This is a genomic window from Acetobacter vaccinii, from assembly GCF_008365315.1.
In the GTDB taxonomy this organism is placed as follows: Bacteria; Pseudomonadota; Alphaproteobacteria; order Acetobacterales; family Acetobacteraceae; genus Acetobacter; species Acetobacter vaccinii.
On the sequence record NZ_CP043506.1, the window covers coordinates 1160001 to 1271676 of the forward strand.

At 62.0% G+C, this 111676-nt stretch carries 112 protein-coding genes, 2 tRNA genes, 2 rRNA genes and 1 pseudogene (2 of these 117 only partly in view); 67 read left to right on the top strand and 50 right to left on the bottom strand.

All coding sequences use genetic code 11. The features are described 5' to 3' along the window. The 8 genes from FLP30_RS05090 to FLP30_RS05125 form a co-directional block, all read left to right on the top strand. A 23S ribosomal RNA gene (locus tag FLP30_RS05090) occupies positions 1-2715 on the top strand (it extends 22 nt beyond the left edge of the window). A 109-nt stretch (positions 2716-2824) separates the two neighbouring features. Beyond that, positions 2825-2940 (top strand): 5S ribosomal RNA (gene rrf / locus FLP30_RS05095). A 32-nt stretch (positions 2941-2972) separates the two neighbouring features. Beyond that, positions 2973-3049: transfer RNA gene (locus tag FLP30_RS05100), tRNA-Met, on the top strand. A 577-nt stretch (positions 3050-3626) separates the two neighbouring features. Beyond that, a complete protein-coding gene (locus tag FLP30_RS05105) occupies positions 3627-4487 on the top strand; it encodes a LysR family transcriptional regulator (RefSeq protein WP_149278864.1) in 861 nt (286 codons plus the stop codon). 27 nt (positions 4488-4514) lie between these two features. Continuing rightward, positions 4515-6086, top strand: a complete 1572-nt coding sequence (locus tag FLP30_RS05110; protein WP_149278865.1) for a carbohydrate porin — start codon at positions 4515-4517, stop codon at positions 6084-6086. Positions 6087-6134: 48 nt separating this feature from the next. Further along, positions 6135-7352, top strand: a complete 1218-nt coding sequence (gene oxlT, locus FLP30_RS05115; RefSeq protein ID WP_149278866.1) for an oxalate/formate MFS antiporter — start codon at positions 6135-6137, stop codon at positions 7350-7352. Next, complete coding sequence (locus FLP30_RS05120; RefSeq protein WP_149278867.1) at positions 7345-8301, top strand: bile acid:sodium symporter family protein; 957 nt, start codon at positions 7345-7347, stop codon at positions 8299-8301. The genes oxlT and FLP30_RS05120 overlap by 8 nt, the downstream gene beginning before the upstream one ends. Continuing rightward, positions 8301-9893, top strand: coding sequence for a gamma-glutamyltransferase family protein (locus FLP30_RS05125; protein ID WP_149278868.1), 1593 nt, complete (start codon positions 8301-8303; stop codon positions 9891-9893). Before FLP30_RS05120 ends, FLP30_RS05125 begins: the two co-directional genes overlap by 1 nt. 143 nt (positions 9894-10036) lie before the next feature. Here the strand turns inward: FLP30_RS05125 and FLP30_RS05130 are convergent, their stop codons facing one another. From FLP30_RS05130 to FLP30_RS05140, 3 genes are all read right to left on the bottom strand, one after another. Then, positions 10037-11320: a DEAD/DEAH box helicase gene (locus FLP30_RS05130; RefSeq protein WP_149278869.1), complete on the bottom strand. Its 1284-nt coding sequence runs from the start codon at positions 11318-11320 to the stop codon at positions 10037-10039. A gap of 256 nt (positions 11321-11576) precedes the next feature. Beyond that, positions 11577-12179 (bottom strand): hypothetical protein, encoded by a 603-nt coding sequence (locus FLP30_RS05135; RefSeq protein ID WP_149278870.1) that lies wholly within the window; start codon positions 12177-12179, stop codon positions 11577-11579. Between the two features lie 5 nt (positions 12180-12184). Next, positions 12185-12799: a DUF1826 domain-containing protein gene (locus FLP30_RS05140; RefSeq protein WP_149278871.1), complete on the bottom strand. Its 615-nt coding sequence runs from the start codon at positions 12797-12799 to the stop codon at positions 12185-12187. 77 nt (positions 12800-12876) lie between these two features. Here FLP30_RS05140 and zigA point away from each other — a divergent pair, with 77 nt between their 5' ends. Together zigA and FLP30_RS05150 are read left to right on the top strand one after the other, a co-directional pair. Beyond that, entirely contained in the window at positions 12877-14100 is a 1224-nt protein-coding gene (gene zigA / locus FLP30_RS05145) for a zinc metallochaperone GTPase ZigA (RefSeq protein WP_149278872.1), read from the top strand. After that, on the top strand, positions 14093-14434 hold the full coding sequence (locus tag FLP30_RS05150; protein ID WP_149278873.1) for a DUF6525 family protein: 342 nt from the start codon (positions 14093-14095) through the stop codon (positions 14432-14434). The genes zigA and FLP30_RS05150 overlap by 8 nt, the downstream gene beginning before the upstream one ends. Before the next feature lie 113 nt (positions 14435-14547). Here FLP30_RS05150 and FLP30_RS05155 read toward each other — a convergent pair whose 3' ends face one another. After that, positions 14548-14757 carry a hypothetical protein gene (locus tag FLP30_RS05155; RefSeq protein ID WP_149278874.1) on the bottom strand — a complete coding sequence of 70 codons (210 nt, stop codon included), beginning with the start codon at positions 14755-14757 and terminating at the stop codon, positions 14548-14550. Here FLP30_RS05155 and FLP30_RS05160 point away from each other — a divergent pair. Both FLP30_RS05160 and FLP30_RS05165 read left to right on the top strand, forming a co-directional pair. After that, on the top strand, positions 14748-15074 hold the full coding sequence (locus tag FLP30_RS05160; RefSeq protein WP_149278875.1) for a zinc ribbon domain-containing protein YjdM: 327 nt from the start codon (positions 14748-14750) through the stop codon (positions 15072-15074). The genes FLP30_RS05155 and FLP30_RS05160 overlap by 10 nt on opposite strands. Positions 15075-15494: 420 nt before the next feature. After that, entirely contained in the window at positions 15495-15677 is a 183-nt protein-coding gene (locus FLP30_RS05165) for a hypothetical protein (RefSeq protein WP_149278876.1), read from the top strand. Between the two features lie 210 nt (positions 15678-15887). On the opposite strand, the gene FLP30_RS05170 is transcribed toward FLP30_RS05165, so the two are convergent. From FLP30_RS05170 to FLP30_RS05190, 5 genes are all read right to left on the bottom strand, one after another. Further along, positions 15888-16088, bottom strand: a complete 201-nt coding sequence (locus FLP30_RS05170) for a hypothetical protein (RefSeq protein ID WP_149278877.1) — start codon at positions 16086-16088, stop codon at positions 15888-15890. A gap of 86 nt (positions 16089-16174) precedes the next feature. Further along, positions 16175-16540: a hypothetical protein gene (locus FLP30_RS05175; RefSeq protein ID WP_210419315.1), complete on the bottom strand. Its 366-nt coding sequence runs from the start codon at positions 16538-16540 to the stop codon at positions 16175-16177. Between the two features lie 75 nt (positions 16541-16615). Beyond that, positions 16616-16891, bottom strand: a complete 276-nt coding sequence (locus tag FLP30_RS05180) for a hypothetical protein (protein ID WP_149278878.1) — start codon at positions 16889-16891, stop codon at positions 16616-16618. A 102-nt stretch (positions 16892-16993) separates the two neighbouring features. Further along, positions 16994-17392 carry a hypothetical protein gene (locus FLP30_RS05185; RefSeq protein WP_149278879.1) on the bottom strand — a complete coding sequence of 133 codons (399 nt, stop codon included), beginning with the start codon at positions 17390-17392 and terminating at the stop codon, positions 16994-16996. A gap of 86 nt (positions 17393-17478) precedes the next feature. Continuing rightward, complete coding sequence (locus FLP30_RS05190; protein ID WP_149278880.1) at positions 17479-18234, bottom strand: S24 family peptidase; 756 nt, start codon at positions 18232-18234, stop codon at positions 17479-17481. A 156-nt stretch (positions 18235-18390) separates the two neighbouring features. On the opposite strand from FLP30_RS05190, the gene FLP30_RS14200 reads away from it, so the two are divergent. From FLP30_RS14200 to FLP30_RS05255, 13 genes are all read left to right on the top strand, one after another. Further along, positions 18391-19140 carry a DUF1376 domain-containing protein gene (locus FLP30_RS14200; RefSeq protein WP_210419316.1) on the top strand — a complete coding sequence of 250 codons (750 nt, stop codon included), beginning with the start codon at positions 18391-18393 and terminating at the stop codon, positions 19138-19140. Further along, positions 19137-19706, top strand: a complete 570-nt coding sequence (locus FLP30_RS05200) for a hypothetical protein (RefSeq protein ID WP_149278881.1) — start codon at positions 19137-19139, stop codon at positions 19704-19706. Before FLP30_RS14200 ends, FLP30_RS05200 begins: the two co-directional genes overlap by 4 nt. Positions 19707-19756: 50 nt before the next feature. Continuing rightward, positions 19757-20344: a hypothetical protein gene (locus FLP30_RS05205; protein ID WP_149278882.1), complete on the top strand. Its 588-nt coding sequence runs from the start codon at positions 19757-19759 to the stop codon at positions 20342-20344. 169 nt (positions 20345-20513) lie between these two features. After that, the gene (locus FLP30_RS05210; protein WP_149278883.1) at positions 20514-20858 is read left to right on the top strand and encodes a hypothetical protein; all 345 of its coding nucleotides are present in this window, start codon (positions 20514-20516) and stop codon (positions 20856-20858) included. Further along, on the top strand, positions 20830-21309 hold the full coding sequence (locus tag FLP30_RS05215) for a terminase small subunit-like protein (protein ID WP_149278884.1): 480 nt from the start codon (positions 20830-20832) through the stop codon (positions 21307-21309). Before FLP30_RS05210 ends, FLP30_RS05215 begins: the two co-directional genes overlap by 29 nt. After that, positions 21306-22061: a PBSX family phage terminase large subunit gene (locus FLP30_RS05220; RefSeq protein WP_210419317.1), complete on the top strand. Its 756-nt coding sequence runs from the start codon at positions 21306-21308 to the stop codon at positions 22059-22061. Before FLP30_RS05215 ends, FLP30_RS05220 begins: the two co-directional genes overlap by 4 nt. 60 nt (positions 22062-22121) lie before the next feature. Further along, positions 22122-22562 (top strand): terminase large subunit, encoded by a 441-nt coding sequence (locus FLP30_RS05225; protein ID WP_168200047.1) that lies wholly within the window; start codon positions 22122-22124, stop codon positions 22560-22562. Continuing rightward, on the top strand, positions 22559-23170 hold the full coding sequence (locus FLP30_RS05230) for a hypothetical protein (protein ID WP_149278886.1): 612 nt from the start codon (positions 22559-22561) through the stop codon (positions 23168-23170). Before FLP30_RS05225 ends, FLP30_RS05230 begins: the two co-directional genes overlap by 4 nt. After that, positions 23125-23835, top strand: coding sequence for a hypothetical protein (locus tag FLP30_RS05235; RefSeq protein WP_149278887.1), 711 nt, complete (start codon positions 23125-23127; stop codon positions 23833-23835). The genes FLP30_RS05230 and FLP30_RS05235 overlap by 46 nt, the downstream gene beginning before the upstream one ends. Positions 23836-23875: 40 nt before the next feature. Then, positions 23876-24601 (top strand): hypothetical protein, encoded by a 726-nt coding sequence (locus FLP30_RS05240; protein WP_149278888.1) that lies wholly within the window; start codon positions 23876-23878, stop codon positions 24599-24601. After that, positions 24601-24903 carry a phage baseplate plug family protein gene (locus FLP30_RS05245; RefSeq protein ID WP_149278889.1) on the top strand — a complete coding sequence of 101 codons (303 nt, stop codon included), beginning with the start codon at positions 24601-24603 and terminating at the stop codon, positions 24901-24903. The genes FLP30_RS05240 and FLP30_RS05245 overlap by 1 nt, the downstream gene beginning before the upstream one ends. Then, on the top strand, positions 24896-25828 hold the full coding sequence (locus tag FLP30_RS05250; RefSeq protein WP_149278890.1) for a baseplate hub protein: 933 nt from the start codon (positions 24896-24898) through the stop codon (positions 25826-25828). The genes FLP30_RS05245 and FLP30_RS05250 overlap by 8 nt, the downstream gene beginning before the upstream one ends. Before the next feature lie 49 nt (positions 25829-25877). Beyond that, positions 25878-26459: a Gp138 family membrane-puncturing spike protein gene (locus FLP30_RS05255; protein ID WP_168200048.1), complete on the top strand. Its 582-nt coding sequence runs from the start codon at positions 25878-25880 to the stop codon at positions 26457-26459. 100 nt (positions 26460-26559) lie between these two features. Here FLP30_RS05255 and FLP30_RS05260 read toward each other — a convergent pair whose 3' ends face one another. Together FLP30_RS05260 and FLP30_RS05265 are read right to left on the bottom strand one after the other, a co-directional pair. After that, positions 26560-27090, bottom strand: coding sequence for a DUF5384 family protein (locus FLP30_RS05260; RefSeq protein WP_149278892.1), 531 nt, complete (start codon positions 27088-27090; stop codon positions 26560-26562). 14 nt (positions 27091-27104) lie between these two features. Then, the gene (locus FLP30_RS05265) at positions 27105-27623 is read right to left on the bottom strand and encodes a hypothetical protein (RefSeq protein ID WP_149278893.1); all 519 of its coding nucleotides are present in this window, start codon (positions 27621-27623) and stop codon (positions 27105-27107) included. Between the two features lie 235 nt (positions 27624-27858). Between FLP30_RS05265 and FLP30_RS05270 the strand changes: the two genes are divergently transcribed. The 9 genes from FLP30_RS05270 (at position 27859) to FLP30_RS05310 (ending at position 34194) form a co-directional block, all read left to right on the top strand. Then, a complete protein-coding gene (locus tag FLP30_RS05270; RefSeq protein WP_149278894.1) occupies positions 27859-28212 on the top strand; it encodes a hypothetical protein in 354 nt (117 codons plus the stop codon). Next, the gene (locus FLP30_RS05275) at positions 28199-29296 is read left to right on the top strand and encodes a hypothetical protein (protein ID WP_246856596.1); all 1098 of its coding nucleotides are present in this window, start codon (positions 28199-28201) and stop codon (positions 29294-29296) included. Before FLP30_RS05270 ends, FLP30_RS05275 begins: the two co-directional genes overlap by 14 nt. After that, positions 29296-29904 (top strand): DUF2612 domain-containing protein, encoded by a 609-nt coding sequence (locus tag FLP30_RS05280; RefSeq protein WP_149278896.1) that lies wholly within the window; start codon positions 29296-29298, stop codon positions 29902-29904. The genes FLP30_RS05275 and FLP30_RS05280 overlap by 1 nt, the downstream gene beginning before the upstream one ends. A gap of 19 nt (positions 29905-29923) precedes the next feature. Beyond that, complete coding sequence (locus tag FLP30_RS14235) at positions 29924-31021, top strand: phage tail protein (RefSeq protein WP_246856597.1); 1098 nt, start codon at positions 29924-29926, stop codon at positions 31019-31021. Between the two features lie 74 nt (positions 31022-31095). After that, complete coding sequence (locus tag FLP30_RS05290) at positions 31096-31617, top strand: hypothetical protein (RefSeq protein ID WP_149278897.1); 522 nt, start codon at positions 31096-31098, stop codon at positions 31615-31617. After that, a complete protein-coding gene (locus FLP30_RS05295; RefSeq protein ID WP_149278898.1) occupies positions 31598-32113 on the top strand; it encodes a hypothetical protein in 516 nt (171 codons plus the stop codon). Before FLP30_RS05290 ends, FLP30_RS05295 begins: the two co-directional genes overlap by 20 nt. Before the next feature lie 3 nt (positions 32114-32116). Beyond that, positions 32117-33397 carry a hypothetical protein gene (locus FLP30_RS05300; protein ID WP_149278899.1) on the top strand — a complete coding sequence of 427 codons (1281 nt, stop codon included), beginning with the start codon at positions 32117-32119 and terminating at the stop codon, positions 33395-33397. Between the two features lie 86 nt (positions 33398-33483). Further along, complete coding sequence (locus FLP30_RS05305; RefSeq protein WP_149278900.1) at positions 33484-33792, top strand: hypothetical protein; 309 nt, start codon at positions 33484-33486, stop codon at positions 33790-33792. 72 nt (positions 33793-33864) lie between these two features. Continuing rightward, positions 33865-34194: a hypothetical protein gene (locus tag FLP30_RS05310; RefSeq protein WP_149278901.1), complete on the top strand. Its 330-nt coding sequence runs from the start codon at positions 33865-33867 to the stop codon at positions 34192-34194. 172 nt (positions 34195-34366) lie between these two features. Here the strand turns inward: FLP30_RS05310 and FLP30_RS05315 are convergent, their stop codons facing one another. Then, a complete protein-coding gene (locus tag FLP30_RS05315) occupies positions 34367-34576 on the bottom strand; it encodes a hypothetical protein (RefSeq protein ID WP_149278902.1) in 210 nt (69 codons plus the stop codon). 177 nt (positions 34577-34753) lie between these two features. Between FLP30_RS05315 and FLP30_RS05320 the strand changes: the two genes are divergently transcribed. Next, complete coding sequence (locus FLP30_RS05320) at positions 34754-35836, top strand: linear amide C-N hydrolase (protein ID WP_149278903.1); 1083 nt, start codon at positions 34754-34756, stop codon at positions 35834-35836. A 109-nt stretch (positions 35837-35945) separates the two neighbouring features. On the opposite strand, the gene FLP30_RS05325 is transcribed toward FLP30_RS05320, so the two are convergent. Next, on the bottom strand, positions 35946-36851 hold the full coding sequence (locus FLP30_RS05325; RefSeq protein ID WP_149278904.1) for a hypothetical protein: 906 nt from the start codon (positions 36849-36851) through the stop codon (positions 35946-35948). A 307-nt stretch (positions 36852-37158) separates the two neighbouring features. Between FLP30_RS05325 and FLP30_RS05330 the strand changes: the two genes are divergently transcribed. Further along, positions 37159-38418, top strand: coding sequence for a dicarboxylate/amino acid:cation symporter (locus FLP30_RS05330; protein ID WP_149278905.1), 1260 nt, complete (start codon positions 37159-37161; stop codon positions 38416-38418). A 302-nt stretch (positions 38419-38720) separates the two neighbouring features. Continuing rightward, positions 38721-39356, top strand: coding sequence for a hypothetical protein (locus FLP30_RS05335; RefSeq protein WP_149278906.1), 636 nt, complete (start codon positions 38721-38723; stop codon positions 39354-39356). 145 nt (positions 39357-39501) lie between these two features. Here FLP30_RS05335 and FLP30_RS05340 read toward each other — a convergent pair. The 4 genes from FLP30_RS05340 to gatC form a co-directional block, all read right to left on the bottom strand. Beyond that, positions 39502-39594, bottom strand: a tRNA-Ser gene (locus FLP30_RS05340). A 114-nt stretch (positions 39595-39708) separates the two neighbouring features. Then, on the bottom strand, positions 39709-41163 hold the full coding sequence (gene gatB, locus FLP30_RS05345; RefSeq protein ID WP_149278907.1) for an Asp-tRNA(Asn)/Glu-tRNA(Gln) amidotransferase subunit GatB: 1455 nt from the start codon (positions 41161-41163) through the stop codon (positions 39709-39711). Next, positions 41160-42647 (bottom strand): Asp-tRNA(Asn)/Glu-tRNA(Gln) amidotransferase subunit GatA, encoded by a 1488-nt coding sequence (gatA, locus tag FLP30_RS05350; RefSeq protein ID WP_149278908.1) that lies wholly within the window; start codon positions 42645-42647, stop codon positions 41160-41162. The genes gatB and gatA overlap by 4 nt, the downstream gene beginning before the upstream one ends. Further along, positions 42647-42934 carry an Asp-tRNA(Asn)/Glu-tRNA(Gln) amidotransferase subunit GatC gene (gene gatC / locus FLP30_RS05355; protein WP_149278909.1) on the bottom strand — a complete coding sequence of 96 codons (288 nt, stop codon included), beginning with the start codon at positions 42932-42934 and terminating at the stop codon, positions 42647-42649. Before gatC ends, gatA begins: the two co-directional genes overlap by 1 nt. 86 nt (positions 42935-43020) lie before the next feature. Between gatC and ruvX the strand changes: the two genes are divergently transcribed. Both ruvX and FLP30_RS05365 read left to right on the top strand, forming a co-directional pair. Beyond that, entirely contained in the window at positions 43021-43506 is a 486-nt protein-coding gene (gene ruvX / locus FLP30_RS05360) for a Holliday junction resolvase RuvX (protein WP_149278910.1), read from the top strand. Between the two features lie 98 nt (positions 43507-43604). Next, on the top strand, positions 43605-44306 hold the full coding sequence (locus tag FLP30_RS05365; protein ID WP_210419318.1) for an endoglucanase: 702 nt from the start codon (positions 43605-43607) through the stop codon (positions 44304-44306). Between the two features lie 168 nt (positions 44307-44474). Here FLP30_RS05365 and gabT read toward each other — a convergent pair whose 3' ends face one another. Continuing rightward, positions 44475-45761, bottom strand: a complete 1287-nt coding sequence (gene gabT, locus FLP30_RS05370) for a 4-aminobutyrate--2-oxoglutarate transaminase (protein WP_149278911.1) — start codon at positions 45759-45761, stop codon at positions 44475-44477. Between the two features lie 139 nt (positions 45762-45900). Continuing rightward, a complete protein-coding gene (locus FLP30_RS05375) occupies positions 45901-46872 on the bottom strand; it encodes a LysR substrate-binding domain-containing protein (protein ID WP_149278912.1) in 972 nt (323 codons plus the stop codon). A 343-nt stretch (positions 46873-47215) separates the two neighbouring features. Here FLP30_RS05375 and FLP30_RS05380 point away from each other — a divergent pair, with 343 nt between their 5' ends. After that, positions 47216-48763: a carbohydrate porin gene (locus FLP30_RS05380; protein ID WP_246856598.1), complete on the top strand. Its 1548-nt coding sequence runs from the start codon at positions 47216-47218 to the stop codon at positions 48761-48763. A 54-nt stretch (positions 48764-48817) separates the two neighbouring features. Here FLP30_RS05380 and thiC read toward each other — a convergent pair whose 3' ends face one another. Continuing rightward, entirely contained in the window at positions 48818-50647 is a 1830-nt protein-coding gene (gene thiC / locus FLP30_RS05385; protein WP_149280231.1) for a phosphomethylpyrimidine synthase ThiC, read from the bottom strand. 468 nt (positions 50648-51115) lie between these two features. On the opposite strand from thiC, the gene FLP30_RS05390 reads away from it, so the two are divergent. Then, positions 51116-52594 carry a sugar porter family MFS transporter gene (locus FLP30_RS05390; protein WP_149278913.1) on the top strand — a complete coding sequence of 493 codons (1479 nt, stop codon included), beginning with the start codon at positions 51116-51118 and terminating at the stop codon, positions 52592-52594. A 102-nt stretch (positions 52595-52696) separates the two neighbouring features. Here FLP30_RS05390 and accC read toward each other — a convergent pair whose 3' ends face one another. From accC to aroQ, 3 genes are read right to left on the bottom strand one after another with little or no spacing between them, the layout of a single operon-like run. Then, positions 52697-54040: an acetyl-CoA carboxylase biotin carboxylase subunit gene (accC, locus tag FLP30_RS05395; RefSeq protein ID WP_149280232.1), complete on the bottom strand. Its 1344-nt coding sequence runs from the start codon at positions 54038-54040 to the stop codon at positions 52697-52699. Further along, entirely contained in the window at positions 54040-54501 is a 462-nt protein-coding gene (accB, locus tag FLP30_RS05400; protein ID WP_149278914.1) for an acetyl-CoA carboxylase biotin carboxyl carrier protein, read from the bottom strand. Before accB ends, accC begins: the two co-directional genes overlap by 1 nt. Beyond that, on the bottom strand, positions 54498-54953 hold the full coding sequence (aroQ, locus tag FLP30_RS05405; protein ID WP_149278915.1) for a type II 3-dehydroquinate dehydratase: 456 nt from the start codon (positions 54951-54953) through the stop codon (positions 54498-54500). Before aroQ ends, accB begins: the two co-directional genes overlap by 4 nt. A gap of 282 nt (positions 54954-55235) precedes the next feature. Here aroQ and FLP30_RS05410 point away from each other — a divergent pair, with 282 nt between their 5' ends. Continuing rightward, the gene (locus FLP30_RS05410) at positions 55236-55883 is read left to right on the top strand and encodes a septal ring lytic transglycosylase RlpA family protein (RefSeq protein WP_149278916.1); all 648 of its coding nucleotides are present in this window, start codon (positions 55236-55238) and stop codon (positions 55881-55883) included. 91 nt (positions 55884-55974) lie between these two features. Here the strand turns inward: FLP30_RS05410 and FLP30_RS14075 are convergent, their stop codons facing one another. Together FLP30_RS14075 and FLP30_RS05420 are read right to left on the bottom strand one after the other, a co-directional pair. Beyond that, on the bottom strand, positions 55975-56145 hold the full coding sequence (locus FLP30_RS14075; protein WP_168200015.1) for a hypothetical protein: 171 nt from the start codon (positions 56143-56145) through the stop codon (positions 55975-55977). A 62-nt stretch (positions 56146-56207) separates the two neighbouring features. Continuing rightward, entirely contained in the window at positions 56208-57236 is a 1029-nt protein-coding gene (locus tag FLP30_RS05420) for a YihY/virulence factor BrkB family protein (RefSeq protein WP_149278918.1), read from the bottom strand. Between the two features lie 480 nt (positions 57237-57716). Here FLP30_RS05420 and FLP30_RS05425 point away from each other — a divergent pair, with 480 nt between their 5' ends. Further along, complete coding sequence (locus FLP30_RS05425; protein ID WP_149278919.1) at positions 57717-58847, top strand: type III PLP-dependent enzyme; 1131 nt, start codon at positions 57717-57719, stop codon at positions 58845-58847. Between the two features lie 240 nt (positions 58848-59087). Here the strand turns inward: FLP30_RS05425 and ccmB are convergent, their stop codons facing one another. Both ccmB and ccmA read right to left on the bottom strand, forming a co-directional pair. Then, positions 59088-59756 (bottom strand): heme exporter protein CcmB, encoded by a 669-nt coding sequence (ccmB, locus tag FLP30_RS05430; RefSeq protein ID WP_149278920.1) that lies wholly within the window; start codon positions 59754-59756, stop codon positions 59088-59090. Beyond that, complete coding sequence (ccmA, locus tag FLP30_RS05435; protein ID WP_210419319.1) at positions 59753-60493, bottom strand: heme ABC exporter ATP-binding protein CcmA; 741 nt, start codon at positions 60491-60493, stop codon at positions 59753-59755. Before ccmA ends, ccmB begins: the two co-directional genes overlap by 4 nt. Before the next feature lie 197 nt (positions 60494-60690). Here ccmA and acnA point away from each other — a divergent pair, with 197 nt between their 5' ends. The 4 genes and pseudogenes from acnA to FLP30_RS05455 form a co-directional block, all read left to right on the top strand. Beyond that, entirely contained in the window at positions 60691-63384 is a 2694-nt protein-coding gene (acnA, locus tag FLP30_RS05440) for an aconitate hydratase AcnA (protein WP_149278922.1), read from the top strand. Positions 63385-63412: 28 nt separating this feature from the next. After that, on the top strand, positions 63413-64210 hold the full coding sequence (locus FLP30_RS05445; RefSeq protein WP_149278923.1) for an amino acid ABC transporter ATP-binding protein: 798 nt from the start codon (positions 63413-63415) through the stop codon (positions 64208-64210). After that, positions 64207-65781 (top strand): ABC transporter substrate-binding protein/permease, encoded by a 1575-nt coding sequence (locus FLP30_RS05450; protein ID WP_408834556.1) that lies wholly within the window; start codon positions 64207-64209, stop codon positions 65779-65781. Before FLP30_RS05445 ends, FLP30_RS05450 begins: the two co-directional genes overlap by 4 nt. Positions 65782-65966: 185 nt before the next feature. Beyond that, positions 65967-66857: pseudogene (locus tag FLP30_RS05455) on the top strand (LysR family transcriptional regulator); the annotation flags it as partial. Between the two features lie 212 nt (positions 66858-67069). Here the strand turns inward: FLP30_RS05455 and FLP30_RS05460 are convergent. From FLP30_RS05460 to FLP30_RS05530, 15 genes are all read right to left on the bottom strand, one after another. Continuing rightward, a complete protein-coding gene (locus FLP30_RS05460) occupies positions 67070-67846 on the bottom strand; it encodes a bestrophin-like domain (RefSeq protein WP_149278925.1) in 777 nt (258 codons plus the stop codon). 398 nt (positions 67847-68244) lie between these two features. After that, positions 68245-68661: a DUF6691 family protein gene (locus tag FLP30_RS05465; protein WP_149278926.1), complete on the bottom strand. Its 417-nt coding sequence runs from the start codon at positions 68659-68661 to the stop codon at positions 68245-68247. A 7-nt stretch (positions 68662-68668) separates the two neighbouring features. After that, entirely contained in the window at positions 68669-69079 is a 411-nt protein-coding gene (locus tag FLP30_RS05470) for a YeeE/YedE family protein (RefSeq protein ID WP_149278927.1), read from the bottom strand. Between the two features lie 8 nt (positions 69080-69087). Continuing rightward, the gene (locus FLP30_RS05475) at positions 69088-69387 is read right to left on the bottom strand and encodes an ArsR/SmtB family transcription factor (RefSeq protein ID WP_149278928.1); all 300 of its coding nucleotides are present in this window, start codon (positions 69385-69387) and stop codon (positions 69088-69090) included. Between the two features lie 248 nt (positions 69388-69635). Beyond that, a complete protein-coding gene (locus FLP30_RS05480) occupies positions 69636-71000 on the bottom strand; it encodes an amidase (RefSeq protein ID WP_149278929.1) in 1365 nt (454 codons plus the stop codon). Positions 71001-71142: 142 nt separating this feature from the next. After that, entirely contained in the window at positions 71143-72189 is a 1047-nt protein-coding gene (locus FLP30_RS05485) for an aromatic ring-hydroxylating oxygenase subunit alpha (RefSeq protein WP_149278930.1), read from the bottom strand. Between the two features lie 3 nt (positions 72190-72192). Next, on the bottom strand, positions 72193-72813 hold the full coding sequence (locus FLP30_RS05490) for an acetyltransferase (protein ID WP_149278931.1): 621 nt from the start codon (positions 72811-72813) through the stop codon (positions 72193-72195). Positions 72814-72818: 5 nt separating this feature from the next. Continuing rightward, entirely contained in the window at positions 72819-73574 is a 756-nt protein-coding gene (locus tag FLP30_RS05495; RefSeq protein WP_149278932.1) for an SDR family NAD(P)-dependent oxidoreductase, read from the bottom strand. Next, entirely contained in the window at positions 73571-74590 is a 1020-nt protein-coding gene (locus FLP30_RS05500) for a ketoacyl-ACP synthase III (RefSeq protein ID WP_149278933.1), read from the bottom strand. Before FLP30_RS05500 ends, FLP30_RS05495 begins: the two co-directional genes overlap by 4 nt. Positions 74591-74601: 11 nt before the next feature. Beyond that, positions 74602-74823, bottom strand: a complete 222-nt coding sequence (locus FLP30_RS05505) for an acyl carrier protein (protein ID WP_149278934.1) — start codon at positions 74821-74823, stop codon at positions 74602-74604. Positions 74824-74919: 96 nt separating this feature from the next. Further along, positions 74920-76131 (bottom strand): CgeB family protein, encoded by a 1212-nt coding sequence (locus FLP30_RS05510; protein ID WP_246856599.1) that lies wholly within the window; start codon positions 76129-76131, stop codon positions 74920-74922. Positions 76132-76165: 34 nt separating this feature from the next. After that, entirely contained in the window at positions 76166-77350 is a 1185-nt protein-coding gene (locus FLP30_RS05515; RefSeq protein ID WP_246856600.1) for a DegT/DnrJ/EryC1/StrS family aminotransferase, read from the bottom strand. 158 nt (positions 77351-77508) lie between these two features. Beyond that, positions 77509-78486 (bottom strand): hypothetical protein, encoded by a 978-nt coding sequence (locus FLP30_RS05520; protein WP_149278935.1) that lies wholly within the window; start codon positions 78484-78486, stop codon positions 77509-77511. A 39-nt stretch (positions 78487-78525) separates the two neighbouring features. Beyond that, the gene (locus tag FLP30_RS05525; RefSeq protein ID WP_149278936.1) at positions 78526-79794 is read right to left on the bottom strand and encodes an AAA family ATPase; all 1269 of its coding nucleotides are present in this window, start codon (positions 79792-79794) and stop codon (positions 78526-78528) included. Beyond that, positions 79791-80369 (bottom strand): hypothetical protein, encoded by a 579-nt coding sequence (locus FLP30_RS05530; protein ID WP_149278937.1) that lies wholly within the window; start codon positions 80367-80369, stop codon positions 79791-79793. The genes FLP30_RS05525 and FLP30_RS05530 overlap by 4 nt, the downstream gene beginning before the upstream one ends. Positions 80370-80602: 233 nt before the next feature. On the opposite strand from FLP30_RS05530, the gene rimP reads away from it, so the two are divergent. The 8 genes from rimP to FLP30_RS05570 all read left to right on the top strand — a co-directional run bounded on the left by rimP (position 80603) and on the right by FLP30_RS05570 (position 90524). Beyond that, a complete protein-coding gene (gene rimP, locus FLP30_RS05535; protein ID WP_149278938.1) occupies positions 80603-81181 on the top strand; it encodes a ribosome maturation factor RimP in 579 nt (192 codons plus the stop codon). Positions 81182-81211: 30 nt separating this feature from the next. Beyond that, positions 81212-82756 (top strand): transcription termination factor NusA, encoded by a 1545-nt coding sequence (gene nusA / locus FLP30_RS05540; RefSeq protein ID WP_149278939.1) that lies wholly within the window; start codon positions 81212-81214, stop codon positions 82754-82756. A gap of 14 nt (positions 82757-82770) precedes the next feature. Continuing rightward, positions 82771-83436 (top strand): RNA-binding protein, encoded by a 666-nt coding sequence (locus FLP30_RS05545; protein ID WP_246856601.1) that lies wholly within the window; start codon positions 82771-82773, stop codon positions 83434-83436. Positions 83437-83448: 12 nt separating this feature from the next. After that, positions 83449-86139: a translation initiation factor IF-2 gene (gene infB / locus FLP30_RS05550; RefSeq protein WP_149278940.1), complete on the top strand. Its 2691-nt coding sequence runs from the start codon at positions 83449-83451 to the stop codon at positions 86137-86139. Beyond that, positions 86136-86597, top strand: a complete 462-nt coding sequence (gene rbfA / locus FLP30_RS05555) for a 30S ribosome-binding factor RbfA (RefSeq protein WP_149278941.1) — start codon at positions 86136-86138, stop codon at positions 86595-86597. Before infB ends, rbfA begins: the two co-directional genes overlap by 4 nt. 614 nt (positions 86598-87211) lie before the next feature. Continuing rightward, a complete protein-coding gene (locus FLP30_RS05560) occupies positions 87212-87805 on the top strand; it encodes a TetR/AcrR family transcriptional regulator (protein WP_149278942.1) in 594 nt (197 codons plus the stop codon). Between the two features lie 87 nt (positions 87806-87892). After that, a complete protein-coding gene (locus FLP30_RS05565; RefSeq protein WP_149278943.1) occupies positions 87893-89050 on the top strand; it encodes an iron-containing alcohol dehydrogenase in 1158 nt (385 codons plus the stop codon). 82 nt (positions 89051-89132) lie between these two features. After that, on the top strand, positions 89133-90524 hold the full coding sequence (locus FLP30_RS05570) for an NAD-dependent succinate-semialdehyde dehydrogenase (protein WP_149278944.1): 1392 nt from the start codon (positions 89133-89135) through the stop codon (positions 90522-90524). A 49-nt stretch (positions 90525-90573) separates the two neighbouring features. Here the strand turns inward: FLP30_RS05570 and FLP30_RS05575 are convergent, their stop codons facing one another. Beyond that, positions 90574-91335: an SDR family NAD(P)-dependent oxidoreductase gene (locus FLP30_RS05575; RefSeq protein ID WP_149278945.1), complete on the bottom strand. Its 762-nt coding sequence runs from the start codon at positions 91333-91335 to the stop codon at positions 90574-90576. 101 nt (positions 91336-91436) lie between these two features. On the opposite strand from FLP30_RS05575, the gene FLP30_RS05580 reads away from it, so the two are divergent. Continuing rightward, positions 91437-92336, top strand: a complete 900-nt coding sequence (locus FLP30_RS05580; protein WP_149278946.1) for a LysR family transcriptional regulator — start codon at positions 91437-91439, stop codon at positions 92334-92336. Positions 92337-92395: 59 nt separating this feature from the next. On the opposite strand, the gene FLP30_RS05585 is transcribed toward FLP30_RS05580, so the two are convergent. Next, positions 92396-92998, bottom strand: a complete 603-nt coding sequence (locus tag FLP30_RS05585; protein ID WP_168200049.1) for a tetratricopeptide repeat protein — start codon at positions 92996-92998, stop codon at positions 92396-92398. An 88-nt stretch (positions 92999-93086) separates the two neighbouring features. Beyond that, on the bottom strand, positions 93087-95393 hold the full coding sequence (locus tag FLP30_RS05590; protein ID WP_149278948.1) for a TonB-dependent receptor: 2307 nt from the start codon (positions 95391-95393) through the stop codon (positions 93087-93089). A gap of 470 nt (positions 95394-95863) precedes the next feature. Here FLP30_RS05590 and exbB point away from each other — a divergent pair, with 470 nt between their 5' ends. From exbB to FLP30_RS05610, 4 genes are all read left to right on the top strand, one after another. After that, complete coding sequence (exbB, locus tag FLP30_RS05595; RefSeq protein ID WP_149278949.1) at positions 95864-96604, top strand: tonB-system energizer ExbB; 741 nt, start codon at positions 95864-95866, stop codon at positions 96602-96604. Positions 96605-96610: 6 nt separating this feature from the next. Next, complete coding sequence (gene exbD / locus FLP30_RS05600; protein ID WP_149278950.1) at positions 96611-97048, top strand: TonB system transport protein ExbD; 438 nt, start codon at positions 96611-96613, stop codon at positions 97046-97048. Next, a complete protein-coding gene (locus FLP30_RS05605; RefSeq protein WP_149278951.1) occupies positions 97045-97887 on the top strand; it encodes an energy transducer TonB in 843 nt (280 codons plus the stop codon). Before exbD ends, FLP30_RS05605 begins: the two co-directional genes overlap by 4 nt. A gap of 138 nt (positions 97888-98025) precedes the next feature. Then, positions 98026-98634: a superoxide dismutase gene (locus FLP30_RS05610; RefSeq protein WP_149278952.1), complete on the top strand. Its 609-nt coding sequence runs from the start codon at positions 98026-98028 to the stop codon at positions 98632-98634. 135 nt (positions 98635-98769) lie between these two features. Here the strand turns inward: FLP30_RS05610 and ilvD are convergent, their stop codons facing one another. Next, positions 98770-100650: a dihydroxy-acid dehydratase gene (gene ilvD / locus FLP30_RS05615; RefSeq protein ID WP_149278953.1), complete on the bottom strand. Its 1881-nt coding sequence runs from the start codon at positions 100648-100650 to the stop codon at positions 98770-98772. 265 nt (positions 100651-100915) lie between these two features. On the opposite strand from ilvD, the gene pstC reads away from it, so the two are divergent. Genes pstC through phoU form a run of 4 tightly spaced genes read left to right on the top strand, consistent with a single transcriptional unit; the run spans position 100916 to position 104411 of the window. Further along, the gene (gene pstC, locus FLP30_RS05620) at positions 100916-101890 is read left to right on the top strand and encodes a phosphate ABC transporter permease subunit PstC (protein WP_149278954.1); all 975 of its coding nucleotides are present in this window, start codon (positions 100916-100918) and stop codon (positions 101888-101890) included. Next, complete coding sequence (pstA, locus tag FLP30_RS05625; RefSeq protein ID WP_149278955.1) at positions 101887-102762, top strand: phosphate ABC transporter permease PstA; 876 nt, start codon at positions 101887-101889, stop codon at positions 102760-102762. The genes pstC and pstA overlap by 4 nt, the downstream gene beginning before the upstream one ends. Further along, positions 102759-103646: a phosphate ABC transporter ATP-binding protein PstB gene (gene pstB / locus FLP30_RS05630; RefSeq protein ID WP_246856602.1), complete on the top strand. Its 888-nt coding sequence runs from the start codon at positions 102759-102761 to the stop codon at positions 103644-103646. Before pstA ends, pstB begins: the two co-directional genes overlap by 4 nt. A gap of 33 nt (positions 103647-103679) precedes the next feature. After that, complete coding sequence (gene phoU / locus FLP30_RS05635) at positions 103680-104411, top strand: phosphate signaling complex protein PhoU (protein WP_149278956.1); 732 nt, start codon at positions 103680-103682, stop codon at positions 104409-104411. Positions 104412-104738: 327 nt separating this feature from the next. Here the strand turns inward: phoU and FLP30_RS05640 are convergent, their stop codons facing one another. Both FLP30_RS05640 and FLP30_RS05645 read right to left on the bottom strand, forming a co-directional pair. Continuing rightward, positions 104739-105629, bottom strand: a complete 891-nt coding sequence (locus FLP30_RS05640) for an SDR family oxidoreductase (RefSeq protein WP_210419320.1) — start codon at positions 105627-105629, stop codon at positions 104739-104741. Further along, positions 105626-106972 carry a hypothetical protein gene (locus tag FLP30_RS05645; protein ID WP_149278957.1) on the bottom strand — a complete coding sequence of 449 codons (1347 nt, stop codon included), beginning with the start codon at positions 106970-106972 and terminating at the stop codon, positions 105626-105628. The genes FLP30_RS05640 and FLP30_RS05645 overlap by 4 nt, the downstream gene beginning before the upstream one ends. A 209-nt stretch (positions 106973-107181) precedes the next feature. Here FLP30_RS05645 and rplM point away from each other — a divergent pair, with 209 nt between their 5' ends. Continuing rightward, positions 107182-107658, top strand: a complete 477-nt coding sequence (rplM, locus tag FLP30_RS05650; protein WP_149278958.1) for a 50S ribosomal protein L13 — start codon at positions 107182-107184, stop codon at positions 107656-107658. Positions 107659-107663: 5 nt separating this feature from the next. Then, positions 107664-108152 (top strand): 30S ribosomal protein S9, encoded by a 489-nt coding sequence (gene rpsI / locus FLP30_RS05655; protein WP_149278959.1) that lies wholly within the window; start codon positions 107664-107666, stop codon positions 108150-108152. A 173-nt stretch (positions 108153-108325) separates the two neighbouring features. On the opposite strand, the gene FLP30_RS05660 is transcribed toward rpsI, so the two are convergent. After that, a complete protein-coding gene (locus FLP30_RS05660; protein ID WP_246856603.1) occupies positions 108326-109936 on the bottom strand; it encodes a S10 family peptidase in 1611 nt (536 codons plus the stop codon). A 340-nt stretch (positions 109937-110276) separates the two neighbouring features. Between FLP30_RS05660 and FLP30_RS05665 the strand changes: the two genes are divergently transcribed. Continuing rightward, positions 110277-110843 (top strand): hypothetical protein, encoded by a 567-nt coding sequence (locus FLP30_RS05665; protein ID WP_149278960.1) that lies wholly within the window; start codon positions 110277-110279, stop codon positions 110841-110843. Between the two features lie 395 nt (positions 110844-111238). On the opposite strand, the gene FLP30_RS05670 is transcribed toward FLP30_RS05665, so the two are convergent. Further along, positions 111239-111676: the end of a DEAD/DEAH box helicase gene (locus tag FLP30_RS05670; protein ID WP_149278961.1), read on the bottom strand. Its footprint extends 1332 nt past the window's final position; only the last 438 of its 1770 coding nucleotides appear in the window; the start codon falls outside the window, past its right edge; its stop codon occupies positions 111239-111241.

The following is a 111676-nucleotide window of genomic DNA, read 5'->3' on the forward strand; positions in this document are numbered from 1 at the left end:
CGGTGGATGCCTTGGCACTAGGAGGCGATGAAGGACGTAGCACGCTGCGAAAAGCTGTGGGGAGCCGCGAGCAGGCATTGATCCGCAGATATCCGAATGGGGCAACCCACCCGCAAGGGTATCATCATCTGAATACATAGGATGATGAGGCGAACCCGGGGAACTGAAACATCTCAGTACCTGGAGGAAAAGACATCAAACGAGATTCCGCTAGTAGTGGCGAGCGAACGCGGAACAGGCCAGTAGTTTTTGAAGAAGAAGCAGAAGGATCTGGAAAGGTCCGCCAGAGTGGGTGATAGCCCCGTATGCGTAGTGTCTTTGAAAATTCTTGAGTAGGGCGGGGCACGTGAAACCCTGTCTGAACATGGGGGACCACCCTCCAAGCCTAAATACTCCCTAGTGACCGATAGTGAACAAGTACCGTGAGGGAAAGGTGAAAAGCACCCCGACGAGGGGAGTGAAATAGACCTGAAACCGAATGCCTACAAGCAGTCGGAGCCTCTTATGGGGTGACGGCGTACCTTTTGTATAATGGGTCAGCGAGTTTCTGTTTGCAGCGAGCTTAAGCCGTTAGGTGTAGGCGTAGCGAAAGCGAGTCTGAATAGGGCGACGAGTTGCTGGCAGAAGACCCGAAACCGAGTGATCTAGCCATGGCCAGGCTGAAGGTGCGGTAACACGCACTGGAGGGCCGAACCCACGCCTGTTGAAAAAGTCGGGGATGAGCTGTGGTTAGGGGTGAAAGGCCAATCAAACTCGGAGATAGCTGGTTCTCCGCGAAATCTATTGAGGTAGACCGTCAGGTGTTGACCCCGGGGGGTAGAGCACTGGATGGGCTAGGGGGGCCCAAAGCCTTACCAAACCCAACCAAACTCCGAATACCCGGAAGTTTAGCCTGGCAGACAGACAGTGGGTGCTAAGGTCCATTGTCGAGAGGGAAACAGCCCAGACCACCAGCTAAGGCCCCTAAATCGTGGCTAAGTGGGAAAGGATGTGGGGATTCCATAACAACCAGGAGGTTGGCTTAGAAGCAGCCATCCTTTAAAGAAAGCGTAATAGCTCACTGGTCTAATAGAAACCCTGCGCCGAAAATGTAACGGGGCTCAAGCCACGTGCCGAAGCTGTGGGTGCATACTATGTATGCGCGGTAGCGGAGCGTTCCGTAGGTCTGTGAAGGAGACGGGGTGACCCTCTCTGGAGATATCGGAAGTGCGAATGCTGACATGAGTAGCGACAAACAGTGCGAGAAACACTGTCGCCGAAAGTCCAAGGGTTCCTGCGCAAGGTTAATCCACGCAGGGTCAGTCGGCCCTAAGGCGAGGGCGAAAGCCGTAGTCGATGGGAATCAGGCGAATATTCCTGAACCTGCCAGAAGTGACGAATGCAATATGTTGTCAGTCCTTATCGGATTGGACTGGCTTTTGGCGCATTCCAGGAAATAGCTCTGGCATATAGACCGTACCCGAAACCGACACAGGTGGACTGGTAGAGAATACCAAGGCGCTTGAGAGAACGATGCTGAAGGAACTAGGCAAATTACTCGTGTAACTTCGGGATAAGCGAGACCCGTCATTGGGCAACCATTGGCGGGTGGCACAGACCAGGGGGTAGCGACTGTTTAGTAAAAACACAGGACTCTGCGAAGTCGAAAGACGACGTATAGGGTCTGACGCCTGCCCGGTGCCGGAAGGTTAAGAGGAGGTGTGCAAGCACTGAATTGAAGCCCCGGTAAACGGCGGCCGTAACTATAACGGTCCTAAGGTAGCGAAATTCCTTGTCGGGTAAGTTCCGACCTGCACGAATGGCGTAACGACTTCCCCGCTGTCTCCAGCATCGGCTCAGCGAAATTGAATTCCCCGTGAAGATGCGGGGTATCCGCGGTCAGACGGAAAGACCCTATGAACCTTTACTGCAGCTTTGCAGTGGCATCAGAGATAGTCTGTGTAGGATAGGTGGGAGGCTTTGAAGCGGGGGCGCCAGTTCCCGTGGAGCCATCCTTGAAATACCACCCTGTCTCTCTCTGATGTCTAACCGCGACCAGTAAGCCTGGTCCGGGACCCTGCATGGTGGGCAGTTTGACTGGGGCGGTCGCCTCCCAAAGTGTAACGGAGGCGCGCGATGGTGGGCTCAGGCCGGTCGGAAACCGGCTGTCGAGTGCAATGGCATAAGCCCGCCTGACTGCGAGAGTGACAGCTCGAGCAGAGACGAAAGTCGGCCATAGTGATCCGGTGGTCCCGCGTGGAAGGGCCATCGCTCAACGGATAAAAGGTACTCTAGGGATAACAGGCTGATCTCCCCCAAGAGTCCACATCGACGGGGAGGTTTGGCACCTCGATGTCGGCTCATCACATCCTGGGGCTGGAGCAGGTCCCAAGGGTTCGGCTGTTCGCCGATTAAAGTGGTACGTGAGCTGGGTTTAGAACGTCGTGAGACAGTTCGGTCCCTATCTGCCGTGGATGTTGGAGACTTGAGAGGATTTGTCCCTAGTACGAGAGGACCGGGATGAACATACCTCTGGTGCACCGGTTGTCGCGCCAGCGGCACAGCCGGGTAGCTAAGTATGGACGGGATAACCGCTGAAAGCATCTAAGCGGGAAACCCACCTCAAAACTAGGTCTCCCCAAGGGTCGTGGTAGACCACCACGTTAATAGGCCAGATGTGAAAGCGTGGTAACACGTGCAGCTAACTGGTCCTAATCACCCAATAGGCTCACTCCTTCACTGTCCTAACCGACAGACCGTGCACAGAAATCATCCATGCACAACGTCATACACTCACTCTCTCAAAAACCAACCGGTCCACACCACCAAAGGGTGGTCTGGATGACCTGGTGGCTATGGCGGGGCGTGTTCCACCCGATCCCATCCCGAACTCGGCCGTGAAAAACCCCAGCGCCTATGATACTGCGGCTTAAGCCGCGGGAAAGTCGGTCGCCGCCAGGTCTTCCAAACCACCCTATCAATACATCCTCACCCGCGGGGTGGAGCAGCCCGGTAGCTCGTCAGGCTCATAACCTGAAGGCCGCAGGTTCAAATCCTGCCCCCGCAACCATCTTAAGCCACCCAATCGGGTGGCTTTTTTTGTGACTAAATCATACCGCAACGGGAAAAAACGAAAGTAGAAACTGCTTCCGTAAAAACCCATCATCACACACACTCTCTCTCGTCCCTCATGCAAATGAAAGAAGCTGATGAGGACTGCGCTTTGCTTGGCCGTTCGATCAGCCTGGCGGCGTCATACGGCTCCTATGAGCGAGCCAGAGGCGCTTCAGTGATTCTGCCTGAATGATAGAGGCCGCTGACCTAGTGTAATATCGAGCGCTTCCTGGCTGAGGAGAGCTTTAGGTTTGAAGTGATCTCGGGCAGCTTGCTGATCTGCACTCTGGCCACCCGGTTGATGGCTCCAGAACTGTGCTGAAAAGTACAGTTCTTAGAAGCTCTTATCCCTCACTGGCAAGCTGCAGGATTGTGTGTCGCATGTGTCAGGCCATCGGGAACTCCGCAGGTTGCCTGGCTTTTTGCCTCGGTTTTCAGAACATTTGTTTCGATAAAAAATCATTTTTTCTTGACGTATTCGTTCCTACATCGCACTAATTGGAAACAACGATTCCATTTGGTGTATAATCGAGATGCTCGATAAATATAATCTGGACCTGAACCATCTGAGGTCTTTTCTGGCTGTGGCAGAGACCCTGCACTTTACGTCGGCAGCTCATCTGCGCGGTGTCAGTCAGTCGACCATCAGCCTGCATATTCATCGTCTGGAGGAAGCTCTGGGGGCTTCTCTGCTCTCGCGCTCGACCAAAGTTGTGGAATTAACACAGACAGGCCATGCCCTTATCCGGCTTGCTCAGGAAACATTGCAGTCCCACGACCGTATTTTTGAACTCTCTGCCCATTTTAAAGCCCAGAGCCATATTAGAATTGGCCTGACAGAAGATCTCGTTCTTTCGGAATTCCCTCTTGTTTTAAGGAATTTTCGTAACCAGCATCACCAGACACAGGTCAGCCTGACCACCGGGCTCAGCCACACGCTGCGCACCCGCCTGGGCAACGGGGATATTGACCTGATGTTTGGCATGCAAGGCCCCAATGAGACCCACGGCACCCTTTTGTGGCAGGAGAAACTGAAGTGGTACATGCACCCAGAAGAGACCCTGAACAAAAAGAAGTCGATACCACTTGTTGTTTTCCCGGAAGGGAGTGTGACGCGCCGTATCGCGTTGGAAACACTCAACCGCCACAATATCGACTGGCATATTGCATTTTGTAGCGACAGCCTGAGCGCGCTCCTTGGTGCTGTCAAAGCCGGGTATGGCTGCACCCTCCAGCCCAGCTTTTTGCAGCGCAGTGCTCTTGCGTCGCCCATTATCATGCCAGATCTGCCAGAACCGCCGCCTGTCGGTTTTGTCGCGCTGAATAACAGACAGGAATTCAGCTCCCTCGAAAACATGCTGATACAGGAAACGAAAGACGCTTTCCCGACCTGATATCACCCTTTGCCAACAGGCTTTGCCATGACAGTTCATTCACCCCCGATCAAACGTTCCGGTTCCGTATTATCCTGGTGTGCCCTGGCGTTGCTGAGTGCCGCACCCGCCTATGCGGCCCAGACCCCGAGCCAGCAGGATGCGTCCGCCCCCAACATGGTGGTGCATGGTAAACGGCTGGACGATATTCTGGCCCGGTCCATGACAGACCCGTCCGTGCCCGCTTATGTGCCCGTTAACAGCACACCTGCGGGTGTGCCTGCCGCCCCGTCTGCCAAAAGTGCAAGCTCCAACACGCCGCAGCCGTATCTATTTTCCATGCATACCAAGCCGGTCATGTCGGCTGGGAAATATCTGGCGCGCAATGGGGTTTATATTACCGGCTGGAGCGTGTCCGAATATTCGGGCGTGCCTGCGGGCGGAATCAAACATGGTTCGTTCTTCAACAACTTTGCCGGTCTGGGTGTGGATCTGGATATGCAGCGTATTGCTCATATTCCGGGGGCCAAAATCCATTTTCTGGCAGATGATGTCGCAGGAAATGGCCGGGCAGGGGGGTATACGGGTTCCAACTGGGGCTTTGTGTCCTACTACGGCAACCACAATGGCTTTCAGGTCAGAGAATTTACGTGGGATCAGGCGCTGTTCCATGACCGCCTGTTCATTCTGGCTGGGCGCTCCATGCCAAAAGGGGGGGAGTTTGACGGCTCCGACCTGTATTGCATGTTCCCCTCGTTTCTGTGTTCCGTGCCAACCACGCTGACGGTCAACGGCTCCATGCCGTCGTTTGTGACATCGTCGTGGGGGGCGCGTATCCTGTATAAGCCAACCGACAAAACCTATATCAAAACAGGGATATGGGAGGCCGAACCCTGGCTTAAAGCAGGCAACCACAATAGCTGGCCCGGCCCGGACTGGGGTTTTGACAAGGCACAGGGGGAATATATTCCCACCGAGGTTGGCTACCGCACCAACTTTAGCAATGACCGCTATCCCCGCGCGTATGACCTTGGGTTTGTTTACGATACTGCTAGCTATTCTGACCCACTATACAATAACCGTGGTCAGTCTCGGCCCTTGTATGGCGGCACCGCCATGAACCGCCGTGGCCGTACGCAGCTTTATTTGCAGGCCCAGCAGATGATCTGGAAGCCGGAGGAAAAGGGAACCCGTGGGCTTATCCTGTTTGGGGCCGCCAACCTGATGACCTCGGGCGATGCGACCATTCAGGACGGGTTTGTTGCCGGTGTGTTTGACTGGGGGCCGTTTGCCTCCCGCCCGCGGGACTATATTGGCCTGGTTGGTCAAACCTTTTTGTGGAACAGCCGTTTTGTAAAAGGGATGAACGATACCCTGAGTGCCCATGGCAGCAACGCGCGCTGGGCCAAGCAGGAAACCATGGCGGAAATAAACTATGGTTTGAATATTGCACCCGGGGTGATGTTCACCCCGTATTTTGAATACATCTGGAACCCTGACCAGTTGGGCCGCAAGAGCATTATCCCCAACCTCAATACGGCCGTGCAGGCGGGGGCCATGCTCAATATCCAGTTCAGCCCCGCCTTTGGTCTGCCCACCCTGCACCGGACGCGTAATTAAATGACACAGATGGCACCAGCGCTCCCCTCTTCTGAAGGATCAAGGCCAATGATTGCAGTAAAATGGCAGCAGATGATTGCCGGTCTCCTGTGCATGGGGGCCATATCATCCCCACAATATGTGTGGACCCTGTTTACCCCGGTGCTCAAGGTGGACTTTAGCGCCAGTGCGGCCGCGCTCCAGGTGACATTTTCGTTGCTGATTGTGCTGCAAACGCTTTTTTCGCCCATTCAGGGGTGGATCGCCAAACACATTCACCCGCGCAGTCTGATTATGGCGGGTATTGTGCTGACCGGCGCAAGCTGGATTGCCACCGCACAGGTGCATAGCCTGACCATGCTGTACCTGACTTATGGCGGCCTGGGCGGTATTGGCACGGGTATTGTGTATGTGGGGGTTGTCTCCCTGCTGATGCAGTGGTTCCCCAAAAACCGGGGCATGGCGGCGGGGGCTGCGGCAGCGGGGTATGGCATGGGGGCGATGGTGACGACGTTTCCCATTTCCCACCTTCTGGCGGCATCGGGCTGGCGTACAACCATGCTGGTGTTTGGGTTTGTGATGATGGCAGCCGGGGTGCTGGCGGCCTTTTTCCTCAAAACACCGCTGGCCACCCAGAGCGAGCAGGAACCTAGCGGCATTGGGTTTACAACATCATACGTTGTAAAAACCCCTCTGTTCTGGTTGATGTTTTTTATGATGGCGACCATGGCAACCTCTGGCCTGATGGTGACATCCCAACTGGCCCAGATTGCGTCGGACTTTGGGGTGGCGCATCTGAGCATTCTGGGCATGGCGGCACTGCCCCTTGCCATGACGCTGGACCGCATTGCCAACGGGGTAACCCGCCCGCTGTTTGGCTGGGTTTCCGACCGGATGGGGCGTGAGCAGACCATGGCGTTTGCTTTTACGCTGGAGGCTATTGCGCTGACATGCTGGCTGGCGCTGTCAAACCACCCTGTTGCGTTTGTGCTTTTGTCTGGCGTGGTTTTTCTGGGCTGGGGCGAAATTTTCTCCCTCTTCCCCGCAACGCTGACCGATACGTTTGGCACGCGTGATGCGTCGCGCAATTATGGGCTGCTGTATATGGCCCAGGGTGTTGGTGCCATTTTTGGTGGCCCGCTTGCCGCATGGCTGCACCAGACCAGCGGGAACTGGCACCTTGTGTTTGGCCTTGCGATCGGGGGCGACCTGCTGACAGCCCTGCTGGCCTTTGCCGTGCTGCGGCCCATGCGCCGCCGTTTTATGCAGGGCCATGGTCATGCGTAAGCTCGACCCTTTTCTACTGTCGCTGATCGGGGCTGTAACCCTGGCAACGGTTCTGCCGTGCCAGGGGATTGCCACCACGGTTTTGGAGTATCTGACCGATGCCTGCATCATGGTCATGTTCTTCATGCAGGGGCTTAAGCTGGAGCGGCGGGCAATCTGGGAGAATATGCGGAATTGGAAGTTGCAGGGGCTGGTGCTGGTCTGCACGTTTGCGCTCTTTCCCGCTCTTGGGCTGGGGCTGCATCTGGTAGCCCCCGGTCTGATGGAGCAGAGCACATGGCTGGGGGTGCTGTTTCTGTGCTGTCTGCCGTCCACCGTGCAGTCGTCCATTGCGCTCACGTCGCTGGCTAATGGCAATATTGCGGCCTCGATCTGTGCGGCAACGCTGTCCAATATCATGGGTATTTTTATAACCCCTGTTCTGGTCTCGCTTGTTCTGCACAGGCACGGGGTCTGGTCGGCGCAGGCCATTGGGGGCATTGCGGTGCAGCTTCTGTTGCCATTTCTGGCGGGGCAGATGTTCCAGCCCATTCTGCACAAATGGGCGCACCGTCATAAAAAGCTTATCTCCATTACGGACCGCTCCTCCATCCTCCTTGTTGTCTATACCGCCTTCAGCCACGCTGTGGTGGAGGGGATCTGGCGGCAGCTTTCCCTGCGCCATATTGCAACCCTGATTGTGGTTGATACGGCGTTGCTGGTATCGGTGCTGGTCGTCACCTTGCTGGTCAGCCGGATGGCGGGCTTTGCCAGCCGGGACGAGGTATCGTTGATCCTGTGCGGGTCTAAAAAATCACTCGCCTCTGGTGTGCCCATGGCCAATGTGCTCTTTCCTGCCTCGGCGGCTGGTTTTGTTATTTTGCCTCTTATTCTTTACCATCAGATCCAGCTTTTTCTCTGTACTCTGATCGCACGCCACTATCACAACAAACATCTTGCGGACGTCTGATGCTTCATACATCTCATGCAACACGCGGCATGGTTACCTCGCCGCACCATCTGGCCAGCCAGGCTGGGCTGGATATTCTTAAAAAGGGTGGTACGGCGCTGGAGGCTGTGGTGGCAACAGCGGCAACACTGTCGGCTGTCTACCCCCATATGACCGGTCTGGGGGGGGATGCCTTCTGGCTGATTGCCTACCCTGATGGCCGTACATGCGTGATCGACGCCTGCGGGGCGGCGGCGGGGCAGGCCTCGTTGGCGCTTTATGACAAGGCGGGCCACACGACCATACCGTGGCGCGGCGGGCTTGCGGCCAACAGCATGGCGGGGGCTGTGTCCGGCTGGCGGGAGGCCCTGCGGCTGAGTGCGCGCCTCCAGCCCACCCTGCCGTTGCAGGACCTGTTGCGTGACGCCACCTATTATGCCGAGCAGGGCTATGCCGTCTCGGACAGTGAGGCCGCACTCCTGCGGGAAAAACAGGCTGAGCTGGCCACAAACCCTGCGTTTATGGCTGCCTATGCCGGGGTAGACAGCCTTGTGGCGCATGGGGATATCCGGCGCAATCCCGCACTGGGCCGCACTTTGCGGCAACTGGCAGAGCAGGGGCTGGACAGTTTTTACACCGGCCCTCTGGCGCAGGCCCTGTGTGCCGACCTGGCAGAGAGTGGCAGCCCCCTGCGGCTGGAGGATTTTGCAGGCCACCGCGCAACCCTGACCTCGCCGCTGCACACCACCATCCGGGGGAGCACGCTGTACAATACACCGCCCCCGACACAGGGTGTTGCGTCCCTTGCCATTCTCAAGATTTTTGATGATCTGCCCGCGGAGGATGCCGAAAGCTTTGCCCATATCCACGGGTTGGTGGAAGCGACGAAAAAGGCGTTTCTGTTCCGCAATGCCCATGTGGGTGATCCGGCCTACATGACCGAGTGCGCGCAGAGTTTTCTGAACGACACGCAGCAGATCAAACAGCTTGCCCGTGCCATTAACATGCACGAAGCCATGCCATGGCCTGCTCCCTCCCAGCAGGGAGATACAACATGGATGGGCGCGATTGATGCCTCGGGCGTTGCGGTCAGCATGATCCAGAGCCTGTATTTTGAATTCGGGTCGGGTGTGTTTTTGCCCAATACGGGCCTGATCTGGCAAAACAGGGGCTCTTCTTTCCAACTGTCTGAAACCGGCTGGAATGCGCTCAAGCCGGGGCGCAAGCCCTTCCACACTCTTAACCCGGCCATGGCCCGTTTTGAGGATGGCCGGACGATGGTGTACGGCACCATGGGGGGCGAGGGCCAGCCACAGACACAGGCCGCTATTTTCTCACGCTATGCGCGGTATGGCACCCCATTGCAGCAGGCGGTGACGGCCCCGCGCTGGTTGCTGGGCCGCACATGGGGGATGGAAAGTGTGTCGCTTAAAATAGAGAGCAACTTTTCCCCCACTGTTATCCAGCAACTGCGCGACGCGGGCCATACTGTTGAACTGGTTGCACCGTTTTCGGCCATGATGGGCCATGCCGGTGCTGTGGTGCGGCATGGCAATGGCCTGCTGGAAGGGGCGAGCGACCCCAGAAGTGACGGTTGCGTGGCTGCATTTTAACGGATAAGGCCCAAGCCACTGTGCCCCGGCGGTTAAAACTGCCGGGGTGTCATGTGGGGGCTGTGGCCACAAAAAACCCTCCCCCGCATAAGGCAGGGGAGGGTTTTTATTTAGGCACGATCTGGAGTTTTTAGAAGGCGTTCTCAGGCTGTTTTTTTGGCGGCTGCGCGGGCGGCGTTCTTTTCTTCCTCGGTCCAGATTTTGCGCTCGCGGACTTTCTGCGGCTTGATCTGCTTGACCGGCCCCCCACCCAGCACGGGGGCGCGCATGGTGGAGTGGCGTGCCTCTTCCGAATGCCACGGGTGGTCGGCATGCACGTCCAGAGTGCGGCCGATTTCACGCTCTACATCATGCAGCCAGGCGCGCTGTTCGGCATCGCACAGGGTTATGGCAAAGCCGCTGCGCCCTGCACGGCCCGTGCGGCCAATGCGGTGCACGTAGCTTTCTGGCAGGCTTGGCAGATCATGGTTGAAAACATGCGTGACGGTATCAACATCAATCCCGCGCGCGGCAATGTCGGTGGCGACCAGAACCTGCGCTGCCCCGGAGCGGAAGGCATCCAGTGCACGCTCGCGCTGCCCCTGGGACTTGTTGCCGTGCAGGGCCTCGGCCGTAATGCCTGCTTCGGTAATAAAGGCGCAGACCTCGTTGGCAATGTTCTTTTGCAGGGTAAAGACCACGGCCTGCCCGATGTCTGGCGTGCGCAGGAGCGAGAGGAGGGCGTCTTTTTTATCAGCCGCGTTGACGAACATGACCGACTGCTCGATCCGGTCAACCGTGGTTGACGGTGGGGCAATCTCGACCTTTGCGGGGTCTTGCAGCAGGCTTTCGGCCAGTGCGGCAATGGACTTGGGCATCGTGGCCGAAAACAGCACGGTGTGCCGGTCCTTGGGCAGCGTTGCCACAATACGCTCGATCGGTTTGGCAAAGCCCATGTCCAGCATCTGGTCGGCTTCATCCAGCACCAGCGCTTCAAGCTGTGACAGGTCGCACAGGCCCTGCTCGACCAGGTCCAGCAGGCGGCCGGGGGCGGCCACAATAATGTCCACACCGTCCTTGAGCGCATTGACCTGATGCATCTGGCTGACGCCGCCAAAAATGGTGGTCACACGCGGTTGCATGTAGCGGCCAAAACGCTCGAACCCGTCAGCAATCTGCGACACCAGCTCACGCGTGGGGGCCAGCACCAGTATGCGCGCGCCACCCGCAGGGGCCGGGCGGGGGGATGCCGCAAGGCGGTGCAGCAGCGGCAGCGCAAAGGAGGCCGTTTTGCCCGTGCCCGTCTGGGCCATGCCCAGCAGGTCGCGCCCGTCCAGCAGGAAGGGGATGGACCCGGCCTGAATGGGGGTGGGGGCGGTATAGCCCTCATCCTCCAGAGTGCGCAGCAGGGGTGGGGCGAGGGAAAGGTCGGTAAAAGTGATGGACATGCTCAGACAACGCCTCCGGCGCGGGGTAAAGCTGCGCCTTTTGGGGCTTCGCTGATTCGGAATGCGGACTTTTACGGGGGCTGCCGCACCGCGTCAACGCAAAGCGCACAGGCGGTGGAGCAGGACTGAATCGGCCTGCATCCACGGCTTTTTCAGGCAGGCCCGATGGGGTGGAAGGTGGGGTGCCACCGTGCGCCCGGCAGCCATCGGGCGGGGGCCGGGTGCAGTTGGAGCATGGGGGTTAACAGGCCAGCCTTTAGTACAGGGATGCGCCTTTGGTCTCCATGACCTCGATAATCAGGGCAAAGCAGGACTGGGTCTGGTCTTTCTGAATATGCAGGTGCAGCGGCGCGTGCAGCCTGGGGCAGCAGAAGGTCAGGGCATGGGGGTCGGGTGTCAGCACGGTCGGGTGCTGCTGTGCATCATTGTAAGACACGCTCAGTTCGCCCCCGCCATAAAGGCAGAACACGCAAAAGGGTGACGTGCCGGACAGCACCGGGGTCAGGGGGGTGGTGACGGGCTGCCAGGTCAGGCACAGGTTCTGCGCCCCGCTGAGTGCGGCTGTCAGCGACAGGGTCTGTTCGATATCTTCTTTCAGGAAGCGCAGGTTTTCGGGCACGCTCAGCTGGTGGCGTAACGTGCGGGTAATGTCCCCCACCGTGCCGCTGAGTGTGAGTGCGGGGCTGCCTGTGGTGGTCTGGCCAATCAGGTCCGGCCAGGTGTCGGGTACCTTGCGGCTCCAGACAATAATGTCGGCCACAGGTTTCATGATATCCGCAAGAATACGGCTGTCGGCCGAGGCCGCAATGCGTGGACCGGGTGCCGTGGTGGCATCGGGCCAGCTCTCCATGACAAACATGGTGTTTACTGTTCCTCTGGGGTGGCGTGTGGCACGGCCATGCCGCAGGCGTCGGGGTGGTCCAGTGTCAGCAGCAGCCGGGTCACAGGCGTGGCCAGCCCCGACAGCGGGGGGGAGCGGTGCAGCACCGCCGTGCTGGCAGACCAGTTGGGGTATTGCCGCCCCTTGAGCAGGCTCAGCCAGCCTGTGGGGGTGGTGTGGATGGTGTCGGACTCGGGCTGTTTCCACTGCACGCCGGGGCCGGTGTAGGTGCACAGCAGGCGCAGGGGCACGTTATCAACATGAAAGCGGCTGCAACTGTCATGGGTGATTTTTTCCAGCCGAAAGCGGAGCTCCGCCGTGCCTGACAGGCGCTGGTACCGGCGGGCAAGGGCCAGCATGTCGGCCAGCAGCGGGTGCAGCGGGCCGGGCATAAGGGGTTGCAGCTCGGTTTCGAGCATTTCCACACTGCCACGGCTTAAAAAAAGGTCCGGCCCCTGAGCCACCCAGAGCTGGGCCGCATGGTGCAGCTCGGCCCCAAGCTGGCGTGGTTCCTGCGTGATACTGTGGTCGGGGCAGGTAATGGCATGCAGCGGTGCCGGTATGGCAAGGTGCTGGCGTGTTGGGCAGGCCTGGCGCATGGGGGCTCCTTTCAGGGTTGTTATGTTATAATATAACACTTAGGATGCCGGCATCGCAACCAAGGGGTGGCTCTGTCATGGCCGACAAACTTCCTGTCACGGTTCTTTCGGGTTTTCTGGGGGCCGGAAAGACAACACTGCTCAATCATGTGCTGAACAACCGCGAAGGGCGGCGCGTGGCGGTGATTGTCAATGACATGAGCGAGGTCAACATCGACGCGGATCTGGTGCGCGGTGGTGGCAACCTGTCGCGCACCGATGAAACCCTGGTGGAGATGAGCAACGGCTGCATCTGCTGCACCCTGCGCGACGACCTGCTGCAGGAAGTGCGGCGGCTGGCGGAGGAAGGGCGGTTTGACTACCTGCTGATAGAATCAACAGGCATTGCCGAACCCCTGCCCGTGGCCGCCACCTTTGAGTTCCGTGACGAGGCCGGGCAGAGCCTGTCCGACATTGCGCGGCTGGATACGATGGTCACGGTGGTGGATGCGGTTAACCTGCTGCGGGACTATGCCTCGACCGACTTCCTGCGGGACCGGGGGGAAACCGCAGGCGAGGACGATGACCGCGCGCTGGTGGACCTGCTGGTGGAGCAGATTGAATTTGCCGATGTGGTGGTGCTGAACAAGGTGTCCACCGCCACCCCGGACCAGCGCGAGGCCGCCCGCCAGATCATTCAGGCGTTGAACGCCGATGCGGATATTGTCGAGGCAGATATGGGCCGCGTGCCGTGTGCGCGTATTCTGGACACGCACCGCTTTGATTACGACAAGGCCCACCAGCACCCCTTGTGGTACAAGGAACTGTTTGAATCCCACGACCATGTTCCCGAAACCGAGGAATACGGGATCCGCAGCTTTGTCTGGCGTGCGCGCCGCCCGCTGGTGCCAGAGCGTTTCAAGGCGTTTATTGACAGCATGTGGCCCGGAGTCGTGCGCGCCAAGGGGCATTTCTGGCTGGCCACCCGCCCGCAATGGGTGGGGGAACTGGGGCAGGCTGGCGCTCTTGTGCGCACGCAGGCACTGGGGCGCTGGTGGGTGGCCATTGCCCAGTCCCAGTGGCCTGACAACGCCGCCTGGCGGGAAATGATCGAGGCCCGCTGGGACCAGACCTACGGCGACCGGCGGCAGGAAATTGTGTTTATCGGCACGGCGGATATGGACGAGGCCGCCATCACCGCCGCACTCAATGCCTGCCTGGTGCCCGATCTGGGGCAGACCACGTTTGACCCGTTGCTGTTTGCCCATCTGCCCGACCCGTTCCCGCTCTGGGGGCAGCAGGAGGCGCTGGAACATGCCTGACCCCCAGACCGGCAACGAGCGTACAATCCGGCATGAAATCTGGCAGCGCTTCAGTGGGGATGACTGGGCCGCGTTTGACGCCCTGCCAGCCACGGTGCGCCAGCGGGTTGCCGATCATGCGTATGATGCGTGGTCGGTAAATGTCATGATCCTGTGGCAGCGTTACAAGCGACTGTATGGCCGCACGCCCAGAGCCGAGCGCGCGCTGATCCGCTATCTGGATTATTGCGAACGGCTGGAGCGTGAGGCCTTTGCCCAGCGTTACGCCCAGACCCACGGCGGAGTGCTGCCGCATGATGCCGCGGCAGGCACAGTCCTGCGCGCCAGAGCATAGGAAAGGGGCGCAGGGCCGAGCCATGACAGCAGGCGACGGGCCAGAGGTGGCGTGTGCTGCCAAAGGCCGTGCCGTCATGGTGCCTTCCAGTCGCCTCTTCTACACGGCCGGGTTCAGGGTGTTGGGTATGAGCCCACACAGGGGCTTGGGGCGTAGCCGTGCAGGCGCTGCAAGGCGGTAGTGGGGTGGTGCCAGCGGGGTGTGATCGCGCCGGTGGGGGCCAGCCACAGCAGGGCTGGCTCGTAGCGGCTCTGCCAGTCACGCAGGGCAGGGGGATTGTGCCGCCGGGGCTGGGCGATTAAAGCCTTTGCGCATGACGACAAACACACCCGCATGCCCGCAATGCTCCTTGGAAGAAACACACCTGGAAGGTGGGCAGTATGTCTGCGACACCTGCGGGTATGAATGGCCCGCCGACGCGGTGGAAACCCCGGCGGAGGACGACAGCGTGCGCGACGCCAATGGCGTTGCCCTGGCCGATGGGGACACGGTTGTCCTTGTCAAAGACCTTAAGGTCAAAGGCTCTTCCACCACATTGAAGGTGGGCACCAAAATCAAGAACATCCGCCTGCGGGGCGGGGACCACGCGGTGGAAGCCGGGGGGTATATGCTCAAGGCCGATTTTCTGCGTAAGGCGTAAGTCGCGGTTTGTACCACTGCCGGGGGCAGGGTTGGCGCAGCGCTTTTGTGCCTGAACTGGCGGCTTGGGCCTACAGAGCGCCCAACCAGTCGCGGCCTTGTGCGCCGGAGGGCGGGGCGGCCCCCTGACACCCGGTGGGCGGGGTAAGCGCCTTTGTTTTGTGCCGGGGGCGGAGGGTTCAGCCCGCCCCCTTCTTTCAGGCCATGGGCCTGAAACCTGCCTGTGAGCACAGGCTCCGTTCCCCTTTTTCATAAAAATCCTGCCATTGGGCCGGTTCCCGGTCTGTCAGGCTTTGGTGGCGTGTCGGCCCCGTGTTAGGCAGGGGGAGAGGGCTGCGGGGCATGCGGGCATGGTGCCGGTGCCAGATGGCCGGATTTGCGCTGGCGTACCCACTGGCATGTCAGCATGGGGGAAAAGACCATGAAGGAGATCGATGCCGATAGGCTCTCCGAAGCGCGGATGTTTCTGGCGGAAATCCAGGCGGATGCAGAGCGGGTGAACACCCAGGCCCAAGGCAATGTCGCCACCCCGACCGATGTCCGCAGTGGCATTGCCATGCTGGCGGACAAGATCGACACGCTGGTTGACCTCATGCGGGTCTGACCGCGGGCGGTTTTATGGCGGGGCACAGGGGGCGCGGCGCGGCTTTTCCCGCCCCTTGGGCAACAGGGCATGGGCGGGCTGGTTTGCGGCAAGGCCCGTGGCGTGTGCGCGGGGGGCAGCAAGCCTGCGGCCGTGATCGACCTGTGCGCGTGCTGCCAGAGCTGGTGGGCAGCGCGTGGCTGCCCCCGGTATGGTGGTTGGGGCCGCCTGTCAGTTATTGCCCAGCAGGGCGTAAGGTGTGGGGGCGTCCATGGGCGTGTGCCCGCGCAGGCCGTAATGGTTGCTGATCGGCAATGACGCGACAGAGGCTGTGGGCGGCGGCAGCAGGGGGGGAGCCTGATAACGCGCGCAGGCGCCCAACAGTGCAAGCCCAGCCAGAGCCAGAAGTTTGGTGGCCTTCATGTTCTTCATGTTCCTCAAATCTTGCGCGCCGGAGCGCGTGCAGGCGCGAGACGATACCGCCATGGCGTGCATATGGCCAGCCAGCCCGCGGGTGACTAGCCCTTGGGGGCGGGTGGAGCCTCTTTTGCGGGCAGGGTAAACAGGTCGGGCCGCTTTTGCGCCGCCCAGACCAGCAGGCGGGTGCACAGGCCGCGCAGCAGGGGAATGTCCTCGGCCAGCAGCAGCAGGCCCAGCGGGAGCATCCACAACCCCAGCACCGGCAGAAAGGAAAATACGCCCCCCACAACCAGCAGGCTGCCTGCGGCCATGCGCGGGATTTTATGTTCCTCCGCCAGGAGCCATGCCGCCATGCGTTGCCCGCGCGCGGGCAGGCGCGCAATCAGCGCATCCCTGTGGTGGCGTCGGATGGTGTCCTGCGCCTGAGCGTGTTGCTCTGCACCGGAGGGGGGAGGAGAGGTCATGCCGTTTTTAAAAACCCGGCCAGAGGATGGTGGCTCTGGTGTGGGGGTGGCCCCCCGGCACCAGAGCGCGCGCCATCAGGCGTAAAAGTCTACGCCGCTTTCGTTATCTGCGCTTTCGCTGCTGCTGTTGTTGCCACCGCCCGTTGTGGTGGTGGACAGCACATTGCCCGACGCGTCCTTGACGGTAATGGTGATGGAACCATCAGCATTGAACGTTTCGGTCGTGGTGGTTGTGGAGGACGAGGACGAGCTGCTGCCAGAAGAGCTGCCCGAGGACGAGGAGCTGCTGGTGCTGGCAGAAGACGTGCCGAAAAGGCTGGTAATACCGCTGGTGGAGAGGGAGGAAGACATTAATAATGCTCCGTAGGGCCATGGGAACAGGGCCGGTCTGCCGGGCGGTTATGGCGCGGCTGGCGTAGCCGTATTCCTCGTTTGTATACACTATCCACAGGGTTACCCACACCTGTGGATGGAGTCTGTGGATAGTCGGGGGGAACCCCTCAACACGGATAACCCGTGGTTTGCACCTTTGTATACTCCCAAACAGGGGCTATCGCTACTGTCAGGGCTGCCATGGCGGGCATGGCCAGGCTGGGGTGTGGTCTGCGCGGTATGCAGGGCGCGCACGGTGTGGACCATGTCGCCAATGCCTTCCAGACAATAGGCCTGCTGCTCGGCCGCAAAGGACAGGTCGGAAAACAGGGGCCAGCCCAGCACCTGCCGCACCGCCAGCAGCCCCAGGATGGCCTGTTCGTAGCGGTCGATTTCTGTCGCCAGCAGGGGCGGCAGTGTTGCGGTGCTAAACAGCCCCTCGGCCAGGGCGGTGTCGTAGGTGGTGGGGCCTGTGTCCATGCCTGTCGTCATCCGGCGGTCGAAGGGAGGTCTGTTTGTGCATTAAAAACGCACAAACAGCAAGGCAAAACCGCACAGCCTGCGCGCTACTTCCAGGTCCATTTGCCCACCACACGGCCATTGATGCTGATTTCATCCAATGTCAGCTCATAAACCGAATAGGCGGGGTTGATGCTCATGATCCGCACGCGCCGGGGTTCGTCCATTCCGGGCAGCAGTTCCAGCCGTTTGAGCACAAGCCCGTAGCCGTCCCACAGCACGTAAACGCCGGGGGGGGAGGGCACGCGGTGGGCGGTGTCCACCAGCACGCGGTCTCCGGCCTGATAGTCAGGCTCCATACTGTCCCCCGCCACACGGATAATGGCCAGCATGTCCGGGGCTTCGGTAAAGGCCGCTACGTAGCCACGCGGCAGGTTCCAGTGTTCCACCGGGCGCAGGCCATCCTGCGGGGCACAGAGTTCTGGCACCATGCCCGGCCCGGCTGATGTGGTGACGTCATATTCCGGTATGGCAACCTGGTTGCCGTAGTCCTGCTCTGGCACGGTCGCGGGCGGCGGCGGTTTTGCAGGGGCCGGGGTGGCCAGCCCGACAACGCCTGCCGTAACCCCGGCAAGGTTCCATACCTCGTTGGGGGTTATGGGCGGGTCGCCACGGCCCACAAGCAGGGGCAGCATGGTCTTGACCATGGCCAGGGGCAGCTCCTCCTTTTTGTAGGAGGTCTCATACGTGCGGTAGGAGGAAAACTTCTCTCCATACCCCAGCGCGCGCGCAAAGTCGCGTACCGTATAGCCTGCGCGTTCGCGCACGGCTTTGAGCCGGTCTGTGATGCGGAGTCTGTTCATGGCGCCATTATGTGCGAAATGTACGCACATGTCAGTGCGAAAAAAACGCTTGCGTGTTGTGCGCTCAAGATACACAGTTTTTGTGTTGAAAAAACACACATAATTCTGCCCGCCGATCAACACCTTGGCCGGGCCGGAGCAGGCGAAAGACCGCGCATGACCGATACTCCCCCGCCCTTGACCCCGCCCGACTCCGACCTGCGGGGGTTGCCTTTTATGCCGCTGGACACCGTGCGCCTGCTGGACAGTGACCTGTTTGCCCTGAGCACGGGGGAGGAGTTCAAGGCCGCCGTGGCCCTGTGGTGCAAAGCCTGGCAGCAGGTACCGGCTGCCAGCCTGCCGGGGCACGACCGGGTGCTGGCGCATTTGTCGGGGGCCGGGGTGGACTGGCCCGCCGTGCGTGCCATGGCGCTGCATGGCTGGCAGGGCTGTGCCGATGGGCGGCTGTACCACCCTGTGCTGGCTGAAAAAGCCAATCATGCCTGGCAGGCACGACTGGCCCAGCGTGCCAGAGCAGCGCGGCGCTGGCACGGTCATACCCCGGCACAGGCCAGGGCGGATGCCACGGAACATGCCGTGGCAGATGCAAGGGAGAGGGGAAGGGAGAGTACCTCACTGCGTTCGGGTACGGCACGCGGCCAGCGCCTGCCGACGGACTGGCAGCCCGATGCTACGCAATGCGCCTTTGCCCAGGCTTTGGGGCTGGACCCCGCCGCCCAGGCCGAGCGTTTTTGTGACTACTGGCGGGGCGTGCCCGGCCAGCGTGGCTGCAAGGCCGACTGGGCGGCCACATGGCGCAACTGGTGCCGGAGGGAGGCCACAGGCCAGCGCCCGGCGGCCAGCCCCCACCCGTTGGAGGAGCAGGCTGAACGCCTGCGCCACAGGCTGACGGGCCACCGGGCATGACAGCGGCCACTGTCAGGGCTGGCGGGCAGGCTTGCTCCCGCCCGGTTATGGATCAGGCGGGCGGGGGGAGCCCCCCTGTGGCGCGCTCTTGCCCCGCTGTGTGGGGGGCGGCGGCCCCGGCAGGGTCGCCGGGTCTGCGGCCCGGTCCGGCGCTGGCGTTGTATCTGGCCAGTTACCGGCCCGGCGGGTTTGCGCCGTCTGCCGCGCAACTGGCTGCTGCCACCACCTTGCTGCCGGTGCTGGAGCAGGCATTGGCTCCTCTGCCCGAGCCCACAGTGCGCACCTATCTGTATGACCTTGCCGAAATGCTGAACGCCGGTGTGGCCAACCCCTTGCCCGGCACGGCGCTGGGGTTGCGGTGCATGGCCCTTGTGGCGGCCTGCGCGCCACTGCCCGCTGTGGTGTGGGACAGCGCCACCACGCGGGAGGCGTTGGCGCATTTTCGGTTTTTTCCTTCTGCGGCCGAGCTGGTGGCGTTTCTGGCGGCCCGCGCTGCCCCGCACCACGGCACGGCTGTGCGCCTGCGGTTGATGCTGGCCGAAGCCCGCCACCGCACCCGCGCCTGACAGGCGTGGACAGGGCGCACCCCAAAACAGTTTATGAACAGGACGATCAGATGACATACAAGCAGAGTTCCCCCACATCCCGCCCGGCCGCAGGGCTGCCGCCGGGGCTGGCAGTGGCGGACATGGCCATGCTGCCAACTCCGGAAAGGCTGGCCCGCTCCACCTTTACCGGCACCACACCGCTGCGGGTGCTGACAACAGTGCAGGCGCTGCTGAATGCGGGGGACATCCGCCAGGACGCGGCCGATGCGGCCGAACGCTGGTACAGGGACTGGGCCTTCGCGCGGGAAGGGGTGGTGGAGCTATCACCCGGCCACACGCCCGACCCCACAACCCGGCACGACGCGGTGTCCTGGCAGCTTACCCGTGGCCGTGCGGCTGCCCGGCTGACAGAGGTGCGTCAGGCGCTTGGGGCGTGTGGGGAGGTACGGCTGCACCTTATGCTGGTGCGGGAACTGTCTTTTGTGCAGATCGGGCGGGTGCTGTTCCCCCATCTGTCCGAGGCCCGCGCCCGACTTAAAGTCTCGGCCCAGTGCGCCATGGTGCTGGAACAACTGGCGGATTTTCAGGCCGGTCGGCGTGCAAGGGCTTCCAAAACACCCTGTCAGCGTCAGCCAGTGTTGGAAGAAAAATCATAAAATGTGCAAAAAAGAGCTTGCATGCTGCGCGCAGTGTTGATAGGTATTTTCTTACATTGAAATTCGTGTGTCGCCAAAGCCGCCCCATTCGGGCGGCTTTTTTTATGGCCCATACCCTGCCCGCCCAGCATGGCCCCTGCGCCGCCTTGGGTCATTTTGGAAAAATCGTATGACCAGTCAGATCAGATGCGCAGACATCGTGCGTCTGCGCCGTTACGACGCCGTGTGCGTTGCGGCGCGGCAGGGTGCGCCTGTGCTGTGCTTTTTTGTGCCAGATACGGAAACAACACGCCACCGGGCCGATGTTTCCCTGTCCATGTGTGAAAGTGCCGAGGCCGGTCTGCCCCCAGACCGCCGCGTGCGCTGTGTCGGCCGGGCCCATGGGGGTGGTGGGCAGGTTGTCGGGCGCATGCCCGCACCCGCCATGCAGCGTATTCACGGCATGCTGGCACAGGAAATGGCACGACAGGCCGGAGAGCAGGAGCATGACAGAGGCAGACCCGCCCGAAGGTGAGGCCCGTTGGGAGGGCTCAGGCCTCGATAACGCAAAACATGCCGACACAGCCTTAACACGTGAGCAATGGCGTCTGCTCCTGTGCCTGACAGAGGAAGGGCATAGCCTGCGCGCCATAGCCCAGCACCCCGGCATGCCGGGGTGGCAGAGGCTGCGCCAGCATATCCGCGCCAGCGGCGGGCGGGCCGCCAGCTACGCCCGCGCCCGCCAACTGGCCGCAGAAGCATTTGAGGACAGGCTGTTGCAGGAACTTGAAACACTCCGGGGGGAGGATACAGCCGCCATGCGCCTGCGTATTGATACACTCAAATGGCTCATGGCCAAGCGCGCCCCCACCCGCTATGGCGACAGGCCAGAAGCCGCAGCCCCCACCCGCGCCCCAACTGCGCCAGACATCATACGCAGGATTATTATAGACCCCAGAAGGAACGATCAGGATAGCGGAGCATGACCGCCCGGCAGGACCGTATGCTGGACATGCCCACGGCGCGCGTTTTCCTGCCCCTGCTGGCACCCTGTCGGTACAAGGGGGCGTATGGTGGGCGGGGGTCGGGCAAGTCGCATTTTTTTGGGGACTGTGTGGTGGAGGAACATCTGCGCACCCCCGGCCAGCGCACGGTCTGCATCCGCGAGGTGCAGAAATCCATGGAGCGGTCGTCCCGCCAGTTGATCGTGGACAAGATCGGCCAGTACGGCCTGCATGCCAGTTTTGAGGTGCAGGACCGTATGATCCGGACACCGGGTGATGGGATCATTATTTTTCAGGGCATGCAGAGCCATACGGCAGACAGTATCAAGTCGCTTGAAGGGTTTGACCGCGCCTGGGTGGAGGAAGCCCAGAGCCTGTCGGCCCATAGCTGGCGGCTGTTGCGGCCCACATTGCGTAAAGCCGGGTCGGAAATCTGGGCAAGCTGGAACCCGACATCGGCACAGGACCCGGTCGATGCGTTTTTTCGCGGGGCCGGGGCAGACAGGGCCGATCTGGTGGCAGTGCGGGCAGGCTGGGCGGATAATCCGTGGTTTGGCGCAGGGGCACTGGATGCCGAACGTCTGGCCGATGCCCGCGCCCGCCCGGAGGAATATGCCCATGTGTGGGAGGGGGAATACCGTAGCCGCTCGCAAGCTCAGGTATTTGCCGGGCAGGTGGAGGTGCGGGCGTTTGAAACACCAGAGGGTATCCGGCCTTATTATGGTGTGGACTAGGGTTTTGCAAAAGACCCTCTGGCCGCCCTGCGCTGCTGGATTGCCGACGACTGTGTCTATGTGGATTACGAGGCCGGTGGCACCGGGATCGAACTGGACGATATTCCCGCCGTGCTGGACACGCTGCCCCAGGCCCGGTTGTGGCCATGGCGCGCTGATGGCGCACGGCCCGAAACCATAAGCTTTCTGGCCCGCCGCCATGGGTTCCGTATCAGTGCAGCGCGCAAATGGCCGGGTAGTGTGGAGGACGGCATCGCCCGCCTGCGCGCCTTTACCCGCATTGTGGTGCATCCCCGCTGCCCGCGTCTTGCGGCGGAGTTCCACCGCTACGCCTACCGTGTGGACCCCCAGACCGAGGATATTCTGCCTGTGGTGGAAGATGCCAACAACCACTGGATCGACGCCCTGCGTTACGCGCTGGACGGGATCATTCACAACCGGCGTACGCTGCCACGGTTTACACCGCAGGCCGTGCGTAGAATTGCGAAAACAGAGCCATGATCAACAAGGGTTCCTTTAAACCTCTGCGCGGCCTGCTGCGCGCGCCTGCGTCTGCCCTGCGGGCCGAGCCCCATCTGCCAGCCGCCCCAAAGGTGCGGCGGCGCAAGGGCTGGCCATGGCGGGGCAGCGCCACACCCGGCCCCATGGGTGCGGCAGACCCCTTTGCCCCGTATTGCCCGCCCAGTGGTGTGCGCGGGGCAGCCATGGCGGCGGACAGCCTGCCCGAGAGCCTGCCTGCGGCCATGGTCACGGCGCAGTTCAGCCTGGGCAATGGCCTGCTGGCTGACGGGCTTGGTTTTGCGGGCTATGCCAATCTGGCGGCCATGATGTGCCGGCGCAGACTCAGGAGCAGGCAACACCCGCCCCAGCCCCGGCAGCCCTTGTGCTGGCAACCCTGCTGGCAGGGGCATTTGCCCCGGCCCGGTCGGAGGGGGTGGGGCGTTTCTGGTCTGGTGGCGGTGTGCCGGAGGGTTCCACCCTTGCGGGGGCCGGGCAGTTTGCGTCCGGGTCTGGTGGTGCTCAATTTCAAAACAGATTTTATGGACAGGGTTTTTCTGACCCTATGGGGCAGATACCTGCTGCTCTGCGCGGGCGTCAGGCCGGGGTAGGCTTGTTCCGCTCCGGGGGGGCGTATTCTACGCATTCAGAGACAGGCCGCAGGGTTGTCGCCGCCATGGCGGACCGGGTGTTGCAGAGCCGTATGGGCGGGGTAGCGAGCCTTGGCAGTGCCGGGCTCTCTAACGGGCTTGATGGCCTTTATGCCCGGATAAGAACATTTCAGCACTCCCGGCTTGTGGGGCTGTCTGGGCGGAGGGGAGAGGGCATGGCGGAACTGTCTGATTATACCTCTTCTGGCTTGAAAAACCGTGCTGTAAGCCGCCTTGGCCGTGGTTTTGCAGCTTTGCAGCCGCATGGTGGGGGGCAGGTCGGGGCCTTTCTGGATCAGTCCTGTTTTGTTCCACCCCCGGCAGAAGCGCATCTTGCGGGGCAGTCTGCCCCGGTGGTGCAGGGGGTGGCGCAGGCGATGGTGGCGGCCCGCCAGCAGGTGCAGGCGCAGTGGGTCGGGTCGGGGCAGGCGTATCTGCATGGCATGGGGCAGGCGCTTAGTCAGGCGCGCAGCATGGTCGCCCGCAGGCCCTCCCTCCCGGCACCGGCTGTTGCCGTGCCCCTGCTGGCACCCAGCTCCGGTGCAAAAGAAAACCGCCAGAGCTACGATTTTCAGGAAAGCTTTTTAAAAACCCATGCCCGCCACGCCAATATGGGGCTGAGTTAAGGCTCCACCCCGCGCTGGATGATGACAAAAAGGACAACCCATGTCGCTTGTACCCGTAACCCTGCCAGCCGTATGGGATATTCCCGTCGCGGCGGGGGTTCCCGCATTGCTGGGGCCGTCTGTTGTGTCTGGCGCGCGGGCTTCGGCATCCACCCTGCTGGCTTCGGCGCTGGACGAGGCCCTGATCGCCCAGGCCGACAGGCAGTGGGGTATTTTCAGCACCAGTAACCAGCCCGTGCTGACATCGGGGCGCGTGCGGTCTGTGGATGTGCAGCATGACAGTGTGATCGCACAGGCTCCGATGGAGCAACAGTCTTTTCAATCCTACAACAAGGTTCTGCTGCCCGGCCGCTACGCGGTGGATATGCTGTGTGATGGCTCCAGCCTGGGCGGAGGGGAAGGGTCTGTTCTGGCCGATCTGGTGGCCGGTGCGGGGCTGGCTGGCCCGGTGGGCGGGCAGATGGTGCGTACGGCGTTTCTGGCCACGCTGGATGCGCTTGTGGCCGATGTGGCGCTGTACACGGTCGTAACGCCCGAGGCGGTATACGCCAATGTCAACGTTGTGGGCTACGCCCTGCGGCGCGAGGCCCGGCGCGGGCTGACGCTGCTGTGGGCCGCCCTGCAGTTGCAGGAGGTACGGCTGAACAGCCAGACCACCGCCGCAGATACAGCCACCCCGGCCGGACAGGCCGAGCGGTCGGGCGGGAATGTGCAGGCCCAGGACGCCAGCACCGACATGGCGCGCATGGCGGAGGAGAGTTTCTGATGGCGCAGGTGGTTCCCCTCAGCCCTGTGGCGTTTCAGGCGCTGGAGGTGCCGTTGTCGGGGCATGTGCTGGGTGTGCGCCTGCAACAGCGGAGCACGGGGCTTTACCTGTCCCTGTCGCTTGATGGCGTGGGGCTGATAGCGGGTCTGCTGTGTCAGGATCGGACATGGCTTGTCCGCAAAAGCTATTTTGGCCTGCCCGGTGACCTGGTGTTTGTGGATACCCAGGGCACCGACGACCCCCAGTGGTCGGGTCTGGGAACCCGCTTTGTGCTGCTGTATGAGGAAGGGCGCAATGTCTGAAACAGGTTTTTCCAAACGCCGGATTGATGTCACCTTTACCATGCCCCAGACCACAGGGGCCGCGCAGAGTGTCACCCTGAGCGGGTATCGGGTAGGGTGCCGGGTGCTGAGCACCGGGCTGGAAACCGGCATGACCTGCGCCTTGCGGATAGAAGGCATGGCACAGGATATGATGAACCGCCTGTCCGTTGCCCAGGCAGGCATGGCCACACAGGGGCGCACCCTTGTCAGCGTGCGTGCGGGAACGGGGCAGGGGGTGTTGCCGGTCATTTTTACCGGCGGTGTGGTCGAGGCATTTGCCCAGTATGCCGCTGCACCCGACACGGCTTTTCACATTCAGGCACAGTCCACCGCCCTGCCTGCGGCCTTGCCGGTCAGTGCAACGTCTTTTGCGGCGGATGTGCCTGTGCCCACCATCATGCGCGCTCTGGCCGACAAGGCAGGGCTTGCCTTTAGCAATAACGGGGTGGGCAGCGTGCTGCGCGGGGGGGTGTATTACAAGGGTGCTGCCGCCGAGCAGATGGACAGTTGCGCCCGTGCGGCAGGCATTGCCTACCATGTCGGGCTGGATACGCTGTCCATCTGGCCCATGGGCATGGCGGCTGCCGCTAACCCGGTCACAGTATCGCCCGCAACCGGGTTGATAGGTTACCCCAGCTACAGCCAGTACGGGGTGGCACTTCGGACAGTGTTTAACCCTGACATCCATTTTCGCGGGGGTATCCGGCTGGACAGTGGCACGACGACGGCGGGTGTTGCACCCTCTGGCACCAGTGCCACGCCTGCTCTGCACCAGCCTGCCAGTGGGGTGTGGGTGGTCAGCAGGCTGATGCACGACTTACAGGCCGAAGTGCCGGGTGGCACATGGATGACCGATATGGAGGCGGCGCGGCCCGACCGCGCCGGGCAAGGCTTTGCATACTAGCCTGACAGGAACCCAGCGGCCCGAAGATGGCGGCAGCGATTTTAATGTCATGAACGCGCTGATCCGCCGTGTGCTGTCCATGGCGGGGGCCAACCTGCCCGTGCGGGTGCTGGCCGTGCATGGTGCGGGGTTGCAGCCGGTGGGTCTGGTGGATGTGCAGCCCATGGTCCACCAGCAGGACGGTGTGGGCCGCACCGTGCCGCACGGCGTTATCCATAACGTGCCCTACATTCGCATGCAGGGTGGCGCCCGTGCCATCCTGTGTGACCCTGCGGTGGGTGATATCGGGCTGATTGTGGTGTGCGGGCGCGATATTTCAGGCGTTAAGGCCAACCGTGCGCCTGCACCCCCCGGCTCGTTCCGGCAGAACGACATGGCGGATGCTATCTATCTGGGGGGGCTGCTGAATGCCGCGCCGCAGGAGTATATCGGCTGGGTCGGGGGGGATGTGCATGTGCAGACCAAAGGCGCTTTTGTCGTGCAGGCGGCGTCCTGCCAGATCGGGTGCGATGTGCAGGTCAGCGGGCGTGTGGTCGCGCAGGGGGATGTGCTGGCCGGGGGCATAAGCCTTGGCGGGCATACGCACTCTGGTGTACGGGCCGGGGCGGACAGTACGGGCGCACCCCAGTAGGTTTTATTGCAGTCAGTACAAAAAACGGCCTTTTACCCCGCCGCCTGGGCTGTGGGGTAAAAGGCCGCTGTGCAGAACAGTGCCTGTCTGGTCTGTCAGGTTAACGGCTGAACCAGCCGGATTCCTTCTTGACCGCCGCCTGGCCTTCAAGCTCCGCCTGGGAGCCCTGTTTTTCCAGCAGGGTTTTGGTCCCCTGTGAGACATTGCGGGTGGCGTCCGCCTTGGAGTGTGTCAGGTCGGTGCTGGCGTCCTGACTGCGGATGTTGCTGTCAATAATATCGTTCTGACGCGACACGACAGTCTTTTTGGACTGCACGTCAAGCGAACGTTCCTGAAGTTCCAGGTCACGCAGCTTGTCTTCATAGGCGTCATCACGGGCCTGGCGGGCGTCCAGCCTGCGCTGGCGTTCCGCTTCGCGCGCATTGGCGGCAGCCTGTGCACGGCGGCGGCTGGCCTGCGCGGCTGCCTGGGCCGCGGCCTGCTGCCGCGCCTGGGCCTGCCACGCCTGCTGGGCCATATAGTCGTGGCGCTGCTGGGCGGAATCAACAGCGTTGATCTGGTCCCCGATACTGGACTGACCCCATGCCAGATGGGGGGTAAACAGAAGGGCAAGCAGGGCCACGCGTTTCATGGTCAGGCTCTCCCTTACTTACCCTGGGGCGGGGGGCAGGCATGGTTGGCCTGGATGCGGGTTTCCGTGGGGCTGGACTGCACCATGACAGCCTTGCCCGGCACGTATTCGCACACGCGGCCAACCTGGGCGGAGTTAAAGGTCTGGTTGCCCTGTTCGTAGGTAATGGACACGCCATCAACCATGGTGGTGCTGCCAACCAGCGACCCTGCGGCAACACCGGCCCCAGCGCCACCAAGGCCACCCAGCACGCCTGCGGTGGTGGAGTTGGCAACCCCGGCGCCAAGCCCGGCACCCAGACCCGCACCCAGCAGACCGCCGACAATCTGGGCTGTACGCTGGTTCTGCGCGTTGCTGACCTGCACGCGGGCGGGCATGACTGCCAGAATGGTCACAACCTGGGCCAGCTGGCGCTGGTTGACCTGGCCGGCCGTATAACTGTCGGCCCGGTTTTCCTCACCCGGTGTGGCGCACCCGGCAAGAGAGAGAGCACACAATGACAGAACCCCGAATTGGGCCGAAAGCTTACGCATGGCTGTTGTCCTAGCAGATAGAATATGGAGCCATGAAAAGGCCCAAGTTCTGGATAATAATTGGTGCAGAATTGGCAATCCTGCACATTATCACGAATACGTGATAAAAGTAAACAAAAAGTAAATAAAGATTTTGCACGCGCAGTCGCCCGGTTTTTTGAGCCGATCTGCCTGCCCCGCAGCCGTTTCACTTCCGCACGCCGCCCTCTGGGCGGCTTTTTTTGTGGGTAATTCCATGCAGACACTGCTTCTCGACAGAACCACCTGGGACCTGGCGCTGGATGCACGCGGCGGCATAGCCGTTGCAAGCGGGGCATACGCCACCACGCAGGACGTGGCCAGCGCCCTGCGCGTCTTTCAGGGCGAATGTCATTACAACACCAGCCTGGGCCTGCCCTACCGCCAGCGCGTGCTGGGGCGGGGGCAGTCGGCGGCGGTGTTTCGTGCCCAGGCCCAGACCGAGGCCCTGCGTGTGCCCGGTGTGGCGGCGGCGCGCTGTATTATCACCGCGCTGGGGGCCGACAGGCAGCTTTCGGGCGGTATTCTTGTGACAACATCGGATGGAGCAACGCAGAGTGTCGGCTTCTAGCAGCACGGCGGGGACAACCTCCGTCCCCGCCCCCACGCTGACCAGCGCGGGTTTTGTCGCGCCAGCGGAAAGCGATATCCTGACCGGTGCGCTGGCGGATATGAACGCCGCCCTGGGGGGCAATGCCAGCACGGCACTGTCCACCCCGCAGGGGCAGTTGGCCATGTCCTTTACCGCCGCTTTGGGCGATGCGTACGACCAGATGCTGGCGCTGTTCAACGGGGTAGACCCCGACCGCGCGCAGGGGCGGATGCAGGACGCTATCGGCAATCTCTATTTTCTGTCGCGCAAGGGGGCATCGGCCACGGGGCTGGGGGATTTTGCCTGTACGGTCACGGGGGCGGTGGCCTGCCCGGCTGGCAGTATTGCGCTGTACCAGTCCGTGCCGGGGCTGACAGGGATTACCAACCCTGCCGCAGGGGTGAATGGTGCGGAGGAGGAAGGCCGCATTGCATTTGAAAAACGCCGTGCGGCATCGGTTGCGGCCAACGCCATGGGCTTTCTGGGCGCGTTGAATGGGGCCGTGCGGGCTGTGGCAGGCGTGACCGATGCCTATGTGACCGACAACAGCACCGCCCAGACCCAGGTGGTGGGGGGTGTCAGCCTGGCACCGCACAGCCTGTATGTGTGTGTCAACGGCGGTGCGGATGCGGATGTGGCTCTTGCCATCTTGCGTAAAAAACCACCGGGCTGCGCCTATACCGGGGCCACGACTGTAACCGTGACCGACCCTGACAGCACCGCCGCCGTGCCGTTGCGCTACGATGTATCCTTTACCAGAGCCACCCCCACACCGGTTTATATGACAGTCACCCTGGGCAGCAGCGCGACCGTCCCGGCTACAGTGGAGCAGGATGTGCGTGCGGCGGTGCTGGCCGCCTTTGCGGTGGACACCAGTGCGACCATTGGCGGCACGCTGTATGCCAGCGCCTATTATGCCGCCGTGGCTGCCCTTGGCAGTTGGGCGCGGGTGGTCGGGATAACTCTGGGGCTGGACCCGTCCCCCACCGGGCTGACCGCCCAGTTGGCCATGAACATGGTCCCGACCATGGAGGCCGCGACCATTGCCGTGGTGCTGGGCTAATGCGCGCGATCGAGCAGACCCTGCTGTCGCAGTATGCCAACAGCCCCAGCCTGGGCATGATCATCAACGCCTGGAACCAGGCCATAGACCCGGCGGCTTTGATAGAGGTCTGGTACGCAGCTGTCTGGAACATCCAGACAGCCCAGGGCTACGGGCTGGATGTCTGGGGGCGGATTGTGGGGGTGTCGCGCGTGTTGTCCCTGACCGCAGGCAGTTGTCTGGGCTTTGCCGAAAGCAACGACCTGTCGGAGGAAGGGTTTGACACAGCCCCCTGGTACACGGGGGAGGCGAGTACCGGCAGCTTCCGCCTGTCGGACGAGGGCTATCGCCAGCTTGTTTACGCCAAGGCGCTGGCCAACATTACCGACTGCTCGGTGCTGTCGCTCAATGCCATCCTGCGGGTTCTGTTTGGCGCGTCCGGGGCGGCCTATGTGCGCGACGGGCAGGATATGAGCATGACCTACGTGTTCGAATTTCTGCCAAGCCCAGTACAGATCAGCATTATTCAGAACAGTGGCGTGCTGCCACGCCCCGCCGGGGTGGATGTGGGCTACCGCATTATCGACCGGACAATCCAGCAAAACGACTTTGACGCAGATATTTCGTAATGCGTGAGGACAGACACCCATGGACCATCAGACACTGTCGCGCTGCCTGTTCGGCACGACCATAGCCGCGCAGGCCAGCACCCAGGACCGCGCGGACATTCCCCAGACACAGGCCGCCGCGGGCGATGGTACGGCCAGCATGGCCCTTGGCTTCCCGCCCGAAACCTTTGTGGCCCGTGCCGCCGGAGGGGTGCCGCCGCGCGGGGCGGATATGAACGGGTTTCTCAGCCGTCTGTCGCAGGCGGTGCAGCTTTTGCAGGCCGGGTATCTGGGGCCGTTTGATGCGGATTTTGCCACGGGCATTGGGGGCTACCCTGCCGGGGCCATTGTGGCCGGGGCTGTGGCGGGCACGTTCTGGGTCTCCACGACCGATGGCAACCTGACAGCACCCGGCGCAACCGGGGCAAGCTGGGTGTCGTTGTTTGACGGCTATGCCGCTCTGGCGGGGGCCGCGTTTGCCGGAGGGGTCTATGCCCCCAACCCGGAGGACGTGCCAGGCACCAATACCGGCACCCGTCTGGCCACGACCTACTGGGTGGATGAATGGTTTGCCCCCCGCGCAGCACTGGCCCAGTATGTCAGCGGCACGGGGGCGGGGGGCAACTACCCTATCAGCAACCTGCAACTTAAAAACGCGCCCAGCGGGGACACGGTTGTTGCCTACCTGCAGGCGCAGACCACATGGGGCAATATCCTGTTTCCGTCCCAGTACAACGTGGCCACCCAGATCAGCAATTACGCCCAGCCCAAAGGGGATTATGCCCAGACCCAGTGGGTCAAGGACACATACGCCGCAACCCTGTATGTGCAGCAGAACTATGCTCTTAAGGCGCAGCTGCCTTTGCCTGATAACATGCATGTGCAGGTCTTTTCGGTCACTATTCCCAAAGGTACGGCCTGCGGGGTCAAGGGCACGCCTTATACGGTCAGCCTGCCTGCGGCGTTTTCCTCCTTTGTGGGGGCGCATGGGTCTGATGCGGGTGAAAATATTTACACGGTCACCTGCGGCCCCAATGGCAATGCCGCTTTGAACCTGTGGTGCCAGTCTCCGCAGTTTCCCAATGGTCCGATCGAGGCTGATGTGGCGGTGTTTGTCACGGCCTATGGGTATTACTGAGGGCCGCGCCCCTGGGCCATAGCGTGCCGCCAATGCCGCCCTGGAGGCGGTTTTTTCATATCTGGACAATAAGAATGAACGAACGAGAGGATGCAGCCTGCTGCGCCATGGTTGCCGACCTGCGCGCCGTTGTGGCCGGGCATGCGGATGATATCCGCCAGATCCGTGGGGCGCTGGATACGGTGGAAGGGGGGCTACAGTCCCTCACGCGGGAGGTGGCGGTGGTGCGGGCCGAAGGGCAGGCGCGCGCGCAGGCCACAGCGGCGGCACTGGACAGGCTGGGGGGGCAGATTACCGAGCTGACACGCCAGATTGCCTCGCAGACTGGTGCACAGGAGGAGCGTAACCGTCTGGCCCAGGCCGCCCTTTTGTCCGAACAGCAGCGGGGGGCGCAGGCCGCAACCCGGCTGACCCTGCTGCGGCGCAGGCTGGCGGCGCTGTCCATGGTGCTGACGGTCCTGGCCGCCATAGGTGGCACGCTGCTGTCCAGCCAGACGTGGGACGACTGGGTTTTTGGCAATGTGCGTTTTCTCCACCATACGCCCGGCTGGGCGCAGGCTATGCAGGGGGGTGGTCATGCAGTTGGCGACCATTAAGGACACGGTTATTGCCCCGGCCCTTGAGCGTCTGGGCCTTGGCGGAGGGGCCGGTGTTGCGCTGGTGCTGGGTACGGGGCTGGTTGAAACCGGCTACCGCACCATGCGCCAGTATGGCGGTGGCCCGGCGCTGGGGTGGTTCCAGATGGAGCCGCGCACGCATGATGATATCTGGCGCAATTTTCTGCCCGCTCACCCCACTCTGGCCCGCGCCTTGCGTGGGCTTGCAGGCACGTCCACCCCCCATGCGGGGCTGATGGCGGGGGCCGCCGGGCAGCCTTATGCTGCGGCCATGTGTCGGCTTGCGTTTTATCGCTCGCCCCTGCCGTTGCCTGCGGGGGATAACCCGGTAGGGCTGTGCGCGTTCTGGAAGCGTGTTTACAATACGCCTGCGGGGAAAGGACAGGCCGATGCGGCCAGGGTTGCTCTGTTCGGGCAGGCCGTCCTGTGCGCCACAGCCCCCGCCCCCGATAGTCATGATCCTGAAAGGCCGTAGCCCATGACCCGCCTTGCGCCTGTTTTCCGCTGTGCCGCCGTATGGGCTGCGCTGCTGCCCGCAACCAGCCTGGCCCAGACAGCCCCGGCCTGGAAGTCCTACCAGACAACCGGCAACCCGGCGGATATGATCCGCTCGACCGCCGTTGCCACAGCCCTTGGGACCAAGGTGGACACGGCCAATGGGACATCCGCCAACCAGACGCTGTCCGCCCCGGTCATTTCCAGCCTGAAAGCGTTTTCGTCCCAGGGCAGCAACAACATTACCGCCCACCCGGTGGGTATTGGCAACCGTACTGTCCAGTCCACGCTCTATGCCAACGAGACAGCGGTGGATGGCACAACCTCCATCTGGCCGCATGTCATCCAGACCACCAGCGCCACCGGCTATGGTGTGACCGACCCCATTTGGGGTGGTGCGGCGGACCGTATCAACCTGTTTGTGGGCATGAACTGCCTTGCTGGGTCATCCGACTGCTGGGCGGAAAACCAGATGCTGTATGCCGGGCCGGGTTTTCAGGGCCATGGGCATGGCAATGAAATTGATGTTGAAAACCTGTCCTCCGACCGGGACCCCGCCGTGGCGGGAACGCAGAGTATTGTTGGTCTGGAAATTACAGGCATTACAAAATACATGGCGTCCTACGGCATTGATATTGTTGGGTCGGAAACAGATGTCAGCACCAACAGCGCGCATCTGTTTCATAACGCTATTGGTATTATGGGCGGTGCGGCACAGGACAACAGCTTTGTGGATGTCGGGGATGCCACTATATCGCTCCATATCATGGGCAAGCACGGGATCGGGCTGGACCTGTCCTATGCCACCATTACGGGCTCTGCCATCTCGCTTGATTCCACCCAGGCGGTGAATTTTCATAACAAGGGCACGGGCAGCCTGTACAATGGCCTTGCGTCGGATGGGTCAACCGTCATTCTGGGGCCGCAAAGCCCCAGCAATAACATCGGCTATGGCGGGGCAGGGGGGTATGCCTTCCTCAATGTCAGCAACAATGTGACGGGGGCGACAACGCTGTTTTCCGCCGGGTCTGCTCCCGACATCAATCTCGTGCTGTCGGCCAAAGGCAGCGGTGCCGTCGTGGCCACAGCGCCTGTGCAGGCACCCTCTGTCAGTGCGGGCAGTGTCAGCGCCACCACCAAAATGACCGTGCCTGTTGTGGCCGCAGCCCCTACGGGTGCCTGCACGGCCGGGCAGATGGAGGTGAGTGGCACGGGCTTTCATGTCTGTGTGGCAGGGGCATGGAAAACAGCCACCTTGCAGTAACCCCGGCATGGCCGGGTGATGAACAGGACCGCAGGGATTACAGGGGGGCTTCGGCCCCCCTTTTTTTATAGAGGGTTTTCAGAACAATGGCTTTTTCAAAAACTGTCACGCTCGGGAATGGCACCGTCGTGGCGTACTGGTCCATTATTTCCATTCAGGCCGTGCTGCTGCCCGCACAGGCGCTGAATGTCTATCTCGGCGGTTTTGTATCCGAGGCCTATGCCGCCACCGGCAATCCGCTGGTGACACGGTGCTTCCAGTTCAGTGCCACGGATCTGGGTGTGGAGGATATCAGCACCGTGACGCAGGCGCAGGCTTACACAGCCATTCTGGCGCGTGTGAACGACGCCACCACCGCCGACCCGCTGGTGGATGCCACCCAGGCGGGCGGCTGACCCTGCGGGCCGTATGGGCGTGCCCTGTCCACAGGGTGGCCATGTCTGACAGATGATGAACAGGACAATGTGATGACTGATGACACACCGCCAGAACCGGCAGGGGTTACGCCCGCCAGCGGGCCTACGGCAACGGCCAATACTGTCAAGGTTGCGGCTATTGTAACTCTTTTACCTAGCCTTATGGCGGTTTTGCCTCCGGGCTGTGCTCTGTCCATTTGCGTAACCATGATTACCTGCGCCGCCATTACGGCCTCAGTCCCCGCCCCGACCCATGGGCGGGTGCTGGTGGGGGTGTATCAGATTGTGCGCGTGGTTGGGCTGGGGGTGAAATATGCCATCCCCTACGTGGCCACCCATCTGGCCCGGCCAAGCCTGCCCAGACAGGGGGGCACACCCTGACAGCCTGCCCTGCCGATCATGGTGGCCATGGGAACACCCGTGGTCAGTCCAGCACTTATGCTGAACTTGGTCTGAGGTGAAAGCCTGCGCTCATGCAGGGCACCATGGCTGTGGGCCTGCTGGGGGCGTTGCAGGCACACCGGCTGGGTGTGCCTGTCGGGGAGGTGTGTGGTCAGGGGCGGTAGCTGCCGCCTGATGGCCCGTACCCGTAGCCACCCTGGTTAAAACCGCCGCCGCCCCCGCCGCCATAATAGGGCTGGGGGTGATGGTGTTCGTGCCTGCCCGGACCCCGGTCCCACCCGCCGCGCGGAGGGGGCCCCTGGCAGGCTGCCAGCAGCAGTGTGGCCAGAAGGGATGCCGTCGTCAGGAGTGTTTTTGTCATTGTCTGTCTCCGCTTGGTGCCATGACGACAGCATGGGCGCGGAAAGTGAAGAATTTGTGGTGCAACTTCAGGCCCCTGTGCGCGTGTGGATAGGCAATATCGCGGTATCCTTTCCGGGGGGAAGCCTGTAGGCTCGGCCCGGCATTTGGCTGCGATCAGCAAAGAGGCAATGTGGACATGGAAAACAGGCATTTGAACAGGTTGAAAGCCAGAGCCTCGCGGCTGCTGGCGGGGGCCTGCGCTGTGGGCGTGCTGGCATGGGCGGGGCCAGCCAGTGCCTGCACCCGTGTGGTCTATCTGGGGGGTGAGGCCGTTATGACCGCACGCTCCATGGACTGGAAGCAGCCGATTGGCACCAGCCTTTACATTCTGCCCCGTGGCATGGACCGCTGTGGCGAGGCGGGGCCGAACTCCCTGCGCTGGACCTCCAAATACGGGTCTGTGGTTGCGACGGGGTATGATGTCTCGACCACCGATGGCGCGAACGAGGCCGGGCTTGTGGCCAACCTGCTGTGGCTGGCTGAATCGCATTATCCCGAGGTCAAACAGGGTAGTAAGCCGGGGCTGACCATTGCCGCCTGGGCGCAGTATGTGCTGGACAACTACGCCACCGTGGCCGAGGCCGTGGCCGCGCTGGAGCATGAACCCTTTACGGTTGTGACCTCGCGCGTGCCGGGGCAGGACAGGCTGGCCACGCTGCACCTGTCCATTTCCGACCCGACGGGTGACAGCGCCATTATTGAATATATTGATGGCAAGCAGACCATCCACCATGGCCGCCAGTATCAGGTCATGACCAACTCCCCTGCGTATGACGAGCAGTTGGCCCGCGCCAGCTACTGGAAAGAGGTGGGCGGCATGAGCATGCTGCCAGGCACCAGCCGGGCGTCGGACAGGTTTGTGCGTGCGTCCTTCTATATCAACGCCGTGCCGCAGGATGTCGCACCTGACCGGGCCTTGGCCAGTGTGTTTGGGGTTATCCGCAACGTGTCGGTCCCGCTTGGCATTTCCTCCCCCACCGAGCCGGAGCTGTCTTCCACGCGTTGGCGCACGGTGTTTGACCACAAGCGCAAGCTGTATTTCTTTGAATCTGCGATGTCGCCTTCCATTTTCTGGGTCGATCTCAAAAAGGTCGATTTCTCGCCCCAGACTGGTGGCGTACGCAGGCTCGACCTGGGGGTGGATGAAAGCAACATCTATTCAGGTGATGCGACAAGCCAGTTCCAGAAAGCCCAGCCTTTTAAGTTCCTGGGTCTTTAAACCACAGCCGGGGGAGGGTGCGCCATTTCAGGCGCGCCTGCTGGCGGGTTGGTGCCCCTTGGGCTCAACCCGGCCCTGTGCCCATGTCGGGCTGTGGTGTCATGGTATTTTAGAAAACCGTGTTGACGGCAAACTGCGGAGCAATACGCACTCCGGTATTATGCCCTGCATAATAGATGGAGGCTCCGGCGATCATTCCGACGCGTGATGTAAAATTGTATTCCACCGCCGGGTCAACCTGCCAGTCGCCCGATGCGGAGTTGATGCGGTTCACGCGCTGGCCATTGCCGTTAACACCCCAGACCTTGGAGCCATTGGCCCAGTCCCGTGCGACATCCACGGCCATGACCCAGCGCTGCGTGACCCCATATTCCAGCGAGAACCCGGCCTGCCCGCTCATGCCCGGCCGCGCCCGACCGTGAAACCCGGCCTGGGTGGAATAGGAGGAAATACCAGAAATATCGGCACTGTTCAGGGACCGCCGCCACCAGGCCCATGTCCGTAACCGCAGGGGGTGGTTGCCGGGCAGCCTGTAGGCGGACTGGCTGAGCAGCGCGGTGCGGAACACATAGGTGCCGTTGCCCACCCCGTCCTGGGAGTTGGAGAGGTTGGAATAATCCCCTGTGGGAAAAACCACCCCGGCAAACAGGTTAAAGGTGGGTATGTAGCGTTTGGGATTACCGTTCACAAACCGCCAGATCATGTCGATGGGCAGGTCACCGAACTTGGGGCCACCGGAATGGCCGGAATCCTTTTTCCAGCTATAGGACACTACGGTATGGGCCTGAATGCTCAGCGCGTCCGTGATGCCGTATTTCCACAAGGTGGAATTGCTGAACTGCTGCTGGCGCGGGTGCTGGGGGTGGCTTGTGCCTGTGGCGTCAAAATACCCGACAGGCAGGGAATATGTAAAATAAGGCTCTATGGTGCCCTGGCCTGCCCGATCCTTGGCCGGAGCGGGGGAGAGGAGGGAGCCAGTATACCACTGCTGGGCATGGGCAGAGCAGGAAAACACCGCAGAAGAAAGGAGCGCGGCACTACAGCACAGAGTATGTTTTGTCTTTTTAAGAGAAAAAGAGAAGAAGTGCATTTTTGTTTTGACTTCCAAACAAAATATAGTGGATGCTCGGTCGGTGTTTTCTATAGAAATGATATGCCCTCAAAGATTAAAAATTACAAAAACAATTTCGGTTTTGCACAGGAAACCCCAGCCTCTGCGTGCGGGCCACGGTAAAAATCATTTTTGACCCGATGGGTATTTCTCTCTATAGATTCGATGTTTATTCGGAATATTCCGCACCGAACGACAAGAGGAACCACGTATGGGCGCTTCTATACACCCGGGCAATACACGCAAACGAACCTTGGCTATTCTTGCTGGACTTGTTCTGGGTATTGTAGTCGGCCTTGCCGTGCATTCCTTCCTGCCCGCCTATATTGGTGCGGCCGAGCAGCTTTCCGCTTTGCTGACAGGGCTTTTCCTGCGGCTGATCCGTATGGTCATTGCCCCGCTGGTGTTTGCCACACTGGTGTGCGGCATTGGCAAAATGGGCGACCAGAGCCTTGTGGTGCGGGTGGGTGGCAAGGTCATGCTGTGGTTTATCGGCATGTCCTTCCTGTCGCTGACGATCGGGCTGCTGGGGGCTAACCTGTTGCAGCCGGGTGTAGGCTTTACGCCGCCCGAGGTGGCCGATGTCTCGGCCCTTAAGCACCCGTTCCAGCCCGTCGAGTTCATTTTGCATATTGTGCCCACCAGCATCATGGATGCCATGGCACATAATGACATTTTGCAGATTGTTGTGTTCTCGGTGCTGTTTGGTCTGGCCCTGCCCGCCGTGGGCAAAACAGGCAAGACCATGCTGACCTGGTCGGAGGAACTGGCCAAGATCATGCTGCGGATGACCGATATGGTCATGATCACAGCCCCTCTGGCGGTTTTTGGCGCGATCATGGGCAGCCTGGCCCATAGCGGCCTTGGCATGCTGTTGCAGTATGGGCGCTTTCTGGCAGAGTTTTACGGCACCATCCTGTTCCAGTGGGTCGTGCTGACTGCGGCGACCATGTGTATCCTTGGTGTCAAACGTATCCGGGAGCTGATCCGCGCACTCGTCCAGCCTGTCCTGCTAGGGTATTCCACCGCCAGCAGCGAGGCCGCCTACCCGCTGCTGCTGGAAAAGCTGGAAGACTTTGGCGTGCCTGCCCGCATTGGCGGGTTTGTGCTGCCGCTGGGCTATAGCTTCAACCTTGATGGCTCCATTCTGTTCCAGTCCTTCGGGGCCATGTTTATTGCCCAGGCTTATGGCATCCACCTGCCCTGGACCCAGCAGATGCTGATGGTGCTGGTCATGATGCTCAGCAGCAAGGGGATTGCAGGCGTGCCCCGGGCATCTCTGGTGACGCTGGTTGCTGTGCTGCCGCAGTTTGGCCTGCCAGAGGCGGGCATGGCGCTTATTCTGGGGATCGACCATTTTCTGGATATGGCCCGCACGGCCACCAACGTGCTGGGCAATGGCTACGCCGCTGCGATTTCCGCCAAGTGGGAAGGCGCGCTGGAAGACGGCCCGACAGAAGACGCCCTCTGACAGCCCACACCCCCTGCGGCGGTACAGGGCCGTAGGGGTTTGAGCCACCCGCCAGCGTGGCTTTTTACCAAGCATCCATAATATTGAAGGGAAGGGGCCAGCGGTTCCTTCCGGGTTTCAGGGCCAAGCCTGAGCAAAAGGGCAGGCTGCCACGGCTGTTGTCGGGTAAGGTTGTGCCTATGCCCGCAGGCTCGGCACCGTGCAGCATCCTCACGCCTTGTCCTGCGTCTGGCTGTGCCTGATCCGGCGGACTATGCTGGGCTGTAGGCTGGGCAGCGCTGCGTGGCCCCTGCAAGGTGGGCATGATGGTACAATTTGATTTTTTGCCGTGTGATGAAGCCCCTCTTTTGGAGGCCACATGTTCAGTCATCGCCTTTGACGTCGTGATGACGTACCCTTTGTCCTATGGAGAAACAAGAACAGCTTTGCAGGAGGCAATAGACACCCGCATGGGTGTTACGGACATGGCCCCCAGGGTTGATATCGGTGAAATGCAGGCGTTTCTTCGGAAGGGGAATATTCTTGCGGGCCTGGATGTTTACTTTGGCAGGGTGGAGCCTGAGCCTTTTGTCTATGCCGATGGCTTTGAGCACGGCCCCCTGATTGCGCTGGCATTGCGGGAGCAAGACATACAGCCGGATGATGTCAGTTTTGATGAACCTGTAGCCGTCAAAATTGATCAGGAGCGCCGTGTTGTCAGGATCGATTATGGCGAGAGACGCCCGATCCACCAGACATTTTCTCTGGCGGATGATCTGATCGTGCATGTTGGCCAGGACAAGGCGCTTGTTGATATGGTTTTTCGGAACATCCGCTGGATAGATATAGAAAACGAACCCGGTATTTCCTCCGGTGTTCCGTCGGGTAACAGGGGGGTGGTGCGCTCTCTTTGTCTGTCTCTGGCCAGATATGTGCGCGCACTCTGCCAAAAGGCATAAGGGGCCGGTCTGTGCGTAAAGGGGCAGACCAACAAACAAGGCTGTCTTCAACACAGGGGCGTGCGCACAGCGCGACAAAGTGCCGGATGCCCTGATGTTCAGCAGCGATACAATGGAATGGGAAATAAAAAAGCCGGGAAGGCTTTGGCGGAGGGGATGGGATTCGAACCCACGGTACACCTTGACAGTGTACAACGGTTTAGCAAACCGCCGCCTTCAGCCACTCGGCCACCCCTCCGCCGAAGAGTGCACACATACACGACGTTTGCATTGCTGCTTTTAGGGGGTTTGACGGGTGCCGTCAAACCCCCTTGGTGTCTTATTTGTATGTTATTTTCAGCTTTGGCGTATTTTAGCCGTCCAGCCGGGCTTTCAGGGCGTCGTTCACCAGGGCGGGGTTGGCCTTGCCCTTGGTTTCCTTCATCACCTGGCCCACAAAAAAGCCAAACAGCTTGTCCTTGCCGCTGCGGTATTCTTCCAGCTTGTCGGCGTGTTTTTCCAAAATGGCGGTAATGGCCGTGTCAATCACGCCGGTGTCTGTCACCTGGCGCAGGCCTTTACGCTCCACGATGGCATCCGGGCTGTCGCCGGTTTCCACCATGTCTTCAAACACTTCCTTGGCGATCTTGCCGTTAATGGTGCCATCGGCAATCAGATCCAGCATCTTGCCAAGGGCTGCGGCGCTGACGGGGCTGGTCTCAATCGTGGTGCTGGTGCGGTTAAGGGCGGCAAACAGGTCGCCCATGACCCAGCTTGCCGCAAGTCTGCCGTCCCGCCCGCGGGCCACGGTTTCGTAGTAGTCGGCCACGGCCTGCTCGGCCACAAGCACCCCGGCATCGTAGAAGGTAATGCCGTAGTCTGTCTGAAAGCGGGTGCGCTTGGCGTCGGGCAGTTCTGGCAGTTCGGCCTTGAGCGTATCCACCCAGCTCTGTTCCAGCACCAGGGGCAGCAGGTCAGGGTCGGGGAAGTAGCGGTAGTCATGCGCGTCTTCCTTGGAGCGCATGGTGCGGGTTTCCCCCCGGCCGGGGTCAAACAGGCGGGTTTCCTGGTCTACCTCACCGCCGTTTTCCCAGATTTCCACCTGGCGGGCGGCTTCGACCTCAATGGCCTGCATGACAAAGCGGATCGAGTTCACGTTCTTGATCTCGCAACGGGTGCGGAACGGCTCGCCCGTTTTGCGGACAGACACGTTCACGTCCGCCCGCATGGACCCTTCCTCCATGTTGCCGTCGCAGGTGCCAAGGTAGCGCAGGATCTGGCGCAGCTTGCGCAGGTAGGCTCCGGCTTCCTCGGGGGCGCGGATGTCGGGTTCGCTGACGATTTCCATCAGCGCCACGCCAGCGCGGTTCAGGTCCACAAAGGATTTGGCGGGGTCCTGGTCGTGCAGCAGCTTGCCTGCGTCCTGCTCCAGATGCAGGCGGGTAATGCCGATTTCACGCGTCTGGCCGTCCTGCAACTCGATGCTGATGCTGCCGGTGCCCACAATGGGGTGGGCAAACTGGCTGATCTGGTAGCCCTGGGGCAGGTCGGCGTAAAAATAGTTCTTGCGGTCAAACCGGCTGAACAGGTTGATCTGCGCCTTCAGCCCCAGCCCGGTGCGGACAGCCTGCGCCACACAGGTGTGGTTGATAACCGGCAGCATGCCCGGAAAGGCCGCATCTACCAGGCTGACCTGTGTGTTGGGGTCTGCCCCAAACGCGGTGGCCGCGCCCGAAAACAGCTTGGACTGGCTGATAACCTGGGCGTGGACTTCCAGCCCGACCACAATTTCCCACGGGCCTGTCTGGCCTTCTATCACGTAGCTCATGCGCCTGCTCCCGCATGCAGGGTCGGGCGGTGCGTAAAGCCCGCCGCTGCTTCCAGCGCGCCGCCAATGGACAGCACGGTTTCTTCATCAAAATGGCGGCCGATTACCTGTAGCCCCAGCGGCAGACCGGCACTGTCCAGCCCGGCAGGCACGGACAGAGCAGGCACACCGGCCAGGCTGGCCGGAACGGTAAAGATGTCGTTCAGATACATCTGCACCGGGTCGTTCATGTTGTCGCCCTGGGCAAAGGCGGCTGAGGGTGCCGTGGGGGCCAGCAGCACATCGACCTTTTCAAACGCCTGTTCAAAATCACGGCGGATCAGGGTGCGGACCTTCTGGGCCTTGAGGTAATACGCATCGTAATACCCGGCTGACAGCACATAGGTGCCCATGAGGATACGGCTGCGGACTTCGGCCCCAAACCCTGCGGCGCGGGTAGCCTCGTACACCCCGTCGAGCGACGGTGCGCTTTCACGCGTGCCAAAGCGGATGCCGTCATACCGCGCCAGGTTGGACGAACATTCGGCCGGGGCGATAATGTAATAGCTGGCCAGCCCGTAGCGGGTGTGGGGGAGGGAGACATCAACCACCTCGCACCCGGCGTCCTTCAGCCAGGCAATGCCCTGTTCCCACATGGCCAGGATTTCGGCTGGCAGGCCGGGGGCGCGGTATTCGGTGGGAATACCCACGCGCAGGCCCTTCACACTTTTGCCCACAGCCTTGTGAAAAGCCGGGACAGGGCGGTTGGAGCTGGTGCTGTCACGTGCGTCAAACCCCGCCATGGCTTCCAGCATCAGCCCGGCATCGGCCACGCTGCGGGTCATGGGGCCAGCCTGATCGAGCGAGCTGGCATAGGCGATCACGCCCCAGCGGCTGCACCGGCCATAGGTGGGCTTAAGGCCGACAATGCCGCAATAGGCGGCAGGTTGGCGGATGGACCCGCCCGTGTCGGTGCCCGTGGCGGCCAGCGCCAGCCCGGCGGCCACAGCAGCGGACGACCCGCCCGACGACCCTCCGGGCACCAGGGCGACATCCGGCGTGCCTGCGCGCTGCCACGGGTTTGTGGCAGGCCCGAAGGCGGAGGACATGTTGGCCGAACCCATGGCAAACTCGTCCAGGTTGGTCTTGCCCAGAAAGATCGCACCCTCGGCCAGCAGGCGGGCGGTTACGGCACTTTCATAGGGGGGCACAAACTCGGCCAGCATCTTGCTGGCGGCGGTGGTGCGCACACCCTTGGTGCAGAACAGGTCTTTCACGCCTACGGGCAGGCCGTCCATCAGCCCGGCTTCCCCCTTGGCGTAGCGGGCGTCGGCAGCGTCGGCCGCGGCCTGCACATCGGCCTGGGGCAGCACGGTAATATAGGCGTTAAGGGCCGGGTTCAGGCGGTCAATGGCGTCCAGATGGGCCTGTGCCAGTTCCCGGGCGGAAAACGTGCGCGCGGCAAGGCCCTTGCGGGCCTCGGTCAGGGTCAGTCCGGTCAGCATTATTCCACCACCTTGGGTACTGTATAAAAGGGGCCTGCGGTTTCAGGCGCACAGGCCAGCAGGGCGTCGCGGTAGTTGCCGTCGGTCACGGCATCCTCCCGCTGGCGCAGGGTTTCGGTTTCGGTGCCGACCATGGGGGGCACGCCTTCGACATCCACTTCGGCAAGCTGGTCAATCCAGCCCAGAATGTCGTTCAGCTTCTGGCGGGTGGCCTCAAGCTCGTTGTCCTCAAGGCCAATACGGGCCAGTTTTGCAATGCGTCGGGTGGTCGCAAGGTCTAACGACATAAAAGCGCGCCCCTCTTCCTTCAGACTGGATCTATGATGGGATGCCCCCTAGCATAATCAGGCCGAAGGCAACATACCATGGCAGTATGACGACTCTTCTCAGCCTTTCAGAACTTGCGGCCATTCTGCCCGCACAGGCCCGCCTGCTGGGCATAGACCCCGGCAGCAAACAGGTGGGGCTGGCCATGTCCGACGTGTCGCGCATGGTGGCCTCCCCCCTGCAAACCCTCAAGCGCGGCAAGCTGGGGCAGATGGCAACCACCATCAAAGCCCTTGCGGTCGAGCATGGCATAGGGGGGCTTGTGGTGGGGGTGCCGCTCTCGCTCGACGGGTCTTTTGGCCCCGCGGCCCAGGCCAGCCGGGACTGGACACTGGCCCTGTCGGAGCAGACGGGCCTGCCCGCCTGCCTGTGGGACGAACGTTTGTCCTCCTCCGCCGTTAACCGTATGCTGATCCAGGAAGCCGATCTGTCACGTAGCCGCCGGGCGGAAATGGTGGACCGTCTGGCAGCGGCCTATACGTTGCAGGCGGCGCTCGATGCCATTCCCATGGCGGTGGCCCGCAACGGCTGACAGGGCGGGTTGGCGCATATTTGCCATAAACGGCTGACAGACTGGCTTGCATGAACAAGCGTCGTATTACAGGTCAGATCATACAGGAGGGCGATCGTATGTCCCGGGATTCATTTCATACCGCAGTAATGAGCATGGTGGGTGCGGCAGTTTTTGCCCTGACACTCCCTGCCGCCCACGCCCAGCAGGCAGACCAGCCGACACAGCCCGGTGTTGTGCAGCGGACGTGGGACAGCACCCGCGACGGAGCTGACCATGCGTGGGATAAAACGAAGTCCGGCACGGTCAACGCCTGGGACAAGACCCGTAATGGGGCCGACCATGCGTGGGACAAGACCAAGTCCGGGACGGAAAAGACCTGGGATAAAACCCGCGATGGGGCTGACCACGCGTGGGATAAAACGAAGTCCGGCACAGCTAACGCCTGGGACAAGACCCGCAATGGGGCCGACCATGCGTGGGACAAGACCAAGTCCGGGACGGAAAAGGCCTGGGACAAAACCCGCGATGGGGCTGACCACGCGTGGGATAAAACGAAGTCTGGCACGGTCAACGCCTGGGACAAGACCCGCAATGGGGCCGACCATGCATGGGACAAGACCAAATCCGGTACGGAAAAGGCTTGGGATAAAACCCGCGATGGTAGCGAGCACGCGTGGGATAAGACCAAGTCCGGCACCAAGGATGCCGCGCAGCATGTTGGCCAGTGGGGCAGTTCGGCTGGCAAGGCTGTGGGGAACTTTGGGCAGGATGTCGGGCATGATATCCACAACACCTTCTCCGGCAGCGACAACAAGTAACGCCTGACCCCGTGTGTGGCCTGTCTGACAGGCCCGCTGGATAGCCCGCTACCGTCCGCCGGTGGCGGGTTTTTTTGTGCGGTGTGGGGTGTATAAAAAAAGCGGCTACCCCGAAAGGGGCAGCCGCCTTGTCTGGAGCCTGTCCGGCCCGGCTGTTATCTGGCCGGGTTAGCCCTGTGCAGCTTCAAGCAGAACCTGCTCGATAATATCCAGCCCTTCGTCCACCAGTGCATCGGATGCCGTCAGCGGCACCAGAATACGGATGGTGGCACCCTGCACACCGCATGCCAGCAGGATCAGCCCTTTTTCACACGCGCGGGCGCAGATCTGCGAGGCAAAGCCAGCCCGGCGTTCGGTGCTGCCGTGGGCTTCCAGAATGTCAAACGCCACCATGGCACCGGGGCCGCGCGGCGCGCTGACGGGCAGCAGGTCGGTGCGGGCATGCCATGCGGCAATGCGGGCCTTCAGGCGTTCGCCCATGGCGTTGGAACGGTCGAGCAGCTTTTCTTCGTCAATCACGTCCAGCACGGCCAGTGCTGCCGCGCAGGCCAGCGGCGCACCGGCATAGGTGCCACCCAGCCCGCCGGGCGGCACGCTGTCCATAAGGTCGGCACGCCCGATCACGCCCGACAGCGGCAGCCCGCCTGCGAGGGACTTGGCGACCGAGATCAGGTCAGGTTCGACACCGGAGTGCTCAATACCAAACAGCTTGCCGGTACGGGCAAAGCCGGTCTGCACTTCGTCAGCGATCAGCTTGATGCCGTGCTGGTCGCACACAGCGCGCAGGGCCTGGAGCAGTTCGGTCGGGGCGGTGCGGAAACCGCCTTCACCCTGCACCGGCTCGATGATGATCGCTGCCACGTTGGCGGGCGAAATATCGGCCGCGAACAGGAAGTTGAGCATCTTCAGGCTGTCAGCAACCGTGATGTCATCGTCGGGGAAGGGCACGTGGTACACTTCACCGGGCAGGGTGCCAAAGGGGGCTTTGTAGGGCAGCACCTTGCCGGTCATGGCCGAGGCCAGCAGCGTGCGGCCATGGAAGCCACCACAGAAGGCAATAACGCCATTACGGCCAGTTGCGGCACGGGCGATCTTGACTGCGTTTTCCGTGGCTTCCCCGCCGGTGGTGAAGAAAATGGTCTTGGCCGGGCCGGAGAAGGGGGCGCGGGCGTTCAGCTTTTCGGCCAGTTCCACATAGCTTTCATAGGCCGAAACCTGGAAGGCGGTGTGCGTAAAGCGTTCAAGCTGGCGCTGCACGGCGGCCAGCACCTTGGGGTGGCGGTGGCCGGTGTTCAGCACAGCAATACCGCCAGCAAAGTCAACGTAGCGGCGGCCTTCCACATCCCACAGTTCGGCGTTTTCTGCACGGTCGGCAAAAACGGGGGTGGCAGTGGCGACACCGCGCGGCACAGCATTGGTGCGGCGGGCCAGAAGGTCGGAATTGGTGGTGCTCATGGGTGGTGGCCTCCGGCTCGGTTGGACAGGGGGCATCTGGCGGGGTGCCAGAGCATGGTCAGCTTGTTCTGTAAGCGTTTTTATCTGCGTGTGGGAGGAGATTTCTATGCCGTGGGTGGTGTCGGTTCATCACCACCCGTCAGGGGGCTGACAGGCCACGGTCAGAGGGGCCGGAGGCAGTGTTTTCCTGCTGTGCCACCTGGTCCAGCAGCCAGGCCCGCAGGCAGGACAGGGCGGGTTTTTCCCACAGGCGAGCGGGCGCGCGCAGGACATAGGCCCCCAGCGTGGCCTCCTGCAACGGGGTGGCGGTGGGGGCCACCCGCAGCAGGACACCGGTTTTAAGGTCATCCCCCAGCAGGAAGGGGTTGCTCAGGGCTATGCCCTCGCCCGCGCGGGCGGCGGCCAGTGTGACATGCGCCTGCCATAACCGCCCTGCTGCGGTAATGCCGCCCATAGGCACCCCCTGGGCGCGGAACCACAGCCGCCATTCGGAGTCGTCCTCCTCCAGCAGCAGGGGCAGGGCGCGCATGTCCGCCGTTGTGCGGGGCTGCCCGCCCATGGCCGCCAGCCCTGCGGGCGATACAACGGGAAAAACCGGGGGCCGTGCAATCAGCACCTCGCGCAGGTCGCGCGGTTCGGAGGGCATGGTGTCATCGTCCCGCCGGTAGCCGATATGGGCATGTTGCCCGGCCTCCACCCCGCTGACATGGAAGGTGGTGTTGGCATCCACCGGGCGCAGTTGCAGTTCCACCGTCGGGTGGGCCCGGCGGAAGGCCGCCAGCCGGGGCAGCAGCCAGTGGTAGGCAAAGCCGTGCGCGCAGGTCAGGGTCAGCGGGCGGGGCTGGTTGCGGACTTCCGCCGTGGCGGTGGCCAGCCCTTCCAGCAGGGGGGCGACCCGGTCGTGGTACAGTTGCCCGGCCTGGGTCAGTGTCCCGGTGGCCTGGTCGCGCAGGGGGGTGCCCAGTCTTTGTTCCAGATCGCGGATATGGCGGCTGATGGCAGCATGGTCCATGCCCAGCTCGACCGCAGCACGGCGGATGCCGCCTGTACGGGCAAAGGCGACAAAGGCGCTGAGGGCGGGCAGGGGCGGTATGCGGGTACGTGGGTCCATGGGGCGCAGGTCGGGCTGGGGTGCAAAGCACGAGCTTTGGAAGGGACAGACCCAAAAAGCAAGGCCCACCCCATGGGGGTTATGGCGCTGTTTTCCACAACCCAGCCAGACATTGCAATTTCCGGCGGATATGGTTTAGTCGCGGCCTGTAATCATACAGGTTGCCTTATGGGCTGCCTGGGGTGTGGGGGGCCGCGTGCGATGCCTTGTCCAGTATCGTGGCGGATGGTGGCCAGCAGGGCCACCGCTGTTTGCCCGTGGTGTTGCCACAGGGGCTGTTAAGGCGGTCAGGCCGCTTTTTTTCCCATACGTTTTTTACCGCCGGAGCAGGAGCGTGGGGCGGATGAGTGTACTGCCAAACCATGTCTGGCGGGCGTCAGGCCGCCGTGTGCCAGGTGTTATGCTGGCTTTTGGGCTGTGTGTGCTGGCCGGGTGTGCCGGGGTGGCGCAGGCAGCCCCTGTGCTGTCCCAGATCGGGCAGAGCCGCAGGATTCTTGAAGGCTCCACCCCGCTGATCATGCAGGTGGACCCCGCCAGTGTGCGGGAGTCCGCCAGGGCGGAGGCGGTGGCAGAGGGCATGGACACCAGCGATAACCTGCTGGGGGATATGGCAGGCGCACGGGTATGGATGTTCCTGCACGGTATTACGTTTGACCTGCACGAGGTGGACGAACTGTGGGGCAATGTCAGCGGCGGCCTGTCCCGCGGGCCAGCCTATACGGGCGTGACCATGCCCACCCTGACAGTGGATATGGAAAAACTGGTGGGGCTGCGCGGCGGCACGTTTAATATCAGTGCGTTGCAGATCCACGGCCGTTCCATCTCGCAGGACAGGCTGTCGGTGTTCAACCCTGTCTCCGGGTTCGAGGCCGATCGCTCCACCCGCCTGTTTGAACTGTGGTACCAGCAGTCCCTGCTGCACGGTAAGCTGGATGTCCGGGTTGGGCAGCAGGACCTGGATACGGAATTCATGATTACCAGCTACGGGTCGCTGTTCCTCAACGCCAACTTTGGCTGGCCCATGGCACCGTCCAACAACCTGTATGCAGGGGGGCCGTCCTGGCCGCTGGCCTCGCCCGCTGTACGCCTGCGCTACCGCCCGACCGACAGCCTGACAGCGCTGTTTGTGGCGGCGGATGACAACCCGCCGGGCAATCAGTCCAATTCCCTGCCCATACAGGACGGTGGCAACCCTGCTGATCCGACCAACCAGAACACTAACAACGCCAGTGGCACCCGCTTTAACATGGGCACAGGCGCGCTGCTGATGGCGGAGGTGGACTATGCCCTGTCCCTGCCGCTGGGCCATGGGGGGCGGCGGGGGCTGCCGGGGCAGTACAAGCTGGGCGGGCTGTATGATACGGCGCGCTTTCCCAACTACAGCTACGACCGGCAGGGCCGCCCTCTGGGCCTGTACCCGCAGGATGCGGGCAACAGCGTGCCGGGGTGGTTGCGGGGCAACTGGATGGTGTACGGTGTGGTGGACCAGATGGTCTGGCGCTCGGCCACCAGCCCCGGCCGCTCGCTGGGGGTGTTTGCCCGCGCCACAGGTAACGGAGGGGACAGGAACGCCATTGCCTTTGCGGTGGATGCCGGACTGGACCTGAAGGCCCCTTTTGCCGGGCGTGACAACGACACGCTGGGCCTTGGCGGGGGCATGGGGCGCGCGACCTACGGGCAGCGGCGTTTTGACCGCAACACTCATGCGATCGAACAGGGGAACGAAGCCCTTGTGGAACTGACCTATCAGGCCCAGGTGACGCCCTGGTGCGTGCTGCAACCTGATTTTCAGTATGTCATTGCGCCTTCGGGCGGGATTTACGCCCCCGGCACCCACCACCGCGTGGGGAACGAGGTGGTGTTTGGCCTGCATTCCTCGGTCAGCTTCTAGGCTGCCAGCAGGGGTGGGGCACCCGCCTGCGCAGGTGCCCCGAGGGAGTGGTGCTTACGCCACAGGCACGTAAACCTGCCCGCCAGACTGGCGGAATTCCTCACTCTTTTCTTCCATGCCCGCAATGCGCCGGGCATCTTCACGCAGGTCCTGGCTGATCCGCATGGAGCAGAACTTGGGCCCGCACATGGAGCAGAAATGCGCGCTCTTGTGGGCTTCACGCGGCATGGTTTCGTCGTGGTAGGCGCAGGCCGTATCCGGGTCGAGCGAGAGGTTGAACTGGTCCTCCCACCGGAAGGAGAAGCGCGCACGGCTGAGGGCATCGTCACGCAGGCGGGCCGCCGGGTGGCCTTTGGCCAGGTCGGCCGCATGGGCGGCAATGCGGTAGGTGATCACGCCTGTCTTCACATCGTTACGGTCGGGCAGGCCCAGATGCTCCTTGGGGGTCACGTAGCAGAGCATGGAGGTGCCAAACCAGCCGATCATGGCCGCGCCAATGGCCGAGGTAATGTGGTCATAGCCGGGGGCGATATCGGTCGTTAATGGCCCAAGCGTGTAGAAGGGGGCTTCGTCACAGTCGCGTAGCTGCTTGTCCATGTTCTCGCGGATCTTGTGCATGGGCACATGGCCCGGCCCTTCGATCATGACCTGGCAGCCTTTGGCCCAGGCAATCTTGGTCAGTTCGCCCAGGGTTTCCAGCTCTGCAAACTGTGCGGCGTCGTTGGCGTCGGCAATGCTGCCCGGCCGCAGCCCGTCACCCAGCGAGAAGGACACATCATACGCACGCATGATGTCGCAGATTTCCTCAAAATGTTCGTAGAGGAAGCTCTCGCGGTGGCCGTTCAGGCACCAGCTTGCCATGATCGACCCGCCGCGTGAGACAATGCCCGTGACACGGTTGGCCGTCAGCGGCACGTGTTGCAGGCGCACACCGGCGTGGATTGTAAAGTAGTCCACGCCCTGCTCGGCCTGTTCGATCAGCGTATCGCGGAAGATGTCCCAGTTCAGCTTGCTGACATCACCGCCCACTTTTTCCAGCGCCTGATACAGCGGCACAGTGCCAATGGGCGTGGGGGAGTTACGCAGGATCCAGTCGCGGATGTTGTGGATGTTACGGCCCGTGGACAGGTCCATCACCGTGTCGGCACCCCAGCGGATGGACCACACCAGCTTTTCCACCTCGTCCGCGGCGGAGGAGGTAACAGCGGAGTTGCCGATGTTGGCGTTGACCTTGACCAGGAAGTTGCGCCCGATAATGACGGGTTCCAGCTCCGGGTGGTTGATGTTGGCGGGGATGATGGCACGCCCGCGGGCAATTTCCTGCCGCACGAATTCGGGGGTTACAAACTCGGGAATGGCCGCCCCAAAGGACTCGCCATCGGCCATGCGCTGGGCTGCCCCTTCGGCGGCCTGCTGGCGGCCAAGGTTTTCGCGGTGGGCCACATAGATCATCTCTTCGGTGATGATCCCGGCGCGGGCAAATTCATACTGCGTGACAGGCTCGCCTGCACGGCCCGTCAGCACGGTGTGCGGGGCCGGACAGGGTGCGACCAGGAACGCGCCTTCGGCATTGCCGTTGTCTTCGGGGCGGATGGCGCGCGGGGTTGCGGCGTCCAGATTCCGTTTGGCCAGCCAGGCCGCGCGCGTTTTGGGCAGACCCTTGCGGACATCAATATCGGCATCCGGGTCAGTATAGGGGCCGGACGTGTCGTACACCCGCAGCGGTTCTTCCTTGGCGGAAGGGTCCAGCGTGATGTCGCGGAACGGTACGCGGATGTCGGGGTGGCCAGCCGGGCTGGTGTACACCTTGTGGGAGCCACGGATAGGCCCGGTGGTGACATGGCCGGGGGCAGGTGCTGCGGCGCGGCCAGCGGCGGTGGACATATCGCGCCCAGGCGGGGGTGTTGTTGTTGCGTCGGACATTATGTTGGTTCTCCTCCGCCGGGAGGAGGACAGGCCCGCACACACCACCACTGCCGGAGTGGCAGCGCACCCGCCACGCAGGACGGGTGTGAGATGTGTCAGACACCAGTCCCTCCGCCGGTATGAGCCGGATCAGGTTCCCCACCAGAGCCTCATGCTGCTGGTGGCAGGGTCGCCACGCTGCTCCGTTGTGCGGAAGCGGAAGTGGCCTCTCAGTTCCTTGCCGGAACCCCCCTTGGTCTGACCCAAGCAGATAATCTGAAGCCCTTGCCTGTCAAGGAAAATCGCGGGGAAATCAGGGGAACACTGATTTGTGAGGCCCCCGTGCGGGGCCAGTGGGCCAGAGCCATGCGTACAGAGGCCCAGAAACAACAATAAAGAAAAATTTTTAAGATGTGAAATGATTTTCAAATACGTCATGCTTTGGGCATGTGTGCGGAAAGACAAGATGCGCTTAATGCGATAAAAAACCTCGAAATATCTCCAAAGGCCGATCGCGTTCTTTGGGTTGCTGCCTGCGTGTCTGCTATATGCGGCGGACTTTATGGGTATGACACCGGCATTATTTCTGGTGCTCTACTTCTAATCACGCGGGATTTTCATCTAACCTCCGTACAGGAGGAAATGGTGACTGCGGCTATTCTTGTCGGCGCGGTGTTTGGGTCGCTCGGCGGGTCGTGGCTGTCCGAGCGTTTTGGGCGGCGGCTGTCGGTCATGGTCGTGACAGCGGTGTTTGTGGCCGGTGCGCTGGCCTGCGCCCGTGCGCCGGACATGGGCGCGCTGGTGGTGGCCCGTGTCTTTCTGGGGCTTGCAGTCGGCGGCGCGACACAGGTGGTGCCCACCTATATTTCCGAACTGGCCCCTGCCAGCAGGCGGGGCGGGCTTGTCACGCTGTTTAATGTTGCCATTGGCGTAGGTATTTTTCTGGCCGGTGTGGTGGGCTTTGCCATGCGCGGGGTGTGGAGCTGGCGCGCCATGCTGGCTGTGGCGGCCATTCCCGCAGCCTTTGTGTTTGTGTGTATGATGTTCCTGCCCAAAAGCCCGCGCTGGATTGCCGAGAACGAAGGGCTGGAATCGGCGGTGGACCAGCTTGGCCGTGTCCGGTCGTCCCGCAAGGTTATCCAGCGTGAAATTGTCGAAATCCACGACGCCGTGACCAACATGCGTGACGAGGAGCGCGGCTGGCGCGGCCTGCGACTGCCCTGGGTGCGCCCGGCCCTTGTTGCCGCCCTTGGGGTTGCCTTTTTCACACAGGCAGGCGGGCTGGAGATGATGATCTATTACACCCCCACCTTTCTGTCGGGTGCCGGGTTTGGTGGGTCTTCCGCATTGCTGACAAGCCTTGGCGTGGCGTCGGTCTATCTGGTCATGACTATTCTGGGCAGCCTGTTTGTGGACAGGATCGGGCGCCGCAGGCTCATGCTGGTCATGGGGCCGGGGGCTGTGCTGAGCCTTGTGGGGCTTGGGTCCATGTTTGCGCTGCACCCGGCAGCGGGCAGCGTGGCAAGCTGGCTGATTGTGGTCTTTCTGCTGCTGTTCATGCTCTTTAATTCCGGCGGTATTCAGGTTGTGGGCTGGCTGTTGGGGGCGGAGCTGTTCCCCCTGCCCATGCGTGCTGCCGCATCCAGCCTGCATGCGGCCATGCTGTGGGGCACCAATCTGGTTGTCACGGCCACGGCCCTCAGCCTTGTGCAGTGGCTCAGCCTTGGCGGCACCATGTGGCTGTATGCGCTGGTCAATCTGGTGTCGGTTGTTTTTGTCTGGCGGTTTGTGCCCGAGACAGCCGGGGCGTCGCTGGAGGATATCGAAACCGCGCTGCGCCATGGCTGCTTTGCCCCCACAGCCGCCAACCACTACCGTATTCCCCCTGCTGCGGATGATGACGCCCCCCAGCCCAAGGCGGGGTAACAGCATCAGCCTGGGGTTAATGCCGCACCATAAAAAAGGGCCGCTCCTCAACCGAGGGGCGGCCCTTTTTGCTGTCTGGAGTACCCTCCAGCCCGTGCGCTGTCAGCGCGGGCGGGCGGTAAACTGTTCCAGCCAGTGGATGGTGTAATCGCCTTTCTGAAAGCCCGGGTCTTCCAGAATATCGCGGTGGAGCGGGATCACGGTTTTGATGCCTTCCACCACAAATTCATCCAGCGCGCGCTGCATGCGGGCAATAGCCTGCTCACGCGTGGGGGCGTGCACGATCAGCTTGGCGATCATGCTGTCATAGAACGGCGGCACGCGGTAGCCGGTGTACAGGGCGCTGTCCACCCGCACGCCCAGACCGCCGGGCGGGTGATAGACCGCAACCGTGCCGGGGCAGGGGGCAAAGGTGGCGGGGTCTTCGGCGTTGATGCGGCATTCGATCGCATGGCCGGAGAAGGTAACGTCCTCCTGCGTGTAGCCAAGCTTTTCGCCCGCAGCCAGGCGGATCTGTTCACGCACCAGGTCCACGTCGCAGACCATTTCGGTCACCGGGTGTTCCACCTGCAGGCGGGTGTTCATTTCGATAAAGCAGAACTGCCCGTCCTGGTACAGGAACTCCAGCGTGCCCGCGTTGCGATAGCCCATGCGTGATAGGGCCTCGGTCGCGGTGCGGCCGATGGTGTCGCGCTGCTCGGGGTCGATCGCGGGGGACCCGGCCTCTTCCAGCAGTTTCTGGTGGCGGCGCTGGAGCGAGCAGTCACGCTCGCCAAAATGCACCACGTTGCCGTAGTTGTCGCCCAGCACCTGCAACTCGATATGGCGGGGGCGGTCCATGTATTTTTCCATGTAGACCGCGTCGTTGCCAAAGGCTGCACGCGCTTCTGTCCGGGCCATGTCCCAGGCTTCGGCCAGTTCGTCGGCGGAGTGGGCCACTTTCATGCCCCGCCCGCCGCCGCCAGCGGCAGCCTTGATCAGCACCGGATAGCCCACGCGCTCTGCCACTTCGCGCGCTTCGTCCAGATTATGCAGTTCCCCGTCGGAGCCGGGCACCAGCGGCACGCCAAGGGCCAGCATGGTGGTCTTGGCGGTGATCTTGTCACCCATCATGCGGATGTGCTGGGCCGTGGGGCCAATAAAGACCAGGCCGTGGGCTTCCACCGTTTCAGCAAAATCGGCGTTTTCGGACAGAAAGCCATAGCCGGGGTGGATGGCTTCCGCCCCCGTTATGGTTGCTGCCGACAGAATGGCTGCCACATTCAGGTACGAATCGCGCGAGGCCGGTGGCCCGATGCACACGGCCTCGTCCGCCAGGCGCACATGCATGGCGTCGGCGTCGGCGGTCGAATGAACGGCCACAGTCTTGATGCCAAGTTCCCGGCAGGCGCGCAGGACGCGAAGGGCAATTTCGCCACGGTTGGCGATGAGGATTTTGGAAAACATCACTCGATGATGGCAAGCGGCTGGCCGAATTCCACCGGATCACCCGAGCCGACCAGAAGCGACTTGAGCGTACCAGCCTTGGGCGCCTTGATCTGGTTGAAGGTTTTCATGGCTTCGATCAGCATCAGGGTCTGGCCTGCGCTGACACTCTGCCCCTCGGTCACAAACGGGGGGGACGAGGGGTCGGGCGTCAGATAGGCCACGCCCACCATGGGGCTGGCAACCGCGCCGGGGTGGCGGGACAGGTCAGCCGGGGCCGCAGCGGCCGGGGTGGCTGCGGGGGCTGCCGCGACGGGGGCAACCGCCACAGGTGCGGCGGCAACGGCCTGCACGGGCGCGGGCTGGCGCGCCACGCGAATGCGGCTGTCCTTTTCCGCGACCTCGATTTCGGTCAGGCCGGTTTCAGCCAGAATTTCAGCCAGAGCCCGGATGGCATCCGCGTCCACGAGCAATCCGCTCATCGGTTGTCCTCATCAAGAATAAGATCGGTCATTGCCTGCAATGCCAGAGAATACCCCCCCACGCCTAGCCCGCAGATAACGCCGGTAGCGGCGCGTGAGACATAGGAGTGGTGGCGAAAAGGCTCGCGGCGGTGAATGTTGGAGATATGGACCTCAATCACAGGCAGGTCCGTGGCCAGCAACGCGTCCAGCAGCGCCACGGATGTATGCGTATAACCCGCAGGGTTGATGATGATGCCCCGCGCCCGCTTGCGGCAGTCCTGCACCCAGGAGATTAGCTCCCCCTCCATGTTGGTCTGCCGGAAGTCTATGGCAAGGCCAAGCTTTCCGGCGGTCTGGAGGCATAGCTGTTCCACGTCGTCCAGCGTGGTCCGGCCATATATTTCTGGCTGGCGCTGGCCGAGCATGTTCAGGTTCGGGCCGTTAAGGACAGCAATAAGAGGTCTTTCCATGACAGGGGGGCCGTAGCACGATGCCGTGCCGTATCCAAGAGAAGACGGATGGCGGGTCCTAAAAAACGGCATGGGGCAGGCCCGGCCCTGTTTTGGCCACAACCGGCTGCAATGCTTCCAGACACTGGGCCAAACCGGCCTGTCTGGCCGAGTCCCACACCGGGGCGGGCCGGGGGGCGTGGCTGTTTTCCGCCACGTCAGGACAAAAAGAGGTTGATTTCTGTGTGCCGTATGCGGTCCTATGCCCGCAGACCTGTCACAGACAATGGAGGAAACAGGCGGATGTCAGCCCTGCGCCGGGCACTTCTTGGAAGTGTAATTCTCTTGGGCGTCCATGGCGCTGCGGGTAAAGCCCGCGCCTCACAGCCCGCATTACAGCAGACCGCCTGGGCCGACTCCGTACGGCAGGCACTGGCTGAACGTGGCATGGACAGCGACGGGGCTTCGGGTGCGGTGCAAAACCCCCGGGCACTCCAAAAAGGCATGGCAAGCTGGTATGGCGGGCGCTTCAACCACCGCCGCACATCCTCTGGCGCTGCATTTGACAAACACGGCCTGACAGCCGCCCATCCCACCGCCCCCCTGGGCAGCAAACTGCGCGTGACCTCTGAGGAAACGGGCCGCTCTGTCGTGGTGACGGTTAACGACCGTGGGCCTTACAGCCGTGGCCGGGTGATTGACCTGTCCCGCGCTGCTGCGGCGCAGATTGGCATGCTGGGCTCGGGCGTTGCCCATGTCCGTATCCAGGCCGCCACACCGGAGGAAGTTGCCTCCGCCCCCGAAACCATGGGTGATGAGGGTCTCGAAGCCCCCGACACCAGCGCTGTGACCGGCCACCGGATGGTGGCCCACCATGCTCATGGTGTTGCGGCCCGCCATGTGGCCCTGCCGCATATGCGCGTGATCCACCGCGCCCGCGGCCACCGCTGATTTAACCCGGCGGCATACCGCAGCAGTCGGGAGTTCTGGGGGCTAAGGCCCCTTGCCTGTTGCAGGCCCGTGGCGTGAAAAAGCTGACAGGTCAGACAAGTATATTCACAGCCATTGTGGGGCAGGTGCGGGGTTGCCCCGGTAGCCCCAGCACGCTTACGGCGCCAGAGCCAGAGCCAGAGCCAGAGCCAGAGCCAGAGCCAGAGCCAGAGCCAGAGCCAGAGCCAGAGCCAGAGCCAATCTTTATAATCAGATCAATCATGGGCGGCACCGGGTGTTGCCCCGGCTACGCGACCGGGGCTTGACCTGTGCCTGCCCGCCGGGTCAGGCCGGGGGGCATGTGGCGTTGTCTGCCCTATTGGCCACCACCTGCCAGGCAGGCTGGCGGGGTGTGCCGCAGGCGTAGCCTTCCATTTCCGCGTTGATTTCGGCCCCCATCAGCACCACCCAGGCGGTGACGAAGAACCACATCATAATGGCAATGACAGCGCCCAGCGGCCCATAGGTGGCGTTGTAGCTGGCCAGATGTGCCACGTAGTAGGAAAACGCCTGCGAGGCGAGAATCCACATCACGGTCGAGAGCAGCGCACCGGGCAGCACCCAGCGCCAGCGTGTTTTGCTTTTGCGGTCGGGGCCAAAACGGTACAGCCCGGACAGGGCCAGAATTTCAAACGTGAACATGACAATCGGCCCGCTCCAGCGCGCCAGAAAGTTGAGCGCACCCGGCGGGGTGGGAATGTGCAGCCACACCGCCATGCTGAACAGCAGCGGCACGGCTACCATCAGCGCAATGGTCAGCGCTGCACCCAGCACGGCAAACAGGGTCAGGCTGAAGGCGGTAATGTGGAAGATGATGAAGTTGCGCGTCTCACGCGTGTCATACGCCATGTTGAGCGCGTAGATGATGGAGCGCGTCGCGGCCGAGGCCGACCATAACGCCACCGTCAGCGAGATGATGAGGTTGAGGGTGAGCGAGGCATGGGGCTCGGCCACCAGTGTCTGCACCCTGTCCTGGATCAGGCGGAAGGCGGACGGGGGCAGCAGGTGGTGCAGCACATCCATCTGCGGGGCGACGGTGTTGACGTCAAACGCCAGCCCGTAAATGGAAATAAGCGCACTAATGGCGGGGAACAGCGACAACGTGCTGTAAAACGCGCAGCCTGCGGCCACCAGCGTGGTGGGGCCGACAAACAGGCTGCGGATGGCGCGGCGCAGAATAATCTTCCAGTCCGCCCAGCGCAGGGCCGTCGGGTGGGACACCGGGTTGTCGGGCTGACCGTCAGGGGCGCGGTCTGGCCCGCCGTCGGGGCCGTGTGTGTGGCTGTGGGACTCGGGCTGACACAATGCCTGCATCGGGAGTGGGGTATCCTTCCTCTGCCCTGGCCATGGTGGGGCCAGGTGGTGGAACGGCGCCCAGGCAACGCAGGGTGCGTGCCTGTGCTGGGCGCCACCCTTTGGCACCCCGTCACGGACAGGCGGTGGGCACATTCCCGGCCGCCAGAGGCCCATTGGGCCAGGCTGATGGCCCAGGTGGGTACAGCCGTGAGTTTTGTCTGTCTTATCGGCACTTTCCTGCTGCTGTCATGTTTTTTTGTGTGTCATGTTTTTTTCACTTGCGCTTGTGGCGGTTTGGTCTCATATCCACCCCCCTACGCAGCAACGCACGTGCCACTGGCCCTCTGAGGTTACGCAACGACGTCAAGCGTTCTGGCAATCGGGGTCATCCATGTCTGGGTGTCCTGCCTTTGGTCGCTGGTCCGTTAGACCGTTTCGCAACGTCCTTCTCCGCTGCCGACATCCAAGCGGGAAGCCTGAATTGGGGGAGTAGGGGTTATGAATCCCAAAATTACCCGTTTCATTGCCGAGAACAATCCGGCAACACCCTGCCTTGTCGTCGATGTTGACGAGGTGGAAAACCGCTACCGCGCCATTGGCCGGGCATTGCCCCAGGCGCGCGTTTATTACGCCGTAAAGGCCAATCCGGCCATGCCGATCCTGACCCGTCTGGTGGGGCTTGGCTCCTGCTTTGACGCGGCCTCGTGGGAGGAAATCTCCCTCTGCCTGGAGGCTGGCGCCCAGCCGGACGCCATTTCCTTTGGCAACACGGTCAAGAAAGTTTCCGCCATTCAGGCTGCTTATGCGGCTGGCGTGCGGATGTTTGTTTTTGACTGCCGCGAGGAGCTGGAAAAGCTGGCCCGCCACGCACCGGGCAGCCGCGTTTATTGCCGCCTGCTGGTGGACAATTACGGCGCGGAATGGCCGCTGTCGCGCAAGTTTGGCACCACGGTGGAAGCCGCGCGTGACCTGATGCTTGAAGCCCGCGATATGGGGCTGGACCCGTATGGCCTGTCCTTCCATGTTGGCAGCCAGCAGCTTTCGGCCGAGGCGTATGAAGTGGCTATTGCCCGTGTGGCCAGCCTCTTTACCGACCTGAGTGCCGCAGGCCTGGACCTGCGCATGGTCAACCTTGGGGGCGGCTTTCCTATCCGCTACCGCGAGGACGTGCCTGAGATCGACCATTTTGCGGACGCGATTGTCCACGCCATGACCGAACACTTTGGCAATGCCCAGCCCGAAATGCTGGTCGAGCCGGGGCGGTTTGTTGTCGGGGCGGCGGGCGTTGTCCATACCGAGGTGGTGCTGGTCAGCGCACGTGGCCGTCAGGACGGGCCGCGCTGGGTGTATCTGGATATCGGCCGCTTTGGCGGGCTTGCGGAAACGGAGAACGAATCCATCCGCTATGCCATCCGTACCGGGCGCGACCATGCGCCGTCAGGCCCGGTCGCGCTGGCAGGCCCAACCTGCGATGGTGCCGATATTCTGTACGAAAAGACCCACTACGAACTGCCGCTTGACCTCGAAGCAGGCGAGACGATCGATCTGATGGGCACGGGGGCTTATGTCTCCACCTATTGCTCGACCCGTTTCAACGGTTTCGCACCGCTGGGCGAGCACTACATCTAAGCCACTGCTGGGGCCGGGCCTATATGGGTGCGGCCCCAACGGGCTTGGCGTGGTTTTTTCGATCATGCTGTTCTGCCAGCCCCCGCTTGTGTGGGGGTTTTGGTGTGTACTCTGCCCCAGATAGCCTGAGACTCCGGGGCGACTCGTCTTGGCCGGGGTCGTGCCTTGCCGCGCTACCGGGGTGGTAACCGCAGGCGACTCGGCTTTGTGTATTCTGGGGCAGGCTGGGGGTGCCGCGGGTTATTCCGCCGCACCGCGCAGGCCCGCACCGGCTGCCAGAGGGCACAGCGGCAGGGCTGCGGCCACAAAAGCGCCCAGCAGTTCCAGATCAGGCTGCCAGGGCAGGCCGGTTGCTGCGGCGTCGATTCCCGCCGCGCCAAAAATAAGGGCCGGGGTGGCCAGCGGCAGGCTGAGCAGGGGCAGCAGCACGCCCCCCCGCCGTGCGCCCAGCACAATGCAGGCTGCCATGCCGCCAATAAGGGACAGCACAACAGACCCCAGAAAAAGCCCGGCCAGCAGCACAGGCAGGCTGCTTGCGGGCAGGCCCAGCATGGTGGCCAGTGGCCCGGCGGCCAGCAGCAGGGGCACGCCAGTTGTCAGCCAGTGTGCCACCATCTTGGCCAGCGCGACCAGTGCCGGGGGTAGGCCCAGCAGCAGCAGGTGGTCGAGCGACCCGTCCTCCAACTCCGCGCCAAACAGCCTGTCCAGCGGCAGCAGGGCCGCCAGCAGGGCGCAGACCCACAGAATACCCGGTGCCATGTGGCGCAGCAGTTCGGGTGACGGACCAAGGGCCAGGGGGAACAGCGTTGCGGTGACAATAAAAAACAGCACCGCCCCCAGCGTGTCGGCACCGTGGCGCAGGGCTAGGCGCAGGTCACGCAGGACAATGCCCCAGAACAGCGCGGTCATGCCCATGGGGTGTCCTCCAGCGGGGTGTCGGCAGCGCCGGGCAGGCGCAGGGTGGTGGTGTCGGGCAGGGGCAGGGGTACATGGGTTGTGGCAACCACAAGCCCGCCCTGCGCCCTGTGCTGTGCCAGTGCCGTGCCCAGCAGGGCAATGGCGGCGCTGTCCAGCCCCAGACTTGGCTCGTCCAGCAGCCAGAGCGAGGCCTGGGCCAGCAGGACACGGGCCAGTGCTGTGCGCCGCTTTTGCCCCGCAGACAGCAGGCGGGCGGGCAGGTCGGCCAGGGGCAGCAGGTCCATGGCGGTCAGGGCTGCTTCCAGACTGTCTCCTTCAGGCCGTGCCCTGTCGCCCCCACGGCCTGCGCTGACAAACAGGGCCAGGTTTTCACGCACGCTCAGTCCGGGTTTTAGTGCGTCCTGGTGGCCCAGATAGGCCACGCGGGCGGCATGGGCGGCGGGGTCGGCCAATGCGGGTGCCCCCTGCCACAGCACCGCCCCCGAATCCGCGCGGCGCAGCCCTGCCAGTACGCGCAGCAGGGTGGATTTGCCCGCACCGTTGGGGCCTGTCAGCAGCAGCGCGCCCCCTGCGGCCAGGGTCAGGCTGACACCGTCAAGCACCAGCCTGTCGCCCCGGAACACGCACAGGGCATCGGCCTGCAGGGCCGGGGCGCTACTGGGGGGCACGGGTGTGCTTGTGCCGGAAAGAGGCATGCCGGAGATCGGACTTCTCCCTAATGTTACCATCCAGAATGGGGCAAAAGCCGAGCGCTCGCGTTCTCGTGGTTGCTACCCGGCTTGTGCCTTTTACAACTGCGGGTATGTTCTAGCGCCAACGGGATAGCAAGCCGAATGACCCGTATAACCGGGCAGGCGTAAACAAGGCGCACGGTGTTATCCTGAACGCATCACCAGCCATCGGCTGTGATCGGGGAGAGACGAAGATGAAATCGGTTGGGCACGACTCACTTAAAACTGGCCGCACCCTAGAGGTGGACGGCAAGACCTATCACTACTTCTCCATTCCAGAAGCAGCAAAGACCATTGGCGATGTCAGCCGTCTGCCTGTTTCGCTGAAAGTCCTGCTGGAAAACATCCTGCGCTTTGAGGACGGCCGCTCCTACAGCGTGGACGACGCCAAGGCCATTGCCGGGTGGCTGCCCAAGGGCAGCAGCACGCAGGAAGTCCCGTTCAAGCCCTCGCGCATTCTCATGCAGGACTTTACTGGCGTTCCCGGCGTTGTGGACCTTGCCGCCATGCGCGACGGCATTGCCAACCTCAAGGGTGACCCGCAGAAGGTGAACCCGCTGGTGCCGGTTGATCTGGTGATCGATCACTCCGTGATGGTTGACTTTGCAGGCACCAAGGACGCCCTGCAGGAAAACATTACCCTTGAGTTTGAACGCAACGCGGAACGCTATGCCTTCCTGCGCTGGGGCCAGCAGGCGTTTGAAAACTTCTCGGTTGTACCGCCTGATACCGGCATCTGCCATCAGGTGAACCTGGAATACATTGCCCAGGTCGCGTGGACGGCAACAGTCGGCGGCAAGGACTATGTGTACCCCGACTCGCTGTACGGCACGGACAGCCACACCACCATGATCAACGGCGCAGGCGTGCTGGGCTGGGGTGTTGGCGGGATCGAGGCCGAAGCCGCCATGCTGGGCCAGCCCATTGCCATGCTGGTGCCCGATGTGATCGGCTTCCGCCTGACCGGCAAGCTGCCCGAGGGCGCGACCGCCACCGATCTGGTGCTGACCGTGACCCAGATGCTGCGTAAAAAAGGCGTGGTGGGCAAGTTTGTTGAGTTCTTTGGCCCCGCGCTGGACCACCTGCCTGTGGCCGACCGCGCAACCATTGCCAACATGGCCCCCGAATACGGTGCGACCTGTGGCTTCTTCCCCGTCGATACGCTGACGCTGGACTTCCTGCGCCAGACCGGCCGTGACGAACACCGCATCAAGCTGGTGGAAGAATACCTGCGTGCTCAGGGCATGTTCCGCACCGCCGAGACGCCAGAGCCTGTCTTTACCGACATTCTGGAACTCGACCTTGCCTCTGTCGTGCCGTCTCTGGCTGGCCCCAAGCGCCCGCAGGACCGCGTGGAACTGAAGAGCGCGAAAACCGAGTTCGAGAAGGAACTGACCTCCTCCCTCGGTGTTCCGGCTGACGCAGCAAACAAGAAAGTGCCAGTTGCAGGCACCAATTATGAGCTGGGCCAGGGCGACATTGTCATTGCCGCCATTACGTCGTGCACCAACACCTCCAACCCGGCGGTGCTGATTGCGGCTGGTCTGGTGGCCCGCAAGGCGCGCGCTCTGGGCCTGACACCCAAGCCCTGGGTCAAGACATCCCTCGCCCCTGGGTCCCAGGTTGTGACGGACTATCTCAACCGCTCCAACCTGACCGCTGACCTGGATGCCCTGGGCTTCAACACGGTGGGGTATGGCTGCACGACCTGCATTGGCAATTCCGGCCCGCTGCCGGGGCATATTGTTGACGCGATTGAAAACAACAGCCTTGTTGCCGTGTCCGTTCTGTCGGGCAACCGTAACTTTGAGGGCCGTATTTCCCCCAACGTGCGGGCCAACTATCTGGCCAGCCCGCCGCTGGTGGTGGCGTATTCCATCCTGGGCACCATGCGCAAGGACATCACGACCGAAGCGCTGGGCACCTCCAAGGATGGCAAGCCGGTCTATCTGAAGGACATCTGGCCCACCAACAAGGAAATTGCCGACCTGATTGCCTCCGCCATCTCGCGCGAGGAGTTTATCAAGCGGTACAGCAATGTTTCCAAGGGCACAAAGGAATGGCAGGATCTCAAGGTTGCGACCGGGTCCGAAACCTATACCTGGGATCAGAAGTCCACCTACGTGCAGGACCCGCCGTATTTCAAGAACATGGCGGTCGAACCCAAGGCTCCGGGCAATATTGAAGGTGCGCGTATTCTTGCCCTGCTGGGTGACAATATTACCACTGACCATATCTCCCCCGCCGGGTCCATCAAGAAGGACTCTCCGGCTGGCCGTTACCTGATCGAACACGGTGTGGACCCCAAGGACTTCAACTCCTACGGGTCACGGCGCGGGAATGACCGGGTGATGGTGCGCGGCACCTTTGCCAACATCCGCATCAAGAACGAAATGCTGCCCGGCACCGAAGGGGGCTATTCCAAGCACTACCCCGACGGTAAGGAAGGCGCGATCTATGATGTTGCCATGTCCTACAAGGCCGAGGGCGTGCCCCTGGTCGTGATCGGCGGCAAGGAATACGGCATGGGCTCCTCACGCGACTGGGCGGCCAAAGGCACCCTGCTGCTGGGCGTCAAGGCTGTGGTGGCGGAAAGCTTTGAGCGTATCCACCGGTCCAACCTGGTGGGCATGGGCGTTCTGCCGCTAGTGTTCAAGGACGGCACCACGCGCCAGACACTGGGCCTGAAAGGGGACGAAGTCATCAGCATCAAAGGTGTTGAAGAGCTGAAGCCCCGGATGGACGTCATTATGACAATTACAAGAAATGACGGTTCCACCCAGGATGTTCCGCTTCTGTGCCGCGTGGATACTCTGGACGAGGTCGAATATTACAGGCACGGTGGCATCCTCCAGTACGTCTTGCGTGGGATGACACAAGCTGCCTGATACACAAGCCTTTCGAGGTGCTCGTGAGATGGTCGGTCCGGAATATTCCGGACCGGCCTTTTTGACTGATGCTCCCGTTGTTCTGAGTGCGGAACAAATACACAAGAGCTTCGGGGAGGAGGACATCCTGCGTGGAGTGTCCATGCAGGTGCGCGAGGGGGAGCTGGTGTCCATCATCGGCCCTTCGGGCTGTGGCAAGTCCACCTTTCTGCGCTGCCTGAATTTTCTGGAAATTCCCGATCAGGGCTCCGTAACCGTCAAGGACGTGCATATTACGCGCGCGGGCGGGGCGTGGAGCCGTGCGGATGAGCACGCTGCCCATAAGCTGCGTACGCGCGTGGGCATGGTGTTCCAGAGTTTTAACCTGTTCCCGCACCTGAATGTGCTGGACAATGTTCTGCTGGCCCCGCGTGTGGTCAAGGGCGAGCGCTCCGCCACCATGCGTGACGAGGCCATGGCCCTGCTGGAAAAAGTGGGTCTGGCACAGGTGGCCATGCGCTACCCGGTGTCGCTGTCGGGTGGGCAGCAGCAGCGGGCCGCCATTGCGCGCGCCCTGGCCATGCGGCCCGAGATCATGCTGTATGACGAACCCACCTCCGCCCTGGACCCCATTGTGGCCGAGGAGGTGCTGGGGGTCATGCGCACCCTCGACAACGAGGGCATGACCCAGATTGTCGTGACCCACGACATGCGCTTTGCCCAGGTGGCGTCGGATACTGTTGTGTATATGGATGGCGGGCTGGTGGTTGAAGCCGGGCCGCCGGAGGAGCTGTGCGTTAACCCTGTGGATGACCGAACCCGCCGTTTTCTAAGGACAGTGCTGTGAGCCAGGCTTCTGTTTTGCGTTCGCTCCGCCGCAGGGCGGGGGTGTTCGGTCTTGCCTGCGCGCTGGTGGCGGGGTTGTTGTGTGCGGGTGCTGGCGCACAGGCCCAGACACCTGCCCAGAGCGTACCCCAGCAGAGCGCTGTCCGCTGGGCGGCCGATGCCTCGGCCGATGTGCCCTTTACCTTCCATGATCTGGCTGACCCCGACCGGCTGACCGGGTTTGAATATGACATGATGGGCGCTTTGCAGCGCCACATGGGCATACCGCTCCAGTTTGTACAAAACGACTGGGACGGGCTGATCCCCGGCCTGCAACGTGGCCTGTACGAAATGGTGACCTGCGGGATCGAGATCACCCCCGAACATGCGGAAGCCATCGACTTTACACAGCCGTACTACATTACGTCCGAACGGATGGTGGTGCGCCGAGACGGGCCGCAGCTTTTAACGCTGGAGTCGTTGCACGGCCACGCTGTGGGCACCCTCAAGGACACCCAGGCCGAGCGTATTCTCATGCACGAGCCGGGCGTGACCCTGCGGACGTATGAGGAAGAAACAAACGTCTTCATGGACCTGGCCGCAGGCCGGACGGATGCCGTGCTGATCGACGGCCCGATTGCCAAATACTACGGGGACACAAACCCCGCCCTGCATGTGGTGGGCGACCCCATAGGCCGGGTGGAATACGGCATTGCCTTTGCCAAGGGGCAGCATACCGCCCTGCGTGAGCAGGTAAACACGGCGCTGACCTCCATGCTGCACGATGGCTCACTGCACGGTATTCTGGCCCGCTGGGGGCTGTGGACACCCGAGATGGTGCAGTTGACGGGCGACCATACCGTGCTGGATGTGCCCGCCACGGCATGGAATGCCTATGTGGCAGAACTGCATGGCAAAAGCGGCTGGCGTGCCCAGTTGGACCGTTACCTGTCCTTTGTGCCGCTGGTTGTGCATGCCGCGTGGCTGACGCTTGCGGTGTCGCTGTGTGCCATGGTGCTGGCGGTGTCGTTGGGGATGGTGCTGGCGCTTGTGCGGCTGTATGGCCCCCGGCCTCTGGCGTGGCTGGCCACCCTGTATGTGGAACTGGTGCGCGGCACACCGCTGCTGATCCAGATTTTGCTGATTTTTTACGGTCTGCCAGAGTTTGGCGTGCGGCTGACCCCCTTTATTGCGGGTGTTATCAGCCTGGGGCTGAACTACGCGGCCTATGAGGCTGAAAACTACCGGGCGGGCCTGCAATCGGTTGCCCCCGGCCAGATGGAAGCCGCACTGGCGCTGAACATGACCCACGCGCAGGCGCTGCGCCATGTGGTGGTGCCGCAGGCGTTCCGGTTGGTCATGCCCGTTATGACCAACGACTTTATTTCCCTGCTTAAGGACTCGTCGCTGGTCAGTGTCATTACCCTGACCGAGCTGACACAGACCTATGTGCGCCTGTCCTCGACCTATTTCGACTATTTTGGCACCGGGCTTATGATCGGTGGGGCCTATCTGCTGCTTGGCCTGCCGTTTGTCCGGCTGGCCCGCTTTGCCGAGCGGCGGCTGGCGGCCCCGCATATGCGGCGTAAGTAAATCGACCCGGCTTCATGCGCTCAACGCATAGGGCGTATGGGTGCAGGAAGCCGGGGCTGATATTGTTTCCCCCTCCACCTTGCTGCACAACGAGGCTGACCCACAGGGGCGGCTAGTGCTGGCGCCGTAGTTGTTGACGGCGGCAGGGGCTAGGCTGTGTCCCGTGGGGCGCGGGGGCGGTAATCATGGATCTTCTTTCAGCATTGCACAGTTTTGTCCGTGTTGCGGCCACGGGCTCGTTTTCCGCTGTCTCGCGGGAGACTGGGGTAAGCCAGCCCACCATATCGCGGCATATCGCGTTGCTGGAGGCCCATTACGGCACCACCCTGTTTGCCCGCACCACCCGCAGCCTGACCATGACGGAAGATGGCCGCAGCCTGCTGCCCCACGCCTACGAGGTGCTGGGTATTCTGGAAACAGCGGAAAACGTGCTGGGCCGCAGGCGGGCTTCTGTTTCCGGTCTGGTGCGGGTGGGGGTGACAACGGCGTTCGGGCTGTTCCTCAGCCGCAGGCTGGGTGCGCTGCTGGACCGCCACCCGGATCTGTCGGTTGATATTGTCATGCGCGACGGGTTTGGAGACCTGGTGGAAGAAGGGCTCGATCTGGCCGTGCGCGTGGGTGACATTGCCGAAGGCTCGCTCATTGCCCGCAAGCTGGGTGTTGTCAGAAAATGGCTGGTGGCATCCCCGGCGTTTTTGCGCCGTTACAAAGTATCCGACCACCCGCGCGACCTGATGGAATACCCAGCCGTTGCCTATAACTACGGCACAAGCTGGCTGGACTGGAATTTTGAGCGCGATGGGGAGGAAAGCGTTATTGCGCCTTCCGCCGTGCTGCGCGCCAACAGCAGCGAGGCCGCGCTCTATGCTGCCGAGGCTGGGATAGGCATGGCGCTTCTGCCCGCTTTTCAGGTGCGGGACGCGGTGGAAAACGGGCGGCTTGTGCGCCTGTTCCCTGACTGGAATATCCCGTCCATGCCCTTCCACGCCGTGCATACCGGCCCGCGCACCTTGCCTTTGCGGACCCGTACTGTGCTGGACTTTCTGGTGGAAATTTCGGCCGAACTGCTGCGCGATAACACGCCCCCGGCGGCCAGCCCGCCTAAAGGCCATGGCGGCGGGGGCGAGGGTGCGCCCATTCCCGCAGGTGTGGCCGAGGGCAAAGCACTCTAAGAGAGCAGGGCCAGAGTGCTTTGCTCAAAAGCCTTAAAGGACGGTCGCCTTTTTGAAAAAAGGCGATGTTCGGGGCGAGTTCTTCTTTTTTAAAGGCGGTTTGTGCCTGGCAAGGGTCAGCGCATGATTTCGTGCAGGTCCATCAAGGCCTGTTGGGAGACTGTAATTACGCCATCACTGGCTCTATCCAAATCAAGAATGATCAGAATGGCCAGGGTGAGCAGGAACAGCATCAGCCATGTCGTCACCCGGTGCAGCCCGTCGTATGTTGCCGAGACCTCCCCCAGCATCAGGGACGCCAGTAGAATATACAGGAACAGCACATTCAGCACCCGGTCGGGGATGGTGGCCGAGCGCGCGGCCAGTCTGGATGTGGCAATGTCAAAGCTGTGAGACGTCGCATCCAGCAGGCTCTGGCTGATGGGCTCAACAGGCTCTGTCTTGACCGCGGCGGCCACAACCTTCCACAGCTCTTTCTGCTTGCGGTGTGTTTCGTTGATGTTTTCACGCCCTGCGTAAAGGGTGGACCATTGTAGCCTGTCCTGAATGTAAAGGCGGAGCTGGGTGCTGACCTCTGTCCGGTATGGCTCGGCCAGGAGCTGCGTGTCGTCCCATATGGTGCGCAGGGCATTGGCTTCCTGCACGACAAGGTCACGCCTGCCCTCAAAGCGGTTGAGGGAGAGGGAAAAGGTAAACCCAAGTAGCAACGCCATCAGGCCCAGCATGGCCGTGAGCAGATAATCCCGCCCCCCGCTGCCTAATGCCCGTTTGAGCAGAGGGTCTTTCCCCCGGCGGTTCATAACCCATACCGTGACCTGGTATCCCAGTTCGAGACACAGGATGGAGGACGCAAACATGAAAAGACCAATAACGGTGAGCGGATAGTTATGCACCCAAGACATCCTTGCCGGCCTTGTCTAAAAATCAGGTTATAAAGTGGAACAGTTTTTTATTTTTTAATTCATACTGTGACTTATGGAAAATACCAGAGCCTGCACCTGCCGACTGTAATGATACCCCTACAGGGAACAATAAAGACACATCCTGCCCTGCCAGAGGCCGGGTGCCATCCGCTTATGCCTGTCGGGGCATGGTGGGAACATCAGTGTGCAGAGGCTGTCGCGCTGTAGATTCTTAAACTTAAACACAGCGCAAGTCGTCTGGGCCATAGTTTAGGTTATGATAAAAACTTAAATATGGATGAGTGTCCCGTAGGCTATTTGGCGAGAGACTGCGTTAAAGCAAGCAGTTATCCAAAGCGTTCGGGCAACGGCGTTACGCAACAGCGCGGTTAGATTGGCTTCCAGAGCGCAAAGGCTTTCATTCCGCCGATCAGACCCAGCAGAAAAACCAGACTTTGCCAGTGTCCCATTAACAGGGAGGCAACAGCGGGGCCGGGGCAAAAGCCAGCCAGCCCCCAGCCAAGCCCGAACAGGCAACTGCCTGCCATCAGGGGCCAGTCGATCTGGCGTGCGGTTGGTAGTTGGAAGGTTGTTTCAAAAACCGGGCGTGACAGGTGGCGCTGCAAGCGGACACCACAGAATGTCAGGCACACAGCCCCGCCTAAAACAAATAGCAGGGAGGGGTTCCAGTGTCCGGCAAGATTCAGAAAACCCAGAACAGTCGCAGGGTTGAGCATACCGCCCAGTATTAAGCCAAAGCTGAAAACAAGCCCGCACAGGAAGGCCACAAGCGTTCTGATAGCCATGGTCGCCTTATTTCCCTGTCAAAAAAGGTAAAAGTGTTGCTGTTATCACCCCTGTTCCCAAAAAGCAGATGACAGCGACCAGTGAGCGGCGCGAGAGACGGGCCAGACCCAGAACGCCGTGACCGCTGGTGCAGCCGCTGCCCAGACGGGTGCCAAAACCCACCAGAAACCCGGAGATGAGGAGCAGCGGCCAGGGGGCGGAGACAGTCATGTCAGGCCATGCTCCGGTTGCAAGGCGCCACAGCACAGGTCCGGCGGCCAGCCCAAGCAGCAGGGCCGCCCCCGGCCAGATGTTTTTGCCACCAAGTGTCCGCCCCAGAATCCCGCTAATGCCAGCAATCCGGCCATCGAGGATCAGGTAGGCAGAACATGCCAGACCGATGAGCAGCCCCCCTGTAAGACTTTGCCAGTCAATCATGAGGATTTTCACTTTGTCTTTGCACAGAAAATATCGTGGAGGGCGGCAATCACCTGCCCGGCCTTGTCGTCAGAAAGACGGTAGAAAACAGACACCCCTTCCTTACGGGCGGTTACAATCCGCGCGGCTTTGAGAACGGTCAGATGCCGTGAAAGGTTGGGCTGGTGGATATGCAGGGTGCTTTCCATCTGCCCGACGGAGAGCTCACGCTCGGCCAATGTGCAGGCAATCAGAAGGCGGTCGGGGTGGGAGAGGGTTTTGAGCAGTTCTGCAACAGGCCCAACATCTGCCTGCATCATGTCGATCATGTTTCGATTCTCTTATTATCGATAATAAGAGAATATAGGGGCCAGAGCATTTGGCAAGGACTGCCGCCAGAAGGGTGCAGCAGCCTGTATGGCTTTTGATAAAATAGGCAGAAAAATCAAAATTTCCGGTGCATATTTTTCAAAAAATCGCTAAAGACCATGCCGTTTTTAGAAAAAAGCATCAGAAACTATTTGTCTTAGTGCACAAACCTGCCCCCAGCACAGCAGGAGCGGGTTTGTGCCCGCCCTTAGCCCGCCAGCATGCGTTCAAGCTGGGCGGCAATGTCAAACAGGGCCGCATCACCATTGGTGCGGCCCATGACCATCAGCCCGACCGGGGCTTCCCCCGGTGTGTGGCAGGGCAGGCTTATGGCGCAGCGGTCAAGGAAGTTGGCAAGGGTCGTGTTGCGGAGCAGGAGCAGGTTTGTGGCCACATAGCGGTCATTGTCGTCCATGTCGGCAATGCGGGGGGCGATAATGGGCACGGTGGGCAGGATGATCGCGTCGTACTGGTCCAGACCATCCGCAACCTGGCGGCCTATGCGCGCACGCGCCTGGCACAGGGTAATGTAGTCCACAGCACTCTGCTCGTTTCCGCGCAGGATACGGTGGAGCACAAACGGGTCATACGTGGCGCGGTGGCTGTCCAGCAGGGGCTGGTGCCATGTCAGGGACTGCGCTGCGGGAAAGCCCCCTTTGCTGTTGGCAGCGGCAATGTCCAGCAGCGGGGGGCAGGCCACATCTTCCAGCAGGGTGCCGTGCCCGGCCAGACGGTGCAGGCAGCGCTCCCATGTCTGGCTGACTGTGCTGTCCATGCCGTCCATGACAATGGTGGACAGCACGCCAAGGCGCAGGGTGCGGCCCTCGCGCCCGGTGGGGGCGTTGTGCAGGGGCAGCGTGCCTGTTGCCATCAGGCTGTCGGCTGCCCAGCAACAGGCAACGCTACGCCCGATGCTGCCGATGGAATCCAGCGTGGTAGACAGGGGCACCGTGCCACGGGTGGCAATGCGGCGGGCTGTGGGTTTGTAGCCGACAAGCCCTGTCAGCGCGGCAGGGATCCGGCAGGACCCGCCCGTGTCGCTGCCAATGCCCACAAACGCCATGCTGTCACTGACAGAAATGGCTGCGCCGGAGGACGACCCGCCGGGAATACGCCCCTCAGCCCGTTGCCACGGGTTGGCAGGGGTGCCGTAATGCGGGTTGATGCCAACGCCTGAAAACGCAAATTCGGTCATGGTGGTGCGGCCAATGCTGACCAGCCCCGCCTGTTTAAGTGCCTGTATGGCCGGGGCATCGGCACTGGCAGGGGGCGCGCCCTCCAGCACCTGAGAGCCTGCGCGGGTGGTGGATCCGGCCTCGTCAAACAGGTCTTTGACAGAGATTGGCAGGCCCGCAACGGCGGAGGGCGCATAGCCGTTGCGCCGGGCAACATCCATGGCATCGGCCTGATGGCGGGCAGCCTGGGCATGTACGGTCATGAACACGCGGGCACCTTCGCCCTGCGGGTCGGCAATGCGGGCCAGAGCCTCTTCCACCAGGGTGCGGCTTGTCGTGCGTTCATGGGCAAGAGCCTGTGCGGCCTGGAGCAGGGGCGGAAAGGGGGAGGAAGACATGGCTGGCGTATGGTCCTTGCGCGGGGTGTCCTACGGCCATGGCCCTGGGGGCCGTGGCGCGCCCGTGGGCAAGTGTATCATGATCGGGGTGTGTGGATAGGTCCGCCCTGTGGTGTAGCCTCGATGGCCTGCCGTTGTGGCGTCAGGGGGCCGGGTCTGCGGCGGGGCATGTCCGTTTGGCAGCCTGAACACAGGCCCGGAAATGGGCTATTTTTTCCTCGCTGTGTGACAGAATGCAGCCTGGGTCATCCAGGGGGAAATCCGGCGCAATACGGCGGCAGATGTCATGATCTTCCTGAAAGACCTTGTGATTGATGTCTGTCACAGAGGCAAAGAACGGCGCCATAATGGCCTCCCCACTGTCCGGGTTGGCCAGATGGGTGCTGAACATGCGGGTCGTAAAATGCGTAAGCTGCGGGTTGCGTGATGGAAAGAAGTTCTGCAACGCGTAAGTGTAACCAAATGTCGTGGACAGAAACGAAAATGGAAAAATAAAAATAGCTGTATAGGCTTTTGTATTATGGCTGGTGTTGAAAAAACGGCCAATACGGTTCAGTCCCCGCACGGTGTGCTCGTTGCGGATAGTGGCGGTCAGGACAGAGTTGCAGCCGTAATAGCTGTTCTGGCCCGCATCCAGCTCCAGCGTTCCCAGTGTGGTGGGGTGCACCATGGGCACGTGGTCTGGCTCCAGCGCGTTTTCTGCCGCAACCCGCCATTGGCATTCATACATATAGGCGTCGCGGTCGCGGCGGCGGTCTATGTCCTCCGACATGCCTGCCAGCACATCACCCAGCCCACCCAGTTGCGTGGCAAGGTCGGTCTGCGGAGTGATGGCGACAAACAGGAAATTGCCACACCATGCGGTCTGGAAAGTATTCAGCCGTGCCCGGTTGCGGTCGCAGGCGGTATAGTTGGCGGGTTTGGGAATAAGCAGCTTGCCCCCTCGGTACCCCCAGCCATGATACCCGCAGGAAATGGGCGCATTGCCCTGCGGCTCCATAAAGAACCGTGCGCCCCTGTGGGGGCAGACATTGTCAAAGGCGATGATGGTGCCTTTGTCGTTGTAAAGGACAAGGTCGCCCAGCACCCATTCGAACCGCAGGAAGTCACGGTCATTGGGCAGTTCGCTGCGGTGGGCAACACAGTGCCAGTATGTCTGGGCCAGATGGCGGTCAAGGGGGGTGGACATGGCCTACAGCCTGCGTGCGGGGGGAATATACAGGGTGACATCATCGCCTGTGGAGCGCACAACCACAGCCCCGGCACCAACGGTGCAGCGTTGGCCAATACGGACACGGGGCAGGATACGCGCCCCGGCCCCGACAAAGGTGGCCTCCCCGACCGTGACATTGCCTGTCAGGTCCACATGGGCTGACAGGGTGGCATAGGCACCAAGTGTCGCATCGTGGCCAACGCCGCTGTAGGCATTGATGGTGGCCAGCGGGCCTACGGTCGCATTGGCGGACACATGGGCAAAAACCCCGATAATGGCCCCTGCCCCAATGGTGGACGATGCCGAGACCCATGCGGTGGGGTGGATCAGGGTCGCAAACGCTGCGGTGCCCAGCTGGGCGGCAACCGCCTGCTTGCCCGCAGGCGCGCCAATGGCCATGACCAGCCTGTGGGCGGCGTCTGGCCTGTAGTCCACAATCCGGCCGAGTTGCGGCAGGGCATGGCCATAGGCCTGCATGGGGTTGTCACCGTCATCCAGGTAGCCAACAAACCGGCTGCCCGCAGCGGTGAGTGAGGGGGTAAACCAGTCGTAAATCTCCCTGGCAAAACCACCCCCGCCAACCAGCACATAGTCCGCCATAAGACCTACCCCGCTGTATAGCCGCCATCCACACACCAGACCGCCCCCGTCACCCACGCCGCAGCGGGGGAGAGCAGGAATACGGCGGCATTGGCAATGTCGTCCGTCTTGCCAAAACCCAGCGCGTGGGCCTGTTCGTATTCGGCCAGCGCCTGCTCGGACAGGCCATTGCTCAGCCTGTCGTGCATCTCGGTCTGCACACCGCCTGCGGCTATGGCGTTGACCCGCAGGGAGCGTGTCTCCCACGCCAGTGAGCGTGTCAGCCCCTCGATCCCGGCCTTGGCGGCGGAATAGGTGCTCAGCCCCTGCTGCCCCCGGTGTGCGGCGGCGGAGGACATAAAGACAATGGACCCGCCGGGCTTAAAAACATCCCGCTTGCCTGCCGCGGCAGCAATGCCGATGGCTCCAAACAGGGCGGCCCCAAAGACGGCATCTATCTGCTTTTGCTTGACCAGTCGGGCAGGGCGGCTCAGCTCCACCCCGGCGGAGTGGAAAAGCCCGTCCAGCCCGCCTGCTGTCTGGGCGGCCTCCACCACCAGCGCGGTTGTGTTTTCCGCCGTATCAAGGGTTGCGGCCATGGCGCTGTGGCCGCTGCCGGGCAGGCTGTCCAGCGTGGCAGCCAGGCGATCGCTGTCGCGCCCGGTTACAATCACGCGGCCGCCGCACTGGGCAATCAACCGGGCTGTGGCGCGGCCCAGCCCGGAGGATGCGCCTGTGACCAGAATGGTCCGGCCCTCAAGCGCTGTGGGTGTAAAAATCATACGTGGATGACCGATGCACAGCGGAGCTGGACATTGCTGAACAGCGCACAGCCCCAGGACAGGCCAACCCCAAAACCTGACATCAGCACGGTGCGGGGGCTGGTTGTCAGCTCCTCGGCCAGGGTGGTGCAGAATAGCAGCGGGATGGAGGCCGAGCTGGTATTGCCAAACTGGTCGATGTTGATGGGCAGCCGCCCGGCAGGGATTTTCAGTTTTTTGGTAATATGCTGGAGAATGAAGCGGTTGGCCTGATGCAGGGCAAAGAAGTCAACATCATCAATCTGGCGGTCAGCCTGGGCCAGAATACCGCGGATAATGGCGGGCACAGTCCCGATGGTAAAACCAAAGACAGCACTACCGTCCATGCGCAGCGTATCGGGCTTGGTGTCCTGCGGGTCGGTGGGGCGGAAACCCCCGCCCGGCACGGTCAGATACTGTGCGCCTGTGCCATCGGTCCCAAGGTCAAAATAGGCGGTGGGGGCGTCGGGCGCGTATTCAAACGCGGTGGCGGAGCCTGCATCCCCAAACAGCATGGCCGTGCTGCGGTCCTGTGGGTCTATCATGCGGCTGCTGGTATCACCCGCCAGCAGGATGATCCGGCGCAGCCCTGCATTCATCAGGGCCGAGACAAGCCACAGCCCATAGACATAGCCCGAACAGCCCAGCCCCACGTCAAACGCCTGACAGTGGTGGGCCAGCCCCAGCTTGCCATGCAGGATGCAGGCCGTGGCGGGCATGCGCTGGTCCGGGGTCTGGGAGACAAAAATAAGGGCGTCCACGCTGTCACGCGGCCATTGCAGGGTGTCCAGCAACTGTTCGGCTGCTGCCAGGCACAGGTCGCCGGTTGTCTGGTCCGGGCGGGCGATGTGGCGGGTGGTAACGCCTGTCAGCGCGCTGACATCGGTAATGGTTTTTTCGTCAAAACGTCCGACAAAGCTGTCATTCCCGATCTGTGTCTTTGGCACGGCACAGACCGCACCCTGGATGGTAACACCCGCGACGGAACATTTTGACATCGTGCGTTTCCTTACTGTGCAGCAGCAGTAATGAGTTTTTCAATATCCGCGACAGAGGCACACTTGGCCAGGGCAGAGCCGGAAACCAGATGGCCGAATACTTCATCAATCAGCGCAACGCAGGAGATAATGGCCATGGAATCCCAGTCATGGTCGGCAAGGCTGAGTTCCGGTTTGACCTGCGCTGCGGGCACTTCCAGAATTTCGGCAAGGCCTTCGTAAAATTCGTCCATCTGATCGGGTCCTCTGAGTTCGTGATTTTTAAAATCGGGCCAGCCCGTTAGGGGCAGGGCGTTGTATGCCAAGGCATTCCCATGGTGTTGGCATGATCATACAAAGACCAGCTCCTTTGGGATAGAGGCGTGGAAATGCTCCGCCGTTTTGATTTCCTCCGCGATTTTGAGCATGGCCAGCATGTAGGCCCTGCCGTCAAAGGTGCGGGCGGCGTAGCTGGCCCCGATCCGGGTTGCCTCTGTATAATCCGTGGGGGAGTGGTACAGCGCGGCCATCTGGTCGGCAAGGTCGGGGCTGTTGGGGTCAACGCCAAAAAAGGTCGGGATATCGGCCATGTGCTGGCGCGTAAAGGCATTGTGGTCGGAAATGACACAGCAGCGGGAATCCAGCCCCGATGCCACCCGCTCATGTACGTTCGAGGCAATGTTGGGGCTGGTGTTCAGGATAAACTGGGTGTCGGCGTAAACCCGGTTGAGTGTCATGGCATCAAAGGCGGGGTGAAAGCGCGCGCGTGTGGCCTTGTGGGCCAGATGGTCCCAGCCGCGCCCGTAAATATCCACCGGCAGGTCCAGCAGGGCGGTGGCAAAGGCTGTCATGCGGTGTTCGCGCACATACAGGTCCAGCTCACACATCAGGCCGAACAGGATATCCTTGCGGTGGTCGGGGCACAGGCCATGGCTTTCATACGCAGCCAGAAAGATATCGGTAATATCCCCCGTCTCACACACGATGGCGCTGGCGGCGGCATCTTCCAGTATGGCGCGCCAGCGGGACGGAAAGTTGGCCCATTTCTGCCTGCGGGTCTGGGGGTCGCCTGCGGTTTTGATAAAGGCCATCCGCTGTGAGCGGTCACGCCAGGCAATGTCATCCCGGTGCGGGTTGGGCGGCACACCCACGGCATCCAGCACGGCGCTATACTGGGGGGAACCCACAAGCCGCCTTTGCACCTGTAGCCATTCCTTGAAGACATAGGCGTTGGCCACATAGCGCGATGGCATGAAGTGGTGGACAGGCATCCAGCACGGTGGGTCAGCCAGCACGGAAATAAACGGGATTTTGATAATATCCCACAGGATCTGGTCATTATGCCGCAGCCCGGACCCCACCCCGGCACAGCCCCAGGCCATGGCAATCCCCTGGGGGAACAGGTCGTTGAACTTTTGCAGCCCATCGGGTGTGTGCAGGTCTATGACGTGACCAATATACCCGTCCGGGGCCAGCAGGGCCATCAGGTCGTGGCTGTACTGCCGCAGGATACCGTTTTCATTCTGGCCGACAAACGCAACAATATTGCGGGGGGATGACATGCGGCGTCTGTTCCTTTGTTGGAAGGGGCGGCCGTTAACCGGCGGTGTTCAGGTCCATGCTGTCCAGAGCCTGGGTCAGGGTAGCGCAGATGCGCAGAACCTGCTCCGTGCCGATATCCTGCCAGAACGGCAGGGCAAGGGCGCTGTGGCCAAGGCGTTCCGTCACAGGCAACGGCTGGCGGGTGCAGGTGGCGTAGGCAGGCTGGGTGTGGCACCCGGTACCCCACCAGGACACGCTGCCAATACCCTGCCCGGCCAGCGTGTCGGCCAACTGCGTGGCGCTGTCCGGCCACAGGATATTGAGGGTGGATGTTACCCAGTGATCACCACATCCGCCGGGGGGCAGGAGGGTGGCGGGCAGGTGTTGCCTGTACAGTGCGGTAGCTGCCTGCCAGTTGGCGCGGGTGCGGGGCCAGTAGTCCAGCCCGGCCAGCCCGACAGCCGCCGTATATTCCGATATTTTGGCGTTGATACCGGGTAACTGGGCAGCCCGCGTGCCTGCAAAGCCAAAACGGGCGAGGGTTCTGACCCTCTCCGCCAGCACCGGGTCGCGCGACAGCACGGCCCCCCCTTCGCCCAGCCCGAACACTTTGGTCGCATGCATGCTGACAACCGTTGTGCAGTGGGCCACAGGCATGGGGCCATCGGCGCGCAGGGTGTCAAAGGCGGCGGCGGCATCAATAATCACCGGTTTGCCGGTGCGCTGGCTGACACCGTCCCATACGGCCAGGTCTATGGGCGTGCCAAAGGGCACAACAACAAGCATGGCCCCGACATCGGGGGCCTGGGCCAGTGTTTCCATCTCTGTGGGGTCGGGGCACCAGGTATCGGCGCGCACGTCAACAAAATGCGGGCGTAGATGGGCTGCCACAACGGCCCCGGCACTGGCGGTAAATGTCCAGGACGGCATCAGGCAGCGCAGCCCCGGCTGCACCTCATGCGCGTTCAGCGCCAGCGTAATGCCCGACGTGGCACTGGTTGTCAGGGCGACGTGCTCGTACTCCAGCCCCCAGAAACGCGCCAGTTGCTCCTGCAAGGCTGCGCAGAGCGGGCCGTGGTTGGTGTACCAGCGGTTGGTATCAATCTGCGCCAGATAGGGGATGATGTGCTCAAGCGTGGGCAGCCGTGGCAGAGCAACGGGAATATCAATTGCAGCAGGGCGGTGGGGGGCAAGGGTGGTGGGGTGACTGGGCGCGGGGTGGGTGGCAGGCTGGATCACTCAGTCGAAATCTTTCCTTCAGGAGGGATGCTGTCAGTGGGCCTGCTGCCGTTGTCTGTTAAGGTATTGCGCCGTCTCCAGCCCCATGGCCACCCCAGTCATAGGGGTGGATGATACGGGCATTAGGGGGCAGCGCGCAAGGCGGCTGCCCCGGCTTTTCAGCCATGGAAAGCGGGGTCTGTCGCGGCGGCAGCCGGAGGGGGGGCTGTGGTGGACAGGCTGCCATCAAACCCCTGGCGCAGGTAGGGCACCCAGCCCTGGAGCCATGCATTGCTACGCTGTACAAAGTCGGCCACAGCGGGGGAATCCGCCATGCCCGCGCGGGACCAGTTTTCGGGCGCGCCGGGCACTTTGCGGCTGCCACTTTCCGCAGGGCTGAGCAGGATATGCACGCTCATAAAATCCACCCGCGAGCTGTCCTTGGTCTTTTCAATATGGTTCCACGCCGCATCCACCAGCACGGGGGGCAGTTCAAACCCCATGACAGTCAGGCGCTGCACGGCGGGGGGGATAAACAGCGGGCTGCTGACCAGCGCCTGCAAAGCCTGGTTGGAGGTCAGGAACACCGAGTTCACAACCCGCACGGGGGAGGTCATCCAGCATTCCGTGCGTGCCCCGTCCTGGGGCAGGGATTCGGTCATGAAGTTGAAGGTGCTGTGGCACTCCTCCTGCACCACCTGCGTGTCGGACAGCGGGATGGACTGGGTGGTGGCCTGGGCAATCATCAACCCCGTCACAATACCCTGTTCCGAACGGACATAGAGAGATGTCAGGATTTCCCCGTGGGAGACATCGTCCTGATAGTTCAGCAGCGGGTGCCATTTACCCGCAGGCAGCGGCACGCGCCGCCCCGCAAAGGCGACCGAGCCTTCAAACTGGGCATCCATGGGGGGGACGGAGACTGTGCGCTGGTCTTCATCCGGGTGCAGGGCGCTGCCGTCCTCCGCCGTGCTGTCGGCGCTGCCCTGGCCGGGCAGGGCATGGCGGATGCTGGAGGCAAGGTGCGCATAGGCAGGCAGCCGCGTAGCCAGCCACGGGGCGGGAAACAGCACGGACAGGGCCGTGCAGGCCCCCGTGGTCAAAAGGGCCGTGCGCCACAGCGGGGCACGGCGCCACAGGCGGGTAAAAGCGGACATACGCGGGGCCTTAGCTGGGGTCGTGGGGGGTGGGTGCGGTCAGGGCACAAGCCGGGCGTCTGCCCCGCCGTCTTCCGCCACATGGGCCACCACGCTGCCGTCGGCCTCCTTGAGCAGGCGCACTTTGCCTGCCCCCTGCTGGCGCGCAACAATCAGCGACTCGCTGATCATGTCCTCAATGGCGCGCACCAGGTCACGGGCCGAGGCCGCGTCACCCATGCGGCTCTGGCGGCGCATGACATCAATCAGCAGGGCCGGGTCAATCCCGCCTGTTTCCACCTTCAGCCCGTAGCCTTCGATCATGGTTTCGATTTCCAGCGCGGCCACGCGGGCAATATCCAGCCCGCGCAGGGCACGGAACACAAAAATGCGGTCCAGTCGGTTCAGCACTTCGGGGGCAAAACCGGCCTGGCGCAGGGCTTCCACCGACTCGGCACGCATGCGGTCGGGGTCATCATGCAGGCGGTCGGCAATTTCGGTCAGGGCCGTGGTGGCAATGTTGGACGTCAGCACAAAAATGGCCCGCACGGTGGAAATCTGCTGCCCGGTGGAGGCCTCGGTAATATGTCCGTCGTTCCATGCGGTCAGGAATTTCTTGAACACATCGGGGTGGGCTTTTTCAATTTCGTCCAGCAGCACCACGGCGTCGGGCTTTTCCTGCAACCCGCCGGTCAGCTTGCCGTAGGTGTCCGAGCCGACATAGCCCTTGGGCGAGCCAAAAAGCTGGGTGGCGGCGTGCGGGCTGCTCATCTGTGTCATGTCAAAATGCAGCAGCGGGCGTTCCAACTGGCGGGCAAGCTGTTTGGCCAGATAGGTCTTGCCAGTGCCCGGCGGGCCAGCCAGCAGGAAAATGCCCACAGGCTTGCCCCGGGTCTGCAACGCCAGGCGGCGGCGGAGCTGGGCGGCCATGTCCTCACACACCTGGTCCTGGCCGATAACACGGGCGCGCAGGTTGGCGGCCAGTTCCTCGGCATCAATGGCGGTTTCCCGCTGCTCGCGCGCCAGCATTTCCTCCAGCGCCGTGCGATTGGTCAGTCTGGCAAGAACGTCCATAAAGAACCCCCGTCGGCGTAGTAGCCCTTTGCGCGCGATTTTTTCGGCGCGAGTTTCAAACAGTAGCCCGGCCACGGTCAGGCCCAGCCCCCCCAGTGCCAGAACCGGCCAGGCGGCCGCCGCCCATTGCAGGACATGCGTGATGGAATGCAGCGACAGGTGCAGGCTGAGCACGATCTGGATACTGGCCAGCAGCAGGAACACCAGCATCATCAACGGCATAAGCCGTGTCAGGGCGGGGAGCAGAGCCTTCATTGTGCGAGAACCGTCAAGGACAGGGTATTCCCTTTATACAGGACAGGCAGCGCCTGTGGGCCAAAAACAGTGACGGCCCCACTGCCTGTGCCCATGGGGCCAGGGGGAGTGGCAGGCAGGATATCCACCGCACCGCTGATGGCAATGGGCAGGATGACCGTGGTGGGTGTGGGCAGCAGCGACACGGTGCGCTGCCACGGCCCGCAGACAATGGTAATGGCGCCCCCAGCCCCCGTGGCGTCATAAACAGGCATGGCCACCAGCTTGACCTCGTGCCGTTTGACGGCGGCCAGAATATCGGCCTGCTCAGCGGTGGAATAGCCCGAGTCGGCCAGGGCCTTGGGGGCATTGGCGGCGTTTATGACCGCCATTGTCGCATCGGCATGCAGGATGTTGGGGTCCTCGGCGGCGGCCACGGCCTGGGGGGCAGCGCTGTCCGCCGCCCCAGGGCGCAGGACATGCAGCGTCCCCCAGGCCACAAGGGCGCAGGCTGCCAGCCCTATCAGGGCGGTTCTGGTCGTGTGGGCCGCTGAGTGTGGTTCTGGCGCGGCCGCGGGTTCCTGGTCTTGGCGCATGGAAGGATCGGCCCCTGGCGAATCGGTCATGAGTGGCAAATATGTCGCAAGCAACTTAATAAAAGCGTTTGTTGCGTCGCGGCGCAATACGCGAACGTCAGTGTCGTTGCCTGGTGGGGGCACTGGCCCCATTCCGTACTTGCGGTTTGGGCGGGTATCCCGTAAACACCACATCATCCTTCTTACTATAAATATGTTTCGGGGGGTGGCCTTGACGGGCCGCCTTTTTTGCTTTGGACACTGATCTTTCCGCCCATTCCGGCCTTGAGGCCCGCATCGCCGCCCTGATTTCCCCCTCCATTGTCGAGATGGGGTATGAAATCGTGCGTGTGGCGGTGCTTGGGCGCGAGCGCCCGACCGTGCAGGTCATGGCTGACCGTGCCGATGGCGCGCAGATCAGCGTTGAAGATTGCGAACGCATCAGCCAGGCCGTCAGTGCCCTGCTGGATGTGGAAGACCCGATTCCCGGGGCCTGGACGCTGGAAGTGTCCTCCGCCGGGATTGACCGGCCCCTGTGCCGGGCAAAAGACTGGAATCGCTTTGCCGGGCATGAAGTCCGGGCCGAAGTCATGGTGCCGCTGGATGGCCGCCGCCGCTTTGCCGGTGTGGCCCTGGGGTCTGACGGCACGGTGGCGCGCATCCGGCTGGATGATGGCACGGAAGTTGCCCTCCCCCTGGCCGAAATGCGCCGCGCCCGCCTGGTGCTGACCGACGCGCTGATCGAGGCCAGCGCCCGCATGGCCCCACCCGCAGCGGGGGGCGATGACACGCCGGATGACGGGCCGACCCCGCCCGACCACAAGCTGCACTGAAACCGCTGCCTGTTTTGGAGAGCCAAAAGCATGGATACCTCTGTTTCCCGTCCTGAACTGCTGCTGGTGGCGGACGCCGTCTCACGCGAGAAGGGTATCGAGCGTGAAGAGGTGCTGGAGGCCATGGAGCAGGCCATCCAGAAAGCCGGGCGCGCCAAATACGGCCACGAAAAAGACATTCGCGCCATGATCGACCGCCGCACGGGTGAAGTGCGCCTGTCCCGCTGGACAGAAGTTGTCGGTCAGGTCGAAAACGAGGACACACAGATTGCCCTCGACATTGCACGGCGTTTCCGCCCTGAAATTCAGGCCGGGGAATATCTGATCGATCCGCTGCCGCCCATCGACTTCGGGCGTATTGCAGCGCAGACCGCCAAGCAGGTGATTGTCCAGCGCGTGCGTGAATATGAGCGCAAGCGCCAGTACAACGAATTCAAGGACCGCGTGGGCGAAATCGTCAACGGCACGGTCAAGCGCACCGAATACGGCAACCTGCTGGTTGAAATCGGTTCCGCCGAAGCCCTGCTGCGTCGTGATGAGCTGATCCCGCGTGAGACCTTCCGCAACTCCGACCGCGTGCGTGCCTATATCTATGACGTGCGTGACGAGCCGCGTGGCCCGCAGATATTCCTGTCCCGCACACATCCGGCCTTCCTGGCCAAGCTGTTTGCGCAGGAAGTGCCCGAAATTTACGATGGCATCATCGAAATCAAGGCCGTTGCGCGTGACCCCGGTTCCCGCGCCAAAATGGCTGTGATCTCGCGCGATGCCGCAATCGACCCTGTCGGTGCCTGCGTTGGTATGCGCGGCTCGCGCGTGCAGGCGGTTGTGGCCGAGTTGCAGGGCGAAAAAATCGACATCATCCCCTGGAGCCCGCAGGCCGCCACCTTTGTGGTCAACGCCCTTGCCCCGGCTGAAGTCAGCAAGGTGGTGATGGATGAGGAAGCAGGCCGCGTGGAAGTGGTTGTCCCTGACGACCAGCTCTCTCTGGCTATTGGCCGGCGTGGGCAGAACGTGCGTCTGGCCAGCCAGTTGACCCGCTGGGACATCGACATCCTGACCGAGGCTGAAGAATCCGAGCGCAGGCAGGAAGAATTCCGCCGTCGGACCAACCAGTTTGTTGAAGCACTGGATGTGGACGACGTCATCGCCGGGCTGCTGGTCACCGAAGGCTATCATAGCATTGAGGAACTGGCCTATGCCGACCCCGAAGAGCTGGCAGCGATCGAAGGCTTTGACGACTCGGTGGTGGGTGAGCTGATCCAGCGCGCCGAAGCCCACCTGGTCCGTCAGGAAGAAGCCCTGGACGAACGCCGCCAAGCCCTTGGTGTTGTGGACGAAATTGCCCAGATGGGCGTGTTCACAAACCAGATGCTTGTGACTTTGGGTGAAAAAGGTGTAAAGACACTGGACGACCTTGCCGATCTGGCAGGGGATGAACTGGTCGAGCTTCTCGGGGCAGATGCCATTGAGGAAGAAGCCGCCAACGAAATTGTCATGGCAGCCCGCGCGCATTGGTTTGATGGAGAAGGCAGTGCCGACTCCAGCGCGCAGGATAAGGGTGCCGACGCCTGAGGGCCAGATACCGAGTGAACGAAGAGTACGTGCCAGAACATGACAGCCCGCTTGACGGCGGGCTGGAGGCGGAGGCCAAGGCCACCCACCGGCGGTGTATTGTTACCCGTACCGAGGGGTTGCCCGCCGAAATGGTGCGCTTTGCCATTTCGCCTGCCGGTGTGCTGGTGCCCGATTTGGACGCACGGCTGCCGGGACGGGGAATCTGGTTGAGTGCCCGGCGGGATGTGATAGAACAGGCTCGCATTCGTGGTGCGTTCGCACGCGCCGCCCGGATGCAGCTACAGGTACCGGACGATCTGCCCACCCAGGTGGAGGCAGGTCTGCTCCGGCGTATGATCGAAATCGTGGGGCTGGCCCGGCGGGCCGGGCAAGCTGTCAGCGGTTTTGTGAAGGTGCGTGAATGGATGGCCCAGCACCGTGTTGGTGCCATTGTCCACGCACTGGATGGAAGCCGGGAAGAGCGTGATCGCCTGCTTTCGGGTGGGCGGGATATTCCCGTGATAGAGACGTTGACGTCCGTTGAACTCGCCAGGATTTTCGGGCGTGAGCGGGTAGTGAATGTGGCGCTGGCGGCCGGCGGGCTGGCCACGCGTCTGTGTAATGAAAACAAGCGTTTCGCGGGAGTGTCGCAAGACAGCTCCCGTGTCCTGCCGGACCTCTCCGGCGGACGGGTGTGAACAGGCGGGTCAATGAGCGAAGGCAAGGATCAGGATCAGGGTAAAGGGCGTCTGTCCCTTCGTCCGGCAGGGCGTTCGGAGGTAGGGCGGACGGTTGATGCCGGGTCCGTGCGGCAGAGTTTCAGTCATGGCCGCTCCAAGGTTGTGCAGGTGGAGGTCCGCAAAAAGCGTGGCCCCGGCACACCTGGTGCGGGTGGCCGTTCAGGCGGGTCACGCGCAGGCGTGGGCCGTACCCTGACAGCAGCCGAACTGGCCATGCGCCAGCGCGTGCTGGAAGAGCAGAAAAAAGAAGCCGAACTGGCTGTCCAGCGCGAAGCTGAACGGCGCGAGGCAGAAAAAATCCGTATTCTTTCCGCGGCTGAAGAAGCCCGCCGGAAGGAAGAGGAAGACAAGCGCGCAGCCGAAGAAGCTCAGGCCCAGCAGGCCGCCGCCGAGGAAGAACAGCGCAAAAGCCGTATCGACGCCATCAAGCCGATCGAAACCCGCGACCCTGTTGTGTCCGCGGTGCCGATCCCTGGCGAAGTGACGCTTGCACCCCCGGTAGGCCGTCTGCGCCCGCTGGCGGAACGCGCAATCATGCCCGCTCGGCCCCTGCGCCCTGCGGCAACCCCTGCCGCCCCGGCCAGCCGTGCGGCTGACGGTGCAGCCGGTGCCGAGCGCGACAGCGCCGCCGCCCAGACCCTGCGCCTGCGCAGTGGCCGTGCAGCGGAAGGCGAGGACGAACCACGCCGTGGCCCCTCCCGCAAGGCTCCGCCCAGCGGGCGCAAGACCGGCGCAGGCCGTAAGGGCGAGGTCAGCAATGGCCGTCGCGCTGGCCGTATTGACGTGCAGGCCGCGATCGAAGGGGACGACGACAAGACCCGTTCGCTGGCGTCTGTCCGCCGTCAGCGCGAGCGTGAACGCCGCCAGGCCGAGTTGGAGCGCCTGCGTTCCGACCAGGTCAAGGTCGTGCGTGACGTTATCCTGCCCGAAACCATTACCGTGCAGGAACTGGCCAACCGTATGGCCGCCCGTCAGGGTGAGGTTATCAAAGCCCTGATGAAAATGGGCGTGATGGCCACGGTCACGCAGTCGATTGATGCTGACACCGCCGAACTGGTGGTGGAGGAATTCGGCCACCGTGTCCGCCGTGTGTCGGAATCGGATGTGGAACTGGGGATCGAAGGCGTGGAAGACACGGCCGACGACCTGCAGCCCCGTCCGCCTGTGGTGACGGTCATGGGCCATGTTGACCATGGCAAGACCTCCCTGCTTGACGCCCTGCGCACGACCGATGTGGCCGCGGGTGAAGCCGGTGGCATTACCCAGCATATCGGTGCCTACCAGGTTACTCTGGCGTCTGGTGCACGCATCACCTTCCTCGACACCCCCGGTCATGAGGCGTTTACCGCCATGCGTGCCCGTGGTGCCTCCATCACCGACGTGGTGGTGCTGGTTGTCGCGGCAGATGACGGCGTGATGCCGCAGACGGTTGAAGCCATCAAACATGCCAAGGCCGCTCGCGTGCCTATGATTGTGGCCATCAACAAGATCGACAAGCCGGGTGCCAAGCCCGACCGCGTCCGTCAGGAACTGCTGCAGCACGAAATCGTGGTCGAATCCATGGGTGGTGACGTCCAGGATATCGAAGTGTCGGCCCTCAAGCGCGAAGGTCTGGATAAGCTGGAGGAGGGTATCCTCCTGCAGGCTGAAATTCTGGAACTGCGCGCCAATCCGGAACGTCCGGGTGAAGGTGCGGTGATCGAAAGCCGCCTTGACCGTGGCCGTGGGTCGGTTGCGTCCGTTCTGGTGCAGAAGGGTTCGCTCCGCCGTGGGGACATCGTGGTGGCTGGCGCCGAATGGGGCCGTGTCCGCGCTCTGGTGGACGATCATGGCCGCCAGGTTGATGTTGCTGGCCCGTCCACCCCGGTGGAAGTGCTGGGTCTGTCGGGTGTTCCGGCGGCTGGTGCCCCCTTCGTGGTGGTCGAAAACGAAAACCGCGCCCGCGAGATTTCCGAGTTCCGTCAGCGCAAGCTCAAGGAACATCAGGTCGCAGGGCAGGTTGCCGCTCGTGGCACGCTCGACCAGATGCTCGCCCGTATCCAGGCCGGGGACCAGAAAGAGGTTTCCGTACTGGTCAAGGCGGACGTGCAGGGTTCGGCCGAAGCCATCCAGACCACCGTGCTCAAGCTGGCTAACGAGGAAGTGGGCGTGCGCGTCCTCAACGCCTCTGTCGGCCAGATCACGGAAAGTGATGTGCAGCTTGCCAAGGCGTCGGATGCGGTCATCATCGCGTTCAACGTCCGCGCAACGGTGCAGGCCCGCCAGCTTGCCCAGCGTGAAGGCGTGGATATCCGCTACTACTCCATCATCTATCAGGTGGCGGACGACGTGGAGGCTCTGGTCCGCGGCAAGCAGGCTCCCAAGCACCGCGAGAAGTTCCTTGGCTATGCCGAAATCCGCAAGGTTTTCGAAATCAGCAAGATCGGCAAGGTGGCTGGGTCTTACATCACAGAAGGCGTGGTCAAGCGCGGCTGTGGCGTGCGTCTGCTGCGTGATGGCGTTGTGATCCACGAAGGTGATCTCAGCCAGCTCAAGCGCTTCAAGGACGATGTCAAGGAAGTCGCCCGTGGCTATGAGTGCGGTCTCTCCTTCGCAGGCTACAATGACCTGCGCGAGGGTGACGTGGTCGAATGCTTCGAAAGCGAGCTGGTTCCGGCATGAGCCGTCGGAACAGAGCATCGGGTAAAGTAGAGGGGCCAGCGGGTTATAGCGCTGGCCTTTCAACTTCCGGCCCGTCGCAGCGCCAGCTCCGTGTTGGTGAAGAAGTGCGCCGTGTGCTGGCCGAAGTGTTTGGCCGCACGGAATTCCGCGATCCTGCTCTGGTAGATGCCGCCATTACGGTTACGGAAGTCCGCCTTGCGCCCGACTTCCGGCACGCGACGGTGTTTGTCAGCCGTCTGGGCCGGAGCGATGTGGATGTACTGCTGCCAGCCCTCAAGCGGGTTGCCCCGTGGCTGCGTACCCAGCTTGCCCATACCTTGCGCCTGCGTACCGTGCCGGAACTGCACTTTCAGCCCGATACGGCGCTGGATACGGCCATGCATGTTGATACATTGCTGCGCCTGCCTGAAGTCCAGCGCGATCTGGGCAAGGACACCGACACAACGACTGACGAGTAAGAGGCGCGTTCAGCGCCTCTTGACGGTCACGGGTGGCTTGCCTGCCCTTGTGACTGCGGGCCAGGCCGGGCGTATTTTCCGGCTCTGCCCTCTCTCCCACGTGCTTCTGCCCCTTGCCGGTACAGGCTGCTTTCAGTATAGAAAGCGAGTGTGTCCGCGTAGCTCAGCAGGATAGAGCACAGGATTCCTAGATAATTGGGCACCATGATGGGAAACCCCATGGTGAATCCGCTCAAAGTCGGGGAAAGCTACGGCCTTTACGGGCCTTGCCAATCCCGAGCCAAGCCGTTTGACGACGGAAGGTGTAGAGACTGGACGGGCGGTGCCTAAAGGCCTGTTTTACAGGCCCAGGGCAAAGGGACAGTCCAGCCCACAAACGCACCCTTTTTTGGGGGTGGCAGCGAAAGCTGTAGTGGGATGAATCCTGGGGCCGTGGGTTCGAATCCCGCCGCGGACACCAGCACACATTTTTCCAGTTTTTTGCTGTTCTACTTCTCTCCTGTGCCGGTCAGTATGGGGCAGAGAGTTTTTGCTTTCGGGTTGGTCTCTAAAAATAGACGACTGGTCTAATTTTTGAGTGGACACCTCCGCCCCCGTGTCGTAAAGACACTGGTATGAAGATCGCAGAGAAACATCGCGCTGCCCGGCAGCATATCCTGCAAGCGGCCAAACCGCTTATTGGCCTGCGTGGTTTTTCGGCTGTTGGTCTGGCGCAAATCCTGGATGTTGCAGGTATCCCCAAAGGGTCATTCTATCATTACTTCGAATCAAAAGAGGCTTTTGGGGAAGAACTCCTGAGAACCTATATCGAAGACTATCTGTTGATGATGGAAGACCTGCTGAAAAAGGGAGACGGCAACGCAGCCCAGAAGCTGACGCGTTACTGCCAGTTCTGGCGGGACACCCATCTGGAAGGGCAGGTGGGGGATAAATGCCTGATTGTCAAACTTGCTGCGGAAGTCTCGGATCTTTCTGAGCGGATGCGGGCCATTCTGGAAGTTGGCACCACGACTGTGATCGACCGTCTGGGCACGGTTATCACACAGGGGCAGGCAGAAGGCTCGGTGGGCAACCAGCAGACACCACAGATGCTGGCAGCAGCACTGTACCAGCTCTGGCTGGGTGCGACATTGATGGTCAAGATTACCCGGAATGCACAGTCGTTTGACCACGCCTGGGAGGCGACCAGACGGCTTTTGGACATCTAGCAGCAGGCGAGGGCGCAGTGGCGCTTGATGCTGCTTATTTAATAAGTGACCGGTCTAATATAGACGACCGGTCTAAGAGGAATGGCAATGCAGAATTTTGAATTCTACAACCCCACGCGCATCCTGTTCGGCAAAGGCATGATTGCCCGGCTGGACGACCAGTTGTCGCCCACAGCCCGCGTGCTGGTGCTGTATGGCGGGGCCAGTGCTGAGCGCAGCGGCACATTGGCCGAGGTGCGGGCCGCTCTGGGCCAGCGGACCTTTCGGGAGTTTGGGGGCATTGAGGCCAACCCGACTTACGAAACACTGATGAAGGCCGTCGCCCTGGTGCGGGAGGAAAAGCTGGATTTCCTTCTGGCTGTCGGTGGTGGTTCGGTCATGGATGGCACCAAGTTTGTCGCAGCGGCCGTGCCGTATGAGGGCGAACCGTGGGATATTCTGGTCAGCAAAGGCGAGGCTGCTCAAAAGGCGCTGCCACTTGGCACGGTGGTTACCCTGCCCGCCACAGGTTCGGAAATGAACTGTCTGAGCGTTATTTCGCGCCAGTCCACGGGTGACAAGCTGCTGTTTTCAAACCCGCTGGTGTACCCGCGTTTTTCCGTGCTGGACCCCATGCGTACCATGAGCCTGCCCATGAAGCAGGTGATCAACGGTGTGGTGGATTCCTTTGTGCATGTCATGGAACAGTACATGACATACCCGGTGGACAGCATGGCACAGGACCGCTTTTCGGAAGGGCTACTGTCCAGCCTTATCGAGATCGGGCCACGTATTATCGCAACACCCGAGGATTATGACCTGCGTTCCAACCTGATGTGGGTTGCAACGCTTGCCCTCAATGGCCTGATTGGCGCTGGTGTGCCCGAGGACTGGACCACGCATATGATTGGCCATGAAATCACGGCAAAATATCATATTGATCATGCGCGCACGCTGGCCGTTGTGTTTCCTGCCCTGCTGAAAGTGCGCCGTGCGGAAAAGCGCGCCAAGCTTTTGCAATATGCCGCACGGGTCTGGAACCTGACCGAAGGCACGGAAGATGCGCGGATTGACGCTGTTATTCAAAAAACCGAGGCATTTTTTGAAAGTTTGGGTGTTCCAACCCGTCTGTCTGCCTATGACATCGGGGCTGACGGCATCACCGATCTGGTTCAGCAGCTTGCAGACCACGACATGACCGCCCTGGGTGAAAAGGGTGATGTCACGCTGGATGTCAGCCGCACAATTTTGCAAACCGCCGCCTGATCAATCGGGCTATGACGGCCGGGCGACGCATCTGCGCGCTGCCCCGGCCTCTTTTCCACACGCTTATAAAACGAGGCTTCCAATGGCTTACGCGACAACCAACCCCTATACTGGCGAGGTTATTGCCAGTTTCCCCGATGCAACGGACGCACAGGTTCAAACGGCTCTGGACGAGGCCCATGCGGCTTTTGAGGTCTGGCGCGACACATCCTTTGCAGAGCGTGCCCAGGTCATGACGGCGGCCGCCGCCATCCTGCGCCGTGACTGTGACCACTATGCCCGGCTCGGCACGTTGGAAATGGGGAAACTGTTTGAAGAATCCCGCAAGGAAGTCATTCTTTCCGCCGAGATTTTTGAATACTACGCCCGGAATGCACAGGATCTTCTAAAACCTGAAGTGCTGCCCGTGGCTGACCCGGCCGAGGGTAAAGCCACCCTGGTGCATGAACCGCTGGGCATTGTGCTGGCGATTGAACCGTGGAATTTCCCCTTCTATCAGGTGGTGCGTATTATTGCGCCGCAGTTGTCGGCGGGGAATGCGGTGCTGCTCAAGCATGCGTCCAACCTGCCGCAGTGTGCTGCTGCCTTTGATACGCTGATGGCAGAAGCCGGTCTGCCCAAAGGGTTGTTCCGCAACCTGTATGCCGCCCGGCCCCATACAGCCATGATCCTGAATGATCCGCGCGTGTGCGGTGTTGCGCTGACAGGGTCGGAAGGGGCAGGCACGGTTATTGCCGGGATTGCTGGCAAGGCGTTGAAAAAGGCGACCATGGAGTTGGGTGGGGCCGACGCCTTTATCGTGCTGGATGATGCCGATGTTGCAAAAGCTGCCCGCTGGGCGGTTATTGGCCGGCATTGGAATGCGGGTCAGGTCTGTGTGTCTGCCAAGCGGCTGATTGTGGCAGATGCGGTGTATGACCAGTTTGTCGCGTTGTATAAGCAGGGTGTGGCCGCCCTTAAAGCGGGCGACCCGATGGACCCGGCAACCACTCTGGCCCCGCTCTCGTCCCAGGCGGCGGCGGATGACCTGCGGGACCAGGTGACACGGGCGATGGACCTTGGTGCCAAGGTTGAGGTTATTGGTGCGCCTGTGCCCGAACAGGGGGCGTTTTTCCAGCCGTTGCTCATGTCCAATCTGGATGAGAAAAATGACGCCCGGCATTGGGAGTTTTTTGGACCCGTCACCCAGATCTACCGTGCAAAGGACGAGGCCGACGCCATCCGTATTGCCAATGACTCACCCTACGGTCTGGGTGGGAGTGTCTTTACACAGGATGAGGCCCGAGGGGCCAGGGTTGCGCGGGCAATCCGCACAGGGATGGTGGTGATCAACCACCCGCTGGCACCCAAGGCAGACCTGCCTTTTGGCGGGATCAAGAACTCTGGCTACGGTCGGGAACTGATCGGGCTTGGGATCAAGGAGTTCGTCAACCACAAGCTGATCAATGTGGTGGATATCGACGCGGCTTTCTGAGCAGTATCAGGAGGAGGGGGCGTGTTACAGCCCCCTCCTTCAGCATGGGTTAGAGGGCCTGCCCGCCTGAGACTTCAATCCGTTGTGCGTTAACCCAGCGGTTTTCATCAGATAGGAGCGAGGCAATCATCGGGCCAATATCGTCGGGCAGTCCGGGGCGGCCCAGCGCGGTTGCGGCGGCAATGGCGCGGGCAATCTCCGGGTTGTCACGCACGGCCCCGTCTGAAAAATCAGTCTGGATCGCGCCGGGGGCAACGGTGTTGACGGCAATCTGGCGTGCCCCCAGTTCCTTGGCCATGTAGCGTGTCATCACTTCCACAGCCCCTTTCATGGAGGCATAGACAATCCGGCCGGGGTGTGAAAACCGTGTCAGCCCGGAGGAAATGTTGACGATCCGCCCGCCATCGGCAATCAGCGGAAGCAGCGCCTGGGTGAGAAAAAACGGGCCTTTGACATGCACGCGATAGGCGGCGTCAAAGTCGTCCTCTGTCACTTCGGTGATGAGGCCGCTATGCGATGTCCCGGCCATGTTGACCAGAAAATTGAAACGCTCCGCCCCCCATGCCGCCAGAGCATGCTGCACCTCGGCCACAAAAGCGGGGAAAGCACGGGTGTTGCCCGTATCAAGGGCCAGGGCTTTTGCGTGGCCTCCGCTCCGGGTTACGCTGTCCACCACGGCATCAGCCGCAGCTTTGTTGGTGTTGTAGGTCAGGAGGGAGGCAACCCCGCGCCGGGCAAGAGCCTCCACCGTTGCGCGGCCAAGGCCGCGGCTTCCGCCGGTAACAAGGGCAATACTGTGTGGTCCAGACATGAGACTCTCCGTGTGATGAGGGCCCCATGGTGGTCACATCTGCGGGCCCCCGATAAGACAGCTCTTTCCGACAGCATTGTTTTGCGTGGTAGAATAATCGGATGGAGAGACTCGCCACACTGCATCTGTTTGTCTGTATTGTTGACCGGGGCAGCTTTAGTGCGGCGGCGGCGGCCTGTGGGGTGTCGCGCCCGGTGGCCACGGCGGCCATCAAGGCGCTGGAGAGCAGGCTTGGCGCACGGCTGCTGCATCGCTCCACCCGCAGTGTCCGCCCTACGGTCGAGGGGGAGGCTTACTATCAGCGCTGTCGCACGTTACTGGCTGATCTGGAGGATGCTGACCGGAGTGTCAGCGGTACTCTTGCGGGGGTGCTGCGTATGGATGTTGTCGGCCATCTGGCACGGACCATCATCCTGCCCGCCCTGCCGGATTTTCTTGCACGCCACCCCGGCCTGACCCTGCACCTGGGTGAAGGGGAACGCTTTGTTGATCTGATCCGCGAGGGCGTGGACTGTGTTGTGCGGGCCGGGCCGCTGGCTGACAGCGATATGGTGGCCCGCCGCCTGGGGGTGATGGAGGAAGTGACGGTGGCCAGCCCGGAGTATCTGGCACGGCATGGGGTGCCCGTCAGCCCTGACAGGTTGGAGGGCCACCAGATGGTTGGCTTTGTCTCCTCCCGCACCGGGCAGGCTCTGCCGCTGGAGTTTACGTCTGGCGGCAAGGTGGTGGAGGTTATGCTCCCTGCCCAGCTTTTGGTGGGTGGGGCCGACACCTGCGCGGCTGCGGCCCGGCTTGGCCTTGGCTTGGTGCAGGCCCCGCGCTACCGGTTTCAAAAAGACCTTGAAAACGGCACGCTGGTTGAGGTTCTGGCAGAGTTTCCACCACTGCCGACCCCGCTTTCACTGCTTTATCCCAGCAACCGGCAGTTATCGGCCCGGGTGCGTGTTTTTATGGACTGGCTGATCGAGATTATCAGCGCCAAAGTGCAGCCGGTTCCCTGACACTGGCAAAAGGGTCTGGTGAGAATTTTTCTAAAAAGTGTCTAAAAGAAAAATACATTTCAAGACCGCAGGCGGGCCTCGGTCTGGTGCAGCAGGTGGCTGCGCTGCGGGTCTGGTATGTGGGGCAGCAACGCCTTCATGGCCAGAAAGCAGTCCCTGAACCCCGTTTGCAAAACCTGCTGGAAACACTCTGCTGCTGCGGCATGGTCCCCGTCCTGTAAAGACAGGCGGGCGAGGTTTAAAAACCCCCAGCAGTCGCTGGCATCTGCCGCGGCCTGATAATACTGGCGCGCGGCTGCGGTGGTGGTGGGGCAGGGGGGCTGTGTGTCTTCCAGCAGGAGGCCAAGCATGGTCAGGGCTTTGTAAACCCCCGCCTGTGCGGCGCGGATATACAGGGCCTGTGCCAGTGCCGTATCCTGCGGGATGTCCCGCCCCGCCATGTGCAGGTCGGCCAGGTTAAAAAACGCCCAGCCATAACCCTGATCGGCTGCCATGTTAAAATAGGTTATGGCAGCAGGAATATTGCGTACAACGCCCCAGCCCCGCTCGTAAGCGCGGCCTAGCATGTTCAGGGCGCGTGGGTCGGCACTTCTTGCCGCAACCTCCAGCATGCCAAAGGCTGCGGCGTAAAGGTGCTGGTCCAGATAGATCTGGGCCAGCATAAGCTGCACCTCCACAGTGTGGGGGGGCAGTCTGGTGTGTGGTGTAGGGTCCATCAAACGCATGGGGTTTTATGAAAAACCGGCGTGCTTAGAACGTCACACCAATATTGCCAATAAACGCCCGACCAGAGGCCGGAACCGCACGCCCGGTGGAGAAGGAGGATGCATAGTTGAGGTTATCGGTAATATTGTTGGCGTTGAAGGAAACGCGATAGTGCTTGTAGTCCCACGACAGCATGCCGTTGAAGTTGAACGTGTAGGGAATACGCGCCGTGTTTGAGGTGCTGGGGCCCGCCCAGTAGCCCGATGTGTACTGCACGCCACCACCGATTTTAAGGTCACCCCACTTGGGGTTCAGCACCAGGCGGGACAGGTCATAAGTGCTCCAGATGGACACGGTGTTGTGCGGCACCTGCGGTGCTGTCCGGCCGTTGTCCCCTGCGGCGCTGTGCGTGACAATACCGTCCATGTAGGAATAGGACGAGAAAATCTGCCAGTCACGCGTCAGTTTTCCGTTGGCGCTGAGTTCAATACCGCGAATACGCCTGCCGCTGCCCGCATCCCCAAAGCCCGTGCTCATGTCGCCGTTGACATCATAGTAGCGGGAATTGGTTTCGCTGATCTGGAAGAAGGAGATCGTGGTGCCAAGCCGCTTGTGCAGGAAGTCGGCCTTGGAGCCAAACTCAAACAGGTCGCTGCGCTGGGGTGACAGGTTGACCCCCTTCTGCGCCACATCGCCCGCCGTAGGCCGGATGGTGACAAGGGAGGACACATCCGTGCCGACCGGCTTATAGGAGCGCGCAAAGGTGAAGTAGAAGGAAGCATTGTCAAACGGGGCATAAACAATGCTGGCCGATGGGCTCCATCGGTCGGACTTCTGCTCGGCCCGGCCTGCACTCTGGTTGGAGCGCGCATAATACGTGCTGGAGAAGGAGTCCCACCGGGCGGTGCCAAACAGGGAAAGCTGTTTTGTCAGCTGGAACTTGTCGGCAAAAAACAGGCCGACATCGCGCGCATTGGCATTGCCATAGCCGGAGGACGGAAAGCTGAGGCTGGTGCCGGGGGCGGAGTAGTAGGGGGTGCGGATGGTCTGGTTGTTGGAGCGGTTGGCATAAACACCCGGCCAGCGCGAGTCACTGGCGTAGTTGATATCCACCCCGGCCTTGAGGTCATGTTTGATAAACCATGTTTTGAAACGTGCACGGCCCATCAGCACGTTTTGTACCCCCCAGCCGCTCTGGCGGTAGGCAACGCCGCCACCGGCACCGTAGGGCAGGGTGGGGTTGCCACCGTTGAGGAAGGATGTCGCACAGGCGCCGCTGCACGCGCTGGGGGTGGTTGCGGCGTAGTCGCGCTCGTACAGGCTCAGGCGCGTGTCGTTGGTAATGGTCAGCCAGCGGTTGACCTCGGACTTAAGGCCTGATGTCAGCATGTGGATGTTGGACTGGTCGCGGTCAAAGCTGCGGGTATAGCTGGTGTCGCGCGGCAGGCCGTATTCTGTAATCGGGCGGTAAATGCCGCCAACCTGGATCATGCTCACCCCGTAGTCGGGGCTGCTGTCACCGTTCAGCCACTGCCATGTCATATGCCACGATGTTTTGTGCCGCAGCCCCACCCCGAAATCGACTGCCGTGCCATACCGGTTGGAGGTCACATTGTTACGCCCGACAATATCCTGCCGGTTGAACATGCCGTTGACACGAATGGCCATGTCGTCGTTGATCTGATAGTTGACATCACCCGCGCCACGGAACAGCGACCCGCTGCCAAAAGACTGGTCGTAGCTATAAACATTGCCAAGATGGGCATGTTTTTGTGTCTGGTTGATAACACCGCCCACATTGCCTGCACCAAAATATTCGCCCGACGGGCCTTTGATCACTTCCACACTCTCGGTGTTGAAGGTGTCGTGGGTGTAGGTGCCAAAATCGCGCAGCCCGTCGGTGTAAATATCCTGCCGGGCCTGCAACCCGCGGATACGGAACTGGTCACCATTCAGCCCGCCAGCCCCTTCGCCGGTGGACATGGTAATGCCGGGCACGTTGCTGAGCGCCTGGTCCAGCGTAAAGGCGCGCTGCTGGCGGATCAGCTCTTGCGGGACCACGTTGATGGTCTGCGGTGTGTCCCGCACGGAGGCAGGCATTCTGGAAATATTAAGAACCTGACTGTTGGTATTGCCCGCGGCATAGCTGCTCTGGTCGCTTTGGTCCGTATGGCCACCAACACGCACGGCTGGCAGTTTGATGGCGCTGTCTGACGGCGCGGCGTCTGGCGTGCTGGATAGATCCTGTGCGTCGGCCTCGGCGGCGGTCAGGCCAAGCCCCATGGAAACACCAAAGGCAACAGCCGCGCGCAACGTGCCGGATTGGGCAGGGGGCAGCTTTATGGGACGCATGCAGTATACTCCTCATTCAGCCATCTGTGTGGGGCTGAACGCTGTCTGAACATGATGAAAACACGACTGACATAATTTTGCGGATGACAGATATGCAAATGATTCTTAACAGCAGGAATCGCTTGCCCCGACAGATTGTGTCAATTTTGTCACAATTCTGGGTCTGGTCATTTTTACGGAGTTTCAATTTTCCCTAGTTTTAAAAAGGGAATATCAAAACCCCTCATTTAAGGGGTTTGGTGGCACCCGCCCGGATTTCATTTTGATAAAGATTCTTACTTGCAATTAAAATATGATTTATGCGATGTCATCCCAAGGATTGCGGCCTCATAAAACCGCGCGTGGCACGCCTGTATCCGGTCCCCGGCTTTAAGCCCGTGGGCCTGCTTGCGCCCATGGTCTGGCGGCATGCGTGGTGCATTTGCACTGTGGCTGACAATGGCTAGAGTTTTCATCATCAAGGTTTCACCATGCCCACTGACATGCGACTGCCCCCGGCTTTCTCTCCATGGGAGATGTTTTTAAACGCAGGTCCCGTCGTCAAGGCGGTCATGCTGGTCCTGATTGTGGCAAGTGTGCTGACCTGGACAGTCTTTATTGCAAAGACCATCGAGTTCCTGCGTGTGCGCGCCCGTCTGGCCCGTGCCGAATCCGTGCTGGAGGAAGCCGACACACTGGGCGGGGGCGAGGTGGAAACACGCCATTGCCGCATTGCCCATACGCTGGTTATGGCAGCCGAAACCGAACGCGCCCGCTCAAGCGATATTCCTGATGATACAGACGGGCTGAAGGAACGCATTGTCCTGCATCTGGAACGGCTGGAGGCCGCAGAGGGCAGGCGGCTCATGCGTGGCACCGGCCTGCTGGCCACGGTTGGTGCAACATCCCCCTTTGTTGGTCTGTTTGGCACGGTGTGGGGGATCATGACCTCCTTTACCGGTATTGCCGCCAGCAAGGCGACAACCCTTGCCGTGGTGGCCCCCGGCATTGCCGAGGCTTTGCTGGCCACGGCCCTGGGGCTGGTGGCGGCTATTCCTGCGGTGGTGATCTACAACCATCTGGCCCGGCAGTCGGCGGCCTGCCGCGCGCAGGTGTCGGACCTGACAGCACTGGTCATGCGGCTGGTCTCGCGTGATCTGGGGCGGATGCAGGCGTTGCTGGCACAGGGGCAGATTGTGCGCCTGGGCAGCCGCGCTGCCGGGGCCGAGTAACAGGGCATGAGCATCCGTTTACGCCATACGGACGAAAGCCCGCACGAGGCGCATGAGATCAACGTCACGCCTTTTATTGATGTCATGCTGGTGCTGCTGATCATTTTCATGGTCACAGCCCCGCTGACCACGGTGAATGTGCCGGTGGACCTGCCATCCTCGACGGAAAAACCAACCCCTCGGCCCGATAACCCGGTGTTTCTGACCGTCAAGGCGGATCACAGTCTGGCCCTGGGGGAGGATGACATCGCCCCCGACGCGCTGGCCGCCACGCTGGAAACCGCGACCAAGGGCAACAAGGACGAACGCATCTTCCTGCGGGCTGACAAGACGGTGGATTACGGCACGCTGATGGGGGTCATGGATAAGCTGCGCGCGGCAGGGTACCTCAAGGTGGCGCTGGTCAACCTGCAAGGGCAGGAAGAAGGCGCGCAACCGCAATGACCGCCAGCGCCCCGATCTCTCCTTTTTCCTTCCGCCGCTGGCAGGCCAGTCAGTTACGACATGAGCAGCGGCGCGAGGCCGTGTCCTGGGGGCTGTCGCTGCTGGCTGTCATGGCGGTGGGGGCGGGGTGTGTTGCGTTGCTGGTGCAGTTGCCCAAGCCCCCCCAGCCTGTGCCCGAGGCTCCCCCGGCCGCGATTGCCATAGATCTGGCACCCGAGGCCGTGGCAACGCCCTCCCCGCCGGATGATTCCGCCCCCGGCCCGCAGCAGACGCTGTCTCAGCCCGACCCGGACCCCGAGCTGCCGCCCGAGGTTGCAGCCCCGCTGGCCCCGGCCCCCAACCCGCCCGTGCCGGTGCCCGCGCCCGAAAAAATACAGAAGATCATCAAAAAGCGTAAACCGCTGCCCAGTGTTAAAACACCTGTGCCGGACAAAACCCATCAGGCCGACCAGACAACGGCCCCGCCATCCGTGCAGGCCCCCCCGGCCCCGGCACAGGCGGCTCCGGCCCCCGGGGCTTCGACCACCCATGCCGCGCACGATCCCGTGACCTGGCAGGGCCTGCTGCTGGGTCGGTTGGAGCGTTTCAAGCGTTATCCCGCCCAGGCCCAGGCCGAACAACGGCAGGGAACCGCGTTTTTAACCTTTTCCATGGACCGCAAGGGCCATGTGCTGTCAGCCCGGCTGGCCAGAAGCTCGGGGCATATAATGCTTGATCAGGAGACACTGGCTCTTGTACGCCGGGCAGAGCCGTTGCCCGTGCCACCCGATAGTGTTGCTGGAGACCCGGTAACACTGACGGTGCCTGTTGAATTTTATATCAGGCAGAATAGTGAGTGAAACCTTGAGCCGTAAGGGGAGTTGTAACCCCCATAATGGGGTTGCCCCACGCGGGTGTGGCGTGGGCAAAGGCGTCCCGTGGTCAAAGCGGCTTATTTGATTAAGGCCAGCTATACAGTTGTTATGAAGGAGGCCGTCATGGCTTTTGAACTGCCAGCTCTCCCATATTCCACCAACGCGCTTGCCAGCAAAGGCATGTGCCAGGAAACACTGGAACTGCACCACGACAAACACCATCAGGCCTATGTGACGGCGCTGAATGGTTTTGTTGAGGCCAAGCCCGAATTACAGGGCAAATCGCTTGAGGATATTATTCTGGCCGTCAAGGGCGACAGCGCCCTTGCCCCCGTGTTCAACAACGCGGGCCAGCATTGGAACCACAACCTGTTCTGGAACAACCTGTCCCCTACAGGGGGCGTTATTCCGCCGTCGCTGGAAGCCAAGATCAAGGAAGATCTGGGCAGCGTGGAAGCGTTCAAGGACGCCTTCAAGAAGGCAGCAATCGCCCAGTTCGGGTCAGGCTGGGCCTGGCTGGTGCTGACACCGCAAGGCAAGCTGGCTGTCACCAAGACTGCCAACGGCTCCAACCCGCTGGCCGAGGGTCAGGGCCATGCGCTGCTGGGGCTGGATGTGTGGGAACACGCCTATTACCTGGACTTCCGCAACCGTCGTCCGGACTATGTCACCAACTATCTGGACAAGCTGGCCAACTACGAGTTTGCCGAAGCGCAGCTTCTGTCAGCCTGACCCTGTTCTCCTGTGTGCCGCATGGTTCTCTGGCGCACAGGGTCTTTCAGCGTGGGGGCACAGGTGGCCTCCACGGCAGGCAGGGCCATGCGCGGGTGGGGGCTATGGCCCCGCACCCGCTCTGGTCTGCCGTTTTCAGCCCGCAGCGCGGGGCGGGGCGTGCAGGCGTTCCAACTGGCTGACATCACGCACCGCACCTCGGGCGGCACTGGTTGTCAGTGCGGCATAGGCCCGCAGGGCGTTGGAGACCGTACGGTCGCGCTTGGGCTGCCAGCCCGCACTGCCCAGATCGTTCATACGGGCGCGGCGGGCGGACAGCTCACTTTCCGACACGGCCAGCGACAGGTGGCGGGTGGGAATGTTGATTTCAATCGTATCCCCTTCCTCCACAAGCCCGATCACGCCGCCTTCTGCGGCTTCGGGCGAGACATGGCCGATGGACAGGCCCGAACTGCCGCCCGAAAACCGGCCATCGGTGATCAGGGCGCATTTTTCCGCCAGACCCTTGGATTTCAGGTAGCTGGTCGGGTACAGCATTTCCTGCATGCCCGGCCCGCCACGCGGCCCTTCATAGCGGATCAGCACGACATCACCGGGGTTGATGCGGTTGCCCAGAATGGCGGACACGGCATCGTCCTGGCTTTCAAAAATACGGGCCGGGCCGGAAAATGTCTCAAGCCCGGCAGCCACACCCGCCGTTTTCACAATGGCGCCGTCTTCGGCCAGATTGCCGTACAGCACGGCCAGACCGCCGTCCTGGTTATAGGCATGGGCACCATCGCGGATGGCGCCGTTCTGCTGGTCGGTATCCAGCGTGTGGTACTGGCTGGACTGCGAGAATGCCTCCGTCGTCCGCACCCCACCGGGGGAGGAGCGGAAGAAGTCCTGCGTCTGCGGCTGTACGGCGGTGCCGCCGCGCACGTCCCACTGGTCCAGAGCTTCGGGCAGGCTGTTGGCGTGTACCATCGTGACATCACGGTGCAGCAGGTTCAGCCGGTTCAGCTCACCCATAATGGCGGGGATACCACCGGCGCGGTGCACGTCTTCCATATGCACGTCCGGGCGCGAGGGCGACACCTTGCACAGGTGCGGCACCTTGCGCGACAGGCGGTCGATGTCCTGCATGGTAAAGGGCACATTGCCCTCATGCGCTGCGGCCAGCAGGTGCAGCACCGTGTTGGTGGAGCCACCCATGGCAATATCGACCGACATGGCGTTTTCAAACGCTTTCATGCTGGCAACGTTGCGCGGCAGGATTGTGTCGTCACCGTCTTCGTAGTGGCGGCGGGCCAGGTCCACAATGCGGCGGCCAGCCTCGACAAACAGGCCACGGCGGGCGGCGTGGGTGGCCACAAGGCTGCCATTGCCCGGCAGCGACAGGCCCAGCGCCTCGGTCAGGCAGTTCATGGAATTGGCGGTGAACATGCCCGAGCACGACCCGCAGGTGGGGCAGGCAGAGCGTTCAATGGCCAGGGAGTCGGCTTCGCTCACGGTGGGGCTGGCGGCTGCGACCATGGAGGTCACAAGGTCCACCTTCTGGGCGATGTCGTCCAGAGTGACCCGGCCTGCTTCCATCGGTCCGCCCGACACAAAAATAGCCGGAATGTTCAGCCGCATCGCGGCCATGAGCATGCCTGGTGTAATTTTGTCACAGTTGCTGATGCACACCAGCGCATCGGCGCAGTGGGCGTTGACCATATATTCCACCGCATCGGCAATCAGCTCGCGCGAGGGCAGGCTGTACAGCATGCCGCCGTGGCCCATGGCAATGCCGTCATCCACCGCGATGGTATTGAATTCGCGCCCGATTCCCCCCGCTTCGGCAATGGACTGGCAGACAAGCTGGCCCAGGTCCTTCAGGTGTACGTGCCCCGGCACGAACTGCGTGAAGGAGTTGGCGACGGCGATAATGGGCTTGCCAAAATCGGAATCCTTCACACCGGTGGCGCGCCACAGGCTGCGTGCGCCCGCCATGTTGCGTCCGTGAGTGGTGGTGCGAGAGCGGTAGCCGGCCATAGGGTCTGGTCTTTCTTTTTGTGTGTTCCATGTCGTGCGCGGGTGCTGCCCCGTGACAGCGCGCGGCACATTACGCCACAAACCCCCCGCTGTCAGGCGGTGATTGCACGCCGGGGGCCAGGGTCATGCAGGTGTAACCAATTATACTACAGTTTTGTGATATTGGCCGGCATGGTCCGCTTTGATCATACAGGCATGTTGCAGCCACGACACGTGTTCAGTATTCCTCAGGGCAATCCGGCTGGATATTCGGAACGGAGAGCAGATGAACGTTTCCGCAGGGCAGGCTCCGCCTGTAGCAAGACAAGAACCCATGATGGCCAAAAGCCGGACAGGTGACCCGCTTTTCCGGGGCCTGGCCACGGCGACTGGCGTGGGGGTGCTTGTGGTCATGGGGGCTATCATAGCCGTCATGGCCGTGGGGGGGTGGAAGGCTTTTGCCTCCTTCGGACCACAGTTTCTGGTTTCCAATGTCTGGAACCCGGTGACACAGCATTTCGGGGCCGCTGCCCCGGTGTTTGGGACTATTGTCAGCAGTGCGCTGGCCCTGCTGGTGGCTGTGCCGCTGGCATTTGGCACGGCCTTCTGGCTGACAGCGCTGGCCCCGCCGCTGGCGTCCTCCGTGATTGGCATGGCGGTGCAGCTTCTGGCTGCGGTGCCCTCCATCATCTTCGGTATGTGGGGCTTTTTTGTGATCGTGCCCGTGGTGGCGCATTATGTGCAGCCCATGGCGCGCCAGTTGTTCGGGCATGTGCCCGGCCTGTCGGCTCTGGTGGCCGGCCCGCCGTTTGGCACGGGGCTGTTTACGGCCGCGTTCATTCTGGCTGTCATGATCACCCCGTCCATTACCGCCGTCATGCGTGATGTGTTTGTGTCCATGCCTACCGTGCTGCGTGAGAGCGGATACGGCCTGGGGGCCACACGCTGGGAAGTCATGCGCCATGTGGTGCTGCCCTGGTCCCGCCAGGGGCTTGTGGGTGGTATTGTGCTGGGCATGGGCCGCGCCATGGGCGAAACCATGGCCGTGACCTTTGTGATCGGTGACAGCAACCGCATTGGCTGGTCGCTGTTTGCCCCTGCCAACTCCATTGCCTCCCTCATCGCGCTGGAATTTCCCGAAAGCCCGGCAGGCAGCCTCAAGCTGGCATCGCTGCTGGCGCTGGGGGCGATCCTGATGGCTATTTCCTTCATCACCCTCTGGTGTTCGCGCTGGCTGCTGGCGCGTGGGGATAAGGTATGAACGCGTCCTCCTCCCTCATGCGGGCTGACCGGTCCGCCTCTCTGGCGCTGCGCCGCCGCATGACGGACAAGCTGGCCACGGCGGCAAGCTGGCTGGCCATGCTGCTGGTGGTGTTCCTGCTGGGTTCCATCCTGTGGACCCTGCTGCGCAACGGCATTGCCGGTCTGAGCGTGCATCTGTTCACCCGTTCCATGGCCGCGCCGGACCAGGACGGCGGGTTGGCCAACGCTATTGTGGGCAGTCTGCTCCAGACCGGTCTGGCCATTCTGCTGGGTGCGCCCGCAGGCCTGCTGACCGGGATCTATCTGGCTGAATATGGCGCAGGCAGCGGTCTGGCCCGCACTGTGCGCTTTGTGTCCGACATGCTGCTGTCGGCCCCGTCCATTCTGATCGGTCTGTTCATTTACATGGTGCTGGTGGCAACTCTTGGCCACTTCTCCGGTTTTGCTGGTGGTCTGGCGCTGGCGCTGTTGGCCATGCCCATTATTGTCCGCACGACCGAGGATATGCTGCGCCTGGTGCCCGTTGCCATGCGTGAAGCCGGGATTGCACTGGGTGCGCCCAAGTGGCGGGTTATCCTGTTTATCTGCCTGCGTGCAGCGCGTGCGGGCGTTATGACCGGTATCCTGCTGGCTCTGGCCCGCGTGGCGGGTGAAACCGCACCCCTGCTGTTTACCTCGCTCGGCAATTCCGAATGGTCGCTCGACATGGGCCGCCCCATGGCCAGCTTGCCGGTTGCCATCTACCAGTATGCCGGGTCCGCCTATCAGGACTGGATGCAGCAGGCCTGGACAGGCGCGCTGCTGATTACCGTTGGCGTGCTGATCATCAATATCGCGGTGCGGGTGGGAACCCGCGGAGGACGGACATGACCCTTGGAGCCCAGCCCCTGCAGGACCTGACCCCGATGCAACAGAACACACCTTCCCACGGCCATGTGCAGACCTCTGTGGACTTTACAGCCGCCCAGGCCGACCACGAGGTTACGGACCGTTCCAACCTGCCTGCGGCCCTGCAGGTGCGTGGCCTTAACTTTTACTACGGCAGCTCTCACGCTCTGCACGACATTTCGCTCAACTTCCCCGAGCGCAGCGTGACGGGCATGATCGGGCCTTCGGGTTGTGGCAAGTCCACCCTGCTGCGTGTGCTCAACCGCATGTACGACCTGTACCCCGGCCAGCGCGCAACGGGCGAGGTGCTGTTTGACGGCAAGAACATTCTTGACCCGCGGGTGGACCTGAACGTCCTGCGCTCGCGCGTGGGCATGGTGTTCCAGAAGCCGACACCTTTCCCCATGTCGATCTACGACAACATTGCCTTTGGTATCCGCCTGCATGAGCGCGTGTCCCGTTCGGAACTGGATGGCCGGGTTGAGGACTCGCTGCGCCGTGTGGCCCTGTGGGCCGAGGTGCAGGACCGGCTGAATGCCTCGGCCATTGCCCTGTCGGGTGGCCAGCAGCAGCGGCTGTGCATTGCCCGCACCATCGCGATCCGGCCCGAGGTCATTCTGCTCGATGAGCCGACATCGGCACTCGACCCGGTCTCGACCGCCCGCATCGAGGAACTGCTGGATGAACTCAAAACCGAGTTCACCATTGCCATTGTCACGCATAATATGCAGCAGGCAGCCCGGTGTGCGGACCAGGTGGCTTTCTTCTACATGGGCCGCCTGATTGAAGTGGACAGCACACCGCGCATGTTCACCACGCCCAAGGAAAAGCAGACGCAGGACTATATCACCGGCCGGTTTGGCTAAGAACGCCCCGGCGCAGGCACGAAAGAGACCACCATGGTAAACGAAGCGGCACACACCATTACCCGGTACGATCAGGAACTGGAAAGCCTGCGCGGCATTGTGGCCCGCATGGGCGGGCTGGTTGAGCGGCAGACCGCGCAGGCCATAGCCGCCGTTGTGAACCAGAATGAAGAGGCCGCGCTGGAAGCCCCGGCGCTGGACCCTGAAGTGGATGCCCTTGAGCGCGAGGCTGAAATCCTGGGTATTCGCCTGCTGGCCCTGCGCGCACCCATGGCGTCGGACCTGCGGATGGTTGTTGCCGCCCTGAAAATGAGCGGTGATCTGGAACGTGTGGGTGACTATGCCTCCAGCATTGCCCGCCGCGCCATGAAGGTGGAGCCACTGGGGGGTGCGTTTTCCTTCAGCGCCCTGCGCGCCATGGGCCGCCTTGTGCAGGAAAACCTGCATCGCGCGGTGGAAGCCATGGCCGACAGCGATGCCGAACGCGCGCGGGAAGTCTGGAGCGCCGATACCGTGGTGGACGAACTCTACACCACCATGTTCCGCGAACTGGTCACCTATATGATGGAAGACCCCCGTAATATCGGGCCGTGCATCCATCTGCTGTTTGTGGCCAAGAATCTGGAACGTATTGGTGACCACGCCACCAACATTGCCGAGCGCGTGTATTACGCTGTCACAGGCGATATGCTGCCGTCCGAGCGCCCCCGTGGTGGTGAAGCCGCCAAGGACGCCAATGCGGGTGATGACACCGACGAGGACTAAAGCCCGACCTGACAGCCCACCCGGCTCAACGGGGTGGGCCTGTTGGGGAAACAGCCCGATAGCGGATTTTACTGCGCCTGATGGGGGTCTTCCAGCCTTCACAGGCGCAGTTTTTTTATGGGCTGGTCTAAGGCAGTCCTGCGATACAGCTTGCGCGCCATTAAAGATCAGCCTTGGAAAGACAGTCGTCTTGTTCATTAGCACGTTGCTTTGGGTGTGCTGTTAAAGCCCTCCAAAGCCGCATCCTGCCTGGCAACGCTCTGCGCCGGTCTTAGCGCAGCGCCCTGAAAAACCAGCGCGTGGGATACTCCCCCTCAGACAATGTGCTCAGTCAGTAAATGTGCGGGCCAAGCCGCTTGCCAGCCCGGTCGGGCTTACTCCCAGCAGGGTTTGCATGGGGGTGGTGTTAAAGGCTTTGTCTTCCGTCAGGCGGCGGATTTCATTCGGGCTGATGGTGGGCAGAAAAGGCAGATACGGGGTGGCCCGTGCCGCCAGCCGCAGGAACCCGGCGGGCAGGCTCAGCACGGGTCTGGGTGTGAGGCCCGCCGCCTGAGCCACCATCTGGGTAAAGCGCCAGTAGGGAACAGCCTCTGCCCCGGCGATAATAATGGCCTGCGGGCCATGCCATGGGGCGTGCAGGGCCGCCAGAATACAGGCGGTGACATCATCCTGATAAATGGGCTGCACCAGCGCCTTGCCTCCTACAGGCAGGGGTACTACGGGCAGGTATCGTAAAAGGGCCGCCAGTCGCTGCACATTATTTTCGCCGCGTGCGCCGTAGATCATGCTGGGGTGCAGGATGGCCCCTGACCTGCCGGATTCCAGCAGTGCGCGCTCCCCTGCCAGAACACCATTACCGTGGGCATCGGGCCAGCGTGTCAGCTTGCGGGTGCTGCCAAGGCAGACAAGCCGGGCCGTGGGTGGGGCAGCCGCCAGCAGGGCAGGCAGCAGGCGGGCATGGGCTGTGCAGACAATATGTGTGGCATCGGCCAGAGCCGCACGTAGCGTGCCAGCCGGGTCGGTCAGGTCTGCGGTGCGGGGTGTCAGGCCGGGGTTGGCGGTCAGGCCGCTGCCATGCAGGCGGGCTTGGCTGCGGGCAAGGGCCACAACCGGCGTGCCGCGTTGCAGCAGAGCCCTGCAAACAGCCTGCCCACACCGGCCCGAGGCCCCGATAACATGGACAGGCCCGCCCCCGGTGGTGGGGGCGTGGGAGATCACGGCGTGTTAACGCTCAGGCCAATCTGCTGGCTGATCTGCGGTGCTGTGCCCAGTGTGCTCAAGGCGGCCACAATGCCCAGAATCGGCATGGGCTGGGCCGGGTGGATGGTCAGGTTCAGTGGTTTGTCGCCTGGGTGCGACAGGAAGGTGATAATTTTATCCACCGGGCCGGGGGTATGGCCTGCTCCACCCTGCCCCTGGGTGCGCATGGCGGTCAGCAGGTCCTGGGTGGAAATATCATGCGCGGTGGCAACAGCCTTCAGCGCCCGTGGGGCCAGCCCGCGGTCGAGGTAATTGAGGGTCATGGAGACCACCCGCATGTCCGGGCCAGCATTGGCCAGCACCGACCCTGCCGCCTGTTGCAGGAAGTCACCATGCAGGTGCAGGCGGCCCATCTCCGGGGCGTCCACGCTCAGCTCCTCCACATGCATCACACCTGTTTTCAGGTCATGCGAGTCGTTGAGGACAACAGAGGCACGAAAGCGGTCATACCCCAGCAGCGGCAGCCAGCCCAGATTGGGGACTTCGGGCCAGAGTTCGACATTCTGCGCGCTGGAGACTTCCTGCTCGCTCGTATCGTTCAGGTTGGCGTGGGACAGAATCCGCCCCACCCGCAGCAGGGGGGCCGGACCGTCGATAGCGACATCGAGAATTTCAACATCCCGAACACCGGGGCGGGTGGTCAGGGGGGTGCCGGTGGCCAGACTGCGGCACAGCCCGGCCAGATCGACCCCGTCTATGCTGATGCTGGCGGCGGTAAAGCGGCGCGGGGGCGCAACATCGGTGGCCAGCCGCACTGCCTTGGCCAGCAGCCGGGAGGAAACATTGTCGCCAAAGTCATCCACAACAACCGACTCGGCCGTAATGTCGGATTGCAGGGAACTGATAAAGCCGTGCAGCTTGCTGGCGTGGGCATGGCCAATGCTGGGCAGCGGCGTAGGGGCTGCCGGGTCATCGCCGCGTGTGGGCAGGACCAGACCGTCGATACTGAGCTGCTCCACCTGCAGGCTGCCTGCGGGGTCGGTCAGTTGAATATTATGGAACGACAGGTGGTTGATGTTGGGTGTGTCGTCGTTGCGGGTGTCGGGGCGTGACAGTTCCGCCTGCTCGGCGGTTATGGTTTCAGCCCCCTGCCGGTACACCAGCCCGGTAAACACCACGCTGCGGCCCAGCAGGCCCGGATTGGCCGAGGCATAGGTCAGCGACGTATCTGGCCCCAGTGTCTGGCGTAGGGTGTCTATGTTCTTGTCGAGCATGACACGTTCGGCATGGCGCGCGCCCAGCCAGGCGATGCAGCCCATGACTGCAATGCCGGAGACCGTCAAAAGGGTGTGCTTTTTCAAACGCCGGGAATCCTGCTGTTTTTTCGGGCCTGTGGTCCAGATGTAATGCATGGCGCGGGGCAGGGCAAGCAGGGGCACGGTAACATGTTACCTCAAGAAAAGTGCCTGAAAATACCGCGTATAACGGCAAAAATGCTTGACTGTGGCCGTTGCAGGCAGCATAAGGCACCACCAATTTACGTAACCGTCCTTATATGGAATTCAGTGTCATGAAGACGACTCTCTCGCTGAAGCCCGCGGAGGTGACGAAGAACTGGATCCTGATCGATGCCGAAGGTCTCGCTCTGGGTCGTCTTGCCGTCATCATTGCTCTGCGCCTGCGTGGCAAGCACAAGCCTCAGTTCACCCCGCACGTTGATTGCGGCGACCATGTCGTTGTTATCAATGCCGAAAAGGTAGCCCTGAGCGGCCGTAAGGAAGAGCAGAAGCTGTTCCACTACCACACGGGTTATGCCGGTGGGATCAAGACCCGCACCGTGCGCCAGCGCCGTGAAGGCAACCACCCCGACCATCTGGTGGTCAAGGCGGTTGAGCGCATGATCACGCGCGGCCCGCTGCAGCGCGCCCAGATGCGTAACCTGCATGTGTACGCCGGTGGCGAGCACCCGCATGGCGGCCAGAATCCCCAGAAGCTCGATGTTGCGGCCATGAACCGCAAGAACGTCGTCAACGTTCAGAAGGGTTGAAAATCATGTCTGAAACCCAGGAACGTACAGGCACGCTGGCCGACCTCAAGACCGTAGCTCCGGTTGTTGCAGCCGATGCCCCGGTTTACGAAGCCAAGCGCGACGCGCAGGGCCGCTCCTACGCCACCGGCCGTCGCAAGGACGCCGTTGCCCGCGTGTGGATCAAGCCGGGCAAGGGTGAAATCACTGTCAACGGCCGTCCGGTTGTTCAGTATTTCGCACGCCCCGTGCTGCGCATGCTGCTGTCCCAGCCCTTCCTCGTCTCTGACCGCTACAACCAGTTCGACGTTGTGTGCACGGTTACGGGCGGTGGTCTGTCCGGGCAGGCTGGCGCAGTGCGCCACGGCATCAGCCGTGCACTGACACATTACGAGCCGGAACTGCGCAGCATCCTCAAGGCTGCTGGCTTCCTGACCCGTGACTCCCGTCAGGTTGAACGTAAGAAATACGGTCGCGCCAAGGCCCGTCGCTCCTTCCAGTTCAGCAAGCGCTGATCTGGAAGGGCGTGCCACCGGGGCTTCGGTCCCAGGTGGTGGGCACCGCACGGCAAAGGGCGGGGGAACACAGTTCCCCCGCCCTTTTTGCGTTCTGGCCCAGTGTGTAAAGGCCCCGGTTAGGGGTTTGGCACCCCCCTGCGCTGGTTTGGGCCAGCACAGGGGCTGGTGCGTCAGGGGGCCAGAAAGGCCCGCACACCTTCGGCCAGGGCGGCACGGCTGTCGGCGCGCGTGTACATCATATGCCCGCCCGCATAAGTGTGCAGCCCGATCCGGTTGCGCCCGACCGGAATGTGCGACGCCACCCAGCGGGACGACGCATAGGGGCACACAAGGTCGTAATACCCGTTGGCAATAAAGACCCGTAACGTGGGGTTAAGCGCCAGCAGGCGGCGCAGGGTGGGTATGGGCCGCACAATCAGATCCGATCCATCGCGGTAATCCCAGGCGGCATTGACCTGCAGGTTCAGCAGGTCATAGGTCACGCTGGTATGAAAATGCAGTTCCGACCCGGCATAGTGGGTAAAGGCACTGCCATAGGCGCGGGTAAAACCGTCCAGCACCGGGTCGGGGCTGGCGCTGTTGTCCACCCCTTCGGGGAAAGGGTCGGCAATGGAGAGGGTGGCGTCGTACAGGGAATACAGGCGGCCATCGCGGCTGCGGATCTCATGCGCTTCGGGCTGGGGGCGGCCCTGCGCACGGGCGATAGTCTCCTGCGGCAGGCCGGTGTGGGTGGCGACTTCCTCGTAAAAATCCTCCGCATCATCCTCGTCTGGCAGTGGGCCAGCTAGAGCAGACAGATACGGCCCCAAAGCGTAGCGATAGGCGCTGTCCAGAAAGCCCCCGGCGTTTTCGGGCGTAAGCTTGTGGTGCAGCGCCAGATTGGCCATTTCCATGGAGGGCAGGACAAAGGTTTGCGCCAGCAGGTTGTTGGCGGTGTCCAGCAGGGTCATGTCCAGCGCGGGCGAGACCATGATGATGCCGTTGACCAGAATACCCTGCTGGTCAGCCAGAGCTTCGGCCACCTCAATGGCGCGTAGGCCCCCATAGCTTTCCCCTGCCAGATAGCGGGGGGACTCCAGCCGCCCGTTGCTTTCCCCCCAGAGCTGGATGGCCTTGGCAAAGGTGCGGGCATCCTGCTTGACGCCGTAAAACTCCTCCTTGGCCTTTTTGGGGTCGGTCGGGACAGACCAGCCTGTTCCCGGCGCGTCAATAAACACAAGGTCGGTCGCGGCCAGCCAGCTATCGGGGTTGGCGCGCAGGTGGGCGTTCGCGCCGTCCGTGGGGTTGCCTGCGGGAAAAGCCAGAACCTGCGGCCCGGCGGCCCCAAGGTGCAGATACGCCGTAGCTGCCCCCGGCCCCCCGTTAAAAACATAGGTTACAGGCCGGGTGTCAGCCCCCGAGCCATCCTTGGTGTAGGCGGTGTAAAACAGTCGGATGGTCGGCTTGCCGCTCTCGTCCCGCAGGGTCAGCGTACCGGCATGGGCGGTGTAGGCCATTTTCTGCCCGCCAAAGGTGCCGCTGTGGTGGGTTATGGCATCGGCTGGCAGCAGGGCCGCGGTGTCGTGGAAGTTCTCGGCAGTACCCGGGGTGTCGGGCGTGTGTGCCTGGTCCGTGGCGGCGGGGTTTGCGGCTGTACGTAGCACAGGGGCAGGGGTGAGTGTGTCGGCCCTGCTCACTCCGGTGGACAGGGCCGTAGCGCAGAGAAATGACAGGCACAGGCCCGCAGCACGCCAGCGTCCCGTGTGTGAGGGAGAAAGGGGGGAGGGGTCATGATACATCATGGAATAGGGACTATGCCTCCACGGGTTGCCAGCAAGGGGCTGTTGCAAAAAACCCGCCCCAAAGGGCAGGCGGGGTAGCCCTGCGGGCTGGAAAGAAACGGCCCAGCCCACATGTGGTGGGGCCGAGGCAACAGGACAACGCCTTCACGTCCGGCAGGAGCCTGTCAGAATAACCTGAATGTCTTTTTAAACAGTATTTTAACAATGCTGCGACTGTGCGGCTTTTCCCGCAAGGGCATGGCAGCTTCTTTTTTGCCCGGACTATCTTTTGCCAGAATTCCGTGGTCATGGATGGGGCCTGGTCCGCCCCTTTTGGGCAGGACACGGGAAAGGAAAGCAGATGCGTCTTATCAAGAAAGTTGCGGTTCTGGGGCTGCCGTTGGTCATGGCTGCGGGCGTTGCCCATGCGGCTCCGTGTGTTACGGCGGCTTCGTGCATCCAGAACGATGCGCGCGACCAGCTTGGCCTGGCCCGCAACACGGCGCAGCAGAATGCCCGCCAGCTTGAAAACGGCGTGACCAACGCCCGCAATAACGCCACCTCGGGCCTGACCAACGCAGCCGAACAGCAGCGCGAGCGTATTGCCGCCCAGCGTGACCGGCTGGAATCCAGCCAGCAGGCTGCCCAGAAGCGCCTGAGCACCAGCGCAGAGCAGCAGCGTGAGCGTATTACCGCCCAGCGCGACCGGCTGGAAGCCGCCCCGCAGGCAGCCGAAAAGCGCCTGACCAACAGTGCTGAACAGCAGCGCGAGCGCATTGCCGCCCAGCGTGACCGCCTGGAATCCGCCCCGCGCGCGGCCCAGAATCGCCTGCACCAGATGGGCACCAATGCGCATAACCAGGCCCAGGGCGCTGCCAACAGCGTGTCCTCCAGCCTGCGTGATGCAACGACTCTGCCGCATTTCTAAGAAACGGTTTGAGACCCAAGGCTGAGAATGCCCGGGGTGCTGCTTTTTCTGGCAGGACAACCTTCTTGAAGTCAGGCACCCTCAGGCGTTTTCAGCCAGAGGCAGAGTGTTCCACAGGCTTGCTTCTGGTGCACTCTGCAACGCTCGGGAATAGTCCGACCGAGCACAGCCGCATATGTCGCGCATTGGCCGGGGGCACCCCGTCGCCAGCGGGGCCAACAGCCCCTACGGGCATGCGGCACCCCAGCGTTTAAGCCATCAATATCAGCTTATGGCAGCGTAACCCGGCTTAAGCCGTTGCGTGCCTGTGCCTTAGGGCGGCAAAGGCAGGGCTGGGGTTTTACAGGCTGGAATAAAAAAACTCCGGCCACGGGGCCGGAGTTCTAAAGGTTGTATCAGCCTTTGCGCTTGCGCGATGACGGGGCTTTGCTCGGCCCGCCGCGTGGCTTCATGGGGCGGCGTTCGGCATTGGCCGGGCGGCCAGCGCCACCACCAGCACCGCCACCGCCGTGGCTGTGGCCGCCCTGGGGGGCGCGGGCGGGTTCGATGCTGATTTCGTCCGGGTCGGTGGCAGAGGCGCATTCGGCAAAGCGCTGGGCCTTGTCGTTGGCAATTTCCACCAGCGTATGGTCGCCCGCAATCCGGATAACCCCGATGTCCTGCTTGCGGATACCGCCAAGCTTGCACAGCATGGGCACCAGCCACTTGGGGTCTGCCCGGTCGGCGCGGCCGACAGACAGGCGGAACCAGCTACCGTCCATGGCAGGGCCACGATCCCGGTCGCGTTCACGCTCACGCGGGGCGGGAGCGCCATCGCGCATGGGGCGGCTGCG

What these genes read in the sequence shown, in the direction of transcription:
- FLP30_RS05295 (WP_149278898.1), top strand. Translation starts at nt 31,598, where the DNA reads ATGCAGTTGGCGACCATTAAGGACACGGTTATTGCCCCGGCCCTTGAG.
- FLP30_RS05475 (WP_149278928.1), bottom strand. Translation starts at nt 69,387, where the DNA reads ATGATCGACATGATGCAGGCAGATGTTGGGCCTGTTGCAGAACTGCTC.
- acnA (WP_149278922.1), top strand. Translation starts at nt 60,691, where the DNA reads ATGAAATCGGTTGGGCACGACTCACTTAAAACTGGCCGCACCCTAGAG.
- gabT (WP_149278911.1), bottom strand. Translation starts at nt 45,761, where the DNA reads ATGAGCACCACCAATTCCGACCTTCTGGCCCGCCGCACCAATGCTGTG.
- FLP30_RS05125 (WP_149278868.1), top strand. Translation starts at nt 8,301, where the DNA reads ATGCTTCATACATCTCATGCAACACGCGGCATGGTTACCTCGCCGCAC.
- FLP30_RS05190 (WP_149278880.1), bottom strand. Translation starts at nt 18,234, where the DNA reads ATGAACAGACTCCGCATCACAGACCGGCTCAAAGCCGTGCGCGAACGC.
- FLP30_RS05105 (WP_149278864.1), top strand. Translation starts at nt 3,627, where the DNA reads ATGCTCGATAAATATAATCTGGACCTGAACCATCTGAGGTCTTTTCTG.
- FLP30_RS05525 (WP_149278936.1), bottom strand. Translation starts at nt 79,794, where the DNA reads ATGAAGGCTCTGCTCCCCGCCCTGACACGGCTTATGCCGTTGATGATG.
- FLP30_RS05260 (WP_149278892.1), bottom strand. Translation starts at nt 27,090, where the DNA reads ATGAAACGCGTGGCCCTGCTTGCCCTTCTGTTTACCCCCCATCTGGCA.
- aroQ (WP_149278915.1), bottom strand. Translation starts at nt 54,953, where the DNA reads ATGGAAAGACCTCTTATTGCTGTCCTTAACGGCCCGAACCTGAACATG.
- FLP30_RS05255 (WP_168200048.1), top strand. Translation starts at nt 25,878, where the DNA reads ATGAACGCGCTGATCCGCCGTGTGCTGTCCATGGCGGGGGCCAACCTG.
- FLP30_RS05315 (WP_149278902.1), bottom strand. Translation starts at nt 34,576, where the DNA reads ATGACAAAAACACTCCTGACGACGGCATCCCTTCTGGCCACACTGCTG.
- thiC (WP_149280231.1), bottom strand. Translation starts at nt 50,647, where the DNA reads ATGTCCACCGCCGCTGGCCGCGCCGCAGCACCTGCCCCCGGCCATGTC.
- FLP30_RS05110 (WP_149278865.1), top strand. Translation starts at nt 4,515, where the DNA reads ATGACAGTTCATTCACCCCCGATCAAACGTTCCGGTTCCGTATTATCC.
- FLP30_RS05365 (WP_210419318.1), top strand. Translation starts at nt 43,605, where the DNA reads ATGTCCCGGGATTCATTTCATACCGCAGTAATGAGCATGGTGGGTGCG.
- FLP30_RS05120 (WP_149278867.1), top strand. Translation starts at nt 7,345, where the DNA reads ATGCGTAAGCTCGACCCTTTTCTACTGTCGCTGATCGGGGCTGTAACC.
- FLP30_RS05470 (WP_149278927.1), bottom strand. Translation starts at nt 69,079, where the DNA reads ATGATTGACTGGCAAAGTCTTACAGGGGGGCTGCTCATCGGTCTGGCA.
- FLP30_RS05425 (WP_149278919.1), top strand. Translation starts at nt 57,717, where the DNA reads ATGAATCCCAAAATTACCCGTTTCATTGCCGAGAACAATCCGGCAACA.
- FLP30_RS05245 (WP_149278889.1), top strand. Translation starts at nt 24,601, where the DNA reads ATGGCGCAGGTGGTTCCCCTCAGCCCTGTGGCGTTTCAGGCGCTGGAG.
- FLP30_RS05290 (WP_149278897.1), top strand. Translation starts at nt 31,096, where the DNA reads ATGAACGAACGAGAGGATGCAGCCTGCTGCGCCATGGTTGCCGACCTG.
- FLP30_RS05180 (WP_149278878.1), bottom strand. Translation starts at nt 16,891, where the DNA reads ATGTCTTCCTCCCTCTCCACCAGCGGTATTACCAGCCTTTTCGGCACG.
- FLP30_RS05500 (WP_149278933.1), bottom strand. Translation starts at nt 74,590, where the DNA reads ATGTCAAAATGTTCCGTCGCGGGTGTTACCATCCAGGGTGCGGTCTGT.
- phoU (WP_149278956.1), top strand. Translation starts at nt 103,680, where the DNA reads ATGGTAAACGAAGCGGCACACACCATTACCCGGTACGATCAGGAACTG.
- FLP30_RS05205 (WP_149278882.1), top strand. Translation starts at nt 19,757, where the DNA reads ATGACATACAAGCAGAGTTCCCCCACATCCCGCCCGGCCGCAGGGCTG.
- FLP30_RS05175 (WP_210419315.1), bottom strand. Translation starts at nt 16,540, where the DNA reads ATGACCTCTCCTCCCCCCTCCGGTGCAGAGCAACACGCTCAGGCGCAG.
- FLP30_RS05530 (WP_149278937.1), bottom strand. Translation starts at nt 80,369, where the DNA reads ATGCGCCAAGACCAGGAACCCGCGGCCGCGCCAGAACCACACTCAGCG.
- FLP30_RS05280 (WP_149278896.1), top strand. Translation starts at nt 29,296, where the DNA reads ATGCGCGCGATCGAGCAGACCCTGCTGTCGCAGTATGCCAACAGCCCC.
- accC (WP_149280232.1), bottom strand. Translation starts at nt 54,040, where the DNA reads ATGTTTTCCAAAATCCTCATCGCCAACCGTGGCGAAATTGCCCTTCGC.
- FLP30_RS05150 (WP_149278873.1), top strand. Translation starts at nt 14,093, where the DNA reads ATGCCTGACCCCCAGACCGGCAACGAGCGTACAATCCGGCATGAAATC.
- FLP30_RS05210 (WP_149278883.1), top strand. Translation starts at nt 20,514, where the DNA reads ATGACCAGTCAGATCAGATGCGCAGACATCGTGCGTCTGCGCCGTTAC.
- FLP30_RS05310 (WP_149278901.1), top strand. Translation starts at nt 33,865, where the DNA reads ATGACTGATGACACACCGCCAGAACCGGCAGGGGTTACGCCCGCCAGC.
- FLP30_RS05300 (WP_149278899.1), top strand. Translation starts at nt 32,117, where the DNA reads ATGACCCGCCTTGCGCCTGTTTTCCGCTGTGCCGCCGTATGGGCTGCG.
- FLP30_RS05485 (WP_149278930.1), bottom strand. Translation starts at nt 72,189, where the DNA reads ATGTCCACCCCCCTTGACCGCCATCTGGCCCAGACATACTGGCACTGT.
- FLP30_RS05170 (WP_149278877.1), bottom strand. Translation starts at nt 16,088, where the DNA reads ATGAAGAACATGAAGGCCACCAAACTTCTGGCTCTGGCTGGGCTTGCA.
- gatB (WP_149278907.1), bottom strand. Translation starts at nt 41,163, where the DNA reads ATGAGCTACGTGATAGAAGGCCAGACAGGCCCGTGGGAAATTGTGGTC.
- ruvX (WP_149278910.1), top strand. Translation starts at nt 43,021, where the DNA reads ATGACGACTCTTCTCAGCCTTTCAGAACTTGCGGCCATTCTGCCCGCA.
- accB (WP_149278914.1), bottom strand. Translation starts at nt 54,501, where the DNA reads ATGAGCGGATTGCTCGTGGACGCGGATGCCATCCGGGCTCTGGCTGAA.
- FLP30_RS05575 (WP_149278945.1), bottom strand. Translation starts at nt 91,335, where the DNA reads ATGTCTGGACCACACAGTATTGCCCTTGTTACCGGCGGAAGCCGCGGC.
- FLP30_RS05265 (WP_149278893.1), bottom strand. Translation starts at nt 27,623, where the DNA reads ATGCGTAAGCTTTCGGCCCAATTCGGGGTTCTGTCATTGTGTGCTCTC.
- FLP30_RS05560 (WP_149278942.1), top strand. Translation starts at nt 87,212, where the DNA reads ATGAAGATCGCAGAGAAACATCGCGCTGCCCGGCAGCATATCCTGCAA.
- FLP30_RS05505 (WP_149278934.1), bottom strand. Translation starts at nt 74,823, where the DNA reads ATGGACGAATTTTACGAAGGCCTTGCCGAAATTCTGGAAGTGCCCGCA.
- FLP30_RS05250 (WP_149278890.1), top strand. Translation starts at nt 24,896, where the DNA reads ATGTCTGAAACAGGTTTTTCCAAACGCCGGATTGATGTCACCTTTACC.
- FLP30_RS05610 (WP_149278952.1), top strand. Translation starts at nt 98,026, where the DNA reads ATGGCTTTTGAACTGCCAGCTCTCCCATATTCCACCAACGCGCTTGCC.
- ccmA (WP_210419319.1), bottom strand. Translation starts at nt 60,493, where the DNA reads ATGGTAACATTAGGGAGAAGTCCGATCTCCGGCATGCCTCTTTCCGGC.
- FLP30_RS05585 (WP_168200049.1), bottom strand. Translation starts at nt 92,998, where the DNA reads ATGCTGGCCCAGATCTATCTGGACCAGCACCTTTACGCCGCAGCCTTT.
- FLP30_RS05220 (WP_210419317.1), top strand. Translation starts at nt 21,306, where the DNA reads ATGACCGCCCGGCAGGACCGTATGCTGGACATGCCCACGGCGCGCGTT.
- FLP30_RS05305 (WP_149278900.1), top strand. Translation starts at nt 33,484, where the DNA reads ATGGCTTTTTCAAAAACTGTCACGCTCGGGAATGGCACCGTCGTGGCG.
- FLP30_RS14075 (WP_168200015.1), bottom strand. Translation starts at nt 56,145, where the DNA reads ATGATTGATCTGATTATAAAGATTGGCTCTGGCTCTGGCTCTGGCTCT.
- FLP30_RS05605 (WP_149278951.1), top strand. Translation starts at nt 97,045, where the DNA reads ATGACCGCCAGCGCCCCGATCTCTCCTTTTTCCTTCCGCCGCTGGCAG.
- rpsI (WP_149278959.1), top strand. Translation starts at nt 107,664, where the DNA reads ATGTCTGAAACCCAGGAACGTACAGGCACGCTGGCCGACCTCAAGACC.
- exbB (WP_149278949.1), top strand. Translation starts at nt 95,864, where the DNA reads ATGCCCACTGACATGCGACTGCCCCCGGCTTTCTCTCCATGGGAGATG.
- FLP30_RS05570 (WP_149278944.1), top strand. Translation starts at nt 89,133, where the DNA reads ATGGCTTACGCGACAACCAACCCCTATACTGGCGAGGTTATTGCCAGT.
- pstA (WP_149278955.1), top strand. Translation starts at nt 101,887, where the DNA reads ATGAACGCGTCCTCCTCCCTCATGCGGGCTGACCGGTCCGCCTCTCTG.
- FLP30_RS05445 (WP_149278923.1), top strand. Translation starts at nt 63,413, where the DNA reads ATGGTCGGTCCGGAATATTCCGGACCGGCCTTTTTGACTGATGCTCCC.
- pstC (WP_149278954.1), top strand. Translation starts at nt 100,916, where the DNA reads ATGAACGTTTCCGCAGGGCAGGCTCCGCCTGTAGCAAGACAAGAACCC.
- FLP30_RS05215 (WP_149278884.1), top strand. Translation starts at nt 20,830, where the DNA reads ATGACAGAGGCAGACCCGCCCGAAGGTGAGGCCCGTTGGGAGGGCTCA.
- infB (WP_149278940.1), top strand. Translation starts at nt 83,449, where the DNA reads ATGAGCGAAGGCAAGGATCAGGATCAGGGTAAAGGGCGTCTGTCCCTT.
- FLP30_RS05420 (WP_149278918.1), bottom strand. Translation starts at nt 57,236, where the DNA reads ATGCAGGCATTGTGTCAGCCCGAGTCCCACAGCCACACACACGGCCCC.
- zigA (WP_149278872.1), top strand. Translation starts at nt 12,877, where the DNA reads ATGGCCGACAAACTTCCTGTCACGGTTCTTTCGGGTTTTCTGGGGGCC.
- ccmB (WP_149278920.1), bottom strand. Translation starts at nt 59,756, where the DNA reads ATGACCGCGCTGTTCTGGGGCATTGTCCTGCGTGACCTGCGCCTAGCC.
- FLP30_RS05380 (WP_246856598.1), top strand. Translation starts at nt 47,216, where the DNA reads ATGAGTGTACTGCCAAACCATGTCTGGCGGGCGTCAGGCCGCCGTGTG.
- FLP30_RS05165 (WP_149278876.1), top strand. Translation starts at nt 15,495, where the DNA reads ATGAAGGAGATCGATGCCGATAGGCTCTCCGAAGCGCGGATGTTTCTG.
- FLP30_RS14235 (WP_246856597.1), top strand. Translation starts at nt 29,924, where the DNA reads ATGGACCATCAGACACTGTCGCGCTGCCTGTTCGGCACGACCATAGCC.
- oxlT (WP_149278866.1), top strand. Translation starts at nt 6,135, where the DNA reads ATGATTGCAGTAAAATGGCAGCAGATGATTGCCGGTCTCCTGTGCATG.
- FLP30_RS05375 (WP_149278912.1), bottom strand. Translation starts at nt 46,872, where the DNA reads ATGGACCCACGTACCCGCATACCGCCCCTGCCCGCCCTCAGCGCCTTT.
- FLP30_RS05130 (WP_149278869.1), bottom strand. Translation starts at nt 11,320, where the DNA reads ATGTCCATCACTTTTACCGACCTTTCCCTCGCCCCACCCCTGCTGCGC.
- FLP30_RS05320 (WP_149278903.1), top strand. Translation starts at nt 34,754, where the DNA reads ATGGAAAACAGGCATTTGAACAGGTTGAAAGCCAGAGCCTCGCGGCTG.
- FLP30_RS05160 (WP_149278875.1), top strand. Translation starts at nt 14,748, where the DNA reads ATGACGACAAACACACCCGCATGCCCGCAATGCTCCTTGGAAGAAACA.
- gatA (WP_149278908.1), bottom strand. Translation starts at nt 42,647, where the DNA reads ATGCTGACCGGACTGACCCTGACCGAGGCCCGCAAGGGCCTTGCCGCG.
- FLP30_RS05135 (WP_149278870.1), bottom strand. Translation starts at nt 12,179, where the DNA reads ATGTTTGTCATGGAGAGCTGGCCCGATGCCACCACGGCACCCGGTCCA.
- pstB (WP_246856602.1), top strand. Translation starts at nt 102,759, where the DNA reads ATGACCCTTGGAGCCCAGCCCCTGCAGGACCTGACCCCGATGCAACAG.
- FLP30_RS05240 (WP_149278888.1), top strand. Translation starts at nt 23,876, where the DNA reads ATGTCGCTTGTACCCGTAACCCTGCCAGCCGTATGGGATATTCCCGTC.
- FLP30_RS05140 (WP_149278871.1), bottom strand. Translation starts at nt 12,799, where the DNA reads ATGCGCCAGGCCTGCCCAACACGCCAGCACCTTGCCATACCGGCACCG.
- FLP30_RS05590 (WP_149278948.1), bottom strand. Translation starts at nt 95,393, where the DNA reads ATGCGTCCCATAAAGCTGCCCCCTGCCCAATCCGGCACGTTGCGCGCG.
- FLP30_RS05185 (WP_149278879.1), bottom strand. Translation starts at nt 17,392, where the DNA reads ATGGACACAGGCCCCACCACCTACGACACCGCCCTGGCCGAGGGGCTG.
- FLP30_RS05200 (WP_149278881.1), top strand. Translation starts at nt 19,137, where the DNA reads ATGACAGCGGCCACTGTCAGGGCTGGCGGGCAGGCTTGCTCCCGCCCG.
- FLP30_RS05510 (WP_246856599.1), bottom strand. Translation starts at nt 76,131, where the DNA reads ATGTCATCCCCCCGCAATATTGTTGCGTTTGTCGGCCAGAATGAAAAC.
- rplM (WP_149278958.1), top strand. Translation starts at nt 107,182, where the DNA reads ATGAAGACGACTCTCTCGCTGAAGCCCGCGGAGGTGACGAAGAACTGG.
- FLP30_RS05230 (WP_149278886.1), top strand. Translation starts at nt 22,559, where the DNA reads ATGATCAACAAGGGTTCCTTTAAACCTCTGCGCGGCCTGCTGCGCGCG.
- FLP30_RS05235 (WP_149278887.1), top strand. Translation starts at nt 23,125, where the DNA reads ATGGGGCAGATACCTGCTGCTCTGCGCGGGCGTCAGGCCGGGGTAGGC.
- ilvD (WP_149278953.1), bottom strand. Translation starts at nt 100,650, where the DNA reads ATGGCCGGCTACCGCTCTCGCACCACCACTCACGGACGCAACATGGCG.
- FLP30_RS05330 (WP_149278905.1), top strand. Translation starts at nt 37,159, where the DNA reads ATGGGCGCTTCTATACACCCGGGCAATACACGCAAACGAACCTTGGCT.
- FLP30_RS05520 (WP_149278935.1), bottom strand. Translation starts at nt 78,486, where the DNA reads ATGTCCGCTTTTACCCGCCTGTGGCGCCGTGCCCCGCTGTGGCGCACG.
- exbD (WP_149278950.1), top strand. Translation starts at nt 96,611, where the DNA reads ATGAGCATCCGTTTACGCCATACGGACGAAAGCCCGCACGAGGCGCAT.
- FLP30_RS05580 (WP_149278946.1), top strand. Translation starts at nt 91,437, where the DNA reads ATGGAGAGACTCGCCACACTGCATCTGTTTGTCTGTATTGTTGACCGG.
- FLP30_RS05490 (WP_149278931.1), bottom strand. Translation starts at nt 72,813, where the DNA reads ATGGCGGACTATGTGCTGGTTGGCGGGGGTGGTTTTGCCAGGGAGATT.
- FLP30_RS05335 (WP_149278906.1), top strand. Translation starts at nt 38,721, where the DNA reads ATGATGGTACAATTTGATTTTTTGCCGTGTGATGAAGCCCCTCTTTTG.
- FLP30_RS05565 (WP_149278943.1), top strand. Translation starts at nt 87,893, where the DNA reads ATGCAGAATTTTGAATTCTACAACCCCACGCGCATCCTGTTCGGCAAA.
- FLP30_RS05480 (WP_149278929.1), bottom strand. Translation starts at nt 71,000, where the DNA reads ATGTCTTCCTCCCCCTTTCCGCCCCTGCTCCAGGCCGCACAGGCTCTT.
- gatC (WP_149278909.1), bottom strand. Translation starts at nt 42,934, where the DNA reads ATGTCGTTAGACCTTGCGACCACCCGACGCATTGCAAAACTGGCCCGT.
- FLP30_RS14200 (WP_210419316.1), top strand. Translation starts at nt 18,391, where the DNA reads ATGACCGATACTCCCCCGCCCTTGACCCCGCCCGACTCCGACCTGCGG.
- nusA (WP_149278939.1), top strand. Translation starts at nt 81,212, where the DNA reads ATGGATACCTCTGTTTCCCGTCCTGAACTGCTGCTGGTGGCGGACGCC.
- rbfA (WP_149278941.1), top strand. Translation starts at nt 86,136, where the DNA reads ATGAGCCGTCGGAACAGAGCATCGGGTAAAGTAGAGGGGCCAGCGGGT.
- FLP30_RS05665 (WP_149278960.1), top strand. Translation starts at nt 110,277, where the DNA reads ATGCGTCTTATCAAGAAAGTTGCGGTTCTGGGGCTGCCGTTGGTCATG.
- FLP30_RS05270 (WP_149278894.1), top strand. Translation starts at nt 27,859, where the DNA reads ATGCAGACACTGCTTCTCGACAGAACCACCTGGGACCTGGCGCTGGAT.
- FLP30_RS05390 (WP_149278913.1), top strand. Translation starts at nt 51,116, where the DNA reads ATGTGTGCGGAAAGACAAGATGCGCTTAATGCGATAAAAAACCTCGAA.
- FLP30_RS05465 (WP_149278926.1), bottom strand. Translation starts at nt 68,661, where the DNA reads ATGGCTATCAGAACGCTTGTGGCCTTCCTGTGCGGGCTTGTTTTCAGC.
- FLP30_RS05495 (WP_149278932.1), bottom strand. Translation starts at nt 73,574, where the DNA reads ATGATTTTTACACCCACAGCGCTTGAGGGCCGGACCATTCTGGTCACA.
- FLP30_RS05410 (WP_149278916.1), top strand. Translation starts at nt 55,236, where the DNA reads ATGTCAGCCCTGCGCCGGGCACTTCTTGGAAGTGTAATTCTCTTGGGC.
- FLP30_RS05660 (WP_246856603.1), bottom strand. Translation starts at nt 109,936, where the DNA reads ATGATGTATCATGACCCCTCCCCCCTTTCTCCCTCACACACGGGACGC.